We start from the raw sequence: 115,343 nt of genomic DNA on the forward strand, positions 1-115,343 counted from the left end.
GCGGACTGGAAGGCGCCAGCCTGCACGGCATGGATGAACAAGTCATTATCGAGCCGGGGCGGGTGATACCGGTCACGGCTTTGGTGCGGGCACCGGAGTCGGTGATTGAAGACGGACTGGCACCGATAGAGTTCAGCGCCGAGGTATTGGAACAGCCACAGCTCAATACCATCTATCAGAGTATGTTTATGGGGCCGCGTTGAGCAGGCAGGGGAAATAATATGAGAATTTCGCAGGATAATCCACAGGCTTTACGCAACCCCTGGGTGCTGGGGTTTCTGGCCTTTTTAGTCACTTTTCTGAGTGCCAATGCCGTGTTTATCTATCTGGCTTTTTCTTCTCCACCCAACCTGGTGGTGGAAGACTTTTATGAAAAAGGCGAAGCCTACGCGGAAACGCAGCAGCGCATTGCCCGTCAGGAGGCGCTGGGTTGGTCAGGTGTGCTCTTGGTTCCAAGCAGTTCGCGGGTAAATCAAGAGCAGACTTATGAAGCCGTCATCACCGGTAAGAACTCAGCCGGACTACTGCTGGATTCGGTGACATTCTACGCTTACCGGCCTTCAGATGCCCGCCAGGACTTTACAGTAGAGATGCAAAAATCCGGGCATGGCAGCTATATTGCTGATGTCAGTTTTGATTTGCCTGGTACCTGGGATGTGATCGTTGAAGCCCGGCGTGGCGAGGACGAATATATCATCAGCCGCCGTTTGCGCATTGAACCCTGATCGTGGCTAAGCGCCAGCCTTTGTTATGACGCAGTCAGCAGTACAAGACAGCTTGTCTGATTCCTGTTTCCACTGCGGGCTGCCTGTTGATGACAAACAGGCCTTTACCGCAACGCTGGGTGGCACGCAGCGCAGCTTCTGCTGCCATGGTTGCCAGAGTGTGGCAGAAACGATTTATGCATCCGGCTTGCAAGGGTTTTACAATAAAACCTCACACGATGAGGCAATGGCACCCCCACCGGATGTTGCCGGTGAATTCGACGCCTACGACCTGGATGAGGTTCAGACTGATTATGTCGATGCCCTGACAAAACAACGCAGTATCCAGTTACTGGTAGAAGGTATTCACTGCGCCGCCTGTGTCTGGTTGATTGAAAATGCATTGATAAAGCAGCCCGGCGTGCTCAGCGCCGAAGTTAACCTGACTGCCAAACGCCTCAAATTACGCTGGGATAATGACAGCATCAGGCTCTCCCGGATACTGCATATCCTGGCTGATATCGGTTATGCTGCCGTACCCTTTGATCCTGAAATGGCCGAGGGGGCCCTGGCCCAGCGACACCGGGGGCTGCTTTATCGCATGGCTTTTGCTGGCTTTGCGATGATGAACATGATGTGGATCTCAATCGCGCTCTATTCCGGCGCGGATGAGGGCGATTTCCGCCAATGGTTCCACTGGATAGGGCTGATTATTGCCACTCCCACGCTACTGTACTCCGGCTATCCCTTTCTCAAAAATGCGCTGACCGGATTGAAGCGACGTTACCTGACGATGGACTTGCCGATCGCCATCGGTGCCAGTTCGACCTACCTCTACTCCTGTTACGTGACTCTCAGCGCCAGTGCGAGCGGGCAGGTGTATTTCGATACGGTGGTCAATTTCCTGTTTGTGATTCTGGTGGGGCGTTATCTGGAAGCGATATCACGTCGCCGCGCTTTATCAGCAACTCAACGCATGCTGGAGCTACAGCCCAAACTGGCTAATCTGGTCGAGGGTGAGACTATCCGTGTCGTGCCTATCCACAGCGTCCAGGCAGGCGATATGTTGCTGGTCAAACCCGGTGACAGTGTGCCGGTGGATGGCACCATTATCAGTGGCGAAAGCGGCGTCGATGAATCCATGCTCACCGGCGAGTCGCTGCCCGTGGCCAAGCAGGCGGGCGACAAAGTGGTCGCTGGCAGTATTAACGGCGAGGGTGCGTTCCGGGTCAGGGCAGAGCAAGTTCTGCGGCAGACGGCTCTGGCAAAAATCGTGGCTGTGATGGATGAGGCCCAGGCCTCTAAAGCACCGATTCAGAGTCTGGCCGATCGCATTGTGCCCTGGTTCGTGCTGGTGACCCTGTCGCTGGCGGCGCTGACCTTTATTTACTGGCAGCAGTTTGATGTTGAAACTGCTTTGCTTGCTGCCACCTCAGTTTTGGTGATTACCTGTCCGTGTGCCTTTGGTCTGGCGACACCGATGTCAGTCGCAGTGGCGACCGGCGTCGGTGCCAACCGTGGTGTGCTGATCAAGCAGGGCATTGCTTTGGAAACCCTGTCGACAATTAACCATTTTGTTTTCGATAAAACCGGCACCCTGACCAAGGGCAAATTGCAGGTCAGCGATATCAGTGTCTTTGCCGAGCTGGATCCGCAGGCGCTGCTGCAACTTGCGGCTTCGGTGGAACAGCATTCCGAGCATGGTATTGCCAGTGCGGTGTGTCGGGCCGCCGATGAACGCGACATCCGACTCAGTGAGATCAGTGATTTCTCATCAGCCCCCGGAAGGGGAGTCCGCGCCGTTGTCGAAGGTCATGACGTGCTGGTCGGGACGCAGGCCTGGCTCAGTCAAAAGGGCATAGAGCTGGCGAGCGAACATCAGCAAGCGTTGCTGACTCGTGAACAGCGGGGCATCAGTTGTGTGCTGGTTACCGTGGATGGGCATATCAAGGGCATGCTGGGACTGATGGATGGGCTCCGTGATGATGCCGTGCAAACAGTTGAAGCCTTGCTGGCTGCCGGTATGAAAGTCACCGTGCTCAGCGGTGATCGTCAGGCGGTCGTTGAAGCGGTAACGGCGCCTCTGGGTCAGGTTTCACGGCAGGCTGAGGTATTACCCGGCGAGAAATCGGCAGTGATTCGCGCATTGCAGGCTGAGGGAGACCGGGTTGCCATGATTGGGGACGGCGTCAATGATGCGCCGGCATTGATTCAGGCCGATGTTGGTATTGCCATTGCTTCGGGCACGGATGTGTCAGTGGAGAGCGCTGATGTGGTATTGTCACAGCAGGCATTACAGAAAGTAGCTGATGCCAGAACACTGGCGGCACGCAGTCTGCGAACAATTCGTCAGAACATTGTGTTGTCAATCAGTTACAACGTTATCATGGTGCCAATGGCGATGATGGCTTTGCTCAGTCCCCTGGTTGCGGCGATTACCATGCCGATGAGTTCTTTGCTGGTGATCGCTAACGCTGCCCGTATCGGTCGAGTATTCAAAAACCGGGCTGAGTGACTGAGTCGTTATCCGCTTCCTGCACAGAGGTTTTTATGGAAGTTATTTATGGTTTGCTGCCGGGCATGTTGCTGTTAGGCATTATTGGTGTCGCAGTCTTTTTCTGGGCGGTTCGGAACGGCCAGTATGATGATATGGATGGCGCTGCGCATCGCGTGCTGCTCGATGATGATGAGTTGCCAGAGCAGCACACAGATGAGAGCGACAGTGAAGCAGACCCGGACCACTCCTCAACGACGTCAAAATCATAACTGGGTGTGCATGCATAAGCGTGATGATGGAATTTGACCACAGGGAAAGGGATGTTTAAGCGCTGGAGTATCAAAAATCTGCTCCAGTTCTGGGCTGCTGCCACTGTGGTGGTGGTCATGCTTATGGCGCTGATGACCAACCACGCCAATATGCTGATTGGTGATATTCGCGATATAGTGGCCACTCAGGTCTTGCCACTGGAAAGCAGTGGTCGTCAACTCAGTCATACCACCATGGCGCTGGCACAGCGTCAACAACAACTACTGGCCAGCGACATGATGACGACACTGGCACAGTATGACCAGCGTGCGGTGCTCGAACAGCGCTTCCAGCAGAACTGGCTGCGCCTGGCCTCCCTGGTTGATGACGAGCCTGAACACAGAGAACTGGTTGATTCGCTGTACAGCTATTATCAGGATTTCCTCAATCTGGACGATGAACTCAGAGAACGCAAGCAGAATGTGCTGGGACTCAATGCCCGACTGAATCAGCACAGCAGCGATATTGAGGTGCAGTCGGGACAACTGCAGCAACAACTCGAGCAACTGGAGCAGCGTCTCAGAGAGGATAAAAGAGTCGGCTTGCTGGAAATACTGGAGCCGATACAGATCGCGGTCTATCAATTAAGCCTGCTTAATTACCAGTCTCTGACCCTCAACCGCGATAGCCAGTTAGAGCAGATCATTTCCCGGCAGTTAGCACCGATAAAATCGCAGCTCGGCAGCCAGTCACAGAAACTGCAACAGGCGACAGAGAACCTGCCCGGTATCGCAACAATGAGCAGCCAACTGAGATACGACATCGAAGTGCTTATCGCCCTGTTTGAAGGGCAGGACGGCCTCATGGACATTCACCAGCAGCGACTATTGCAACTGGCTCTGCTCGAGCAGGGGGAAGAATCTGCCTTGTCGGTGATGTCGGTTATGGTGGATAAACTGAATCAGGTCGCGGCATTGATTAATCAGCAGCTGCTGGATGCAGTCAGTGATAATGTTGTCAAGGCCGACAGCAATCGCTGGTCAATTCTCGCGCTCAGTCTGTTGTTGACCGGCGGCATGATATTGTTTGCCTGGTTGCTGCTGCGCGCTGTCAATAGACCGTTGGGCGTGATCCGCCGCTCCATTCACGCTTTATCAGAGGGACGCTTTGACACCCGGATACCGCCCTCGCCATCGAGTAATGAACTGTCGTTGCTGGCCAGTGATTTCAACCTGTTTGCTGAAAAGACCGAGCAGATGATCGATGCGCTCAGCGACGCGCGATTGTCGCTGCAGCAGCGTGAGCAGCATATACGGGCGATAATTAACGGTGTGCCGGAGGCTATCCTGACGCTCAGCAGTAGTGGCACGATAGTGGATATCAACCCTGCTGCGGAGCAGGTTCTGGCTGGATCGATGGATAGCCTGTGTGGTAAAAATCTGCTGGATATTTTCGAACAGCAAGGCTTTGACAGTATTGATGACCTGGCGCAGAAGGCCGGTGTTCACGGCGAGTTTGAAGGCCGCCGTCTGGATGGTTCCTCATTATCAATGTGGCTGTCTTTGAGCCGTATAGACAAAATTGAAGGGCAGGTCTGGGTCTGTGTGATTTCCGATGTCACGGCCTGGAAGCAGACAGACCTTAAATTGCAGCAGTTAATGGCTGAGCAGGAGGCGATACTGGAAAATGCCATTATTGGTATCGCTTTTGTCCGCGAAAGACGCTTCATCAGGGTCAACCGACGCTTTGAAGACTTGTTTGGCTTCGACCGGGATCAGATCACCAATCAGAGCACGCGCTCGATATATCCCAATGAGCAGGCCTACCTGCAGTTCGGTGACCAGTCCTATCAGGCGCTGGCATCCTCAGAGAGCTATGAGGCGCAACTGGAACTGATTCGTCAGGACGGTGGCAAGTTCTGGTGTGCGTTGTCAGGTAAAGCGATAGATCCAAATGATCCGATCGCCGGCACTATCTGGTTGTTTGAGGATGTGACTCAGCAGCGGGAAAATGAAGAGTATCTGACCCGGCTGGCGAGTATCGACTCGCTGACCGGTTTACCCAATCGCAATGTATTCAATGACCGGGTGGAACACGCCATTCACAAGGCGCAGCGTGATGGCCGTCGTTTGGCCGTGTTTTTCCTGGATCTGGACCACTTTAAACACATCAATGATTCGCTGGGACATAATACCGGCGATATGCTGCTCAGAGAGGTGGCCAGACGAATCAAAGCCTGCCTGCGTGAGGGTGATACCGTGGCCCGTCTGGGCGGTGATGAGTTCACCCTGTTGCTGGAAGATATCAGCTCTGCCGAGCATGTCGGCAAGGTGGCAGAAAAGGTCATTCACAGCATGACTCGGCCTTACAAAATCGAATCCACCGAGATCAGTGTTAGCCCCAGTATCGGCATCAGTCTGTATCCAGCTGATGGGCGCGATGTCGATATGCTGGTACGTAATGCCGATGCGGCGATGTATCACGCCAAAAAGCAAGGACGCAATAACTTCCAGTTTTATTCTTTGGATATGAATGCCGAGGCGGCCGAGCGGTTGGCGCTGGAAACGGCCCTCAGACAAGCTGTAGTTCAACAGGAGTTCTTCCTGCATTACCAACCCCAGTTCGATTTGGACAACGGCGAAATGATCGGTGCCGAAGTCCTGTTGCGCTGGTACAGCGAAGTCTGGGGGAATGTACCGCCCAGCCGCTTTGTGCCGGTGCTGGAGGATACCGGCCTCATCGGCGAGGTGGGAGAGTGGATACTGGGCCAGGCCTGCGACACGTTCCTGGCAATACAGGATCAGGTCAGCACCGATTTCAAGATTGCCGTGAACCTGTCCGGTCGTCAGTTCAAAGGCGGCTTGCTGCTGGGACATATTCGACAGTTGCTGAACCAGCGGCAAATGCCGGCATCAAATCTGGAACTGGAAATTACCGAAACCATGCTGATGGAAGATACCGAGTTGGCGACGATGACCTTGCAGGAACTCAGTGATATGGGCCTTAGCCTGGCGATTGATGACTTCGGGACCGGCTATTCTTCCTTGTCTTACCTGAAGCAATTCCCGCTCAATGTGCTGAAAATAGACAGTGCCTTTATTCACGATATCACTACCGATCAGGATGATGCCGCCATTGTTGATGCCATTATGGCGATGTCAGCCAGTCTGGGGCTGACAGTGGTGGCTGAAGGTGTGGAAACCGAAGCCCAGCTTGATTATCTGAGACAGCGTCACTGTCAGCGGGCACAGGGTTATCTGTTGGGCCGGCCGGTAGACAAAGCTGCGTTTATGGCATTAACCGAGAACAAAGTCAGGGTGGGAGACTGATGCTATTTGTTCCGGGCTGGGCTAGTCAGGCAGCAGCACCGAGAAAAGGTATCGGGGAACAGTCCAGACCGGACTATAACAAGCTTGGGCTGATTACCGAGGTTTCTCTTGGTAGCTCAACCGGAGACTGGATTGCTTCACTGCGTTCGCAATGACGGTCATGTGTTGTTGGCGTTGCTTTATTCTGCCTGATCTTTTACACCACGGTAACGATTATCAGCTTAGGCTGATTGTGCTGTTAGCTTAACCGGGGACTGGATTGCTTCACTGCGTTCACAATGACGACCATATACTGATTTATGCGGTGTTGTCCTGTTGAGCTGTGCCAACCGTCACTGCGAGGAGCTATAGCGACGCGGCCCTCCAGTCCCAGGCCTTAATAACAATCAGCCCTGTCAGAATCTGCAAGGCGCAGTTCAATAATCAACATGCCAAAGACGTAGCAAGGAAGGCTTAAAGTGTGCGAGCCTGATAAACCAAAACCGGCTTGTCTTCACCGCGAAAAACGATAGTCAGGCCAATGGCGGGGTAATGCCAGGTTTTGGTAAGCAGTCCGGTTTCAGGCTCTTTTTTCTGCTCAATCTTGTCAGCTTCGCCAAAACGGCTTTTTATCATTTCAGGTTTGAGCCTGACCGAGGGCATATAGGTCAAGGCCTTGACCGGTGCAGTTAATAGAAATTCACGATCCTGCTCTGATAATTCAAGTTGCCGCGCACCGCTCGGCTGTCGTTCTCCGGCGGTGGCGTGTTGCTGCATCGCCTGCATTCTGGCTTCACTTACATCCAGGTTCAGTACCAGTTTGGCTGACAGTCCGGCCTGATTAATACTGTCGAAAAAGGCTTCAACACTGTGGCTGCCATCAGGATCTACAAACAACGCGGTTTCACCGAAAACGCCCAGATGCTGCTGCGCGCTTTTATAGTCGGTTTCGCCCAGATGAATACCCAGCACATGTGGATTACCATCATCCATGATGGTCACTTCCCAGGGTTTGTCTGCCGTGCCCTGTGGTGATGGCAGCAGCATTAAAATCATGATACCGCCGACAAGCAGTAGCAGGCCGATAATAATATTTCTGATGATTTTCATGGATTAACCTGTTTGCAGCCAGAAGGTCACCGGGCCGTCATTGGTTAGCCGTACCTGCATATCGGCGCCGAAATGACCGGCAGCAGTGCTGGCATGCTGAGTTTTGGCCTGGGAAACCAGATATTCAAATAACTGTTCACCCTGTTCGGGGGGCGCGGCTGGCGTGAAACTGGGACGCATACCCTTGCGGGTATCAGCAGGCAGCGTGAACTGTGGTACCAGCAGTAGCCCACCGTGGATATCAGTCAGTGACAGGTTCATTTTGCCGTTATCGTCACTGAACACCCGGTAGCCCAGAATACGTCTCAGCAGGCGCTCGGCGTCTTCCTCGGTGTCGTCCTTCTCCACGCCGACCAGCACCAGCAGGCCCTGCTGGATCTCTGCTTTGAGCTGTTCATCGACATGGACATCGGCATGGGTCACACGTTGCAGTAAAGCGATCATGACAAAGTCTCCGCCAGTTCATCAGTGGCTTTAACCAGCGCTTCTATAAGATCCGGTTCGCCGGCGGCATGACCGGCCAGTGGGATAATGCGTAAATCGATTTGCGGCCAGGCCTGCTTGAGTTGCCAGGACTGCTGCATGGGGCAGACCAAGTCGTAGCGGCCGTGAATGACGACGGTGGGAATCTCAGCGATATCAGCCACACTGTCGAGCAGTGGCGACTTGCTGATAAAGCAGTCATTCAGGGCGTAATGCAATTGTATTTTTGAGTGGGCGAGCGGCCCCGGCGGCTGCGTGGTATCCGGTTCGAATTCATGGTCCCGCATCATCACAATAGTGCCTTCCCAGCCATTGAGCGTCTGCGCGGCGGCTAGTTGTACTTCCTCGTCAGGGTCGCTGAGTTTGTCGAAGTAGGCTCGCAGTGGCTTCTGGCGCTGACTTTCGGGTAGGGGCGCAACCAGCTTTTGCCAGGCATCCGGAAACAGTCTTGAAGCTCCGCCTTCGGCATAGACCCATTCGATATCACTGCGCCGGCCCAGGAAGGTGCCGCGCAGAATCATCGACTTCACCTGCTCAGGGTATTGGCGAGCATAGCAGAGAGCCAGCGTCGCACCCCAGGAACCACCGAATAAAACCCAGCGTTCAATGCCGAGTTCTCCTCGGATGGCTTCCATGTCGCCGATCAGGAAGTCGGTACTATTGTTTTGCAGTTCACCACTGGGGGTGGAGCGGCCGCAGCCTCGCTGATCGAACAGCACAATCCGGTATTTGTCTGGATTAAAATAACAGCGATGCTGGGGACGACAACCACTGCCGGGGCCCCCATGCAGAAATAACACGGGAATACCGTCTGGATTCCCGCATTCTTCAACATAAATCTGATGGTGACCGCCACCTTCAAGCGTTTCCCGCTGCAGATAATATGTCTGATAGGGTTCGATTTCCGGATACAGCATGGCATAACTCGTTTGTCTCTAACGGCCAGCACTATATCATGACCAGCTGTCAGCCCCGCCAATCCGCATGCTGCTTGTGGTAATTATCGGCTTAATGCGAGAAAATATACGGTTTAAATTTGAGTATTTCTGCCTGCACGGCAGATACGCCATCCTAAGCAATGGCAATCATCAAGACTAAGGCATCAGAAAAACATGAACCTGCACGAATTTCAGGCGAAACAACTCTTTAATCGCTATGGCGTGCCTACTCCACAGGGGCAGGCGGTCAGCGATATCACCGAGGCCCGCCAGGCAGCCGAACTGCTGGCCGGTGAGCGCTGGGTGGTCAAAGCCCAGGTCCACACCGGTGGCCGCGGCAAGGCCGGTGGCGTCAAAGTCGTCGATAGTGTGGAAGCCGTGGAAGCGGCGGCGCAGGGGATGCTGGGCCAGCGACTGGTTACCCATCAAACCACAGCTGAAGGGCTGCCGGTTCACCAGGTGCTGGTAGAAAAACCAACCGAGATTGAGCGTGAAATCTACCTGGCGGTACTGCTGGACCGTAGCAGTCAGCGCATCGTCTTCATGATTTCGGCGCAGGGCGGCATGGATATCGAGGCGGTGGCGGCAGACACGCCGGAAGCCATTTTGAGCCTGTATGTTGATCCCGTAGTGGGTTTACAGGGCTATCAATGCCGCCGGGCCGGTTTCTTTCTGGGCCTGAAGGGCGATGCTTTCAAGCAATTGCAGCAGGTGATGCAGAACCTGTATCAGTTGTTTACTGAAAATGATGCCGATCTGGTAGAAATCAATCCGCTGGTGGTGACTGGCGACGGCGATCTGCTGGCGGTGGATGCCAAGATCAATCTCGATGATAACGGCCTGTTCCGGCATGCCGATCTGGCCGAGATGTTTGATCCCAGCCAGGAAGATGATGCCGAAGTCATTGCCCGCGAATATGGCCTGAATTACATCTCGCTGGATGGCAATGTGGCCTGCATGGTCAATGGTGCCGGCCTGGCGATGGCAACCATGGACCTGATCCAGAAAGAAGGCGGTGAACCGGCCAACTTCTTGGATGTGGGTGGTGGTACTACCGCTGACCGGGTAGCGGAAGCATTCAAGCTGATCCTGTCCGACAACAAGGTTAAATCGATCCTGGTCAATATCTTTGGTGGTATCGTGCGCTGTGATCTGATTGCCGAAGGCATTATTCAGGCGGCGAAAGAGGTTGAGTTGACGCTGCCAGTTGTGGTCAGGCTGGAGGGCACTAATGCTGCTATCGGTCGTGAACTGCTGGCCAACAGCGACATGAGTATTTACGCAGCACAGGATTTGACCGATGCTGCCAGACAGGCAGTGGCGGCAGCCCGGGAGTCAGAATAATGAGTATCCTTGTTAACCGCGATACCAAAGTTATTTGTCAGGGCTTTACCGGCAAACAGGGCACTTTCCACTCTGAGCAGGCGATTGCTTACGGCACCAATTTTGTTGGCGGCGTGACACCGGGTAAAGGCGGACAGACTCACCTGGAGCGGCCGGTATTTAATACCGTGCATGAAGCGGTGGCCGAAACCGGCGCCAATGCCACCATGATATACGTCCCCGCGGCCTTTGCCGCCGATGCTATCCTGGAAGCTGCGGATGCCGGTATCAAAGCTATTGCCTGTATCACCGAGGGCATTCCGGTGCAGGATATGCTGCGGGTCAAGCACGCGCTGAAAGACCAGGATGCCTACCTTATCGGCCCTAATTGTCCGGGCCTGATCACACCGGGCGAATGCAAAATCGGCATTATGCCGGGCGCCATTCATCAGCCGGGCAAGATCGGCATTGTCTCCCGATCCGGAACACTGACCTATGAAGCCGTGCACCAGACTACCCAGAATGGCCTGGGTCAGAGCACCTGTGTAGGCATTGGCGGGGATCCGATTCATGGCATGAACTTTATTGATTGCCTGCAGATGTTTGAAGACGATCCGCAGACCGAAGGCATCGTGATGGTCGGTGAAATCGGTGGTCATGCCGAGGAAGACGCGGCAGAGTTTATCAAGCAGCAGGTCAGTAAACCGGTGGTTGCTTATATTGCCGGTCTGACCGCACCACCGGGTAAACGAATGGGGCATGCCGGCGCCATTATCAGCGGCGGTGCGGGTACGGCCGAAGCCAAACTGGCGGCACTGGAAGCGGCGGGCGCCGCTATTGCCCGTTCACCCGCCGAAATTGGTGAACGCATGCTTGAGTTGATGGAAGCCAGATAATGCAGGAATTGACTCTGGTCATGGGCCAGATCAACCCCGTGGTCGGGGATGTGGCCGGCAATGTGATGAAAATTATCACCGCGGCCCATCAGGCGCGTGATCAGCATGATGCTGATCTCATTATCTTTCCGGAGCTTACCCTGACCGGTTATCCACCAGAAGACTTGCTGCTCAGGCCGGGCCTGCTCAAGCGGGTCAACAAGGCTTTGCAAACGCTGAAAAAGCATATTGAAGGGGTGGCGATCATTGTGGGCCACCCTGATGGTGAAGTGCGTAAAGAACTCTACAATGCCGCATCGATCATTGATGGCGGTCAGATTAAAGCCACCTATTTCAAACACAAGTTGCCCAACTACAGCGTATTCGATGAAAAACGTTACTTTGTTGAGGGCAAGGAAGCCTGCGTCATCGATTTTCGTGGCGTGCGGCTGGGGCTAACCCTGTGTGAAGATATCTGGTTTACCGAGCCGGCCTGCCAAGCGGCAGACAGTGGCGCTGAACTGTTGATCAACCTTAACGCCTCGCCGTTTCGTATTGGCAAATGGCAGTTGCGTGAAGCCGAAGTCCGTAAAAGGGTGGTCGAGACCGGCCTGCCGGTGATTTATGTCAACCAGGTCGGGGGGCAGGACGAATTGGTGTTTGATGGCTGCTCTTTTGCGCTTGATGCTGATGGCAATAAAGTCTCCCGGGCACCGGCCTTTGAAGCTGGTTTATTTCCATTAACGGTGACGCGCCTGGACAATGGCAAGCTGCAAATCCATGGCCAGATGGCAGACAAGGAAGCTGAACTGCCGATGATCTATAAGGCGCTGGTGACCGGACTTGGGGACTACATCGATAAGAACCGCTTCCCCGGTGTAGTGATTGGTCTCTCAGGTGGCATTGATTCAGCATTGACGCTGGCCCTAGCGGTGGATGCCATAGGCGCCGATAAGGTGCATGCTGTGATGATGCCGTCCCGATATACCGCGCAGATCAGTCTGGACGATGCCAAATCCATGGCCGACGGTCTTGGTGTTAAATACAGCCTGATTTCGATTGAACCGCTGTTTGAACAGTTTCTGGACAGCCTGTCTGATCAGTTCGCCGGCTTGCCGGTGGACACCACCGAGGAAAACATCCAGGCCCGCTGCCGCGGCATTATCCTGATGGCTTTGTCCAATAAAACCGGCTCAATGGTGCTGTCGACCGGCAATAAAAGTGAAATGGCAGTGGGCTACTCCACCCTCTATGGCGATATGGCCGGCGGCTATGCACCGCTCAAAGACGTCTATAAAACCCGAGTGTATCAGCTCAGTCGATATCGCAACACGCTGTCTGAAGTGATTCCGGAGCGCATCATTACCCGGCCGCCATCGGCGGAACTGGCTGCGGATCAACTGGACCAGGACAGCCTGCCTGACTACCCGCTGCTGGATAAAATCCTCGAGCGTTATATCGCCGATGACAGTTGTTTCGAGGATCTGGTCGAGGAAGGCTATGATGCCGAGGTGGTTGCAAGGGTGATAAAAATGGTAGATCGTAACGAATACAAACGGCGGCAGGCACCGCCGGGTATTCGTATCAGTAGCCGGGCTTTTGGCCGGGATCGGCGTTATCCGATTACCTCAGGTTACACTGTGACTTCAACAATAGAGTAAGGAATGGCGATGAAGAAAATTGAAGCGATTATCAAACCTTTCAAACTGGATGATGTTCGCCAGGCACTGTCAGATATTGGTGTGACGGGCATGACTGTGACTGAGGTGAAAGGCTTTGGCCGCCAGAAAGGGCACACTGAATTTTATCGTGGTGCTGAATATGTCGTGGATTTTCTGCCCAAGGTAAAGCTGGAGATTGTGGTGGATGATGAGACCGTGGACTCGGTCATTGAAACCGTCACTCAAGCTGCCCACACCGGCCGCATCGGTGATGGCAAGATTTTTGTTACCCCGCTGGAGCGTGCTATCCGTATTCGTACCAGCGAAGAGGGTGAAGAAGCCATCTGATATTGGCATTTGCGCCCGGCACCAGGGCCGGGCGCGAAAAACATCATTTCAACTCGGTCTTGTGCACTTCCGCCACACCGGTATGGCCTGGATAGTTTAGTTCCAACACTCGCAGGGCATCTTGCGACAGATCGTTCATTCCCATCACTTTATAAGCTTTGGCCATCAATACCAGAGCATCGGGCATTGCCGGTGTCCGCGCATAATTTTCAATCACGTATTTCGCCCGGTTCGCCGCTGCCAGATAGGCACTGCGGCGCATGTAGTAATTGGCCACATTAACTTCATGCTGAGCCAGACGGTTTCTCAGATAGACGATACGTTGCGCAGAGTCATCGGCGTAGCGGCTTTTGGGAAAACGCTTGACCAGGCGGGTAAAGTCACGCAAGGCATCTTCAGCTGAGCCGGGATCACGCTGCGACTCATCACGGGGCACGTACTTTTCAATCAGACCGATATCACGGTGAAAGTTAACCAGCCCTCGCAGGTAGATAGCGTAGTCAATGTTGGGATTGAGCGGGTAGACGCGCATAAAACGATCTAGGGTGGCAATGGCTGTTTCCGGTTCGTCATTTTTATAGTGGGCATAGGCTGATTCCAGCAATGCCTGCTGAGCGTACTCACCGAATGGGAAACGCGCTTCCAACTGTTCGTAGTATGAGATGGCGGTGACATAATCACCCAAATCCAGCGCCGCCTTGGCTTCCGCATAAATACGTTCTACGCTCCAGCTTTCATCGGCTGTGACTTCTTCCTTTTCGAAAAAGGCGCAGCCGGACAGGCTCAGCATGATAAGACTCAGAATCAGGGGCAGGTAATATTTTTTCATCGGCTTAGAGTACGCTAGGTATTTGTCTGAGGTAAAGGCTGATCTTATCGGGTTTTGTGCGCCAAAGCACGCCTTTAGACGCTATTGTTTTTAAAGAATCCAGTACAATAGGCATTTTATGGCTAGCTATCAGGAAGTTTCATGCTGCGTCGTTTTTTGATGGTCGCTCTCGGTCTGAGTTTATCGCTACCGGTGTCTGCGACGACCTTTGTGCTCAACGAAGCCGACAGCAATGTCGTCGGTCACAATATGGTGGTGTATAGCCGCGCAGAAGATACGCTGCTGGATATTGCCCGACAGTTTGACCTTGGCTATCGCGATATTACGGATGCTAACCCGGAAGTTGATGCCTGGTTACCGGGCGAGAACACGCGGGTGATTATTCCCAGCCGATTTATCCTGCCTGATGCCCCCAGAAACGGCATCGTCATTAACCTGGCTGAAATGCGTCTGTACTACTACCTCAAAGGCGAACCGCAACAGGTTGTGACTCATCCTCTGGGCATCGGTCGCGAAGGCTGGGCCACGCCACTGGGCAAAACCCGTATTACCCAGAAAGTGAAAGATCCAACATGGACCCCGCCGGAATCCATTCGCAAAGAACACGCAGAAATGGGCGACCCCTTACCCAGGGTGGTACCAGCCGGGCCGGACAATCCATTGGGCGGCTATGCCATGCGCCTGTCCATGCCCAGCTACCTGCTGCATGGCACCAATAAACCCTTCGGTGTCGGCCTGCGCGTCAGTCATGGCTGTATCCGGCTGTATCCGGAAGATATTGAGCACTTATTCGGGATCACTCCCAGCAATACCCCCGTGGAGATTATCTACCAGCCACATAAAGCAGGCAGCCGCAATAATCAGCTTTATCTTGAGGCCCATCGCCCGCACAAAGACAAGGAAGATGATCAAGGTAACAATATGACACCGATGGTGAAGGCGATCCTGAATGTTCAGGATAAATTACCGTCAGACAGTCACTGGCCATTTGCCGAATTTGTCGTGCGTGAGCAGCATGGGATTGTTAAAGCGCTGGGACAGAAGCAACTGGATATCGTTGAGAACCTCTGGTTTGTCCATGCCGGCATGAACAAACAGGCAGTGAATAAAGTGCGTGAAGCGATCACTGAGCTGCAACTGGATGATCTGTACTGGCCGGTGCGGGCGGGTGCGCGTGAGGAGACGTTGATTGGTCCGTTCAACAGCCAGGAGGAAGCTGCGATAGTGGCGGAGGATATCAGTGCCAGTGCCGGCGTCCCGGTTTGGACTGCTCAGGTTAGCAGCGACGCTTTATAAATCAGTCTATGTACATTCGACAGGCAAAAAAAAGCCGGAACCTGAGTTCCGGCTTTTTTGCATAGAGCGAATAAAATTTTATTTGCTCATGGCTTTTTCAAACATACGATCAATCTTGGCACAGCATTCTTCTACTGTCGCCATTGCTTCATCAGCAGTTTTCTGGGCGTTCATTGCAGCCAGTTCTGCGTCAGTAGCAGTGCGTTGTGCTGTATCGGCAGTGCTTTGAGCATTGCGAGCAGCAACCAGGGCTGAATCAGCAGAAGATTGTGCTGATTCGACAGAGGCTTTCAACGCTTCCATTTCGGCGGTGTTGGCACAAGCGGTCAACAGCGCCAAAGGCAGGACTACAGCACTCAGTTTTGCTAATGGTTTCATTTTTGATTCTCCTTGAAAAAATACCAGTTTGAATGGCAGGCATATTATATTGCGACTTCGCAACATAAAACATACGCTAGCAAGAAATATTTTTACTGTCTATCAGCGGACAGCGAAAATGCGAACTATATCGACAAAGCCATCTCGCCAGTTTTAAATACTTGCTATAATTGATGGTTTAACATGCGCGTACTGCAAAAAGCAGATGTGCATCATCTCAATTGCTCTCGGAAAATTTGTCTTATGCACCCTATGCTGAATATTGCGATCCGTGCTGCCCGCAATGCAGGCTCATTGATCATGCGATCTCTGCAACATGTCGAACACCTGGAAGTGACCACCAAAGGCCGCAATGACTACGTTTCAGACGTGGACCACCTGGTGGAACAGGAAATTATCAAGGTCATTCACAAGGCCTATCCCGATCATGCCATCGAGGCAGAAGAGTCAGGTCAGACCGGTGACAATGACATTGTCTGGATCATCGACCCGCTCGACGGCACCACTAATTTCCTGCACGGCTTTCCGCATTTTTGCGTGTCCATCGCCGTCAAAGTCAAAGGCCGGGTGGAGCATGCGGTGATTTATGATCCACAGCGGGATGAACTGTTTACCGCCAGTCACGGCGAGGGTGCCAAGCTCAATGACCGGCGTTTGCGCATCAGCAAGCGACGTGAATTGAAAGGTGCATTGTTGGCGACCGGCTTTCCGTTCAAATATCCGCAGCATCATGACAAATATATGGCCAGCTTCAGTGAGCTTTTCTCACAGGTTTCAGATATCCGCCGCGCCGGTTCGGCAGCGCTCGATCTCGCCTATGTTGCTGCCGGCCGCCTTGATGGTTACTGGGAAATCGGTCTGCAGAACTGGGACTTTGCTGCTGGCATGCTGCTGGTGGAAGAGGCCGGCGGTCTGGTTACAGACTTTGCCGGTGAAGATAAATTATTCAACAAAGGCAATGTGATTGCCGCCGGTTTCGGCGTGCATAAGCTGATGCTGAAAAGCCTGGAACAGCACTTGCCGGAACCACTCAACTAATCGTGCCCGACAGGGCTTCTTCTTATTGCATGCCTGGCATGCGCCAATGAATTCTAATATATGACTGATAACGCTAGAGACATTTCCAAGCTGCGCAACATCGCTATCATCGCCCACGTCGACCACGGTAAAACCACCCTGGTTGACCAGCTGCTGAGACAATCCGGCACCTTCGGTGAACACGAAGAAGTCACTGACCGGGTGATGGACTCCAACGATCTGGAGCGTGAGCGCGGCATTACCATTCTTTCCAAGAACACCGCGATCCGCTGGAATGACTACCATATCAATATCGTTGATACCCCGGGCCACGCCGACTTCGGCGGTGAAGTCGAGCGGGTTTTGTCGATGGTGGACTCGGTATTATTGCTGGTTGATTCGGCTGAAGGTCCGATGCCACAGACCCGTTTTGTGACCCAGAAAGCTCTGGCACTGGGGCTCAAGCCCATCGTTGTTATTAACAAGATCGATAAACCTTCGGCACGCCCTAACTGGGTGCTGGATCAGACCTTTGATCTGTTTGTGAATCTCGACGCCACTGACGAGCAGCTGGATTTTGATGTCATTTATGCGTCAGGCCTGAACGGTTTTGCCAACCTTGAAGACGACAAGCATGAAGGCGATATGACGCCGCTGTTTGAGCTGGTTGTCGATAAAGTCAGCCCACCCGATGTCGATGTTGACGGCCCGTTCCGGATGCAGGTGTCATCGCTTGACTACAACAGTTATGTCGGTGTGATCGGTGTCGGCCGGGTTCAGCGTGGCCGCCTCAAAACCAATACCCCGGTCACCGTTGTTGATCGTGAGGGTAAAACCCGTAACGGCCGTATCCAGCAGGTGATGGGCTTTCTGGGCCTGAAACGCGAAGAAGTGCCGGAAGTACAGGCGGGCGATATTATTGCCTTTACCGGTCTGGATCCGCTGAATATCTCGGATACCGTTTGTGATCAAAATGCCGTGGAAGCCTTGCCACCGCTGTCGGTGGATGAGCCGACCGTGACCATGACCTTCCAGGTGAATAACTCACCGTTTGCCGGTAAGGACGGCAAGTTTATTACTTCGCGCCAGATCAAAGAGCGCCTGGAGCGGGAACTCATTCACAACGTCGCGCTGCGGGTAGAGCAGTCACCGACCGATCCTGACAAGTTTAAAGTCTCCGGTCGTGGTGAACTGCACCTGTCGGTTTTGATCGAAAATATGCGACGTGAAGGCTTTGAACTGGGCGTATCGCGTCCGGAAGTTATCATCCGTGAAATCGACGGTGAAAAGCAGGAACCGTTCGAGTCGGTCACCATTGATGTCGAAGACGAGCATCAGGGCACGGTAATGGAAAAAATGGGTGAACGCGGCGCTGAACTGCAAAACATGGTGCCGGACGGCAAGGGCCGTACCCGCCTGGACTTTATTCTGCCATCGCGCGGCCTGATTGGTTTTCGTACCGAGTTCCTGACCGCGACCCAGGGCACCGGTCTGATTTACAGCGTGTTTGATCATTACGGCCCGATGAAACCGGGTAGCTTCGGTAAACGCATCAATGGTGTGTTGATTGCCAATGGTGTGGGTAAAGCGGTGGCTTTTGCCATCTTCAATCTGCAGGAGCGGGGCCGTATGTTTATTGGTCACGGCGATGAGGTTTACGAAGGCATGATCATCGGTATTCACTCACGTGATAACGATCTGGTGGTCAACCCGCTTAAGGGTAAACAGCTGACCAACGTCCGTGCTTCGGGTTCGGATGATGCCGTGACGCTGGTACCGCCCATTCGCATGAGTCTGGAACAGGCGCTGGAATTTATCGGTGATGATGAATTGCTGGAAGTCACGCCCAACTCTTTGCGTCTGCGAAAAAAACTGCTGCTTGAGCATGAGCGTAAACGCGCATCACGTGGCTAATCGCTGCCATCTAAACAGCAAAAAGGGTATCCTAGATGGGTACCCTTTTTTTTGAGGTGAAAGATGCGCATTTTGATTTTACTGGCCATCGGCCTACTGCTTTACATCATCATCACCAACCTGCTGAGAAAAAGCCGCAGCGATTCAAGAAAACCTGCGGCCAACAGTGAGCGTATGGTTCGTTGTGAGCATTGTGGTCTGCACATTGTTGAAAAAGAAGCCTTACAGGACAATCGCCAGTATTTCTGCTCCAATGAGCATCTTGAGGCGCACCGCCAGTCCTGATGAAGGCGGACTCGCAGCAGTCTTTTACAGCACATGAACAACCGGCAACCTGGCGGGCTCTGACAGTATTTGCCGGATACCGCTTCTTCCTGGCAGCGGTGCTGTTCTTCGTTTTTTATCTGCAATTGCCACCGGCCTTTCTGGGGGCGGTCGATCCCAGTCTCTATTTCACGGTCAGTCAGGTTTACCTGCTGGTGGCGCTGGTTTTGCTGGTTTTTACCCTCAAGCGCTGGGGCTTCATCGATACCCAGATCAAGTTACAGCTACTGATAGATATCGTGGCACTGACCTTGATCATGCATAGCAGTGGTGGCTTGCCGACCGGGCTGGGTTCCCTGTTACTGGTGGTCGTGGTGGCAGGTGGCGCACTGGTGCCGGGTAAGCTGGCGGCATTTATTGCTGCCATCGCGACACTGGCGATTCTGCTTGAAGTCAGTTATTCACAAATAGCCGGTGACGGTGCCACCAAGTACAGTCAGGCCGGGCTGTTGGGCGCGGCGTTTTTTGTTACCGCCTGGCTGGCACAGTGGCTTTCAGAAAAAATGCAGTCTTCCCAGGTGCTGGCAGAGCAGCGCGCGCGTGATGTAGCTAACCTGGCGGTGCTGAATCAGCATATTATCAGCCGTCTGCAAATCGGTGTGCTGGCCCTGGATGCCCATGGCAGTGTGACTGTGTTCAATGAATCAGCCCGCCAGTTACTGGGTATTGAGCAGACAGTACCGGGCTTTCATCTCAGGCAGACAATACCTGTGCTGGCCGAACAGGTCTGGGCCTGGCATCAGCATCACCCACAGCCGTTCAGCCCGTTCCAGGCCCGGGCCGACTTACCGGAAGTACGCGCCTCGGCTACCCGCCTGGATAGTGGCGAAACCCTGATTTATATTGAGAATACCTCGGCTATGGCCCAGCAGGCCCAGCAATTGAACCTGGCATCCCTGGGCCGTCTGACTGCTAGTATTGCCCATGAGATTCGCAATCCGCTGAGCGCTATCAGTCATGCCGGTGAGCTTTTGGCGGAACAGGAGCCCGGCCGATCTGACAGGCAGAAACTGACCGGTATTATCCAGAGGCATAGTCAGCGGGTGAACAGTATTGTCGAGACGATACTGCAGATGAGTCGCCGCAAGACTGTAGAGCCGGCCACCATGGTACTGGCCACCTGGCTGGACCGTTTTGTTCAGGAGTTCAGGGAGATCAAAGGAGCAAAAGACGGTGAGATCATTCTGGAGGTAGAAGCACCATTGGCCAAGGTGGCAATGGATCCAGAGCAGTTACACCAGGTGCTATGGAATCTGATGGAAAATGCCTGGCATTATTCTGACCCATGGCAGGCATTGCCGCGGATTCGTATTCATCTGGCAAGAGCGGGCAAAGAAATTAACCTTGATGTCAGCGATAACGGTCCGGGCGTCGCCGAGGATGAGCAGTCTCTGTTATTTGAGCCGTTTCACTCGCGTCGGCAGGGTGGCACCGGGCTGGGACTGTATCTGGCACGTGAGTTGTGTCAGGCCAATGGCGCCAGGCTGAGCTTTCTTCCCGATGAGTTGCAAAGCAGTCGTTTTCGTATAAGCTTCCCTGGAGAATGGCAGGAATATTTAGCATGACAAACGGACAAGCTAAGCAGGCGCTGGTTATTGACGATGAACCGGATATTCTGGAACTGCTGACCATGACGCTATCAGGCATGTCGATAGACTGCGTGACCGCGGAAAATCTGGCACAGGCCCATCAGGCGTTGGAACAGCAGCAGTTCGATTTGTGTTTCACCGATATGCGTTTACCTGATGGCAACGGGCTGGACTTTGTCAAAACCCTGCAACAGCAAAGGCCCGATATGCCGGTGGCGGTGATTACTGCTCACGGCAATGTCGAGCATGCGGTCGAAGCACTCAAGTCCGGGGCCTTTGACTTTGTTTCCAAGCCGCTCAAGTTACGCATGCTGCGCGATCTGGTTGCGACCGCGCTCAAGTTATCACCGGAGGTGCCCGAACAGCGGGAACGCCGTTCGCGCGACAAGCTGCTGGGTGATACTGCGCCGATCCGTTCGCTGCGAGGCAAAATCACCAAGCTTTCACGCAGTCAGGCACCAGTTTATATCACCGGTGAATCAGGAACCGGTAAGGAATTGGTAGCGCGATTGATCCACGAGTTAAGCGCCCGCGGCGATGGGCCATTTGTTCCCATTAACTGTGGCGCAATCCCGGCCGAACTGGTTGAAAGTGAATTCTTTGGTCATAAAAAAGGCGCGTTCACCGGCGCTGTGGCCGATAAACAGGGCCTGTTTCAGGCGGCTGATGGCGGGACCTTGTTTCTGGATGAAGTCGCGGATCTGCCGCTGATGATGCAGGTTAAATTACTGCGGGCGATCCAGGAAAAAGCCGTTAGGCCGGTCGGTGACCATGGCGAAGTCAATGTCGATGTGCGGATTTTATCTGCTACCCACCGTGATCTTGCGACCTGCGTCAAAGAGGGCAGCTTCCGTGAGGACCTGTTCTACCGGCTCAATGTGATTGAGCTGACGGTGCCGCCGCTGCGTGAGCGTCAGGCCGATATTCCGATCCTGGCGGACCATATTCTGAACAAACTGGCCAGAAACCATGGGGTCAACAAACCCGTCATCAGCGATGCGGCGATGACCACGCTGCATCACTATGCTTTTCCCGGCAATGTGCGCGAACTGGAAAATATTTTGGAACGCGCCATGACCTGGGCCGAAGCCGGCAGCATCGAGACCGATGATCTGATGCTGCCTGATTCAAAACCTGTCGAACCATCACAGCCTGTGGTTGAATTACCCGCAGGCACAGCGCAGGATTTGGAATCAACGCTTGAGGATCAGGAGCGGCAGATGATTATGCAGGCACTGGAATCAACCCGCTGGAACAAAACTGCCGCTGCCAAAAAACTGGGCATTACCTTCCGTGCGCTGCGCTACAAGCTCAAGAAACTCGAGCTGGATTAGTCCGCTGCCGGTTCCTCGGCCAGGGCGCTGAGAGACTGCACCTCGTTTCCGGCCAGCATGGCTGCTTTTTCCAGTCCTGACAGCTTCATTGTTAACTGACAAAGAATCTGGTTCTCGGCGCTAAACTGAGCCTGAACTACATGCCCCAGCGTTTCGCCGTTGTCACCGGTGACTGCGGTATTGATGGCGGGCAGTTCAGTGTCATGAATACGGCCCAGAAACAGACGGCGGCTGGGCGAGCCCAGGTAATGCAATCTGGCCACCACTTCCTGGCCTGGATAGCAGCCTTTCTTAAAGCTCACGCCATCGACCAGATCCAGATTGACCTGCTGCGGTGTAAAACTTTCTTTGCTGTCATTGAATATCATCGGCAGGCCCGCCTCAATATCTTGCAACTGCCAGGCCGCTTCGCTACCTAACTGCCAGCCTTCATCCAGCCACTGGGCCACGGCTTTGCAGCCTGACTCATCAGCGACCATCAGGTAACGGGCTTGTTGACCGGGTTGTGTTATCAGCAGACCTTCATCGACTGTTTTGCCATGCCAGTTGTTCTCAGCACCCAGCGCAGCATCATCTGCGAGTAGTCCGAAGGCATACAGATCCTCTGCCAAGCTGATGTCCACTTTGCTGCGTAGCTTGAACATGGTGAGGCGCTGGGTAATGGCCTCTGCCAGTTCCTTGGGCAGGGCAATCAGAAAGTCCTGCTCACGGCGGATCAGACGGAAAATCGTCAGTAAACGCCCCTTGGGATTACAAAAACCGCTCAGCTGGGCCTGATTCACAGCCAGCGCATTGACGTCATTAGTCAGGAGGTTCTGCAGAAAGGACGCGGCTTCCTCACCGGCAACCTGGATCAGGCTGATCCCGGGGAGGGGAATCAGTTGTTTTTGTCCATTCTTGCCGTTATCGGAAGGAAGATGTGTCTGTTGTTTGATTAAAGTTTGCCAGCTCATAAGTCATTGCTAAGTAGAAAATTGGCCTCTATTCTAACTGTTGCATCACACTGAAAACAGGGACGAAGGAAAGGGACTTTCTGATGCAACTTTATCTGAAGCGTTCAAAGGCTTTACTGGCGTTTCTGCTGGTGACGCACCTGGCAGCCATGCTGCTGCTCATCCTCAGCCGGCTTGATGGGGTTTTCACGCTGCCACTGCTGTGTTTGATTGGCTTGCAACTGGCCTTTTACTGCCGTCATTACGGCTGGCTGGGTCAGTCAGCGGCTGTCACTGCTGTCAAAATAGATGCAGATGGGCGCTGCGCGATTGTGGATCTTGATCAGCGACAGCAATCGGGGTTTCATCTCCATAACAGCGTTATTCTGGGGCCGCTTATCGTGATCTATTTGCGCAGGACAGGGCAGGGGCTCAGCCGGGCGTTGCTGATTAGCCGCGATGCGACTGATAGCGAAAGCTGGCGAAAACTCTGCATCCTATTACGTAACAAAGATAGCTGACCGAGCATTATGATTCGGGCAGCATGATGGTTTCCCGGGCTGGCTGCTGTTCATCCGCAGCCGGGTAATCCAGTGTGTAATGCAGCCCGCGACTCTCTTTGCGTAGCAGCGCGGAATCAATGATCAGTCCGGCGACATCGGCCAGGTTGCGCAGTTCCAGCAGATCGGCGCTGATATGATGCTGAGAATAAAACTCGTCGATTTCCTGTTGCAGCAAAGCCAGACGTTGTTTGGCCTTATTGAGACGTTTATTGGTTCTGACAATACCCACGTAATCCCACATAAAGCGGCGCAGTTCATCCCAGTTATGGGTAATGGCGATAGCTTCTTTGGCGGGCTGAACCTGGCTGGCGTCCCACGGTGGCACATCTGCCGTGACGGCTTGTAACGCCTGCTGTTTGATATCGTCGGCAGCGGCGCGCGCAAACACCAGACATTCCAGCAAAGAGTTACTGGCCATGCGATTAGCACCATGCAGGCCGGTATGCGCCGTTTCACCCACCGCATAAAGACCGGGGATATCGGTACGGCCCTGTAAATCAGTCATGATGCCGCCGCAGGTATAGTGGGCAGCCGGCACCACCGGCACCGGTTCTCGGGTCATATCTATCCCCAGCGCCAGGCAGCGTTTGTAGATGGTCGGGAAATGGCTTTTGATAAAGGTAGCCGGTTTGTGCGAAATATCCAGATACACACAATCGTGGCCCAGTCGTTTCATTTCATGGTCAATTGCGCGTGCCACCACATCACGCGGCGCTAGTTCGCCACGGGGATGGAAGCGCTGCATAAAGCGCTCGCCGTTGGCCAGCAGCAGCCTGGCACCCTCACCGCGCAATGCTTCGCTGATCAGAAATGATTTTGCCCTGGGATGAAAAAGGCAGGTGGGGTGGAACTGGACGAACTCCATATTGGCCACCCGGCATCCGGCACGCCAGCCCATTGCGATGCCATCGCCGGTCGATACATCCGGATTGCTGGTATAGAGATAGACCTTGCCGGCACCGCCGGTGGCCAGCACCGTGACCGGAGCCAGAAAAGTTTTGGTTTCATCTTTTTCGATATCGAGCACGTAGCAGCCCAGCGCCTTGTTAAGCGTTTCCTTGAGATGTTTCTGACTTGTGATGAGATCAATCCCGATATGGTAGGGAAACAGACTGATGCCGGGATGGGCCTTGGCCTTGTCCAGCAACGTGGTCTCAACTTCGCGACCGGTGGCATCGGCTGAGTGAATAATGCGGCGATGACTGTGACCGCCTTCCCGGGTCAAATGATAGGTTTCAGAAGTGACGCCGTCGCGGGTAAAGGTCACGCCCTGGTCAATCAGCCACTCAATATTTTCCCGGGCATGCTCCACCGTATAGCGCACGGCTTCCTCGTTGCACAAACCGGCGCCGGCGAGCAGGGTGTCATCAATATGTGACTGAATAGAATCAGTTTTATCCAGCACCACGGAAATGCCGCCCTGGGCATACAAAGAGGCGCCTTCATCAAGTTGTCCCTTGGATATGACCGCAACACGGGCATGGTCTGCCATGTGCAAAGCCAGTGTCAGGCCGGCGGTGCCACTGCCGATAATCAGAATGTCAAACTGCTGTGTTGTGGTCATACGCTCTTATACGGGTACAATAGGAGAAATTTATTTTGCATGGATTAAGGAACAAAGTTAAATCGAGATGGTCAATCAAGCTGTTCATAAACACGAGCGCTGGCGTGTCGGTATAAGCTGGAAGATAGGATGAATGCAGATCAAGAGCTAGTACGACGCGTACAGGCAGGTGATAAAAAAGCGTTTGACTTGTTGATCATGAAATATCAACAGCGGATTATCCATGTGATTACCGGCTTTGTACATGACCCGGTTGAAGCCATGGATGTGGCCCAGGAAGCTTTCATTAAAGCTTATCGCGCGCTGCCCGGCTTTCGCGGCGACAGCGCCTTCTATACCTGGCTGTATCGTATTGCTATCAATACTTCAAAAAACTATCTGACAGCCGCATCCCGCCGGCCTCCGGTGACGGATGTGGATGCCGGTGATGCCACGATTTATTACGACGCGCCGGAATTGAAGGAATTTCAAACCCCTGAAAACAGTCTCATGAGTGATGAATTGCAACAAGCGATTCATGAGGCGATTCAGGAATTGCCGGAGGATACGGCAACAGCCATCAAACTGCGGGAGTTTGAAGGCTTGAGTTACGAGGAAATTGCACAGGCGATGGATTGTCCAATTGGTACAGTGCGTTCCCGTATCTTTCGCGCCAGAGAGGCAATAGATAAACAGGTCAAAGCAGTGATGACGGGTGGAGAGGAACAACAATGACTGCCAAGCAACAAGAATTATTGTCGGCATTTGTCGATGGAGAATTAAACCAACAAGAACTGGATGAGCTTTTGTCACTGATGGATTCTGATGAGAATGCCAGAGCTGACTTTCTCAGTTACCAGTTTTCCAGTGATGTATTACGAGGCTATACCAGCCGCAGTGAACCTATCGATCTAAGCAATCGTATCAGCGCTGCTCTGGAGTCTGAACCGGCTCATCAGTCAGCTAAAGCGGCTGGTGAAAAAGCCCGCGTTCTTAAATTACCGGACTGGTTCTGGAAGCAAACTGCCGGACTGGCTGCCGCAGCATCGATTGGTGCACTGGCTGTCGTCGGCGTGATTGATCAACCACAGAACTCGGTGACACCGGAACTGGCCCAGGCGCAACCCCAGCCGCAGGTGATTCAGCAACAGCCAAATGTCGCTGCTTCCAACCGCTGGACGGTGGGCGAGCGTGAAGTGGAAGACCGGCTCAACAATTATCTGGTTGACCATAATGAATATGCTGGTGCCTCTGGTCTGTTCTCCTATGCCCGCGTCGTTTCATACGGTGAGGAGTAACATTTGATGCGTTTTTTGCTTCACCTGTTTCTGGCAATGGCGCTGGCCTTACCGGCAGCGAGTTATGCGGCTGACGATGAAAAGGCCATCCAGATCCTGGAACGAATGACAGAGGCAGCAAAAAATCTCACTTATGAAGGCGTCTTTGCCTACCAGTCAGGTAAGAACCTGCAGTCGATCCGAATCTACCATCGTGCTGATGCGCGTGGTGAATTGGAGCGGCTCATTTCACTTAACGGTGCTGCACGCGAAGTCATCCGCAGTAATGATATGGTGACCTGTATTAATCCTGAAGGGAAGCAGGTCAATGTCAGCCGCCGGCCCCTGGGGCGCGGCTTTCCCAGTGACCTGCCGCGGCGTTTGAGTTCAGCCACACCGTTCTACGATGTCAAACTGGGCGATACCGATCGCATTGCCGGACGCAAAGCCTATGAGTTGAACATCACCCCGGTGGATGATTACCGCTACGGTTATCGTCTGTGGGTCGATACCCAGACTTATTTGCTGCTCAAGTCAGAGTTGCTGGGCACTGATGGCGATGTGCTGGAAACCTTTGCTTTTTCTTCGATTAATACCGACGTTCACATCCCTGATCACAAACTGCGCTCACAAATGGCTGGAGAAGAGATGACCTGGCACCGTAGTGAACCGGAAGAGCCCATCAATACAGCCACATCCAGCCAACAGTCTCGCTGGCAGACGGGTTGGTTGCCCGATGGTTTTGCTCAGGTGGCGTATCAAACCCGTCTTCGAGCCAGTAATGGCGCTGATGTTGAACAACGCGTCTATAGCGACGGACTGAGCTCTGTTTCCGTCTTTATCGAGAGAATCCGTGCGCGTCATAACCATCTGCATGGCGGCTCTCATGTCGGCGCTATCAATGCCTTTGGCACCATCATGCATGCACATTTTGTCACGGTTGTCGGTGAAGTACCTGCAGACACCGTCAAAAAAATCGGCAACCAGATTAGCTTCAGCGATACCCCCTGATGATTGAGCAAAAAGCTACTGTCATAGGCCGCGAAGGCAATATTGTCTGGGTTGAGGCTGAGCGACAATCCACCTGTAGTCAGTGTCAGGCCCGTAAAGGTTGTGGCACCGGTATGCTTGCCAAACATGTTGGCCAGCGTTTTTCCCGTCTCGCAGTCCACACAGATGAAAAACTGGAAGCCGGCCAGCAGGTCATGGTGTCCATTCCCGAACAGGCGCTGCTGAGCGGAGCACTGATGATGTATCTGTTGCCGCTGATATTCCTGTTTGCTACTGCGATGCTGGCACGCCTTACAGGTGTCGGGGAACTGCTCCAGATAATGGCTGGTCTACTAGGACTGTGTGCCGGATTCTACTGGGTCAAGCATCAAATCAAAGGCCATAATCCCGGCGTCCGTGTTCAAACAACAGAGGATTTCTAATGAGACATAGCAAAACCTGGACAGCAGTAATGATGCTGACGGCTTGGTTGCTGCTGAGCTTTAATGTACAGGCCCGCGCTTTGCCAGAATTCACCGAACTGGTGGCTGAAAACGGTGAAGCAGTCGTCAACATCAGTACCCGCAATAAACAGGAGCAATCGGGACCTTCATCAATGTTGCCCCCAGGCATGGAGATTCCGGAAGGTTCGGGCATTGAAGACTTCTTCAAAAAATTCTTTGAAGGCTCACCAGGTATGCCCAACCCGCGCGAGAAGGAATCACTGGGTTCCGGTTTCGTATTGTCTGAGGACGGCTTCATCCTGACCAACCACCATGTCATTCGTGACGCGGAAGAAATTATAGTTCGTTTCAGCGATCGCACCGAGATGGAAGCAGAATTGCTGGGCAGCGACGAACGCAGTGACATCGCCTTGCTCAAGGTTGATGCCAGCGGCCTAAAGGCTGTGAAGCTGGGTGATTCCAACGAACTGCAAGTTGGTGAATGGGTGTTGGCTATTGGCTCACCGTTTGGCTTTGATTATTCAGCCACTGCCGGTATTGTCAGTGCTCTGGGTCGTAGTTTGCCGAGCGATAGTTATGTTCCTTTCATTCAAACAGACGTGGCAATCAACCCGGGTAACTCCGGTGGCCCGTTGTTCAATCTGGATGGTGAAGTCATAGGCATCAACTCACAAATATACAGCCGTACCGGCGGATTTATGGGTGTCTCTTTTGCTATTCCCATTGATACTGTTATGAATGTTGTTGCCCAGATCAAAGATCAGGGCTATGTCAGTCGCGGCTGGCTGGGTGTTGTCATTCAGGACATGACCCGTGAACTGGCTGAATCTTTCGGTCTTGAAAAACCAACCGGCGCGTTGGTATCCCGGGTTGTTGCTGACAGTCCAGCCTCTGATGCCGGATTCAAGGCAGGGGATGTCATTATGACTTTTGATGGTAAGAAGGTCGAAACGTCCTCAGATTTGCCTCCGATTGTCGGACGCACCAGGGTTAATAAAGAGGTCGATGTTGTGGTCATGCGTGATAATAAACGTGAAACCATTCAGGTCACCATTGACGAATTACCTGAAGAGCAGGATCTGGCTGCAGCAACTGGTAGCAGCAAACCGGGCCGCTTTGTTGCTGAGAATCTGTCGATGGAAGTATCTGAAATCAAACCGCAACAACGTGAGAAGCTCAACCTGCAGGAAGGTGGGGCTATGGTCATGAAAATAGAAAAAGGCCCGGCCATTACCGCAGGTATCCGACCTGGTGACGTGATTCTTAGCCTCAATAATGTTGATGTCAAAGGCGCAGCACATTTGGTCGAAATTGCCATTGATTTGCCAGAAAATAAACAAATCCCTGTACTGATCCAGCGTAATGGTCAGACACAGTTTCTGGCACTGAAAATCGAAAAGTAAGCACCTGAATTATAAGGACTGATAAAGCAGCTGGTCGTTATGCGGCCAGCTGCTTTTTTGTAACTAATGTCACAACTGGGGATTTATTTTTATTGTAGAATCCATTATATTAATAAAAATGATTATCATTAACTTTTGAGATTGTTATGAGCCAGGAAGACAGCAAAGCACGCATACTGATCATTGAAGATGACAACAAACTCAACGAACAACTCCGGCAACTACTCGTCGCAGCAGGCTTTGATATTACCCAGGCCTTCGATGGCGAACAGGGCTTGTTGCGTGCTTTGCGTGAACCCTTTGATCTGATTCTGCTGGATGTAGCCCTTCCCGGCAGAGATGGTTACAGCGTGCTGAAATCCATCCGGCAGAACCGGCAGACACCGGTGATGATGCTGACTGCCCATGGTGCCGAAGAGGAGCGCATCACTGGCCTGCGTAACGGTGCCGACGATTACCTGTCAAAGCCGTTTAATCTTACCGAGTTATTGCTGCGTATCGAGGCGATTCTGCGACGTTCTCTGCCACAGACCAAGCCGGAGAATGTCATGTCATGTCTGCGCCGCGCAGGGCTTGAGCTCGATAAAAGCAAGCAGCAGGTCAGTTTTGATGGCAAAACCATGACCTTCACGCCAATCCAGTTCAAGTTATTGTGGACCTTGATGCAACACCCCAACCAGACTTTGAGTAAACCGGCTTTATACCGGATGGTACTGGAGCGCGAATTCAGCCCCTATGACCGCAGCCTGGATATGCATATGAGCCGGGTACGCCGCAAACTGGTCGCTGCCGGTATGGCGGTGGATCGATTACAAACCGTGCATGGTAGTGGCTATATGCTGCTATGAAGCGGCGGCTTTTGTGGAAACTGAGTGCCGTTATTGTTGCCGGCACCGTGCTCTTGTTCTGGCTGATCCATATCCTCGTCAGTCAGACTGAGCAGCATATGAGCTTTATTGACAAGCAGCACCAGCAAACGCTGCTTGATTATGCTGATAAGGCTGAACGACTCTATTTTTCGGAGGATCAGCAGGCCCTGTCCGACTGGCTGCAAGAGATTCAGCAAAAAGAGCAGACCTGGGTCGCTGTGGTGCAGTCCGATATTCAGCCACAGGCGGGTAGTACACTGTCATCACAATTCACTGAGCGTTTCCGACTGGGGCGCAACGTAGAGTGGAAAATTCATCTCTATTTCAAAGCAAATCCAATCATGGATATGCCCTTTGCCGATGGACGCACGCATTTTCTGATTACCCTCCCACAAAGGATGCGTCCGGGGGCTTACTGGCTTGAGACCAACCTGTTGTTACAGCTTGCGCTGCCGATGATCCTGATGGCGATAATCAGCGTGGTGATTTACCGACATGTGATGTCACCGTTGCGGCAACTCGAGCGCGCCACCCACCAGTTCAGTGAAGGTCAGTTTGATGTCAGGCTGAAAAACAGTCTGGGTAAGCGTAATGATGAAATTACTGCACTGGCCGAAAAATTCGACGCTATGGCAGAGCGAATTGGGCGATTGATTCAGAATCAGCGGCATCTGACCTCAGACCTGTCGCATGAACTGCGCACCCCGCTGACCCGGATTGAACTGGCCTTAAGCTGGGCTGAGCAGAACACACCAGATAGTGAACCACTGAGACGTATCCGCGAAGAATGCCAGCAAATGCGTGATATGGTCGAAGATACGCTCAGCCTGGCCTGGCTGGAAAACGAACAGCCTGAATTACAGAGCGATGAACTGGATCTGACTGATCTGATTGACAGCATCGTTGAAGACGCCCGCTTTGAATTCCCCGAACATCAGATTGAATTAAACCTGCCTGAATTTGCACCGCTGACTGAAAGCAGTGACCGCGCACTGGGTCATGCCATCGAAAACATCATTCGTAATGCACTGAGCCATACAGCTAAGGGTGGCAGGGTAGCAGTCAGCTTGCTCGCTCAGCATGACCATTACGTGGTGCATATCGACGATCAGGGACCGGGTGTTGCCAGTAAATACCTGGAAGATATCTTCAAACCATTCTTTCGCCTGGGAAGAGCCAGCCGTCATAAGTACCACGGTTTTGGCGTGGGATTATCTTTGGCCAAGCGTCAGATCGAGGCGGTTGGCGGTGAACTGCAAGCCACTAATATAGACAATAAGGGCTTACGTATGACCATTACCCTGCCAAAGGGTGTTGTTTCCGGGTAACAAGTCACGGTTTTTGTGACAGAAATGTAACAGTTGTAAAAGTCGTTTCATTTCAATTAACTGCCAATTAAAATGCGACCTTGTTTTATTTGATAATGATTATTATTAACGAGGTTGTTGTGAGTAAGAACTTTAAGCCCATCAGTCGCCCGACTGTCCTCTCAGTCGCACTTTTAACCGCGATGGCTGCACAGACCGCTGTTGCAGAAACTGTCGTGCTGGATACTGTACAGGTCACCGGTAACACCATTACTCCGGAGCTGAACAGCGTTACGTCTGAACAGATTGAAAAAGTCCAGGCCAACGACCTTGAAGATTTATTTGGCCAGTCACCCGAAATTTCTGTAGGTGGTGGTGCTGATATCGCTCAAAAACTCTATGTCCGCGGTATTGAAGATCAGTTGCTGAATATCAACATTGACGGGGCAGTTCAGGCAACCCGTCTATTCCACCATGCGGGGCGTATCAGTATTGAACCAGAGCTGCTCAAACGTGTTGAGGTCAACGCAGGTTCCGGTAATGCGCTTTCTGGCGCAGGTGCGCTGGGTGGTTCGGTCAAGTTTGTGACCAAAGATCCCGAAGATATGCTGAAGCCGGGCGAGGATTTCGGTGGTCTGGTTAAAGGTATGTTCTCCAGTAATACCGACTCTTTCAAAACCAACACCACGCTATTTGGGCGTCTGTCAGATGACTGGAGCGCCATGGTGTCTGCCACCAACTACAATGCCGATGCCTATGAAGATGGTAATGGTGATGAAGTTGAAGGAAGCAAATTCGATCAGGACTTTCTTTTTGCCAAAGTTGTTGGTCATCTTACTGATAGTCAGACCGTTCGTCTGAGTTACCAGAAACGCTCTGATGAAGGGGAAAGACCTTTCAGAACTCAATGGCCTGAACTGCCATGGAACCCGCTGGCGCCTCAGGATCTTGAGCGTGAAACAGTCACCTTCAATTACGAGTTAAATCCGATTGATAACCAGTATGTCGATTTGGATCTGACGGTCTATAACATTGACTCAGAACTCGATCGTGGCGGAGACCGCGCTTATTTCGGTGGCGGTGAAAGTAAAGGCTTTGACCTCAGAAACACATCCATCTTTGGTATGCATAAAGTGACGTATGGTGTGGATTACCGTGAAGATGAGACCCATGCAGGGCCGCCCACAGACAAGAATGCACTGGAAGAAGATGTCAAAGTCAAAGGTGTTTATATCCAGGATGATATTCAAATCACTGATGCGCTTTTGTTAAGTGCGGGTCTGAGATACGACGACTATGAGCTGGACGATGCGGATAACCAAAACTTTGATGAAGATGAGGTGAGTCACAACATTGGTTTGAATTATCACTTTACCGAGAACTGGAGTGCCTTTGCCTCGTATTCAGAAGCCTTCAAAGGGCCAACCTCTCAGGATGCCTACAAATTATTCGGTAGCTACGACGCGGATCTGAAACCCGAAGATGCTGACAACACGGAATTTGGTGTCGCATATGAATCCAGAACTTGGTTCGGTTCTGCCAAAATGTACCGTTCCAACATTGATGACTTGATTGCGGATGAGATCGGTGGTGACGTTGTATTCACTAATATTGGTGACCTCGAGTCAGATGGTTACGTTCTTGAAGTTGGTCGTCGTTGGGAAAACCTGATGGGCCGTCTGAGTTATCACCATAACGATATTGAAATCGCGGGCAGAGATGCAGGTGGTTACTCAACCAACGGTCAGGCAAACACTATCGGTGATAGTCTGGTGGCAACCCTTGATTATCAACTGAACCCAGCGTGGACATTCGGTTGGAATGCGCAGTTTGTGAAAGGGGAAGATAATGTCGATCTGTATGCACCATGGTTCCCAGAAGGTACGACAACGGACAAGCCTGGTTATGCTGTGCATGACTTCTATGCTCAATGGCGTCCGTCTGCAACAGAAGATGTCACCATTACATTGACTGTGCGAAACGTCTTCGACAAATACTATCTAGACCATGCCAGTGTGGCAGATATCGCAGATATCAATGATGGTGTCAGAGGTTTTGCAGAACCTGGTCGAGATGTTCGCCTTGGCATCGCATGGCAGTTCTAAATCACTAACCTTCTGATGTTTGTCAGATTAAGCAAGCCAGGTATTTTTGTGCCTGGCTTGTTTTACTTTAAGCCCCCGATTGATTCGCACTATTGCGTTTATTTAATGCAACCGGGTTAATACAGAAGATTGACTAGAGACACAGGCTGACTGAGGAAACTTTGAATTATGCTGGAAAAACATGCCGTGATTGCGACCGATGAAGCCGCGCGTTTCGCACGTATGCTCTGCAAGCATTTCGCCCACAAAGTCAAAGCTGACTGGGATGAACAACGTGGCTGGGTAGAGTTTGCTATGGGCCGTTGCGATATGCAGGCCAGAGAAAAAGATTTACAGGTTCGCTGTCAGGCAGCCAATCAATCAGAGCTGGAAGAAGTGGCCGATACTATCAAATCACACTTTGATCGCTTTACTCAGCCGCAGGGGCTGGTTTTGGAATGGAGGTGAGGAATGATCTTTGTAATGCTTTATCTATCCTCCTTATGGCTATATATATTCAGTCTAGACTAACAGCGAGAAGAAGATTGATCTCGCTGATGTCTGTGGAGTAGATGTCAACCGATGACTTCAGCGAGTCAACGAATCCTCATCCTGATCTTTGGGATTCATAAAATCCGATCTTGGGTTGGTATCCGGCCCGTCCAGCAGGGCGCCTGCACGTTCGGGCAAGACTCGTTGTTCGGATAAATCACCCAGTTGTTCGTAGCCGACTGACAGGTGATCAAATAACTCTTTGTATGAGCCTGCCATTTCCTTAAACAGGTTAGCGGTCTTGTTGTAATGCTGGTGTACCTGTTCCTGATAGGCCTCCAGCTCCAGTTGTTTCTGGGCCAGCTCCTGTTCATGTAGTTCTTCCACTTCTTTCAGTTGGGCAGTGCCACCTGGTGCCTGACGGCGGCCCAGGGCAAAACCGATCAGGGCAGCGAAGATAATTCCTAGTACAAAAAGGGTCCAGATAGTAGCTGAAGTCATGACGCATTCCGTTGTTGATATAGGTGTAGTCTAGCTAGGGTTGTAGTTGATGACAATGCGTATCTGTCGGTGTTCCGGCCCTTATGTTGTTCACACATTGGCAGCCGGAGTAAATAACAAATTGAGTCTGTCTATGAGTATCGTAGAATGTTCTGTGTTCTGACTCAAAGGAAAACATCATGATAGATACCAAGAAAATCGAGGAAGTCGTCCAAAGCATCACTAATGCGCTGCCACCCGGTCTGGTGCAGATGCAGGAAGATGCGGAGAAGAATATTCGTGCGGCATTAACGTCCACTTTCAACAAGCTGGATTTGGTGACCCGCGAAGAGTTTGATGTACAGACCCAGGTGCTGCACCGCACTCGTGAGAAGCTGGAAGCGCTGGAAAAGCGGGTGGCGGAACTGGAGCAGTCGTCCCGGGAATAACCCACAAAAACGATAATTCGGAGAGACTATGAGACGAGGATGTAAAACGGTATCAGCAGCGCTGCTGATGCTGTTGCCAATGATGCCTGCTGTTCACGCTGAGTCAGTAAAAGACATGACAGAAACAGCCAGCAAACCCAAGCTGGAGCGACTGAAAGGTTTCTGGGTAGAAAAATACGGCCACGGTGTGCTGGCCATTGACGGTGACCTGGCCACCTTGTCTCCCAAGGGCGATCTGAACCTCGACAATCTCTACAATGTTGAGCTTAATGGCGACGAACTGACTTTGACACCGGCTGATGGCAGCAAGAAGTTCAACAAACCCATGACCACGACGGTTGATTGGGAAGAAGAAACCTTCAGCCTTAAAAGAGGCCGCTATCAGTTTGTGCCAGCCCCCAATATCAAGGCTTCTGAGCTGGATGGTTATTGGTATGAAGAAACCAAGACCCGCGGAACGCTGGAAGTGCGCGCCATGGAGTATAAAAATAATGCGTCCAGCTATGACTTTCACTGGTGGGAAGTGAACCCGGCCTATGGCAGTTACCAGAAAGGACTGGATGAAGATGTGCCGATGCAGATCACCAATGGTTTTGTGTTCAGTAACCCCAAAGCAGGGGATGACTATCTGCACTATGCGATCAAGCGGGAAGGTGACACGATTTATTATGTCGACACCAACGGCGCCCAGTGGTCAGAGACCAAAACCGAGACATTAAGGAAATATCAGCCGCCCAAAGGTTATAAAGAGCTCAAAGGCTGGATGACAGGCGAGCAATAGCAAGATATATTGCTGCCGACTTCAAGCTGAGAGAAAACCATGTCTGAATTTACTAATGTCACGGTCACCCGTGAAGCCAATGTCTATTTTGATGGCAAAGTCAGTAGCCGTAAGGTGACGTTTGCTGATGGCAGTTATAAAACCCTGGGCTTGATGATGCCCGGTGATTATACCTTTGGCACTGAGAAAGCCGAGCTGATGGAAATCATGGCGGGTGAGTTGAGTTACCGGCTGAAAGACACCACCGAGTGGCATCAGATTAAGGCCGGTGAGTCGTTTAATATTCCGGCCAGTTCGTCCTTCGATATCAAAATTAGCGAGTTGGTTGATTACTGCTGCACTTACCTTGACTAAAGTTCTTTTATCTAAAAAAAGGCGCCTTAGGGCGCCTTTTTTATGCTTGGTGTAAATCTACAGATCGTCACTGTTGGTGTAACCCTCGCGGATCTCGATTTCAGTGCCTTTGGGGTGCTTTTCCAGAATCATGCTGTTGTTGCCGATCGACAGCTTCATGCTGCTATCGGTGACATCCGATACGGCGTAGGGGGTCTGGTCCAGCAGTAGCTTGTTACCGGTCAGTCGGGTGATGCTGTCATCCGGCTGGGCATCGTAGCTCAGGTCTTCACTGTAGTAGGTGATAAGCCGCGAGCGTGTTTCCATGCCTTTGTCGCTCTGTGTAAAGGTCAAAGCAAAACTAAACTCACCCTGGTGACCAATCCAGGTCGAGTCGGCCAGCATGGTGTAGTCCACGCCGCGCTTGAGCGTGACAGCACCCATTTTCAGATCACCGTTTTCCATCACAGTCAGCGTTTCAGCGGGCAGGGCCTGATCTGAACTCAGATCGAGCGTGCTTTCACCCGCATCATACTGGTAGCGTGCTTCGGTAACTTCATCCTGATTGACGATTAGGAGCCTGTTGTCGGGCAGAAACTCATAGCTTGTGGTGCCATCCGGGGCAATATAGCGGCCCTGGAAGGTGTCATTGCCACAGGCAGTCAGCAGCAAAGGCATCATAAGTGCAAAAATGAAGGTGAATCTTTTCATTGAGACAGTTTTCCTCATTGGAACAAATCAGCGTGAGGGAACAATACAATAAATGCCTGTTTCTTGCATCGACGCGAACAGCAGACACAAAAAAGGCGCCGTTTGGCGCCTTTTCCGATGCATTGCTTAGTCCCAGTCGTAAACCAGATTCATCTGGTAACTGGTATCAGTTTTTTCAGCCTCTGGTGCCGGCATGCTGTTGTATTGACTGCGGACACTGGCTCGCAGTTTCCAGTTTTCCTGTGCCAGCGGCATTTCGCCACCGAAGTTGGTGACTACCAGGTAGTTTTTACCCGGACTGCTGAATGACGGATAGTAGGTAAAGTCATGGAACAGTTTGAGGTGACTGTTCATCCGGTAGTCAACGGCGTAGCCCAGAACGCCGGTCGGATCTTTTTCCGTGGTGCCGTCGCTGTAGCCTTCGTAACGGTAACCCACACCGGCGAAGCCTTTGAACTTGAGGTCTTCTTCACGGATAAAGAAGCGACCCAAACTGGCGGTGGCGATGGCACGCAAATCCAGTTCTTCAAAATCATCGATTTCAAAGTCAGCGGTACCGCGGGCAAACCACATACGGGTGATGTCACGCTCCAGTGAGATACCGGCCAGTTTTTCATTAACAGTTTGCTCACCGTCTTCTTTCTGGTAATTGACTTCCAGGTACATGGCCATGCGTTCGTTATCGGTTTCACGACGCAGATCACCACGGCCGCGGGCACCGAAGCGCTTGGTGTTGCCACTGGCGCCGGTCACACCAAATGCCAGGCTGCCGCTCCATGGGTCACGGAGCTTGTCGCGCTCCTGTTGCAGCGTATTGATGGCCTGTTCGTATGATTCTTTCAGTTCGGCGACTTCCTGATCCTTGGAGGTTTTGATGTCTTGAATTTCCTGTTCGTATTCTTCCTTGACCATGGTCACCTGTGGCTTGGCGGCATCGGTTGCCCAGATGCTACGGATGTTGGCCGGGTTGACATCCACTGTACCAAAAGCGGTCTGGGTCAGCTTGTGCTGGCCGTTGTTGTCAACGGTGAGTTGACCCACAATGCGGTCACGACTGTTGAGTTCAAACATGAACTTTTTGTCGGTAGAAAGTTGCTTGACGCGGCTGAAGTCGAGAGTGACATCGTCGGCGAATGCGGTGTTTATAACCAGCTCGCCATCGGCCACCTGCTTGATGCTGCCTTTAAGCAGGCTGCCGTCTTCCAGCACGACCTGGTCAGCCAGCACAGGTGTGGCTAGGGTGCTTGATATCAGAAAGAAAAGCGTCCTCAAGCTGGGCTTATTCATGGTATCTCCATTTGATTGGTATTAGTTGTGCGCGACACAAACTAACACATGTGCGTCTCAACTCAAAAGCGACTGGCAGACATAATCCTCATCAAAATAGTTAGGAGTCCCTCACTTCATCCGCTATTTTGATTCTGTTACAGTCCATCCATCGAGACCTCCAAGGATGGAATATGACGATTGCAACCGTTTTCAGTCGGGCGATGACCGGCGTTAAGGCTCAGGCTGTAACAGTGGAAGTGCATCTCTCCAATGGACTGCCCAGCCTGTCGATTGTTGGCATGGCAGAAACCGCGGTTAAGGAGAGCAAGGACCGGGTGCGTTCTGCCATTCTTAATTCGCAGCTCAATTTTCCGCAGCAACGAATCACCATTAATCTCGCGCCAGCTGATTTACCCAAAGAAGGCGGGCGTTTTGACTTGCCTATCGCTCTCGGAATTCTGGCAGCATCAGGTCAAATTCCCGTGAAGGTGCTGGCGGATAAAGAGTTTATCGGTGAGCTGGGGCTGACCGGCGAATGCCGCCCGGTGCGTGGTGTGTTGCCCACCGCGCTGGCAGCAGCCAAAGCCGCTCGCAGCCTATTATTACCGGCAGACAATGCCGATGAAGCCAGTTTGATAGAACAATGTGAAAGTTATGCCGGACATAGCTTGCTGGAGATCTGTGCCCACCTGCACGGTCAGCAGCCGCTGAAAATCAACCGCGGGGCTTCGGTACAGTCTGAGCCGGATTACCCTGATTTGATTGATGTTCGCGGGCAGGGCCATGCCAGACGCGCGCTGGAAATTGCCGCGGCGGGCAATCACAGCCTGCTGTTTTCAGGTCCGCCCGGCACGGGTAAAACCATGTTGGCCAGCCGTCTGCCGGGCATATTAAGTCAAATGTCGGAGCAGGAAGCCGTGGAAACGGCCACCATCCACTCCATCGCGGCTAACGGTTTCAATATCGGCCAGTGGCAGCAACGTCCTTTTCGGGCACCGCATCATACTGCTTCGGCGGTGGCGCTGGTCGGTGGTGGCAGTCATCCCCGGCCGGGAGAGATTTCACTTGCGCATCATGGGGTGCTTTTCCTGGATGAATTGCCCGAATTCGACCGTCGTGTCTTAGAGGTACTGCGTGAGCCGATAGAATCTGGCAAGATCACGGTTTCGCGCGCGGCCAATCAGGCAGAATTTCCAGCCCGCTTTCAGTTGGTGGCGGCGATGAATCCCTGCCCCTGCGGCTATCTGGGCGAGTCCCGCTGCCATTGTACTGAGGACCAGGTTCGGCGTTACCGGGCCAAGGTGTCGGGGCCTTTGCTGGATCGGATCGATATGCTGGTGGATGTACCGGTGGTGGATAAAACCCTGCTGCGCAGCCGGGCCGAAGATCCCACGGCGGAGATGTCCGAGCAGGTCAGAGCCCGCGTCAGCCGGGCCAGGCACCGGCAGCTGGAACGGCAGGGCAAAGCGAACAACGTGTTAGAACAGAAAGAAATAGAGGTTTATTGTCCCTTGAAAGACAGCGATTATCAGTTAGTGGAAAAGGCGATCACCCGTCTGGGTTTGTCGGCCCGGGCTTACCACCGCATTCTCAAAGTCGCCCGTACCATTGCCGATTTGGCCGGCAGCCGTGATATCAACACTGAACATCTCAGTGAAGCGATTGGCTATCGTCGTCTGGAAGCGGCTGGACTGTGAATGATCTGAATCCAGAGCAGCGGGAAGCTGCCCGTTACATCGAAGGACCGCTACTTGTTCTGGCCGGAGCCGGCAGCGGTAAAACCCGGGTGATCACCCGCAAGATCGCCTATCTGATAGAGCAATGCGGCATTAACGCCCGCAATATTGCCGCCGTCACCTTCACCAATAAAGCGGCGCGTGAAATGAAGGAGCGGGTGGCCCAGTTGATGGCTGACCGGAAAGATGTGTCTGCACGTGGTCTGATGGTGTCGACCTTTCACACGCTGGGGCTGAATATTCTGCGGCGTGAATACAAAACGCTGGGTTATCGCAGCGGTTTTTCCATTTTTGATGCCCAGGACAGCCTGTCAGTGCTGCGCGATATCATGGGCCGTGACTTCGCTGCTGATAGTGAACACGCTGAAAAAGTGCAATGGCATATTTCCGAATGGAAAAACCAGCTGATCCTGCCTGAACAGGCCATGCAGATCGCCGAACCCGGCACGCCGCAGTCAGCGGCCAAGGTGTATCCGCTTTATGTGCAGGCACTGAAGGCCTATAACGCGGTCGACTTTGATGATTTGATCCTGCAACCGGTATTGCTGTTTCGCAATCACCGGGAAGTGCTGCAGAAATGGCAGGCCCGCATTCATTACCTGCTGGTGGATGAGTACCAGGACACCAATGGCTGCCAGTATGAGCTGGTTAAGCAACTGGTCGGCATCCGTGAAGCGTTGACGGTGGTGGGGGATGATGACCAGTCGGTGTATTCCTGGCGTGGTGCCCGGCCGGAAAACCTGGCGCAGCTGCAGACCGACTTTCCACGTTTGAAACTGATCAAACTGGAACAGAACTATCGTTCGATGGGCCGTATCCTGCGTGTCGCTAACCAGTTAATCAGCAACAACCCGCACGTGTTCGAGAAACAGCTATGGAGCGCCATGGGCGAGGGCGATCCAATCCGGGTTATTGGTTGTCGTGATGATGATCATGAGTCGGAAAAAGTCGTGTCCGAGCTGCTTTATCACAAGCTCAAACACCAGGCCAGCTTCAAAGACTACGCCATTCTTTACCGCAGTAACCACCAGTCGCGGCCGATTGAGAAAGTGCTGCGCGAGCATAATGTGCCGTATTTCCTGACCGGCGGCACCTCGTTCTTCTCGCGGGTGGAAATTAAGGACATCATGGCTTACCTGCGTCTACTGGCAAACCAGGATGATGACAATGCTTTCCTGCGCGTCATTAACACGCCCCGGCGTGGCATTGGCTCCAGCACCCTGCAGCGGCTAGGCGATTATGCCGGTGAACGTAATACCAGCCTGTTTGGGGCCTGTTTTGAAATGGGGCTGGCTGAGCAGCTACCCGAAAAAGCCGTGGCGAATCTCAGTCATTTTGCTCACTGGCTGGTGGATATTGCCGACCGTGCCAAGCGGGGCGATTTGATGAGCGCGATCCGCGATATGATCGAAGAGATCGAGTATCGCGGCTGGCTGGAAGAAGTGAGCGGCGACCCCAACAAAGCCGAAAGGCGTATGGAAAACGTCGAGGAGTTGCTGAGCTGGATAGATCGCATCCTAGAGCAGGATACCGAGCAGAAAGATATCGGTGATATTGCCGCAAGACTGACGCTGATGGATATTCTGGACAGGCAGGAAGATGAAAACCAGGCCGATGCGGTCCACCTGATGACCCTGCACGCGGCCAAAGGGCTGGAGTTTCCTCATGTGTTCATGATCGGCATGGAAGAGGAAATTTTGCCGCACCGCACCAGTATCGAGGAAGATTCTATCGAAGAGGAGCGTAGGCTCTGCTATGTCGGCATCACCCGCGCCCAGCGCAGCCTGGTGATGACGCTGGCTAACAGCCGCAAGCGTTATGGCGAGAAGATGGAATGTGAAGAAAGCCGCTTTTTGCGTGAACTGCCCTCCGATCACCTGATCTGGATGTCGGAAAAGACCCAGGCTGATCCGGAGGAGCGCAAAGCCCGTAAAGATGCGCATATGTCTAACATCCGGGCCATGTTAAAGCCTGAAGCCTAGTGTGATATGCCGCATCAGTGGGGCAAATCACACAATTTTTTACCTGACTGTTTCATTACAATCCTGAGCTGATTTTAATAGGCCATGGACAGGCACAACGAGGGATAACGATGAAACACTCAAGCTATCAATGGCCGCTGAAAGTGGTCGCCGCCGCCTATCTGACTGCGATTTCCATTCAGGTCCAGGCCGAACACGGCTCGCTGAAACTGCAACCAATTGATGTCGTCGGCAACGCCGTGGCACCCGGTGATTTCGGTATTGAAGCCGATAAGCAGGAAATCCGCCAGACCCCCGGCGGTGTCAGCCTGATTGATATCGATCAGTTGAGCGAAGGTCAGGTATCCAGCCTGGAAGATGCTTTTCGATTTGTACCGGGCGTATGGGCGACCAGTCCCACCGGCACGGACAGCATCTTCCTGTCCAGTCGTGGCTCGAATCTGGATGCCATCAATTACGACACCAACGGCGTGAAACTGCTTCAGGACGGATTGCCGGTCACTGCCGCTGACGGTAATAACCATAACCGTTTTATTGATCCGCTGAGCGCTAAATACGCGGTGTTTGCCCGTGGTGCCAATGCGATGAAATACGGTGCCAGCACCTTGGGTGGCGCGGTGAACTTTATCAGCCGCACGGCCTATGACACCTCGCCGCTGACCCTGTCAGTCTCTGGTGGGAGCCATGGCGAGCGTCTGAGCCGTCTCACGGCAAGCAAGGTTTTCAATGATCAGGTCGATGGTCTGGTTACCATTGAAAACAAGCAATGGGATGGCTATCGAGATCACTCCAAGCATACCCGCACAGGCATTTATGCCAATGGTGGTCTGCGCCTGAGTGACAATGTGTCCACCCGTTTTTACTTCACCAAACTCGACAGTGACGAAGAACTGGCGGGCGGTCTGACCCGTGCTCAGGTTCGTGAAGATCGCGATCAGGCAGGCACTAATAATGGCAGAGATGCCGGTCACTTCCAGTTGGATGTTGATACCTGGCGTCTGGCTAATAAAACCACCTGGGACATTGATAACAACCGCCGCTTTGAATTTGGCGTGTCTTATGAAGAGCAGGAACTGTTTCACCCGATTGTCGCCGGGCAGTTTTTCAGCCTGATGATTGATAATCGTCAGCGTAATCTCGGTACCATGGCCCGCTATCACCACAAAGTAGGTAATCATGATTGGTTAATAGGCATGAACTATGGTGTGACCTGGGTTGATGGCGGGAATTACTTCCAGTCCGGCGGCGTGAAAGGCGCCAAACAGCAGGTCAATGACAACGATGCGAATACCCTGGAACTGGTGGTACTGGATCGCTGGCAGTTTGCCGATGACTGGACCCTGGTGGCCGGGGCGCAAGCGGTTAAAGCTAACCGTGAAGTCCGTGGCAGCGATTTCAACTCAGGGGCCGTGGAACAGACCGAAGATGATTACAACAGTATTAACCCGCGTCTGGGGTTGATTTACCAGTTGAATCAGAACACCAGCCTGTACACCAACCTGAGCCGTCTGTACGAGCCACCGACAACCTATCAGTTGGATGATGGTACGACCACTGATAATGATGCGCTGGATGCGATGGAAGGCGAAGTGTTTGAGATCGGCAGCCGTGGCCATCATGCCATTAGCGACAACAGCCAGTGGGGCTGGGATATTTCGGCCTACTATGCCCAACTGGATAATGAAATTCTGTCAGTGGAAAACCCTCAGCAACCAGGCAGATTCCTCACCAGTAACGCTGAATACACCATTCATGCTGGCATTGAAGCTTTGCTGAGCGCTGATATCGCATTAACCGATAACCGTTACCATCGCCTGACCCCCCTGGTGAGTCTGACCTGGAATCGTTTCCGCTTTGATGACGATGACAGTTTCGGTGATAACACCCTGCCGGCAGCGCCCAAGTTCTCGCTCAAAGGTGAAATGCTTTACCGTCATAAAAACGGTTTCTATATTGGCCCTACCGTGGATTACGTAGGTGAGCGCTATGCCGATTTTGCCAACAGTTATAAGGTGGACTCTTACACGCTGTTTGGTCTGAAAAGTGGCTGGTCCAATCAGAACTTCAAGGTCTTTGCAGAGGTGCGAAACTTGTTCGAGCGTGATTATATTGCCAGCCACAGCGTCCGGGCGGTGGCAGCAGAAGATGATGCCATCCTGAGTCCGGGAGCACCTTTATCAGCCTACGTCGGTGTCGAATACCGCATGTAAGTTATTAATGAGCTAAACAAAATAAGCCGTTGTCTTCGGGCAACGGCTTTTTTTATGGCTGTGGATTCAGTTTATTGGCCGGAAATAATGCGATCGAGCTGGTTAGCAAATTGTTGTCGATCGCGTTGATGGAAAGTTTTCTGACCGCCAGTATCGACGCCGCTGGAGCGAAGGGTATCCATAAAATCACGCATGCTCAGGCGCGCCGCAATATTGCTTTTATCCAATAACTCGCCGCGCGGGCTGAGGCACAAAGCACCACGTTCAATGACGGTACTGGCCAGCGGAATATCAGCGCTGATCACCAGATCGCCCTGACTGACCAGTGCAGCAATCTCATCATCAGCTTTATCGAAACCGGCAGTGACCTGTTTAAAATTAATCTGGCTGTCGGCCGGCATTTTCAGTGGATGATTGGCGATAAACGTCAGGGGCAGGCCGGTGCGGCGCGATGCCCGGAACAGGATCTCCCGCACCGGTCCTGGACAGGCATCGGCATCCACCCAGATATGCACAGCTTCAGTCCTTATCGGAGCGATTCAGCGTGCGTTTATCCTGCCGCACGCGGATATGCAAAGCGGCTTTCGCCATCAGGTGGGCACTGACCGGCGCGGTAATAAACAGAAACAGGGTGACCAGCACCTCATGCAGGCTGAGGTCGCCGGTTTTGAAACTGAAATGCAGGGCAGAGGCTACCAGAATGGCACCGACGCCGAGCGTGCTGGCCTTGGTGGGGCCATGCAGACGCATATAAAAATCACGCAGTTTAAACAGCCCCAGTGAGCCAACCAGCGTGAAGAAAGCGCCGATAACAATCAAAACAGATAAAACAATGTCGAGCATGATTATTCCATGATATCGCCGCGTAGCAGGTATTTACTCAACGCCAGCGTCCCCATAAAACCCATCAGCGCGATCAATAACGCCGCTTCATAATAAAGGGTGCTGTGCAGGTTGATACCGAGCAGAATTAACAGCGCAATCGAGTTTATATAGAGGGTATCCAGCGCCAGGATACGGTCCGGTACATCCGGGCCTTTAAGCAGCCGCGCCAGACTCAGCAGCAGCGCAGCACAGACCATCACAAAAGCGATATTGACGGCATAGTCCAGCATCAGTTGAAAATCTCCTTGAGCGGCTTCTCAAAATGATTTTTGATTTCGTTAATGGTTGCTGTCATATCTTCCACGTGCAAAGCATGAATCAGAAGATAGGACTGATCTTCAGACAAGTCACAACTGACCGTGCCCGGCGTCAGCGAGATAGTGTTGGCCAACAGGCTGATAGCAATGGGTGAGGTCAGATCCAGAGGCAACTGGATAAAACCCGGTTGCAGCTTATCCTGCTTGGTTAGAATCAGCTTGGCTACCACCACATTGGCCACCATGATTTCATAAATCACCACGGCAACAAATTTAGCCAGCAACCACGGCCGGCGGATCACAACCTTTTCCTGCCAGAAGGACGCGGTGAACCAGGGGATAAACATCGCCAGTGCTGCACCCAGCAGCACATGACCAAAGGCTAGGGTATTATTCAGCAACAGCCAGATAATCCATAAAGCCAGGCTCAGAAAGGGATGAGGAAACCATCTTTTCAGCATCTTATTCTCTCGTCACCGCCGGTTGTTGAAGCACGGCATTGATGTAGCCATCACGGTCTACATACTGGGCCGCTGCCTGTTGGGTCAGTGCTGTTAGTGGGCCGGCACTGATCACCATCAAAGGACTGATCAGTAATAATGCCACGACGACAGCCAGGGCGGAGGATTTCTGTGTTTGTCCGTCATTATGGGTGTCGGTATTGACCTGATAAAACAGGGTTGAGCCACTTCTCGCCATGGCGATCATCATCAGCAAGCTGCCCAGCAGGATAGCGCTGAAAATCCATACCTGCAGCGGATGGCCCAACGCCGCGTCAAGCAGCAAGACTTTGCCAAAGAAGCCCGATAATGGCGGCATGCCGGTAATACTGATGGCGGCGACCAGATACAAACTGCCCAGCAGAATGGCCTGAGACATAGGCGGTGCACTGCGCAAACGATCAGCATAACTGCCACGTCCACGGGCAATCAGATCCGCCATCAGGAAAAAGGCGGCACCCATCAGGGTCGAATGCAGCAGGTAATAAAGACTGGCTGACAATGCCTGAGCCTGGTTTATGCCGATACCGATCAGTAGGGTCGCGACTGAGGCGAGCACCAGAAATGCCGCCTGTTCTTTCAAGCCCCGGGCAGCAAAAACACCAAATGCCCCCAGCAGCAGCGTGAGCATGCCTAACCAGAGAACGACATCCAGATGCAGACCCGCCAGCGCGCCAGCCTGTTCACCGAACAAGGTGCCGTGAACACGAACAATCGCATAGAGCCCGACTTTGGTCATTATCGCGAACAGGGCAGCCACAGCCGCAGAGGTGTGGGCATAGGCACCGGGCAACCAGAGATAAAGCGGGAACATGGCTGCCTTGATGCCAAATACCACTAACAGCAACATGGCCGCCGCAGCGACGATGCCCTGGTCAGCAGGACTGACTGTTGCCATTTTGTCAGCCATATCAGCGATATTCAGCGTCCCCAGCACACCGTAGAGGGTGCCCACGGCAAATAAAAACAGGCTGGAACCGACCAGGTTAATCACCACATAATGCAGCCCGCCCTTGGTACGCAGGCGCCCGCCGCCATGCAAAAGCAGGCCGTAAGAAGCCAGTAGCAGTACTTCAAAGAACACAAACAGATTAAACAGATCGCCGGTCAGAAAAGCACCATTGAGGCCGAACAACTGAATTTGATAAAGCACATGGAAATGCTCGCCCTGACGGTCAGTGTCCTGACTTATCGCATAGAGCAGGGCAAACAGGGCCAATACAGCTGTCACCAGCAACAACAGAGCCGACAGTTGATCCAGCACCAGTACAATGCCGAACGGTGCCAGCCAGTTACCCAGCAGATACACCTCATGGCCGCTGTTGCCGGCAACCATTAATGTTTTAACAGTCAGCACGACTAGCGCGACGGTCATCGTCAGATTCACAGCGCGTTGCCAGTTCAGGCCACCTACGCGGGTAAACAGCGCCAGGATACCGCCAATCAGAGGCAGCAAAACAGGAAGAACAGGCCAGATAGAACTCATGTCTGATCCGCCTTGCTTTTCGGCGCCTGTTCTTCAGCTACATAACTCATGCCATCGACATGATCATTACCCAACTCGCTGCGGGCTTTCAAAGCCAGCACGATCAAAAAGGCAGTCATGCCAAAGGCAATGACGATCGCGGTCAGCACCAGTGCCTGTGGCAGGGGATCAGTGTAGCCGCTGGCTTCGGGTGAGATGATAGCTGCCTGGCCCACCTGCAGCCGGCCCATGGAAAACAGAAAGACATTGACCGCATACGACAGCAAAGTCAGGCCCAGCACCAGCGGAAAGGTGCGGGCGCGAAGCACCAGGTAGACTCCACTGGCTGTCATTACGCCGATAACAATGGCGACTAACCACTCCATTTAGTAACGCTCCTGTTGTTGCATTTCGTGCGAGGCATGGCTGAGTTTGCCCAGTTCCACCAGGATCAGCACCGTCGCGCCTACTACGACCAGGAAGACACCTAAATCAAAGGCCATGGCACTGGCGATTTCAAACTTGCCGACCAGCGGCCACTTCAGATAGGTGAAGGTTGAGGTCAGGAAGGGATGTGACAACAGCATGGCAACTACGCCGGTGACCACGGCAGCACTGAGTCCCAGTGCAGTGACTACATGCATATCAGCGCGAATACGTTGATTAGTCCAGTCGATGCCATTGGCCAGATATTGCGAAATCAAGGCTACGGCAGCGATCAGACCGGCAATAAAGCCGCCGCCGGGCAGGTTATGGCCACGCAGGAAAATAAACACAGCGACCATCAGCATCAGGGGGAACAGCAGCCGGGTCAGCGTCTGCATGATAGGCGGATGCGGATCGTGGCTCCACTCCCGACCTTGAATATCACGCAACGGTGCCGGCAAGCGCAGTTGTTTGAGCATAGCGAAGATACCCAGTCCGGCCAATGCCAGTACCACGATTTCACCCAGCGTATCGAAACCGCGGAAGTCGACCAGAATCACATTGACGACATTGGTGCCACCGCCGCCGGGTTTACTGTTCTCGATAAAGAAGTCGGAAATCGGCGCATAGTCACGGCTCATCACTGCCATGGCCAGCAGCATGACACTGACACCGGCACTGACTGAGAGTACAACATCACGGGTCATACGGCTGGCATTGCGTTCCTGAGGTGTGTGCTGAGGCAGGAAAAACAAGGCCAGCAGCAGTAACACAATAGTGACGACTTCCACGGACAGCTGGGTCAGAGCCAGGTCCGGCGCGGAGAATTTAACAAAGCCCAGCGACACGATGAGTCCCACCACGCCGACAATGATCAGTGACACCAGTCGTTGATGATGCAACACCGCACACAAGACACTGGCCAAAATGACAAAGGCGGCCAAAGCCAGCGTCAGCACATCAACGGCCATCAGATTCCGATCGCCCAGCAAAGGGCTGTTGAATTGCAGATAACCGGCAACAACCGCAACGACAGCGCTTAGCAACACCCAACTGGTGGCATTCTGCAGCGAACCACGATCAAAGAGACGACTGATTTTACCGGTCGCCACCAACAGGCCATGCAGGCACATATTGAACAGAGTCCGGGCATCTATGCGCGGCAGATTCTCATCATGCCATCGGAACAGCTTATGACGGTTAAAATAGACCACCGCACCAATGCCCATCGCAATAAAGCTCATAATCAGCGGCAGGTTAATACCGTGCCAGATAGCAAGGCTGTAGGCCGGTGCCGCTTCTTGCAGACTGGCCGATACAGCCACTGTCAGAATCGGGGCAACCAGGATCATCGGTGCCATTCCCACACCCAGGCAAAGCAGCACCAGGATATCGACCGGGATCTTCATAAAGCGTGGTGGCTCATGTGGTGTCTTGGTGAGCCCGACCGGTTCACCGTTAAAGAACACATCATGAATAAAGCGCAGCGAGTAGGCGACCGAGAAAATCGCCCCCAGGGTGACCAGCACCGGGATAGCCCAGGTCAGGATATTGCCGCCACTGGCAGTCACGGCCTGCTGGAAGAACATTTCTTTACTCAGAAAGCCATTCAACAAGGGCACGCCGGCCATAGCCGAGGCGGCAATCATCGCAAGCACCGCAGTATGCGGCATGTACTTGAGCATGCCATTGACCTTACGCATATCACGGCTGCCGCATTCGTGGTCGATAATGCCGGCCACCATAAACAGCGAGGCTTTAAAAGTCGCATGGTTAATAATATGGAAAATCGCGGCAACAGCAGCCAGTTGTGTGCCGAAACCGAACAACAAGGTAATCAGCCCCAGATGGCTGATAGTGGAGTAGGCCAGCAGTCCCTTGAGATCATGTTTGAACAGTGCGGTGTAAGCACCGAGCACCATAGTGATCATGCCGGCACCACCGACCAGCCAGCCCCAGGCTTCGGTGCCTGATAGGGCCGGGAACAGGCGTGCCAGCATGAAGATACCGGCTTTGACCATGGTCGCCGAGTGCAGGTAAGCCGAGACAGGTGTCGGGGCTGCCATGGCATGTGGCAGCCAGAAGTGGAACGGGAACTGGGCTGACTTGGTGAATACGCCCAGCAGGATCAGCACCAGTGCCGTCAGATAAAGATCATGCTGGCGAATCAGATCGCCGGCCGCCAGTACCTCGGTCAGATTATAGCTACCGACAATATGGCCGATAATCAACACACCAGCCAGCATGGCCAGACCACCTGCACCAGTTATCGCCAGCGCCATACGGGCACCATCACGGGCATCCTGTTGATGTTGCCAATAGCTGATCAATAAAAATGAGGTCAGCGAGGTCAGCTCCCAGAAAACGACCAGCTGGATCAGGTTTTCCGACAGCACGATGCCCAGCATCGAGCCCATGAACATCAGCAAATAGGCAAAAAAGCGGCCCATCGAGTCGCCGGGAGAGAGGTAATAGCGGGCATAGAGAATGACCAGCAGGCCGATCAGCAAAATCAGAAAACTGAACAACAAGGCCAATCCGTCTAGGCGGAAAGCAAAGTCCAGTCCCAAGGCGGGCAGCCAGGACCAGCTCTGAATCAGTGTCTCGCCGGCGAAGGGTATCGACATAGCCGGCATCAGCATGATCAATGACAGCAGGGTTACCAAACCCGCCGCCCAGGCCGATGCCACCCGGTTGATATTGGCTGCCCAGGCAGCCAGCGGTGCCCCGAAAAACGGGATCAGGGCAACCAGTGGGAGATTAAATGAGAGCAAGTCCATTAACATTAATCAGGTCGCGCTTTGGCGATTACCCCTGTGTAGCTGATTTAAAAAAGCACTGCCCGGGTGCCGGACAGTGCTCGCTTTTGGTTAGTTGTATATTTTATTGCGCCTGCGACACCATGTAATCGACCGCGGCTTTGACATCATCATCACTCAAGTCCGGGTTACCACCACGAGCCGGCATGGTGTTGAAGCCGTTAATAGCGTGGTCATAAAGGGTTTCGATACCTTTTTCGATACGCGGCGCCCATTCATCAGCACTGCCCAGTTTGGGAGATTGCATCAGACCAGCAGCATGACAGGTGGCACAAACGGAAGACACAATTTGTTCACCTGGACCACCGGCACCGCCAGTATCAGTCGCTTCGGCTGGCGGAGCTTCGACAGCGGGCGGTTCACCGATTTCAACCTGGGCAATCGGCTTGATACGTTCTTCAACAGCTTCAGGCTCCATACTCTCCGGCGCCGTCACATTTTTTGCGACGTTTTCCATGTTGTTAAGCACGACCAGCACCACACCAAACAGCACCATGAAAATGACCAGACTGCCGATAAAAAACTGGCCTGATTTTTTATTATTCATCGTTGAACCTCAAGCATAAGATTGAAAACCTGCGGCAATTATACGGTTATCCATCACGCTGTGCCACGCCATGAGGTTTATTCCTCTATGGGAGTGAGTGCAATTTTACCCAGCGTATGACCACTGAGCAGTTGCTGATGTGCTTCACCCAAGCTATCGGCAGTCATCGGGCCGAGGTTGTGCTTCAGCGTGGAGCGTAAGCTGCCGTCATCCAGCATTTCCGATACCCGGTTCAGAAGTTGGTGCTGAGCGCTGATGTCATCGGTTTTAAACATTGGCCGGGTAAACATGAATTCCCAGACAATGCCGGCGCTTTTGGTCTTGAGTTTGTCGATATTTTGCTGCTGCTGGCTGGTCACCACAAAGCAGATCATGCCCTGCGGTGCGATCAAATCAGTGACCAGTTCGTAGTAAGGATCGGTATCGCCCAGACACAGAATATAATCGGGTGGGGCAATGTTGAGTTTCGCGTATTCCTCGCTCAGATCGTGATGATCGATCACGTGATCCGCGCCCAGTTCCCGGCACCAGGCTGACGATTCTGGCCGTGATGCGGTGGCAACCACGTTCAGCTCAGCCACCTGTTTGGCTAACTGAATCGCCATCGAGCCGACCCCACCGGCAGCACCGATGATCAGCAGGGTTTTGCCTGTATCCAGGTTGGGGAAAATTCTCATCCGGGAAAACAAAGCCTCCCAGGCGGTAATACTGGTCAAAGGCATGGCTGCCGCTTCAACTGCTGGCAGCTTTCTGGGGGCAAAGCCGACAATACGTTCATCCACCAGTTGATGACTGGCATAGCAACCATCACGGCTGATATCGCCGGCATAAAATACCTTGTCACCTACTTTAAAAAGCTCGCAGTCTTTACCCGCTGCGATCACCGTGCCAGTAGCGTCCCATCCAATAAGCTTAGGCTTCTCCAACTGACCCTCAATACCCGCTTTGACTTTGGTATCGACCGGGTTGACCGCGATAGCGTCGATTTTGATCAGCAGATCTTTACCTTCAGGAACCGGCAAGGGCTGAGTGAAACGGGTGGCTGTTGTGTCGCTGCTGGTATAGCCCAGAGAAATCATTTCCTGGCTCATAATCTGCCTCGTTGCATGGGTGGTGGTCCATCTTAATGAAACGGGCCGGCAAAAGGCAATCGAGGGCTTTGATGTTTATTTTGTAACGTTTGGTGTTTGAGACCGTCGACACTGTAGGGAGGCGCCCCCCTACTATCATCATTAACGGCCCAGGCTGTGAGTGATGCTCGAAACCTTAATGATAGAAGGGAGTGATATGAATAAATTGAAAACAACAACGGGACTGGCCCTGGCCGTCGCTGCAGCGGGATTGATGGGCTGTACGGCAAACCAGGCAAACACCAGTCAGGCCAGTGCCCAGGAAATGGTGCATTGTCACGGCGTTAACAAATGCGCCGGTCATAACGACTGCAAAACGGCAGATAATGCTTGTGCCGGGCAGGGGGCATGTAAAGGCCAGGGGTTTGTCACCATGTCTGCCAAAGCCTGTGGTGATGTCGGCGGCGAAGTCGGCAGTTAATTTACTTTCGTCGCTGGACGAATAAGGAGACAAACATGAAAAAATCAACCACAGCAACTGGCGTGGCTTTGGCCTTTGCCGCAGCGAGCATGATGGGCGCTGCCACGGTTAATGCCGCACCGAGTGAATCCGCCAACGTGCATTGTTACGGCGTCAATGTCTGTAAAGGCCATAACGACTGTAAAGTATCCGGTAATGCCTGTAAGGGGCAGAATGATTGCAAAACGGCCGATAATGCCTGTAAAGGTCAGGCCGATTGCAAAACAGCAGGCAATGCCTGTGCCGGTCAGTCTTCATGCAAAGGACAGGGCTTTGTTGCCATGTCAGCAGAGGCCTGTGATCAAATTGGTGGTACAGTCGGTAAATAAGCCGATAGGTCATCGACTTCATGTCGCTGTTGCGGCATGAAGTCGATCATCCTTTTAAGGAGCGCTTATGACACGTCCGTTTCTGGGATTCGGTCTTGGCTTGAGGACCGATCATTACCAGCACATTATTGAACATCAGCCACCGATCGACTGGTTTGAAATCTTGTCTGAAAACTATATGGTGCCGGGCGGTAAACCGTTAGCTAACCTCGACAGAATCCGTCAGGATTACCCCATGGTGATGCACGGGGTGTCGATGTCGATAGGTAGTACCGATCCACTTAATACCCGCTATCTGGATAAGCTCAAGGCATTGATTGAGCGGGTTGAGCCTGCCTGGGTTTCTGATCATCTGTGCTGGACCACGGTGGATCATATCAACAGTCATGATTTGCTGCCGTTGCCGTATAACGAGGCGGTGATAAAGCACATTGTTGATCGCATACAGGCGGTGCAGGACTATATCGGTCGCGAGATCCTGATCGAGAACCTGTCCAGTTATGTGACTTATCACAGCTCGGAGATGAGCGAATGGCAATTTGTCAACGAGATTGCCCGTCGCAGTGGCTGTTTCCTGCTGGTCGATATCAATAATATTTTTGTCAGTGCCAATAATCATCACTTTGATCCGCGTGACTACATCAACGGCATTGATCCGGATCGGGTCATGCAGTTTCATCTTGCCGGGCATAGCTATCATGGCGAGATGATTATTGATACCCATGATCATCCGGTGTGTGAGTCAGTCTGGGATCTCTATCAGTATGCGCTGGAGCGCTATGGCGCCGTCAGCACGATGATAGAGCGGGATGACAACATTCCTCCCTTTGCGGAACTGCATGAGGAACTGACTCGGGCTGAGACTATAGCCCGCCGGACATTGACCGCAGAACAACTGGCGATCAACAGCGGCCGGATGATGCAGGGAGTTGCCTGACAATGGAGCTGAGGAGTTTACAGCAGCAGTTCCTCTATCACCTGCTGGGTGAGTCAACCGGGTTGGAGAAGGTGATCGAGTCAACCCCGATGATGTCCGCCCGCGACCGGCTGAATATCTACGCCAATGGCTACCGCATGCGGTTAAAAGAAGCGCTGCAGACCGACTTCGACAAACTCCACAGTTATCTTGGTGACGCGCAGTTTGATGCTTTGATGAATCGATATATCGACACCCATCCATCACACACCACCAGCCTGCGTTATTTCAGTATTGCATTAGCGGAAATGCTGGCACAGGAATCACCTTACAGCGAACATATTGAGCTCGCGGAGCTGGCAAAGATTGAGCAGGCATTCGCCAACAGCTTTGATGCTGGCAATGCAGCCTGTTTGTCTCTGGAACATTTTGCTTCAATTCCTGAACAGGCCTGGCCGTCGTTACAGTTGACGATGCAACCTTCGCTGCAAATTATTGCTTGTTACAGCAATGCGTTTGCTATCTGGAAAGCCTTGTCTGCCGGTGAGCCGCCACCTGAAGCACAGCATCGTGATGAGGTTGAATACTGGGTGGTCTGGCGTCGTCCAGATCTGATTAGCCATTATCGACCTTTAGCGTTTGCCGAATATACCGCGCTCAAATCCATGTCTGAAGGGGACAGCTTTGCTGAGCTCTGCGAGCAACTGCTGGACTTGTTTTCGGAGACAGACACACCCATCAAGGCGATTGGCTTTTTACAATCCTGGGTGCAGGAAGATATGCTGGCCGGGTTGGATTACGACGGTATTAACGCGACTTGACCAGCTTTTTCAGCGCTGTCAGGTAGTCTGCTTCAGCTGGTGGCTGGCCGTCACGTTGTGCCTGCCAAAGCATCTCTGCCAGACATTCTGCCATCGCATGTTCACAGTCATGGCGATCACCAAAGCGCAGCAGTAATTGTTGATATAAATCGCGGATACCGGCAGGTCGGTCGGTGCTGATTTGCTCGTGCAGGGAAATATGCAGGCCCATATGCAGGAACGGATTGGAGTGACCGGCTTCTACCGGAAAGTCCTGATCCAGCTTATCGGGATCGGACAGCAGCGCATGATATTCGGGGTGCATTTCAATGATTTGTGCGACGACCTGCTCCATGGCATCCAGCGGCTGGCCATTTTGTTGTTTGGCCCAGACATCAAAAAAGAACTGACGCAGTTGCTGGCGGTTCTGCCCAAACATATCAGGCGCTGGCTCTGGCGCGACGCTGGTTATCGCGGAAAAAGTCGCAAAGGTGGCTGACGCAGCACTGTTCACACTTGGGTTTACGGGCGGTACAGACATAGCGCCCGTGCAGGATTAACCAGTGATGGGCATCCAGCATAAACTCCTTGGGTACGACTTTCATCAACTTGTCCTCCACCGCGCGCACGGTTTTGCCCTTGGCCAGGCCGGTGCGGTTGGAGAGGCGGAAAATATGGGTGTCGACTGCCATCACCGGCTGTTTAAAGACGGTGTTAAGCACCACATTGGCTGTTTTGCGGCCGACACCGGGCAGGGCTTCCAGCGCCGCTCGTTGGGCCGGGACCTCACCCTCATGCTTTTCCAGTAGAGCGCGGCAGGTTTTAATGACATTTTCGGCCTTGCTGTTAAACAGGCCGATAGTTTTGATGTATTGCTTGAGACCGTCGACCCCCAGATCAAGTATCGCCTGCGGCGTATTGGCGACCGGGTAAAGTTTGTCAGTGGCCTTGTTTACGCTGATATCGGTGGCCTGTGCCGACAGAATCACCGCAATCAGTAACTCAAACGGGCTGCTGTAATTAAGCTCGGTGGTCGGCGCCGGGTTATGCGCTTTCAGGGTGGCGAAAAATTCACGCCTCTGGGCTTGGTTCATAACTAAGCGGAGGTGGCTTCTGCCTCGACTTCAACCGGTGCTGCTTTAGGCTGACGGTCAGCCAGTTTGATATCAATAATATTTTTCAGCGCCACAATCAGGCCCAGCCCGATAAAGGCACCGGGCGGCAACAACGCCATCAGAAAACCCCGATAGTCTTCAATTACGGTGATGGTAAAGCCACGCGCCGCCTCACCGAACATCAGGTAAGCCTGAGAAAATAATGTGCCCTGACCGATCAGTTCACGCATGGCTCCCAGTAATACCAGAACCGCAGTGAAACCCAGTCCCATCATCAGCCCGTCAAGCAGGGCAGGACCAACCGGGTTACGGGCAGCAAAAGCTTCTGCACGGCCGGTAATAGCGCAGTTGGTGACGATCAGGGGGATAAAGATCCCCAGGATCAGGTAAAGCTCGTGGAACCAGGCATTCATCGACAGTTCGATAATGGTGACGATAGAAGCAATGATCATCACGAACACCGGCAACCGCGCTTCATCCGGAATTTGATGGCGCAGCAGCGAGATAATACCGTTGGAGGCAACCAGTGTCAGAATCGTTGCCAGACCCAGTCCCAGTCCGTTAATGACGGTATTGGTGACGGCCAGCAAGGGGCATAGCCCGAGCAGTTGCACCAGGCCGGGGTTATTGCTCCATAAGCCGTCCTGAATAATTTGCTTGTAAGCGTTCATGAGCTTTCCTCGCTAGGGGCAAATAATGCCTTTTTCTCATCGCGGAAATAAATCAGTGCCTCTTTGACGGCATTGACCACAGCGCGCGGTGTAATCGTGGCACCGGTAAACTGGTCAAATTGACCGCCGTCTTTTTTCACTTTCCATTTGGCCGCAGCCGGGTCAGTGAGTGACAGGCCTTCAAACTGTAAAATCCAGTCCGATTTATTTTCATCAATCTTATCACCCAGCCCCGGTGTTTCCTTGTGGCTGATAACACGAACACCGGCCAGCTTGCCGCTGTGATAAATGCCAACCAACATTTTGATCTGACCCGAATAACCATCCGGCGCCACCACGGTTAAAATAGCAGCCACCGGCTCACCATCAAGCCGTGCACGATAGATTTCAGTGGGTTCTTCGGTGCCCAGTGCCATCGTGGCAGGCCACTTTAAGGTGTCCTGCAATATATCGTTGTCGTATTGCTCATGCGGAATCAGGGCGTTAATGCCATCCAACAGACGCTGACGCTCGTTTTCAGTGATCTGATCGCGGGTATTGCGCTCGGTGAAGGCCACCAGTGTAGTCGCCACGATCGCAAACAGCCCCAGTAACAGCCCCACCCGGATGATATGTTTCTGCAGCGCCATCATTTGCTGGTCGCTCCGTAAACCCGCGGCTGGGTGTAGTAATCGATCAAGGGCACCAGCATATTCATCAGCAGCACCGCAAAAGCGACGCCGTCAGGATAACCGCCCCAGATCCGGATAATATAGGTCAAAGCACCGACGCCGGCACCAAATACCAGCCGACCTTTAACGGTGGTGGAGCCCGATACCGGATCGGTGGCGATAAAAAACGCCCCCAGCATGGTACCGCCGCTGAACAAATGCAGCATCGGCGAGCCGGTGATGTCCGGTGCAAACAAGCTGGTCAGGCTGCTGAAAACAAACAGGGTCAGCAGCATTGCCACCGGCACATGCCAGTTGATTACACCGCGGTACAGCAAAAACAAACCGCCCAGCAGGAACCACAGGTTGATCCATTCCCAGCCCAGGCCACCGAGCATGCCGAACAGATCCTGATTCACAATATATTCGGGCAGAATATCCAGTCCGATCTGGGTTTTCATCGCATCCAGCGGCGTGGCGCCGGATACCGTGTCAGGCACAAGACCACCACTGGTTTCACCGCTGAAAATCAACTGCAATGCCTGGCTGAAGTTGAGCGGATTATCGGCCAGTGACAGCACCGGCAGCCAAGTGGTCATTTCCAGCGGGAATGACAACAGCAACAGCACATAGCCGACCATGGCCGGGTTGAACGGGTTATAACCCAAGCCGCCATAGAGATGTTTGGCAAACACGATAGAGAACAGTACACCGGTGACGGTCAGCCACCAGGGCGACAATGGCGGAATCGCCACCGCCAGTAACACCGCGGTGACAGCCGCGCTGCCATCACTGATAAAAGGTTTAACCGGCCGTTTACGGATCTTCAGCATCAGCGTCTCGGCCAGCAGGGCCGTGACCAGTGCCAGGCTGATATTGATCAGTACGGCCGGACCAAAGAACACCACCATGGCAGCCACGGCTGGCACCATGGCCATCAACACCTGCAGCATTTGCAGCGTGACACGGTTCGTCCCAGCCAGAAACGGCGGACTAATCCGGAATAGGGGCATGCGCTTAAGTCTCCTTGTCGGCCGCTTCAGCCGTTTCGGCTTTAGCAGCAGCTTCTTTTTCTTTTTTGGCCTTGGAAGCCGCCAGTGCAGCTTTGCGTTGACGTTGACGCTCTTCTTTTTCGCGTTTTTCCCTTTCCATCCGGGCCTGGCGGGATTCAAAGCGCTCGCGTGCCAAATCGGATTTTTCGCGTTCACGTTCCTGGTTCATGATTTCCGTTTTGGCAAAACGGAAATACGACACCAGTGGGATCTTGCTGGGGCAAACATAGTCGCAGCAACCACACTCGATGCAATCAAACAGGTTGTAATCCTGGGTTTGATCAAATTCCTTGGCCCGTGAGTGCCAGTAAAGCTGTTGCGGCAGCAGGCTTGCAGGGCAGACGGAAGCACAGTCACCACAGCGAATGCAGGGCAACGGATCGGTTTTGGGTGCGGCATCTTCAACACCGACCAGAATGCAGTTGGCAGTTTTGGTTACCGGCAGATTATCACCGGACAGGTTGAAGCCCATCATCGGTCCGCCAAGAATAAACGGCTCATCAGGCTGGCGCTTGGTTTCGGCAAATTCCAGCAGTTCCGAGATCGGCGTTCCAAACAGGGTTTCAAAGTTACCAGCATGGGTCACATCGGTGCCGGTGACGGTCACGATCCGTGAAATCAGCGGCTCGCCGTGATTGATAGCACGCCCAACTGCATAGGCGGTACCCATATTATGGGACACGATGCCGATATCAATTGGCAGGCCGTCACTGGGCACTTCCTTGCCGGTCACCACCTGGATGATCTGTTTTTCACCGCCGGTCGGATAACGGGTCGGAATCACCACGATGCTGGTATTGGTCAGATGTGGACGCGCTGCCAGTGCCAGTTCCATCGCAGAAATAGCCAGTGGTTTGTTGTCTTCAATCGCCAGAATTACATTGCGTGCCCGCAGCGCATGTCGCATGATTTCGACGCCGTCGAGAATGCCGTCAGCGCGCTCGCGCATCAGCATATCGTCACAGGAGATATAGGGCTCACACTCAGCGCCATTAAGCAGCAGGGTTTCCACCGTGTGGTGAACGCCCGGATTCATTTTGATAAAGCTGGGGAAACCGGCGCCACCCAGCCCCACGATGCCGGCATCACGAATGATCTGACGAATTTCGTGGGCGGACATCTCGCTGAAGTTTTCTACCGGATGACGCTCGATCCATTGATCTTCACCATCGGTTTCGATAGTAATGCAGGGGGCACTCAGACCGGAAGGGTGGGGAATAGCCTGTTCATCAATCGCCACTACGGTGCCCGAACTGGGCGCATGCAGACACACTGAGACGTGACCGTCTGCCCGGGCAATACGCTGGCCTTTCAAAACCTTGTCACCCACGCTGACAACCGGCATCGCCGCGGCACCGATATGCTGCTGCAGAGGCAGGATCAGCTTGTCAGACAGCGGCGTTTTGCGGATTGGCGTTTGCGTGGAACGCTTTTTATGGCCACGCAGTTTCAGCCCACCGGGGAAATCAGACAGAGGTTTGTTCATGCCTGACCTCCGCGTTCCAGTTGCAGATGCGAGGGATCCGGCCAGCGCCAGGTGTTGGGGTTCTGCGCGACTTCCACCATATCGATACAATCGACCGGGCAGGGTTCAAGACACAGTTCACAACCGGTGCATTCATCAGCAATGACGGTATGCATATGCTTGGCTGCGCCCAGAATGGCATCCACCGGACAAGCCTGAATACACAAAGTGCAGCCGATACAACGCTGTTCGTCAATCACCGCCAGTGTTTTGGGTTTTTCCACGCCGCATTCTTCATCCAGCGGCTTGGGTTCAACATCAAGCAGATCGGCCAGCGACTGAATGGTGGCTTCACCACCTGGCGGGCAGCGGTTGATATCGACTTCACCGGCCGCAATCGCTTCGGCATAGGGCCGGCACCCGGCAAAGCTGCATTGTCCACACTGAGTCTGCGGCAGCAGTTTATCGATTTGCTCGACAATCGGGTCACCTTCTACTTTGAACTTGACCGAGGCAAAGCCCAGCAGCAGACCCATCACCAGTGCCAGCAAAGTTAAGGCAATAATCGCAGTCAACATACGGCTACACCTTCACCAATCCGGCGAAGCCCATGAAAGCCATGGACATCAGGCCAGCAGTAATCAGACCAATAGCAGCGCCCTGAAATGGCACCGGCACATCAGCCGCAGCCAGTCGTTCACGCATGCCGGCAAAAATCACCAGTACCATGGAGAAACCGATCGCTGCACCAAAGCCATACAGGGCAGACTCGATAAAGCCGTGTTGCTCCTGCACATTAAGCAGGGCCACACCCAGCACGGCGCAGTTGGTGGTAATCAGGGGCAGGAAGATGCCCAGTACCTGGTAAAGCAGGGGACTGGTTTTGTGCACAACCATTTCTGTGAATTGCACCACCACGGCGATAACAAAAATAAAGCTGATGGTGCGCAGGAAACCGATGCCGAACGGCGCCAGCAGGTATTCGTTGATGAGGTAACTGCTAATCGACGACAAAGTCAGCACGAAAGTGGTGGCGAGCGCCATACCCATAGCGGTTTCCAGCTTACGGGAAACGCCCATGAACGGACACAGCCCCAGGAATTTTACCAGGACGATGTTGTTCACCAGTATCGTGCTTAACAGTATCAGGGCATAGTCTGCCATTTAATAACCTACTGATTTCCTCAGGAATTCGTTGTTATTTCAGCGCGAGCGCCGCTCAGGTGCTGAATATCAAACGTGCATTATAGCTTAAAAAGGCGGTTTTCTGAAACGTTACGGCGGCTTTATCGCCTTGTCTGATAGGGACTTAGCGAGTCGTCAAAAGACAAGGACAGCCAGCAAAACATTCCCACTCAGCTTGTCGCTGATTGCCGCTCACGACGCTGACGGACAGCCTGAGCCAGTTCCTGCAGCAGCGGTGCGGTGTTATCCCACGCCATACAGGCATCGGTGATGCTCTGACCGTAAACCAGCTCCTGTCCGGGTTCGTGATTCTGCCGTCCGGCGACCAGGTTGCTTTCCAGCATCAGCCCGATAATACGTTTATCACCGTGAGCGACCTGTGAAGCGACATCGCGGCAAACGGTTTCCTGGCGGATATGATTCTTTCCACTGTTGGCATGACTGCAGTCGATCATCATCTTGGCGTCCTGACCGGAACGGCCAATCACTTCGGCAGCGGCATTGACACTCTCGGCATCAAAGTTCGGCGAACGGCCACCGCGCAGGATGACATGGCAGTCCGGGTTGCCGGTGGTGGAGAAAATCGCTGAACGGCCTGCCTTGGTCAAAGACATGAAGTGGTGTGGTTTGGACGCCGACAGACAGGCGTCAACAGCTATCTGCAGGCCGCCGTCGGTCGCGTTCTTAAAGCCCACGGGGCAGGACAGACCCGAAGCCAGCTCGCGGTGTGCCTGACTTTCCGTGGTACGGGCACCGATAGCGCCCCAGGAAATCAGATCAGAAATATATTGCGGGCTGATCAGATCCAGATATTCGGTGGCTGCCGGAATATTCATTTCCGCCAGATCCAGCAGCAGTTTGCGGGCAATGTGCAGGCCATCATTGATTCTGAAGCTGCCATCCAGATACGGGTCGTTGATCAGTCCCTTCCAGCCGACCACTGAGCGCGGTTTTTCAAAATACACCCGCATAATGACATGCAAATCGTCTTTTAACTCCTCGATCAGCGGCTTAAGCCTTGTGGCATATTCGCGGGCCGCGTCGGGATCGTGGATGGAGCAGGGACCAACAATCACTATCAGACGATCGTCATTTTTGTGAAGAATGTCCTGGCTTGCTTTGCGCGCAAGGAATACCGTTTCCGATGCCTGGTCGGTAATAGGCAGTTCTTCATGTAGTTGCGCCGGTGGCAGGACTTCCTGTATACCGGTGATTCGCAAATCGTCTGTGCTGTAGAGCATGATGGTCGCTATATTGTGTCTATGATTAAACAGTAAATTGTACCCGCTGCGCCGGTTTTGTGCTATGTCACCTTTGCCTGCGGGAAGAAGTTTCTCAGACCGAGTTTGCAGTGAATTGTTCATGGGCTGGCGCAACTGCCCACAAGTAACGGGGCAAAATGGATAAGGAAGATTTTATGCGGTTGGTGGAATCACTCAAGCAAGGACAGGAAAAGCTGGAGTCGCTCAACTCCGAGTTTAAAAACCGGGTCGGCACCACGCTGAAAAACTGGCCGGAGACCTTGAATAAAAAAGTCTCGGATATTCGTAATCTGTCCCTGCCCTGGACCCAGTATTTCCACTTTTTTCATGAGCCCGATGAAAATCAGGCTGTGTCGGAAGACCGGGCGCCCAGTGAAAAGTTTATTGCCCTACGTGAGCGGCTGGAAGCCCAGCTCGGTGAAGAGAGCTATGTGGGGGAATGGTTCGAGCTGGATCAAAACTGTATTAATCAGTTTGCCACCGTGACCGGTGATCAGCAGTGGATTCACACTGATCCCGCACGTGCCGAAAAAGAATCCCCCTTCAAAGCCACCATCGCCCATGGTTTTCTGACCTTGTCGCTGATTCCGATGCTGACTGATACCGTTAACCCGGAAAACGAGGCCTACCCGGAAGCCCGTCTGGTGGTGAATTACGGTATGAACAAGGTTGTTTTTCCGGCACCGGTCAAAGCCGGTAAGCGCATCCGGGCCCGTACGCGGATTATTCAGATCACGCCAATGCGACGTGGCCTGGAACTGGTCAGGGAAGTCAAAATCGAAGTGGAAAACAGTAAGCGTCCGGCCTGTATTGCTGAACTGGTGCTCAAACTCTACGACTGATCAATAAAAAGCGGCTTTCAGGCCGCTTTTCCTAATGCAGCACTGGTTCAAACAGATCGGCATTGAGCCAGAGGTGAAGCCAGATACTGGCTGCATAACCCAGCGCTATTGCCCAGATCCATTTAAGGTGACTGAAGAAGGTGTAAATCCCTCTGGCCTGACCCATTACGGCAACACCGGCAGCTGAACCCACCGACAGCAATGAACCGCCGACACCGGCGGTCAGAGTGACCAGCAGCCACTGACCGTGGCTCATCTCCGGCATCATCGATAAGACTGCGAACATGACAGGAATATTATCCACTACGGCAGAAATCAGACCGACCAGAATATTGGCCGTGGTCGGACCCAGATCGCCGTACATCAGTTCCGAGCCCATCGCCAGGTAGCCGATAGTGCCCAGCCCGCCGACACAGAGAATAATGCCGTAGAAAAACATCAGCGTATCCCATTCAGCGCGCTCGATCTGACGGAAAATATTAAATGGTTTTTTGCCTTCGCCGACCTGCTCCAGTTCCATCATCAGTCGTGACTCACGCAGTTTAAGCACATAGCCGTAAATCTTAAGGAAACCAAGACCGGTCATCATGCCCACCACCGGTGGCAAATGCAGGAAGTTATGGGCGCAGACCGCCATCGCAATAGTCAGCAGGAACAGGCCGATAACCACAAAGGCGCCGTCCTTGAGCACGGCTTTATCGCCGCTTGATTCAGGCGTGACTGCTTTGACAGTCAAAGACATCAGGAACGCCGGGATTAGCCAGTTCACCAATGATGGCAGGAACAGCGCGAAAAACTCATGGAATTCAACCACCCCTTTCTGCCAGACCATCAGCGTGGTGATATCGCCGAAGGGACTGAAAGCGCCGCCGGCATTGGCAGCCACCACGATGTTGATACAGGCAACGCCAACAAAACCCAGATTATTGCCGCCCACGGCCATGACCACGGTGGCCATCAGTAATGCCGTGGTGAGATTGTCGGCCACCGGTGAGATGAAAAAGGCCAGTAGGCCGGTCAGCCAGAAAATCGTTCTCAGGGAAAAGCCCTTGTTAATGAGCCAGGCTCGCAGACTGTCGAATACGCCGCGCTCGCCCATGGTGCCGATGTAAGTCATGGCCGCCAGCAAAAACAAAAATAATTCGGCGTATTCGAGGAGGTTGTGACGGATCATCACCTCGGCCGTGTGATGGTAGGCCGAGTCAGGCTGCTGTGCGTAAACAAAGGCAATCAGGGCCCAGATCAGGCCGGCGGCGACCATCACCGGCTTGGACTTGCGCATATGGATTTCTTCTTCCACCACCACCAGGGCATAGGCGAAGATAAACAGGACAATGGCGGTATACCCTACCCAGTGTTGGGTCAGATCCAGCAATTTCACCGCTTCCGCCGCCTGGGCCAGTTGCGGCATCATCCATAAAACCAGTCCCAGCAATGCCGCCGGCAGGGCGACGTTGCCCCGTGATTGCGCATTCACGTCACAAGTCCTTATTCAGATTTAAGTCAACGCGCAATCATACTCCGCCGGGCGGGCAAAGCAACTACTCAATTTGGGTTAGTGACTAGCTGATAACGCTCTTGTAAAAGCCCTGTGAGGCGTCTTCGACCAGATCAAACACATGATCAAAGCCATTCTGGCCGCCGTAATAAGGGTCGGGCACATCCTGTTCATCACGCTGCGGCGCATAGTCAAGGAACAGCTTGACCTTGCTTTGATACTCAGGCGGGCAGGCATCCATCAGGATGGCGTAGTTGTCCTGATCCATCGCCAGGATATGATCAAACATCTCAAAGTCATTGCGGGCGAATTTGCGGGCACGGATAAACGACAAATCAATGCCGCGCTGGCGGGCAGTCTGCTGCGCGCGGCCATCGGGCTCTTCTCCAACATGATAGGCATGGGTACCAGCGGAGTCGATCAGAAAACGGTCACGGGTACCAGACTGTTCCACCAGGCGGGTAAACACACCTTCGGCGGTGGGGGAACGGCAGATATTGCCCATGCATACAAACAAGACTTTGATTTGGCTCATCTTTCCTCTTTAAACTTGAGACAGTAAACGGTCAATCATGGATTCGGCCTGGCCCAGATAGCCACCACCGAATAAATTCAGATGATTGAGAATGTGATAAAGATTATATAGCGTTTTGCGTTGCTGATAACCGCTGTCGACCGGATATTCGTCATTGTAGGCGGTAAAGAAATCAGCGCCGAAGCCACCGAATAACTCGGTCATGGCCAGGTCGGCCTCACGATCACCGTAGTAGCACGCGGGGTCGAAAATCACCGGCTGACCTTGATCATCGCCGGAAGCATTGCCGCCCCATAAATCACCATGCAACAAGGCCGGCGTGGGATTATGGCCGTCCAAAATTTTATCCAGATCAGCCAGTAACTTTTCGCCCTGACTCTGCAGCCGTCCACCAAAGCCATTACCGGCGGCAAAGCGCAGTTGTTGTCCCAGTCTTTCCTGTTGCCAGAAGCTCAGCCAGTCATGGCTGCGATCATTAATCTGCGGCGTACTGCCGATGGTGTTATCCATATGCCAGCCGAAGTACGGCTGCGCCACTTTGTGCATTTGCGCCAGTTGCTTGCCCAGCGTCGTGGTCGCGCCACCGCGCATACTGCCGAGTGGGATGTATTCCAGCGCCAGGTAACTATGGCCGTCAGCGACACCGAAACCAATGACTTCGGGCACTCTGACCGATTGTGTGGCCGCCATTTCCTGCAGGCCATGCGCTTCTGCTTCAAACATCTGTCCCAGGTTGGGACTGTTGACCTTGATGAAATAGGAGGCATCACCGTTATCCAGGCGGTAAGCGCTGTTAATACAGCCGCCACCGATGCTGGAAATAGTGGCATTTTGCAGGTTTTTACCGGTGGCCGTTTCAATTTCGCTGATAATCGCATTGAATTGTGCCATGTGGAATTCCTCTGGTTGCGGCAACTAGACATCGCTTGCCGGAGTGTTAAGCTGAGCATACATTTTGCCAAGCGCGAGGAGGTTGTCAATGACAGCACAGAAAAGCATGAATCCAAAACAACGCGTTGCTGTCCACGCGGCCAATCTGGTGGAAGTCGATATGGTGGTGGGCTTGGGCACAGGCTCCACAGCGAATCTGTTTATTGAGGCGCTGGCCGAACGTAACCGGGATGAACAGCTCAATCTCACCGTGGTCAGTAGTTCGGCCATCAGTGCGGTAAAGGCTGAGCAAGCCGGTCTCAACGTTACTGCTATCGATACGCTAAACCATATTGATATGTATGTTGATGGTGCCGATGAAGTCACGCCGGATCTGACTTTGCTTAAGGGCCGTGGTCAGGATCTGGTGCGGGAGAAACTGCTGGCTTCAGCCGCCGATCAGTTTTACGTGCTGGTGGATGAAGGCAAACTGGTCGAACAAATCGGCGACAAGTTTCCTATCCCCGTTGAGGTCATGCCAGAAGCCTGGAAACTGGTGCTGGGCGAGTTGAAAAAGCAGGGCGGTCACGGCGAATTAAGGCTGAACGCCGGTGGTGATAATGTGGCAGTGACTGCGCATGGCAGCCTGGTGCTGGATATGCACTTTGAGCATGTCGACAGTCTGGAGCTAACCATGATGCTGGATACCATTCCCGGTGTTGTCGAGCACGGTATTTTCAGTGAACTGGCCACCGCCGTGTTCATTGGCGGCGAGCAGGAAGTGGAAGAGCACTGGCGTTAGAGAATTAACCACAGAGCCACAGAGATTATGGCGTAGAAAAAAATCTATCCGCAGATTACGCTGATTTTCACAGATTTATAAAATAGTTTGCCGGAACAGTGATCCAGAAAAATATTAATTGAGATGGTTCTGCCATTTCTTACTATTCTGAAAATCTGTGTTCATCTGCGTTAATCTGCGGATGACCTAGATAAACCTCTGTGTTCTCTGTGTCTCTGTGGTGAGTACCAATATTTACTTCTTCAACTCTTCCAGGATGGTTTCGGCTTTGGATTTGCCGAATTCGCCCGAACCTTCAACGCCGATATACTGAACCACGCCGTCTTTGACGATCATGGCGAAACGATAGCAGCGAACGCCCATGCCACCGCCTGTCATATCGCGATCAAGGCCCAGCGCTTTGGCATACTCGGCACTGCCGTCTGCCATCATGCGTACTTTACCGGTGGCGTTGTTTTCACGGCCCCAGGCTGCCATGACGAAACCATCGTTAACCGCCATGCACCAGATTTCATCGGCACCGGCCGCCTTGATTTCATCGGCATGCGCTACAAAACCGGGCAGGTGCTCAGCAGAACACAGTGGCGTAAAGGCACCGGGCACACCAAAAATAACAACAGTTTTGCCTTTGACCTGTTCACCGACATCCTGTGGCTCGGGTTTCATCGGACAGCCATTTTCCGGGTCAAAATCGGGGCTTTCACTCAGTTTACCCTCGGGCAGGGTTTGGCCAACTTCAATAGTCATAAGACACCTCTTGTTAGTAGTTCAACAGACTTTTCAGCTTAGCACAGGGCATGCGCCTACTAACAAAAAACACGGTTCGCTGACGATGGCCATGGTTTGGTTTTCACCGTTGCTGTGGTTATCATGGCGGTCATTACCGAATCAATAAAAGGAATCCACTCATGGCTGAACAAATACTGCGTTGGGGTATCCTCGGGGCGGCCCGGGTCAACGATAAACTGATGCCCGCCATTGTCGAAGCGAATAATGCCAAGCTGGTGGCGATTGCCAGCCGGCGCCCGGGGGCGGCAGCAGAAACCCTGCAGAAGCATGCGCCCAACGAAAAAGATGCCGAGGCGATGGATGATCCGGAAGCCTTGATGTCACGCGATGATATTGACGCGATTTACTTGCCAATGGCCAATGAAGAGCATGCCGAGTGGGCCCTGAAAGCGATTAATCATGGCAAACACGTGCTGATTGAAAAGCCCATGGCATTGACCGTGGCCGATATTGACGCCATTGAAGCAGCAGCCAAAGCCAATAATGTCACGGTGATGGAAGGCTTTATGTACCGCTTTCATACCCAGCATGATTATGTCAGGGAGCTGATTGATTCCGGCAAGATCGGCGAGGTGCGCACCGTCAAGACCGCCTTTGCCTTTCCGATGAAACCGGCGCGCCTGTATCGCATCAACCGCGATATTGAACACGGCGGCGGGGCGATGTGGGATATTGGCCCCTATGCCGTGCATACGGCCAGACACTGGTTTGATAACGAGCCAGTGGCGGCGACAGCCATGGCTAAACTCAATGAGCATGGCGCCGATGTCAGTCTCAGCGGCATTTTTGATTTTGAAGATGGTCGCTATGCGCATTTTGAGATGAGCTTTGAGCATTGCCGCCGCAGTGAGTATCAGATCCTGGGTACCAAGGGGGGCATTCTCTGTCACGCTGCCTGGCAGCCGCCGACTGAACAGCCATTGATCAGCTACTGGACCGATGAAGGCGAGAATGAAACCATCGCCCTGTCCACGGCCAACCATTTCAACCGTGAAATCGAACATTTCTCCGATTGTGTATTGAATGGCAAAGCGCCATTCCTCAGCTTTGCTGATGCCCGTGCCAACTGCGCTGCCATCAACGCCGCCCTTAAATCAGCGAGTGAGGGGCGTACTGTAAAAGTCGGCGTATAATGCGACTTTTACTAACCACAGAGACACAGAGGGCACAGAGGTTATTTGGCATCATCCGCAGATGACAAAGATGACACCGATTATGCCCAAGCGTTATTGCTTCTCGCTATTTATCAACTCAAGCCAGAGGCTATTAAGCTTGCTTAAAGGCTATTAAGCTTGCTTAAAATAATCTGTGCTAATCAGCGTAATCTGCGGATAAATATATTTATCTCTGTGCCTCTGTGGTTCAAAGCTCTAACCATCAGAATAAATTCATTTGCTGAGGATGAGGCCGGAATAAATCCCGGTTAAGCGGCTGACGCGGCTGGTTCAACCCCAATCTGGTAATGGCTTTGTTAAAGCGCTGGGCGATCATATCGGCATAGAAACCATGGCCTCGCAGCCTGTGGCCGAAGCGGGCATCATTGGTTTTGCCATCTCTGGAGTCTCTTAGCCGGTTCATGACGTGCTCGGCCTTATCGGGATAATGGCTGGCCAGCCAATCTTCGAATAATGCGCTGACCTCTCGTGGCAGCCGCAATAGCAAATATTGTATCGAGCCTGCCCCGGCCTGGACACAGGCCGCCATAATGTTTTCCAGTTCAGTGTCGGTTAACACCGGGATCACCGGCGCGATCAGTACATCGACTGGTATACCGGCATCACGCAGTGTCCGGATAGTTTGCAGACGTCTGTCAGGGCTGGCGGCACGGGGTTCCAGACTGCGAGCCAGCGTTTTATCTAGGGTGGTGACCGACAGATTGACCCGCACCAGGTTATCCGCGGCGAGATCGGTCAAAATATCGATATCCCGTTCCACCATCGCTGACTTGGTGACGATGGTGCAGGGGTGACGGAAGCTTTGTATTACTTCCAGGATCTGGCGGGTAATTCGCTGCTCTCGTTCCACCGGCTGATAGGGATCAGTATTGGCGCCCAATGAAATCGGCGAACATTGATAGGACTTTGCCATTAATTCTTTGCGAAGCAGCGCTGCGGCATCGGGCTTGGCAGTGAGGCGGGTTTCAAAGTCGAGCCCCGGTGACAGGCCCAGATAAGCATGGCTGGGCCGGGCGAAACAATAGATGCAGCCATGTTCGCAGCCGCGGTAGACATTGATGGACTGGCTGAAAGGCAGATCGGGAGAATCATTACGGGTGATGATACTGCGTGGTGATTCAAAATCCAGCTGCGTTTTGCGTGGCGGTAATGCCTGCTCCTGATGCCAGCCGTCATCGATTGACTCGCGCTCAAACTCGCTGAATCGACTGTCCCTGTTATCTGAGGTGCCGCGTCCCTTGATGACGGGAGAACGTAGCATTAATCCGAGAGGTAGTACTCGATAGTCGAGACCACGCGGACTTTTTTGATGTGCGGGTTGTTTTTATCGCGCGGGCGGATGCTGAACTGACCCTGTGAGGCTTTGCGGATTTTACCCAATTGGCTGTCCGAGTCCTGGGCAAACTTCTGCGCCACTTCGCGGGCTTTGCGGGTGGCTTCTTCAATCATGTCCGGTTTGACCTCATTGAGTCGGGTGAACAGGTAGTCTGTCTGTGACTGGTAGTTATTGCCGGTCAGAACAACGCCCTGTTTACCCAGTTCAGACAGCTTACTCATCACCTGTCTGACAGTATCAATATCCTCGGAGTAGACAGTCACGGTCTGAATACCGGTGTAGCGAAACTGAGCGCGGCTCTGATTGCCGTATTGCTGCGCTGATTTGTCAGTGATGGCCGGTGTGCCGATAGTGATATCGTCGCGGTCAATGTCCGCTGAGGTCAGAAAAGCGATAATGGTGTCGGTATTGCTGTCGATGTCCTGATAGAGACTCTGCAGGGTGTTATCGGCCAACGTGAACTGAATCGGCCAAATCACAATATCTGCAGTAAACTCCTGCTCGGCCAGGCCTTTGACTGTGACGCTGCGCTCATATTCCTTGACGTTGATAGCAGCGCTGGACAGCAGTGCGCCCAGTACGGTCAGCCCGGCAAACAGGGCGATGCCCAACACCAGTGCGTTAAATCGTCCGCTCTCCTGCATGACACCCTCCTGGGTAATTGAAGTCGTCTGATTGATTCTAGCAGCTAAGTTTATTTACGGGAAAAATGTTCGCGGGCATAGTCGATGCGCTGCTGAGGCGTCATTTTATGCTTATTGCCCAGAGCTTCAATCTGCCGCAGCCGCGGTACCAGTCCCTCGCCATTGGCGACCTGAATACTGAGGCCGGGCCGGGCATTGAGCTCAAGTAATACCGGACCTTTCTGCCTGTCCAGTACGATATCAGTGCCCAGATAACCCAGGCCGGACATTTCATAACAGGACGCGGCAAGATTTAACAGTTGCTCCCAGTGCGGCACTTTCAGTGTGAGCAGATTGGTGCCGGTATCAGGGTGGAGTAGCACAGGGCGGTCAAATTGCACGGCTTTGAGTGCACTACCATCCCCGATATTCAGACCGACACCCACGGCACCCTGATGCAGATTGGCTTTGCCATTGGAGGCTGAGGTGGAAAGCCGCATCATCGCCATCACCGGGAAACCCTTGAACACAATGACCCGGGTATCCGGAACACCTTCATAGGTATAGCCGGTGAAGCAGTCATCAAACTCAATCAGGCTCTCGATAATCGCTACATCAGCACGACCACCCAACGAGAACAGACCAGCCAGAATATTGGATACATGCCGCTCCAGGTCGCCGATGTTGGCTATCTGCCCATTGGTTTTGTGGTAGCCGTCATCATCACGACGGGTAATGACCATAATGCCCTTACCGCCGCTGCCATGGGCCGGTTTGATACAAAAACCGGGCAGGCTGGCGATGAGGCCGGCCAGATCCTTGACTTCGTGTTGCTCGCTGATCACGCCAATTAAATCCGGCGCGGTAATACCGGCATCAAGCACGATTTGTTTGGTCTGCAATTTGTCATCGACCAGAGGAAACAGGCTGCGGTCATTGTAGCGGCTGATATAGGAAATATTACGCCGGTTCATGCCCAGCACGCCTTTCTGTGCCAGCCGGCTGGGATGGGCGTATCGTTCGCGCACTTCCCGCAACCAGTTTAGCAAGGGTCCGCTCATTTTTTATCCTCAACCATGGGCTTGAAGCGCTTGAGTTCCAGCAGTCGGTAACCGGTGTAGTTGCCGGCCATCAGCACAAAGGCCATGAAGACCAGTTGCAGACCCAGGAAGTTGAAGGTCAGGTGTCGGATCAGTTCATTATTCATGGCCAGATAGGCGAGGATAGCGACCAGCAAAGAGCCGCCGCCCTGAATGACGACCTGGTGCGGGCCTTCCTCTTCCCAGAGGATCGACATCCTTTCAATAGTCCAGGCCAGGATAATCATCGGGAAGAAGGTCACTTTCATGCCCTCGGTCAGGCCCAGTTTATAGGCGATAATCGAGAACAACGCGATCATGCCGATGACCATGATGATCACCGCCGATATTCGCGCCACTAATAGCAGATTCAGATAGGACAGGTAGGAGCGGATCAACAGACCCATACCGACAATCAGCAGAAAACCAACCAGACCGGTCAGCAGGCTGGTTTGGATAAAGGCCAATGCAATCAGCACAGGCATAAAAGTACCGGAAGTCTTGAGGCCGACCAGGATCCGCATCAGCACCACCATCAGCACGCCGACCGGGATCAGCAAAATGCCTTTGAACAGGGCCTGTTCTTCCAGTGGCAAAGTATAGAGCGAGAAGTTGAGCAGTTCATTTTCAGAGAACTTCTGATTCAGCGCAGCGCTGAAAGGCTGTTCCTGTTCGATCATCGAAAAGGTGACCATGGAGTTTTTACCACCGACCACTTCCAGGACCGGTCCTGAGTGATATTCCCATAACAGCAGGTTATCCGGACGCCCCTGATGCCCATTTTCCGGGTGGAATAACTGATAATCCTCACCATCAAATACCTGGATGTAATCAACCAGTTCCTGACGGCGGCGGCCATCTTCCAGTGACAGGGCGTGGACTTGGCGGGCCGGCACGCCGGCCTGTTGCAGCAATTGCACGACCCAGTTTATCTGCGGTTTAAGCTGGGCCAGCAACTCCGCATTCTGAGATTGAATACGAAATTCTTGGATCAGTTCCCGTGCCAGGGTATAAGGCGTGGAAGAGCGTTCCTGAGCACGGTCCAGCAACTGATTGGCGGCCGTGGCGTAGGGTTCTTTTTCGACATTGACCTTGAGTTCCGGCGGCTGGCTGGGTTGCGGCGGGGCGGCATAAGGGTCAAGCAACATATCCACCCGGTAATAGAGCGCTTGTTCGCCATTGGCCTGACGGATTGACCAGTCTGCACGGCTGCCACCGTTCTCTTTTTCAGAATAGGCCAGTCCATAGCCGGGGCTGGCTGTTTGTTGATTTAACTGGGTAAAGCCTGGCTGGGTGTTGGGAATCGCCAGCGAAGCCAGCACTTCATCACCGCTGGCTTCAAATTCGATTTTAGCTTCAATGGACCAGGTCTGGCGGGTTTCTCCCGGTAACCAGGGAATGTCGTAAGTATAGTGACGGTGCAGACTGAGACTGATACCGGCAATGATCAGCAAGCCAACCAGCAGGTAAAACGGTTTGCGTGAAGCCATCAACAGGGTCCTTTTTATTTTTTCTTGCTTTTGCTGACTGCTGCAGGCTGGTTCTGTCCTGCCATGATTTCAGGCTTGGGCTGAACATTTTCCCTGGCGACATCCACCACGGCAACATCGCGCAAAAACTCTCTGCCCAGTAGAATCGGATAAGTCATCTGTGTGCGGTCAGTCAGGGTAAATTCGGCGACTTCAGTCATCTTACCCAACCGAACCGTCAGTGCGGCAACCGGCCGTCGGTCCAGCGTGTCTGATGAAGCCTGGCGAATACGCACATAGCGTACCAGTGGCGCCTCAACTTCGAAACTGTCATCACCGTCATCCGGCGCCAGCTTGAAGCGTACCCAGCGCTTGCCGTCTTTTTCGAATGGCGTGATATCCAGCGCACTGATAGACGAGGTAGTGGCGCCCGTATCGACACGCGCTTCATAGACACGATTGATGGCTTCAATCCACAGCCATTCAACGCGACCCACCACAATTTTATTGCCCAGGTCTTTCGTGCTGCTCGGGGTGGCAGAAGGTTTGGGACACTCGGCGGGTTTGGCAACGACGACCTGCGCGGGTTTGTCGAAATGCTGCTGCAACTGTGTTTGTATCGAAGCCAGGCTGTTGTCGATTTGTTGTTGATTGTTTTCAATCTGCTGTAGTTGTTCACTGTGTTGTTGCTGCTGTCCCTGCCAATCCTGGCACAGGTTAGCGATATTCTCGGTCATTCGTGTTTCCGAGTTGCTCAGTGCAGTGTCCAGTTGTGACTGAGTGAGCGCTGGAGTGGGTGGGGTGCGGTTGATACAGCCGCTGACAAGCAGGCTGCTGACAAGCAGGCAGGGAAGAATCAGTCGTGTCATGTGAATCCTGAGTATACGTTTAGACAGCACAAACTAATTTATTAGTTTAGCAGACTGGCAGCAGGCAAAGCTGTGTGTTGTTAGAAACTTTAGCAGATATGCTCAGCGGCTGTGCTGGCTTAGTCCGACTTTTTCATCAATAAATGCACGTAGCGACCCATATCGCGATAAGTGGGTAGGCGGCAGTAACGCTGTTCCAGAGCGAATAATTCAGCTTCATTACTGTTGTTTTTCGCTTCCCGGTTCAGGTAATCATAAAAAACGCGGATACCGGTGTGGGTCTCTACACTGAAGCCGGCCTTTTCCATCTCAGCCCGTAAATCATGCGGAAACTGAGGGTGCGGCGGCGTCAGTTTGTGGCCCTTACCGATATAATGGTCATCAAGTATCGGCTGTAGTCGCCAGCCACCCTTGAGCACATTTTGATAGACCATGGCATTGCGGTTATAAAACAGCAAAGACAGATAGCCGCCGGGTTTGACTCTCTCCGCTATTGCCATCAGCGAGGTTATGGGGTCGGCAAGCCATTCCACCACGGCGTGGCACAATATCAGGTCAAATTGATTTAGTTGAACTGTCAGAGACTGGGCTGACTGGTGATAAATATCTGCCTCAAAGCCTGCTTCACTGAATTGCGAGCGGGCTTTATCCAGCATCTTTGAAGACAGGTCACAAAGAGTGAGACGGTGGCCGTGCCGGGCCAGCCAAAGACTGATTTGTGCCTGCCCGCAGCCGGCATCCCAAACCGTCAGTGACGGTCTTTTAACAAAGCGTTGTAGATCTTCCTGCAATAATTGCAGCCGCCAACTGCCTTTGATTGTGTCGTAAATGCGGGTCTCAAAACGATCAATTAGATCGTCGAAGTTACGATCCTGTTTTACGTTCATCTTGCTGGGGTAACAGACTGTCCATCAACTGGTCCAACGCCACAATGCGATCTTCGGCTTCCGGCATATCCTCGCTGAAGCGCAGCTTGTCCTGGCCGTCGAGTTTGAATTTCTGCGGTTGTTTCTGGATCAGATTGATAATGGTCATCGGATCGATATTGGGTTCTTCTTCAAAGATCAGACGACCGCCGGCATCATAGACATCGATCTTGCGAATGCCGATTTGCTTGGCTTTAAAACGCAGTTCGTGCACCGCAAACAGGGTTTTGACCTGTTCCGGTAGCAGGCCGAAGCGGTCGATCATTTCTACCTGCAGTTCGTGCAGGGCATCCATATCGGCAGCAGCACCGATGCGTTTATACAATACCAGTCGCGTGTGCACATCAGGCAGATAATCGGATGGAATCAAAGCCGGCACATGTAGGTCAATTTCGACAAAGTGACGGCCATCATTGTTAAAGCTTGGCTCCTTGCCGGATTTCAGGGCTTTGACGGCGCGTTCCAGCAACTCATTGTATAGATTAAAGCCGATTTCCTGCATCTGGCCGCTTTGCTCATCACCCAGCAGTTCACCGGCGCCACGGATTTCCATATCGTGGGTGGCGAGGGTAAAGCCGGTACCCAGATCTTCAATGGATTCAATCGCTTCCAGCCGTTTAACCGCGTCCTTGGTCATCACCTTTTGAGGCGGGGTGATTAAATAGGCATAAGCACGGTGATGAGAACGACCGACCCGGCCACGGATCTGATACAGCTGTGCCAGCCCCAGTTTGTCAGCACGGTCGATAAAGATGGTGTTGGCCGATGGCACGTCGATGCCGGTCTCGATAATGGTGGTGCAGACCAGCACATTAAAACGCTGGTGGTAGAAGTCGAGCATGACCTGTTCCAGTTCACGCTCACGCATCTGACCGTGGGCGACGGCGACTTTGGCTTCAGGCATAATCGCTTCCACCTCGCGGGCAATGCGCTCAATGTCCTCAACCTTATTGTGCAGGAAGTACACCTGGCCGCCGCGCTTGATTTCACGCAGCATGCCTTCCCGTATGCGTTCACTGTCCCAACCCATTACAAAGGTCTTGATGGCAAGTCGGCGTGCTGGTGCGGTAGCAATAATCGACAGATCGCGAATGCCGGAAATCGACATATTAAGGGTTCTGGGGATGGGGGTGGCGGTTAAAGTCAGCACATCGATCTGGGCGCGGAATTTCTTGATCTGTTCTTTCTGGGTGACACCAAAGCGGTGTTCCTCATCGAGCACAAACAGGCCCAGTCGTTTGGGTTCAATATCCTGCTGCAGCAATTTGTGGGTGCCGATGATGATATCCGCATGACCTTCGCTGATGGAGGATTTGACCCGGTCCAGTTCTTTTTTTGAGCGAAAGCGCGACAGCACTTCGACCCTGACTGGCCAGTCGGCAAAGCGGTCTTTGAAGTTTTCATAATGCTGCTGGGCGAGCAGGGTGGTGGGCACCAGAACCAGCACCTGTTTGCCGGAATGTACGGCAAGAAAAGCGGCACGCATCGCGACTTCGGTCTTACCAAAGCCGACATCGCCGCAGACCAGGCGGTCCATCGGATGTTCGGACAACATATCCTTGGTCACGGCATCGATGGCATCCTGCTGGTCGGGCGTGGTTTCAAACGGGAAGGCCGCAGCAAAAGCCGCATAGTCTTCTCCCGGCATCGCCATCGGTGTTTTCTTGTTAGCCGCCCGTTTGGCATAAATTTCCAAAAGCTCGGCAGCCACATCCCGGGCTTTTTCGGCAGCCCGTTTACGTGCCTTTTCCCACTGACTGGTGCCCAGTTTGTGTAAGGGGGCCAGTTCCGGTGCGGCGCCCGAGTAGCGGCTGATCAGATCCAGTGAGGCTACCGGCACATAGAGCTTGTCGCCCTTGGCGTATTCCAGGGTCATGTATTCGGCCGTGACATCGCCGATATCCAGAGTTTGTAGCCCCAGATAGCGACCCACACCGTGATCTTCATGTACTACCGCATCACCCACCGAGAGTTCGGCCAGATTGCGGATAATGGCATCGGTGTCGCGCTTCTTGCGGCTGCGACGACGGCGCTGCATGACCTGCTGTCCGAACAACTGCGCCTCGGCAATGACCGCAATGCCCAGTTCGGGCAGGATCAGGCCCTGCTCCATTGGCGCCACGGTGACCGCCAGTTTGTCATCACCGTCGATAAAGGCATCCCAGTTTTTGACAGTACTGAGCTTGATATCGTGCTGACGCAGCATATCCAGCAGCGTTTCGCGGCGACCGGCACTTTCGGCGGCAAACAGAATGCGGCCGTCAAAACTATCGATAAACTGTTCCAGCGCCTCGCAGGGTTTATCGCGGCGCACATTCATGGTCAGTTGCGGCGGAATGCTGCTGGCATAATTAATATGGCCAGCCTTGCCTTCCTGCTCAAAGCTTTGCAGTTGCAGCCGCTGATAGTGTTTAAAGCGGGAGAACAGATCTTCTACCGGTACAAACACAACCTGCGGCTCCAACAGCGGCCTTTCAATATCGACACGGTGCTGGCGGAATCGCTCACTGATTTCCTGCCAGAAAATGTCGGCACCATGATGGGGATCGGCGACATTGGCGATCATCGTGTTTTCAGGCAGGTAGTCCAGCAGCGTGCTGGTCTGCTCAAAAAACAGCGGCAGGTAATATTCAATCCCGCCCGGCAGGTTGCCATCACTCACTTCACGGTAGATAAAGCTGCGCTGTGGATCACCCTCAAAGTGGCGGCGAAACTGTTGGCGGAACAACTGGATGCCGTCTTCAGTCATCGGGAATTCGCGGGCCGGCAACAGGCGAATCGAATCGATGGTTTTGATCGAGCGCTGGGTTTCCGGATCAAAGGTGCGCAGCGTGTCGATCTCATCATCGAACAGATCAATACGGTAGGGCAGTTTGCTGCCCATCGGGTAGAGGTCGATAATGGCGCCGCGCACGGCAAATTCGCCATGCTCCATCACCTGCGATACATTGCGGTAGCCGGCCTTTTCCAGTCGCTGGCGCCAGCTTTCAATGTCAAACTGGTCACCGGTTTGCAGCATCAGTGTGTTGCCTTCCAGGAAAGCACGCGGTGCAATGCGCTGCATCAGGGTGGCAATCGGTACAAACAAAATGCCCTGCTTGAACTCAGGCAACTGGTGCAGCGTCTGCAGGCGTTCGGAGACGATGTCCTGATGCGGGGAGAAGGTATCGTAAGGCAGGGTTTCCCAGTCGGGAAAGTGCAAAATCGCTTGCTGTTGACTGCCCAGATAGAACTTGGCTTCCATTTCCAGTCGGTGGGCAGTCGCCATATCATCGGTGACCACCAGTACCGGGCCCTCATGTTGCTGGGCAGCTTTGGCCAGCAACAGCCCCTGGGCACTGCCATAAAGCTGACCGGCAGAGAGGGCTTTTTTATTGTCGGCGGGTAACTGCGGATGTAATAGGTTTATCTGGGATTGGCGCACGATTTTTTGCGTATCAGGTAAAGCGGCCATTTTCTCATAAATTGTTGTGCTCTTGTCAGTTCGGCAAAATCAGGGCACATTATTCCCTGCATTTTATAGGGTTTGTTTATCTATTATTGGTGCCGAAGCCGGCACCTGATAAAGATCATCAAACGCTGGGTTGATAACAAAAAAGACATGCCCTTTGCCGGGCCAGACTAATAAAAACAAGGCCATCAGGCACAAGCCATTAAGCATCTGTGCAGCAAGGGAGCGGGAGAGAGACTATAATGAAAAGAATAGAAAATGTGGTATTGCTGAAGGTGATCGGCAGTTGTGAATTGATTGCCGCACTGGCGATGTTTTATTTCTTCCATGAAGATGTGCCGGCTCTTATCGGTGGTGTGATTCTGCTGGGCCTCTCAGCCAACAGCTTCTTCCAGGCACATAAATGTTATCAGCGCCAGTATTCACCTAAGAAAAACAACAAGAGCGAGTAAAGATTGATTGACTATGGCTGAAGCCGACGCGCCACAAACAGACAACGGGTTTGATTCGGCCGCCTTTCTGAAAAATCTGACCAGTCGCCCCGGTGTTTATCGCATGCTGGATAGCAGCGGCACCGTCATTTATGTGGGCAAAGCCAAGAACCTGAAAAAACGCGTTGCCAGTTATTTCAGAAAAACCGGGCTGCCGCCTAAAACGCGAGTGATGGTGGCCCAGATCGCGGCGATTGAAACCACCGTGACCCACACCGAAAACGAGGCCTTAATCCTTGAGAATAATCTGATCAAGGAGTTGATGCCGCGTTACAACATTCTGCTGCGCGACGACAAAAGCTATCCCTACCTGTTTATATCGGGCGATACTTTTCCCCGTCTGAGCCTACATCGCGGTGCCAAGCGCAAGAAAGGCCGTTATTTCGGTCCCTATCCCAGCGCCGGTGCGGTGCGCGACAGCCTCAATCTGCTGCAGAAACTGTTCCCGGTGCGTCAATGCGAAGACAGCTATTACCAGAATCGTTCGCGCCCCTGCCTGCAATACCAGATCAAACGTTGCACCGCCCCCTGTGTGGGGCTGGTTAGCGAAGCCGAATATCAGAAAGATATTGAACACACCATTATGTTTCTGGAAGGCAAGAACCAGCAGGTGATGGCCGATCTGACTGAGGAAATGGAGCAGGCTTCGAGGAACTTGGAGTTTGAGCATGCCGGTGCTGTGCGCGATAAAATTATTGCGCTGCGCCGGGTGCAGGAGCGCCAGTATGTCAGTTCGGCACAGGGCGAGTTTGATGTGCTGGCGGCGATCGTCCGCGATGGCATGGCCGTGGTGGAAGTGTCATTTATCCGTGGCGGTCGTAACCTTGGCAGCAAGAGTTATTTCCCCAAGGGCGCGGCCGACAGCCCGGAAGAATTACTGGAAGCCTTTGTTCCGCAATATTATCTGGGCAAGGACGTGCCCGGTGAAATTCTGCTTAGCCATATACCGGCAGATCTGGCTTTACTGGAAGCCGTGTTGCAGAGCGAATCCGGTCATAAAGTCAGCCTGCGGCAGCCCAAGCGCGGGCAGGGTGTGCGTTGGATGCAGATGGTACAGACCAATGCCGACATCAGCCTGACCCAGCGCCTCAGCAGCCGCTCCAATCTGTTGCAGCGCTTTGAAACGCTGCAGGATGCGCTGGAACTGGATGAACTGCCCAAACGCATTGAATGTTTTGACATCAGTCATACCCGAGGCGAAAAAACTGTGGCGTCTTGTGTGGTGTTCGGGCTGGAAGGGGCGATTAAGGCCGACTATCGTAAATTCAACATTGAAGGTATTACCGGCGGCGATGACTATGCGGCGATGAATCAGGCGCTGAGCCGGCGTTTTACCCGTTTGCAGAAAGGCGAGGGGAAACGCCCCGATCTTCTTTTAATAGACGGTGGTAAGGGCCAGATCAAAGAAGCACAGGAAGTCCTTGCCGAACTCAACCTGAGCGATTTACCGATTCTTGGTATTGCCAAAGGCCCGGAACGCAAGCCCGGTGAAGAAACCCTCTTTCTGGTGGGGCGCGAGGGTGAGGTCACTCTGTCCGCTGACTCGCCGGCTTTGCATTTACTGCAGCAGGTGCGCGATGAGGCGCATCGCTTTGCCATTACCGGTCACCGTCAGCGTCGTGGTAAAGCGCGCAAAACCTCGACCCTGGAGCAGATTGAGGGACTGGGCCCTAAACGCCGGCAGAAACTGTTGCAGCAATTCGGTGGCCTGCAGGAAGTTCAGCGTGCCGGGGTAGAAGCGCTGGCTAATGTCGATGGCATCAGCAAGTCGCTGGCGCAGAAAATTTATGATGTCTTCCATGGTGATAATTAAAGCCCTGTCCGCTACCGGTCTTCAGCGTTTCTGTATCCAACATGGCTTAGTGCTAAGATAACGACGATTTTTATAATAAGTGACGACAATGTTGAATTTGCCCAATATCCTGAGCCTGCTGCGGATCGTACTGATCCCGGTACTGGTGCTGCTTTATTTCCTGCCCTACGAGAGTGCGACTATCTGGGCGACCGGGGTATTTGTGGTGGCTGCGGTGACAGACTGGCTGGATGGTTATCTGGCCCGTAAATGGGATCAGACGTCACCGTTCGGGGCGTTTATCGATCCGGTCGCCGATAAGTTAATCGTTGTTGTGGCGCTGGTCATGATCCTGTTCAAGTCACCGGCCTGGTATGTGGTGATACCGGTGATTTTAATTATCGCCAGGGAGATCACGATTTCCGCTTTGCGCGAGTGGATGGCTGAACTGGGACAGCGTGCTGCTGTAAAAGTCTCCAAGCTCGGCAAGTGGAAAACCACCTTTCAGATGATTGCCATTGGCTGCTTGATTTTCTATAAACCCTTATTCGGATTGCCAATTTTTGAAATCGGCGTGGTGCTGCTCTATCTGGCTGCGTGGCTGACTTTACAGTCGATGTGGAATTATTTACGTGCTGCTCTGCCATTGTTGCTGGATAAGGGTTGACATAAAAATTTAACCCCCTATAATGCTCCACTTCCTCAGCGGGAATAGCTCAGCTGGTAGAGCACAACCTTGCCAAGGTTGGGGTCGCGAGTTCGAATCTCGTTTCCCGCTCCAGAATTCCTAAAAAGCCGCGGTTAGTCGAAGTTACTACTGCGGCTTTTTAGTATTGCCCCCAAGGGCTGGGTGGCAGAGTGGTTATGCAGCGGACTGCAACTCCGTGTACGCCGGTTCGATTCCGACCCCAGCCTCCATTTTCTCTTTTCACACTTCCCCGTAACATCTCAAAACGTTGATATATCAACGTATAACGCTGTTATTTATTCCCCTGACACCTCATAACCTTTCTAGACATACCACCAAAATTGGTGGTAACTTCGGTGGTAACTCCATACCCGCTGGTGGTAACTATGGCTCTCACCGATATTCAGATCAAAAACGCCAAGCCCGAGACCAAGCAATACAAACTCTCCGCTGGCCTTGGCCTGTACCTAATCGTTTCTCCTAATGGCGGGAAGTGGTGGCGCTTTCGCTATCGCTTCGCAGACAAGCAAAAAGAACTCTCCCTTGGCACTTACCCTGATGTGTCGCTCAAAGAGGCTGCGCAGAAGCGTGATGATTACCGCGCAATGGTCAAAAATGGTGATGACCCGCTCTATGAACGGAAACTGGATAAGCTGACCCGGCGCACAGCCTCAGAGAATAGTTTTGAGGCAGTTGTTAGGGAGTGGCACACCAAGCACCAAGGGAACTGGTCAACAGATCATGCTGAGCGCACTCTCACCCGATTTGAAAAAGACGTGTTTCCTTGGATAGGTACACGCGAGACAAAACAGATCGGCGCTCCTGAACTGCTAGCCGTACTTCGCAGAGTGGAAAGTAGGGGAGCGCTAGACACTGCGCACCGAATCCACCAGCAATGCGGCCAGGTATTCCGTTACGCCATAGCAACTGGCAGAGCAGAGAGGGACCCAGCAGCGGACTTGAAGGGCGCATTACCCCCGAACAGAGCAAAGCATCATGCCTCAATTACTGAGCCACAGCAGGTAGGAGCGTTGATGCGAGCAATTAGCGGCTATTCCGGCGCTTTCATTACTGCCTGTGCCTTACAACTAGCCCCGTTGTTATTTGTGCGTCCGGGCGAACTCAGGCAGGCCGAATGGCAAGAAATGGACCTGGAAAAGGCAGAGTGGCGCATACCCGCAGATAAAATGAAAATGGGCGTCATGCACATCGTTCCCTTATCTAGGCAGGCTCTGGCAATTCTCAGAGAGCTTCAGCCTCTCACAGGTGGTGGTAAGTATCTATTCCCCTCAAACCGAACAAAAACACGCCCAATGAGTGATAACACGCTTAATGGGGCTTTGCGTCGCCTAGGCTTCACCAAGGATGAAATGACCGCTCATGGATTCAGGAGTATGGCTTCCACGCTGCTGAATGAGCAGGGCTGGAATAGTGACGCGATAGAACGACAACTGGCCCACAGTGAAAAGAATGGGGTTAGGGCAGCTTATAACTATGCGGAGTACTTACCAGAGCGGAAGAAGATGATGCAGGCATGGGCAGATTATCTGGAGGGCCTGGAAAGTGGAGCGGACGTTATAGCAATTAATAGGGCATAAAATCATTATTTTGGGGGATTTGTTCAAACCTCAAAATGTTTTAGCGTCGGAGCTGGTGCTGGAACCACCAGCCCGACTAATCACCACCATAACTACACAGGAGTTATCGCAATGACTGACAGTAATCTTAAACTTTCAGGTTATGAAATTGAAAACCCAATAGCAGCGCTCATTGATGAGCTAGCGGAAATTGTTTCACCTGCCCGTGTTGCTGGACGCGATATAGAGACCAGGAACAGGCTGTTTAAACTAGCAGAAAATGCGCTCACGGAGCTTGAAATGTGGGGTGAGGCAGTTGGACACATTTCTTGGCTTGCAAGTACACACGGTGAAGCCGACAGGGACACAATTCGCTTTCTTGGTATTACTTCACAAATGCAGGGCCGGTTTCTTACCATCAACCGCTCTGTAGATTCTCTGAGATGGAACACAGTACACAACTACAACAGAAGATCAGGGGATGTGACCTTTATTAATTTTGAGTAAATAGATGATTTACCAAGCCTAGGGTAGCTCCCGAAAAGCTGGCACGTTCATCAGCCTGGCTTGGTTTTCTTTTGGACGATGCGAGGAACGGCGCATGGAGAAGAAGCAATATAAATCATATAGCGTAACTGCTCGAGGTGGCTACGTTATACCACCGGATGAGAAAACGCTTGTAAAAAAATGGGGCGAGACGGAAAGGGGGGAGAGCAAGAATCCGGGGCAGGAGTTAGCAGCACGCAAGAAGAGAAAAAATAAAACCATTAGAGATGACATACGCAGAGCGGCCGGTGAAATGATACAAAGAGGTGGACGCCTAAATCATGCTCAGATGAGCGATGAAATAATAAAAACGGGCATCCAGGGGAAACATGGCCGAAAATTCGTGATGGATGCCGTAAAAGAGGAGTGTGACGCACGTGGACGATCAGACTTGGTATCTGGTCGTAAAAAATAGAGGCTGGTTAACCTCTACGTTAAGGTTAACCTTAACGTAAATAGACACTAGAGAAGGCCCTCTCTCTTGATCAATATTATCACCGTGACTGAAAAAGTAAGAGTTACGGAGGTAATAAGCAATGTCACAATTAATTAAACTGCCTGAGGTTATTAAGTTAACAGGCCTATCTAGTGCTAGTGTCTACAGGCTAGCCGCTGCAAAAAAATTCCCATCACCCATTAAATTAAGTCCAGGGGGACGTTCATCAGCATGGGTTGCCGAAGAGGTCCAGAGCTGGATTGATGAGCGTATAGCCGCTGCTCGTGGTGGTGAGGTGCTGTAATGGCTTATCAGTTGCATATACCTGTACCAAAATCGAGCAGGCAACGTGCAAGGCCCGTGAGTGTTACCAAAGTAATCACGCCAGTCAGTAACTGGAAGCCATGCATAAAAAATTTAAAAGGTCTGATAGCTGATTCTGTCTCCCTCATTGATCAGCGGTTATTGAGAGTCGATAAGTCCATATATTGGCGTGGTGATATGGCTAGGTCTTGGCTGCTTTTCTATCTGACGCAATACCATCAAGTCTCAGATGTTTTTCTCACACAAGCGGTCGGTCTGGCTGACTTGGCTTCAACGGTAAAGTCACTACAAGGGAAAAAGTACAGGGTTCCCATCAATGCCACTGCTGGCACTGATGAAGATCAGCACGGGAATTTGGTTCCATGTGTTTATTACAGCCTTGATGAGTCCTTGGTAAGGGTGGAGTGACTCATGGATGAGGCACTTAAACATCGTGTAAAAATTTTAGAGTATCTGGAGCAGGGCAAACGGCTTACAACTCTATACGCTCGTGAAGAGATGGGTGTGATGCATCCAGGTGCACGGGTTATGGAATTGAGAAGCTCCGGCTACATCATTGAGACTGTTTTGAAAACGGAAAAAGATGCATCAGGGAGGCCTCATCGGGTTGCTGAGTATTATTTAGCTGAACACAAGCCAATAGCAAACCGAGCAGAACAAGGTGATCTCTTCTCTGAAGAAGGGGGGCAGCATGGCGCGAACTTTTGATCAGATTAGACCTTACATGCAGGGGCGCTGGCTTTCCATATTGACTCATCTCGCACCGGCATTGGCTGAAGCTGTAGAGAGATGCCCTAGGCACGTTCCATGCCCCGTTCATGGCGGACGGGATGGGTTCAGGCTATACAAAAACGCTGACGAAACAGGAGGGGGGATCTGTAATAGTTGCGGGTCTTACCCTGATGGGTTCGCATTATTGTCTTGGGTTAATGGCTGGACCTTGCCAGATACGCTTCAGGCGGTGGCAAATCACCTGGGTATTACCGAAGCGGGAAAGAGGGTAAACCTACCACCAAAACAAAGCCCGAGTGATTACGCAGCCAGACAGGAAAAAGCGGCAAAGCGTAAACGTGACGCGCTGAAGTCTGCCTGGCGTTCATTGTTGCCTTTATCTGACAAACAGGCAGAACCGGCCAGACAATACCTCATCAATCGCGGGCTTTCCGATTGCCTGGATCAGCTTCCTGCTGATCTGTTTTATCACCCTCAGCTTGAATATTGGCACGATGGTAAAAGCTACGGGCACTATCCGGCGCTGGTGGCTGTTGTTAGAGGGGCTGATGGTGCTGAGGTCACACTCCATAGAACGTATCTGGATCAGTCAGGGAAAAAGGCTGATGTTCCCACTGTTAAAAAGCTCATGTCACCGGCTACCCCCGGCAGCTCAAGAGGGGGCGCTATTCGTCTTTATCCACCAGCCAAAGAGCTGATAGTGGCTGAGGGGGTAGAGACTGCCCTGGCGTTGCACTTGGCACTAGGGAAACCCTGCTGGGCCTGTGTCAGTGCTGGTGGCCTAGAGGCGGTAGCAATACCAGAGAATGTGGAGCGGGTCATTGTCGGCGCTGATAACGACGCAAACGGGGCAGGCCAAAAAGCAGCCTATGAGTTAACCAACAGGCTGATAAAACAAGATAGGCATATACAGGTAAAGATCATCATTCCTGATCACGTCGGGGCAGATTGGTTGGACGTGTTCAACGGTGAGGAAAAAATAGCATGACAGATAAAATTAAACAGGCAGTGAATGAGGCTAAATCATTCAATACAGGGAGTGTGGAGCATATCTGGCCCACGCCTAAGCCTTTGCCTGATATTACGGCCTCTGGGGACTCTGACGGCTTCCCTTACGAGACATTACCACCAGCATTACTCCAAGCGGCTGAAGAGGTAGCACGCTTTAGCAAAGTACCGTTAATGGCCCCGGCTATATCTGGTTTGGGTACATTGGCGGTAGCTATCGGTAAAAAGGCAGTGATTGAAGAGAGGCCCGGACTGGAACATAACCCGACTTTTTTCTATGTGCTGGTGGCGGGAACAGGTGAGAGGAAAAGCCCGGTATTCAGTTATATGGTTAAGCCATTGGATGATTGGGAGCGACTCAGGGAGCGTGATCACAAACAGGAGTTAGTAGCGGCTAGGCATCACAATGACCTGAAAGACAATCTAATCAAGTCAGCCAAAAGCGCCGCAACAAAAGAGGGAGCAAACCTGGAGCAGATAGCAGACCAGATAGCTGAACTGGAGCAGCAAAAAAAGCCGATCCCGATTAAGCCCTCATTGTTTACGACGGACACCACTGAAGAGAAGCTCTTCCAGAAAATGCACGCGAGGGGTGAAGCCTACGCGATGATGTCAGCAGAGAGCAGGAAGTTTATGGAATCGCTCATGGGAAGTGGCCGCAATGGTGAGGGTACTGGTGACAATCTTTACCTGTCCGGTTTTTCTGGTGACAAAGTGACACGGGACCGGGTAGGCAGTGGCGACGGTGGAGAGGAGCTGGTGATGTATAAGCCCTGTTTAAATGTCACCGTTATGATCCAGCCAGATAAATATCTGGCGCTTGCCAATCATAAGGACTTGAGAGCTTCCGGCCTGATAGCCCGGCTATGGCCTGTTTGGTTGCCATCGCTGGTGGGAGAGAGGATAGAGACATTGGATGAGGCCGGGCTTGATCGGGATAGGTTGAAACCTTTCCATGATCAGGTGACAAGCTTTATTGATGCTGCTCAGCCACTTGATGAGCAGGGAGATATAACCAGACATGAGGCGACATTAAGTGAGGCGGCAAAGCTGGCACGTCTTGAGCTGGCGAACCGTATAGAACGGGCAATGGGTGATGATGGGGAGCTGGCCGACGTTAGGGACATAGCATCAAAGTCAGCCTCACAGATATGCAAACTGGCCTTAGTGCTTCATCTGGCAAGCCAGCCAGAATTGATCAGCCAGCCCAGCAGCCAAATAAGCATTGAGACATGGAACAGAGCAGAAACCCTGGGTAATTTCTTTATGCGGGAGGCTATCCGGTCCCAGCGTGGGGCTGAGGATGGGGAGCACTTAAGACACGCTCGCCGTGTGCTGGACTGGTTGAAGAGAAAGGGGCATAAGGAAATAACAGCCCGCGAGATAGGGCGCAGTGCGCCACGGCCAAAACTAAGTAAATCAGAGCTGGTGGATGTGTTGGGAGTGTTAACAGAGCCTCCCTATCAATGGCTCAAGCAGACAGGGCAGACCAATAAGGGAGCACCTGTTTATAGCGTTCACCCTGACTTATTCCAAAGTGACTGACAATCGCGACACCGCGACGGGGTAGGCACCTGAAACCAGAATAGAAAATAGCTGATTTTGAGTGTCGCGCTGTCGCGGTTTTACTGGTTGAGATATGAACATGAGCTTAGATGATGACCTGGCAGAATTTAACAAGGGCTTGGGAACGGTATTTAAAGATAAGCCGATAGGCCACCAGCAGCCTGAAGAGGTGATCAGGGCTGAGGTTGAGAAGTCACCCTGGCAAAAGCGACGGACCAAGAGAACGCATAGCAATACATTTTCAATGGTAATGAGTTACTTGCACCATGAAGGGGACCGGCGCTGGCTGGTGGATAAACTGACCTGCTTACCTTTGGCAAAGCGTGAACCGGCAATGATGAGGTATGCGCAAATCTTCGAGGAAACTCTCCAGCGGGAACAAGATCAGAACAGGAAACAGGGAGAGGCCCGGAGAGCTTCTAATACCTGGTTGGTTGAGCTGGTGGAAAAGCAGCAATGACTCCCTTTTGCCATGACATTTATTTGCTGATAGGTTGGCGTTAATCCCTATTCAGTATACTGAAGCTGTAACTGTGTCTGAGGCCATGGCTTTATTCATGCTAACCAGCAGTACACTTATGCCCTGGGGGCGGTGCTAAGAGCTTTAGTTGCTTTCCTGAGCGGTCATAGCTACTTGGGAATAGGTTAATAACCTGCTCGATTTTTCCTGTAAAAACCATCCCCACATAACCTATCAAGAGAAAGCTCTTTGATACTGGACTAATGGCCCACAGACGACTTATTTAATGGGTCCTCCCTGGAGGGGGGCCACCGCGTAACATTGCTGCTCAGTGAGAAAATTGGTGTCAACTGACTGGAGGGGGTTGTACTAAGCTCACCATAGTTCACCTAGGCAACTAACCAGCGTGATCATAATGGTGGTAACTTTGGTGGTAAGTTTACATATCTAATTTTTGATATTCACTGTTTATGCGCACTTCCGACAATAATTTGATTGAGACCCCACCATCTCATTTGTTTTTGTATCAGGCACAGTGCTCTGCCTTCGCTGTGTCACCCGGACCCTGAACGTTCTTCAGTCGTTTTCTCCGTGCTTTCATCAGTCACACCATGGCGAGCTGCCGTTTGTTTTTCACTGCTTGAGCAAAAAAGTTGCCTTGAACAGTTAATGCACTGCTGTTGTATGATGGTTTTGCACTAAAGCAGCCGGTTTTTATACCGACATCATTGGATGAACTGCAAACAGGTGAGGCGCTATGAAAAAGAACCTGCCCGTTACCGATACGGAAATTACTTTTGATAAACCTCTGATCTCTACCACCAACCTGAAAGGCATCATTAATGGTTTCAATCAGGCTTTCGAGGAGGTCAGTGGTTTCCCTCAAGATGAGTTGATCAACGTCAACCACAATGTCATTCGTCACCCGGATATGCCGCCTGCTGCTTTTGAGGATTTATGGAAAACGGTCAAAAGCAAAAATCACTGGATGGGCATTGTAAAAAACCGCACCAAACAGGGTGATTACTACTGGGTCGATGCCTACGTGACCCCAATCTTTGATGGTGAGCAAATCATCGGCTATGAATCAGTGCGTACTAAACCGTCAGCGGATGAGGTGAAGCGTGCCAGCGATATATACCAGCGCCTCAATCAGGGTAAACGCAGCCATAAAACTAGCTTTAACAATCTGAGCATCAAAGCCAAATCGTTCATCGAGAGCGGTCTGTCTTCATTCTTATCACTGCTGGTTTTTATTGCTGCCTATGAGTACGGAACCGGGATGCTTCTGGCGCTATTGTTGGGGCTGTTGACTGGGGGTGCCAGTCACTGGCTGCAAAAGGGCTGGGTCTTCGCCTCTTTAAATAAAGCCCTTAGAGAGGCAAAAAAACAGGTGGATAACCCGTTGATGGCCAGTATTTACATGGGCAGCGACGATGAAGTGTCGCAGATTGCTTATGCCAACCGCCTGATGAATGCCAGACTGCGGACTGTGCTGGTGAGACTGGCCGACACGGCCGAAAAAATCGACCGGGATGCGAGAAAAACCTTCGAGTCGCAGCAAAGTATCAAATCTTCCGTTGATTCCCAGGCTGTTCAGTCGGATCAGGTCGCCACAGCGATGACCGAAATGTCAGCGTCTATCCAGGAAGTAGCAAAAAATGCGGCCGAAGCCGCCTCGCATGCCACTTCTGTGGACAGCATGACACAAAGCAGCGCCGCTAAAGCGACATCAGCCATTGGTTCACTGGGCTCACTGGAAACCTCCTTTGAAACAATCGTCAATGTGGTCAGCGATCTGGAAAAAAGTGCGAGTGAAATCAACCCGATCGTCAATGTCATCTCCGAAATCACCGAACAGACCAACTTGCTGGCACTTAACGCAGCAATTGAAGCGGCCAGAGCGGGGGATGCGGGGCGCGGTTTTGCGGTGGTCGCTGATGAGGTAAGAAAACTCGCGGGCCGAACGCAGCAATCGACGCAGGAGATTTCGACATTAATCGAAGAGTTGAACCAGAGCGTCGCCAATGCCGTCAGTCAGGTGAAGCATAGTCAGCAAAATGCCTCTGTCAGTAAGTCGGAGGTGGAAGACTCAATCAACTCGGTCAGTGACATTGCCGATAAAATCGACAAGTTGAATGAGCTGAGCACAATGATTGCCACAGCGGTAGAAGAACAGAGTTCGGTAAGTGAAGATATCAACCGTAATATCGTCAGAATCAGCAGTGATGCAGAAAACGTAGTGACGAATATCAACGAGGTCAATAGAAATACCGAGTCTCTGGCGAACGAATCCAATGAACTCAACAACATGATCAGACGCTTTTCATTACGCTGAAACTTCATTAGCGCTAACTTTAGTTATTGGGCTGATTGGTGTATTTTGCGGGGAACATTAACCGGCCGGAACCGAGCATATTTTGAAAAAACACCCCGCACACAAGCTTGCCGATAATTACTCTGTACGGATGTCGGCGTGAGCAATACCGCAATACTGAAACCGCAACACAACTGCTGGCAAACCGTACATGCCGACAAAGCGGCCTTACTAATTGACGGTGAGGCCTATTTCGGCGCATTTCACCGGGCACTGCAAAACGCCCGCCACAGCGTTTATATCCTGGCCTGGGATATCGACAGCCGCATGCGTTTGATTCGCAATGAGGATAACCCTTCAGACTGGCCCGAAGAACTGGCAGCCTTTATCAGTGAGGTGCTCAAGCGCAATCCTGAGCTTAATGTCTACATCCTCAACTGGGACTGGGCCATGGTGTATACCCTGGAAAGGGAATGGCTGCCCATGTACCGCACGCCATGGAAGTCGCAGTCGCGTTTGCATTTCAAGCTTGACGGAAGCTGCCCGCTGGGTTCATCCCAGCATCAGAAAGTGGTGGTCATTGACGATGATATCGCTTTTTCCGGAGGCTTTGATCTGGGCAAGCATCGCTGGGATGCTTCCGATCATGCGCCGGATGATAAACGCCGTATCGATCCGGACAAACAGCCTTATCCACCTTTTCATGATGTACAGATGCTGGTGTCAGGTGAAGCAGCCCGGGCATTGGGCGATCTGGCTCGAGAACGCTGGCAGCGGGCTTGTGGCGAAACACTGAATCCACCCCCGCAAAGGCCTGATTCAGCCTGGCCTGAGGATATCAGCCCCTGGTTCGAAGACATTGATGTCGGTATTGCCAGAACCATGCCGCAATACGGCAACTTTACTGAAGTGCGCGAAGTCGAGCAGCTTTATATCGACAGCATACGTGCCGCCAAAAACCTGATTTATCTCGAAAATCAGTATTTCACTTCCTGGAAAGTCGCGGATCTGCTGGCGGAAAGCCTGCGTCAGCCAGAAGGCCCGGATGTGGTGCTGGCATTACCATTGATGACCGGTGGCTGGCTGGAACAGGTCACCATGGATGTATTGCGTCACCGGGTCGTGTGCCGTCTGCAGCAAGCAGATGAGCACAACCGCCTGCGGATTTGCTATCCGCATCATGAAGCGCTGGGTGAGAGCCATATCAGCCTGCACGGTAAAATCATGGTGGTGGACGATAAACTGCTGCGCGTGGGCTCGGCCAATCTGAGCAACCGCTCCATGGGGTTTGACAGCGAATGTGACATGGTCATTGAAGCCCACACAGCGGAGCAGCAGAGTCAGGTCAGTGCTTTTCGTGAGCGCCTGCTGTGTGAGCATCTGGATCTGGATAAGGAGAGCCTGCGACAGGCATTGTCCCAGGCCGGCTCTCTGATCCATCTGATTGACAGCCGGCAGGATCAGCCCCGCACCCTGAAGCAGCTCGACTGCAAGGTGCCGGAACTGGCAGAGCAGATGCTGCCCTCATCAGCGATGGTTGACCCTGAGCGGCCGCTGGAACCTGAGCAGATGACTCGACTGTTTCTGCCGATTGAACAGCCGAAATCCGCGTTTCGTCAATGGTTCAAAATCGCCGCAGTTTTACTGGTTCTACTGGCCTTGACCGCTATCTGGCGCTGGACACCGCTGAGTGATTACCTCAATCCCGAAACACTCAGCCAGACTGCAGAAGTGATTAAGGCGCACCCGCTCACACCACTACTTGTCATTGGCTTTTTCAGCATTGCCGGCCTGCTGGCTTTCCCGGTGACACTATTAATTGCGACCACGGCGCTAACCTTTGGCCCGCTGTGGGGGAGCATTTATTCAATAGTCGGCTCATTGTTGAGTGCGATGATGGGCTATGGTGTGGGGCATCATCTGGGACGTGGCAGCGTCAAGAAACTGGCCGGCTCTAATCTCAACCGCCTGAGTCGACGGTTGGCTCATCACGGTATGCTGGCAGTGGTGACTGTAAGAATAATTCCGGTCGCACCTTTTACGGTGATTAACCTGGTGGCCGGTGCCTCACATATAAAAATGCGTGATTTTGTCCTGGGCACGGTGGCCGGCATGCTGCCGGGGATTTTGGGGATCACGGTGTTTGCCGATTCCCTGCTGAAAACGGTACAAGACCCCGAGCTTGAGCAGGTTGGCTGGTTCGCCGTGATAGCCTTGGCGGTTATCAGCGCCATGCTGGGGCTGAAAAAGCTTCTCAACCGCAAGCAGCGGGAAGAGGAAAAATAGCACTATCTATGCAACTTAAGCTGGCCAGCTACAACATTCATGCCTGCATTGGCACTGATGGCCACTTTGATCCCTTCCGCATTGCCAGGGTGATCGAGGAGTTGGATGCCGATGTGGTCGCCCTTCAGGAAGTCGAGCATCATCGGGTCAATGACCTCGACTTGCTGGATTTTCTGGCTCAACAGACTCAAATGACTGGCCTGGCAGGGCCCACCATGCTCCGCCAGACCCGGCATTATGGCAATGCCATTTTGTCGCGCTTGCCTATCACATCCCATCGCATGATTGATTTGAGCCTGAGCCCTTATGAACCTCGCGGCGCCTTGCAGGTTCACTTTCGGCATGCCGCACATGATTTACTCATTTACGCCACTCACCTGGGACTGAAGCCGGTGGAGCGCCGATATCAGGTTCGCCGGATCCTGAGAGAGTTTGAGCAGCAAGAAGCCGATATCACTGTGTTGCTCGGCGATCTGAATGAATGGTTTTTATGGGGCAGACCCTTGCGCTGGCTCAAGCATTTCTTCACTGCGACACCCGCCTGCCGAAGTTTTCCCTCAGGCTGGCCTGTACTGAAACTGGATCGCATCTGGGTTCAGCCCCGGTCGTCTCTGCACAAAGTCCGGGCGCACGATTCAACCCTGGCAAAAAAGGCCTCCGATCACCTGCCGATCACGGCGCAATTGCGGCTGCCTGATTTGGATTGAGAGGGTATGTCTGATAGCCTCAAAAAGGTAATATGCGTATCTGCGGCGGTTTCATCCGGCGTAGCCTGACTTATGGTGATGGTCGACATCGCCTTATCAACAAGGATCAAGATCTGATGTTAAGACTCGCTCACTATCCCTGTTTTTTGCTGTTCTGTGGCCTTTTGTTAGGTGCAGGTAATGTGATGGCAGCGGAAAACAAGCAGGATGTTGAAAAACTGCAGAGTCGTATCAAACAATTGGAAAGCGAGCTCAATCAAACCCGTCAGGCGCTGGCAGAGGCCGAAAAGAAAGCTGAAACCAAGGATCAGGAGCTGGCTGAAGCCAAGGCCGATGATGCTGAAATTCGTTTTGGCTCATTGCGAGTCGGCGGTGCGATGCGGGCTAACTATGCGATCGGCGATTATCCTGAAACCGATGGGGCTTCCAGGGCGGTTGAAGACGGCGGTAATTTCGCGCTGGATACCTTCCGCATCAACCTTGATTATGCCAACGGGCCTTATATCGGCAAAGTCGAATATCGCTGGTATAACGGCTATAACTTTCTGCATACCGGCTGGCTGGGTTACCAGTTTGATGATAAACGTCAGCTTCAGCTGGGTGTGAACCGGGTGCCTTTCGGTCCGGGGCCTTATGGTGTCGCGCAGAGCTGGTTCTTTGATCAGCATTATTACCTGGGCCTATCTGATGATATGGATCTGGGTGCCAAATATCATCATGAAACCGGCAACTGGACATGGGACATTGCCTACTACCTGGCTGATGAAGGCACATACCGCGGTAGCTCCAATGACAGCGCCCGTTATTCCTATGATATCGTCGACGAGTCAGGTGATGGTTATGAAGAACGTAACCAGTTCAACGTCCGTGGTATCTACAGAATCACCCATAATGACATCACCACCGATCTGGGTATGTCTCTGCAGTACGGTGAGCTTGACAGTCAGGGTGCGCAGGATGATGGTGACCGCTACGCGGCATCGGCGCACATGGTTAATAAGTGGAATAACTTTACTCTGGCCACGCAACTAACCTACTACCACTTCGATGTTGACTCAGCTCAGTCACTCGGCACCGATAAACTGGTACAGATGGGTGCCTATGACTTCCCCAGCACGGCGGCTGCGGAGGCCTGGATACCGGCCGTGTCCCTGAGTTACTACCATGAAACCACGGGTATCGACTGGCTTGACTATGTGATTCCCTTCGTTGAATACAGTGTAGTGGTCAAAACCGAAGATGCGTTCAATGACAGTGAGCTGGCTAGCATCGGCTTCTCCTGGGGTAAGGGTAACTGGTTTAGTTATGTGGATTTGGCTGCCTCCAACGGTAACGAGTTTATTGGTGGCGAGACAGCGTTTGGTGACCGCCTTGGGGCGAATCAGGATGATGACTGGCAGACCCGATTTAATATCAATTTCGGCTATTACTTCTAATAATAAAGCGCAGCAAAACAAGCGGAGACCGTTGCAATGACTGAACAGACTCAAGACAATAATATGCCGGCCAGAAAAATCCTGATAAACCCACCGGTGTTTATCGGTTCAGCGATTCTGATACTGGCCTTTGTCATTTTCGGGGCAGCATTTTCAGAGACCGCCGCCAGCGTATTTAACAGTGTCCAGGGGTGGATAGTTGATACTTTTGGCTGGTTTTACCTGTTATCAGTCGGGGTTTTTCTGATTTTCAGTCTGAGTCTGGCTATCAGCTCTTTCGGTGCTATCAAGCTGGGGCCGGATCACTCTGAGCCTGACTATGGTTATACATCCTGGTTTGCCATGCTGTTCAGCGCGGGCATGGGTATCGGTCTGCTGTTTTTCGGCGTGGCTGAACCTATCATGCATTTCACCTCGCCGCCGGTAGGTGAGGGCGGTACAACAGCGGCAGCGCGCGAGGCGATGTCGATTACCTTTTTCCACTGGGGTGTCCATGCCTGGGCGATCTATGCTGTGGTCGGTTTGTCACTGGCCTATTTCGGTTTTCGCCATAACCTACCGCTGACCATTCGTTCCGCACTGTATCCCTTGATTGGTGAACGTATTTACGGCCCGATTGGTCATGCAGTGGATATCTTCGCGGTACTGGGCACGATGTTCGGTATTGCAACGTCTTTGGGCTTTGGTGTGCTGCAAATCAACGCGGGACTGAACTTTCTGTTCGACCTGCCTGAATCGGTTTATGTGCAAATCGCTTTGATTGGCGGCATCACGTTGCTAGCAACGGCTTCGGTAGTGGCCGGTCTGGATGCCGGCATTAAGCGTTTATCAGAACTCAACCTGGTATTGGCTGTTGTGCTGGTGGTATTTGTCATGCTGCTGGGGCCGACTTTATTCCTGATGCAGTCGCTGGTGCAGAATACCGGCTTATACCTGAGTGAAGTGGTGAATATGACTTTCAACATGTTCGCCTATGAACCCAATGACTGGATAGGGAGCTGGACATTATTCTACTGGGGCTGGTGGATAGCCTGGTCACCCTTTGTCGGTATGTTCATCGCCCGGGTTTCACGGGGTCGTACCATTCGTGAGTTTGTGCTGGGCGTCTTGTTCGTGCCGGTCGGTTTCACTTTCATCTGGATGACCTTCTTCGGCGGCACCGCTCTGAGCATGGAAATGGGCGAACTGGCGGGTGTGATATCCGGTGCGGTATCAGAAAATGTGCCGATTGCGATTTTCACTATGTTCGATCAACTGCCGCTGAGCATGATCTCATCCGGTGTCGCGACGATTCTGGTGATCACTTTCTTTGTCACCTCATCGGATTCAGGCTCTCTGGTTATCGACACCATTACCTCTGGCGGTCATGACGATACGCCGGTGTGGCAGCGTATTTTCTGGGCCATGTCCGAGGGGCTGGTGGCGGCCGTGTTGTTACTGGCCGGCGGCCTGAGTGCCTTGCAAACTGCGGCCATTGCCGGTGCTTTGCCGTTCACTGTGGTCATGCTGGTGATCTGCTATGGATTGCTTAAAGGTCTGCGCATGGAAGGCTTGAAACGCCAACTGCTGGGCGTGCCGCAGACGCCGGTCAGCTCCGGTCGACGGGTCAACTGGAAACAGCGCCTCAGAAATCTGAGCAGTCATCCCAACAAGGCAGAAATGCTGAACTTCCTGGACCAAGTAGTAAAACCGTCAATGCAGCAGGTTGCTGATGAAATCCGCCATACCGGGATGGAAGTAAGCGTTGTACAAGAAGCGGACTACGTCGAATTCAAAGTGCAATACGATGAAGAAGATGACTTTGTTTACGGCATTCATGCGGTGGGGCATCTGATACCGAATTTTGCCTTCCCTTCGTATGAACCGGTAAAAGATGACAGCAAGCGTTATTATCGCGCCGAAGTTTACTTGGCTGAAGGCAGTCAGTACTACGATCTGTTTGGCTACAATCAAGAACAAATCATCGATGATGTATTGATTCAGTATGAAAAACACATGCACTTCCTGCATGTCGCAGGCTAGGACTCAAAATTGCTGGGCATTTCAGGTATTGAATAGAGAATCATGCTATTGTCGCATTCAGTAACAAGCTGACAGGAGAGAGTGATGCGACCACAAACGTTGATGATGGCAGTGGCTCTGACCGGCTGGCACGGTAGTCTGCTGGCCGGCAGTATTGATTTACCCAGCCTGGCCTGCGGTGAACAGGCCATCAAGCTGGGTATGAGCCCTGCCCAGATCAAATCCACCTGTGGTAAGAACTGGGAACCGTCCTACATCAGCAAACATCAGCGTCAGGCGCTGGGCGATGCTGAGGGTGATGACCTGTTCGAAAAATGGATGTACAAAGCCTCTGATCAGAAAGATGCCCACGTCATCATTAAAAATGGTGAAGTTGTGAGAATTTTTACTGTCCGTTAGGGCTTTAAGTATCACGCATGGCAGCGTTGAGCGCATGGTCCTCAGCGGCCTGTTTTTTCATTTTCGCTTAAGCCTGTTGATTTATACTGGCAATTATTACTAATCAAGTTGCTGGAATAAAGATGAAAAAACAGGCTGTTATACCTCTTGTCACAACCTTGCTGTTACTGGCATTGATACCCACAGAGCGCCTGTTTGCTGATGACGATTCAAAGCGCGCCAGGCTGTTACAACAGCAGGGCAATATCCTGCCCTTGGAACAAATCATTGATAAAGCTATGGCGGTCAAGGCCGGACAGATCCTGGAAACCGAACTGGATGAAGATGACGGCGAATATCGCTATGAATTGGAAATCCTTGATAAACAGGGCCAGGTCTGGGAGCTGGAGCTGGATGCTGCCAGTGGCGAGTTGATTGAACTCGAAAACGAGGACTGAACATGCGCCTTTTACTGGTCGAAGATGATCCCGGACTAGGCCCCAGACTGCAATCAGCCCTCAACAGAGCGGGTTATGCCACTGACCTTTCCATAGAAGGCAATGATGCAGAGGCGATGGGCGATATTGAGCCCTATGATCTGATTGTGCTGGATTTGGGCCTGCCCGGCCGTTCCGGCCTGGAAGTGCTGACGCATTGGCGTCAGCGTGATAACCGCACCCCGGTGATTATTCTGACTGCCCGTGATGGCTGGCAGGATAAAGTCGAAGGCTTCAAGGCTGGCGCTGATGATTACCTGGCCAAACCGTTTCAAACCGAAGAGTTACTGGTTCGCATTAATGCCGTGTTGCGTCGCTGCGCCGGCCTCAATCCCGGTGATCTGAGTTACGCCGGGCTGATGCTGGATGAGAGCGATCAAAGTGTCCGGCTTGAGAGCGGCACTAAACTCAGCCTGACCGGCACGGAGTTCAGACTGCTGCGGTTTTTCATGCTTAATCCCGGTAAATTGCTCTCCAAAACCACTCTGACAGAGCATGTTTATCAACTCGACAGTGATAAAGACAGTAATGTGATTGAGGTGTATATCAATCGCCTGCGTCAGAAGCTGGGTCAGGATCTTATCGAAACCCGTCGCGGTCAGGGTTATATTTTCGGTCAACGCGATTGATGCGTTCCATCCGCAGCCGCCTTTTAATCGGCCTGACACTGGTATTGGCGCTGTTGCTGCTGGGACAGTGGCTGTGGCTGACGCTGACCATTGACAGGCTGATTGAAAAACAGCTGATCACGCGTTTGCAGGAAGAGACGGAGAGCGTGCTGGCAAATATTCAGTTTGATCCGCAGGGGATGATGACCGTTGACCCCAGCGGCCTCGGTAGCAGTTATCAGCGCGTTTTTTCTGGCCTCTACTACACAGTCAAACAAAACGATCAGCAGATTTATTCGCGCTCGCTATGGGATTCAGAACTGGCAACTGAAGCTGTTGTCAGCGGTCAGCGAAAAACGGATTATCTGCCAGGCCCACAGGAACAGTCTTTACTGGCAGTCTCAGCGGGATACCAAAAGCAGGGCAGACGACTGACCGTCACTGTAGCCGAAGATATCCGGCCTATGCAGAGAGAGAAACAACAGTTGCAGTGGATGTTTAAGCTGATCTCAGCAGTCGGACTGCTGCTGCTCATATTACTGCAGGCAGTCATTATCAACCGTGCTTTGGACCCGTTGAAACAGACAAGGAAGCAGCTCATTCGACTGAGCCGGGGCGAAATAAGCGAGATCAGTGAACAGGGTCCGGCTGAAATCCAACCACTTTTGTCAGAGCTCAACCGTCTCATGACCAGCATGGTGGCTAAAACCCGTCGCTCAAGACAGGCGCTGGGCAATCTGGCGCACCGTCTTAAAACCCAGTTAAGTTTACTGAACCAGGTGGCAGAGAGTGATGCGCTGCAAGAGAGGCCGGCAGTTCGTGACCAAATTCAACAACCTGCTGCTGATATCCGCCATATTATTGACCGGGAACTGAAACGGGCCAGAGTCGCTGGCCTGACTTTGCCTGGCAAAGGCGTGGATTTGCCAGCGCTGGTGGAGCAACTGGTGGACACCATTAAATTGATTTACCGGGATAAATCCATGCAGGTAGATTGGCAAATCAGTCAAGACGCCCGCTTTAATGGTGATCGTGAAGATTTGCTGGAACTGCTGGGCAATTTGCTCGATAACGCAGCCAAATGGTGTCAGAGCCAGATTAAGCTCTCCATCAGTCAGGAACAGGGATTAAAACTGGTGGTAGCAGATGACGGGCCTGGCTGTGACGTGCAGGATTTATCCTCGCTTAGCCAGCGGGGCTTTCGTGCTGATGAGTCGCTACCGGGCAGTGGCCTGGGTTTGGCGATTGTCTGGGATATCGTTGAAAGTTATAGTGGCAAGCTGGAATTTGAGCGTGATTCTGTGATGGGAGGCCTGCAGGTGACGGTGCACCTGCAGGCCGAGTCTCTGACCTAGGTTTAGAACCAGTCTTTTTCGACCTTACGAACTTCGCCGGTTTTGGCGTCAACATAGACTTCCCATTCATTGCCATCGGCATCTACGATTTCAAACTCGTAGTCCCAGCCTTTACTCATATCGCGATCTTCCAGATCAGCGTCTTCAATCACGCCGGGCTTGGCTTCAAGCGCTGCCGTTTTGGCTTGTTCCAGACTGATTAAGCCCAGCCCTTCAGATATTCTTTTCATTTCACGTACATCATCATCGGCATGCAGTGGGCTGTTCAAGGCTATCAGTGTGACTAAACCGGTCATTGTCATTGCGGTGAATGTTTTCATTGTTCATCTCCTTTTTTGTGTTGAACGGTTGTTATAGTAGTCAGTGAGTCTTAAATCAGACTGAAGCCTGGCTTAATTGAAAATTAATTTCTTCTATTCATGGGTTTGCAAATAGTTAGGCAGCTAACTATAATGCATTAATGCTTGAACTCAGAGAACTGCCGGACGCCCATATACTCAAAAAGTTTGCCGATCGTTATCCTGATGCAGATATCGACCAGATCCTGCAGTTTCTGACTTTTCTGCATGTGGCGACCGATCTGTCGAATGGCCTGGACCGCTATCTGGCCTCACATGATTTGTTACAGGGCCGCTGGTGGGTGCTGATTTTGCTGATGCGTGAGGATGATCACTGTGCCAGCCCCTCGAAACTGGCTGAGAAAGCCGGAGTCAGTCGTGCCACGATGACAGGCCTGATAGACAGTCTGCAGCGCGATAAACTGGTCAGCCGAAGCACCTCCAATAAGGATCGTCGCCAGACACTGGTTCGTTTGACCCGGGCTGGTCAGAAAAAGCTGGATGACGTTATGCCAGATTATTACCGGCGACTGAACCAGTTAATGTCTGCACTGAGCAAACAAGAGGGCGACATGCTGATGAGCATTTTATCCAAGTTGAGACAGCAGTCAGCGGTGTTCGACTGAGAGGACTTGGGGATTCAGTCTCAGCATTAACATACAAAACAGCCACACTAAGCGTTGGATTTGAAAAAACAACAACTTTAATTTTTTAATTAGCTTCCTAATCAATAACAGGAGAAAACCCATGAAAAAAGTGATCATGACCCTAGCCGCTCTGAGCCTGAGCGGTGCTGCAATGGCAGACACACCACAGTCGATTGTCAGCAAAGCCAATCAGCAATGGAACCAGGCACTGAATCAGGGCAATGTGGAACAGTTGGTTTCGCTCTATGATAAGACGGCCACCGTTTCTCCGGGTAATGGTGCCGTGCTGGAAGGTCACGATGAAATCAAGACCTTGTTCAGCGGTTTTATCAATAATGGGGTGCATAACCACCAGATTGAAACTGTTGATGTGATGGCCAGTGATGAGCAAATCACGCAGATTGGCTACTGGCAGGCCGAAGGTGTCGATGCCGAGCAACAACCGACCTCATTCGGCGGCGTTCTGATCACCGTGCTGGAGAAGAACGCTGAAGGAGAGTGGGCACTGCAATCCCACGTCTGGAATATGAAACCGTAAAGCTGAAAACTCGCATTTCTATACCACGCTGTCACAGGGATGTGATGGCATTTTAATCAAAATAGCCAGAAACGATTCCAGATGGTGCAAGCATGACTTATTTTGGTGCGTAAATAAGTATTCTCTGCACCAATTAAGAGCTCTCCAGAAAACGTATTTTCAACTATATCAATGCCTTAAGAAATGGCACGGTCATTGCGATAGTGTGAAAATAGTTATGACCGGAGAGATCCATGAGAGAAAAATTAGTCCTGATTGGTAATGGTATGGCAGGAGTACGCACGCTGGAGGAATTACTCAAGCTGGCGCCTGAAAAATACGACATTACTGTTTTTGGTGAAGAGCCGTACGGCAACTACAACCGCATCATGTTATCCCCCGTGCTGGCGGGTGAAAAAACCATTGATGAGATCATGATTAATGATCTGCAGTGGTATGAAGATAACAACATTACTTTGCATGCGGGTAAAAAAGTCACCGAGATTGATCGTGTGAACCGCCGGGTCATCGCCGATGATGGCACGGTCGAAGAATACGACCGTCTGTTGCTGGCGACCGGCTCACGTCCGTTTATCCTGCCGTTGCCCGGTGCTGACCTGCCCGGTGTGATCAGTTTCCGCGATATCAAAGACGTGGATACCATGCTCGAAACCTCCAAGAGCCGTAAGAGAGCCGTGGTTATTGGTGGCGGTCTGCTGGGCCTGGAAGCCGCTAACGGCCTGATGCTGCAGGGTATGGATGTCACTGTCGTGCATATCAGCGGCATTCTGATGAATCAGCAACTGGACGAATCGGCTTCTGATCTGATGTTGGAGGAACTGCAGGCTAAGGGCATGAAGTTCCTGATGAATCACGCCACTGAATCCATCAGCGGCGACGACTGGGTGAAAAAAATTCACTTTAAGGACGGCACCGAGCTGGATACCGATCTGGTCGTGATGGCCGTAGGTATCCGCCCCAACACTGAGCTGGCTGAGTCTGCCGGTATTCACGCTGAGCGAGGTATTGTGGTGGATGACACCATGCAGACCTTTGACCCGACCATTTATTCGGTGGGTGAGTGTGTGCAGCATCGTAACCAGACTTTCGGCCTGGTGGCCCCTTTGTTCGAGCAGGCCAAGGTCTGTGCCAACCACCTGGCGAAAATGGGTATCGCTCGCTATATCAGCACCGTCACCTCTACCAAGCTCAAAGTGACTGGCATTGATCTGTTCTCGGCCGGGGATTTCAACGGTGATGAAGACAGTGAAGACCTGGTGTTTAAAGATGCTGCGCGCCGCGTCTACAAGAAGCTGGTGATCAAGAATGACAAGCTGATCGGTGTGGTGCTCTACGGCGATACCGTTGATGGCACCTGGTATTTCCAGTTGATGAAAGACGAGACGGATGTCTCCGATATCCGTGAGAACATGCTGTTTGGTCAGCATCATATCGGTGACTCAGGTCATGGCGCTGCCAACTCCACCGATAACCTGCCGGATGATGCAGAAATCTGTGGTTGTAACGGTGTTTGTAAGGGCGATATCACTTCTGCCATTGCCGAACACAGTCTCTTTACCCTGGACGAGGTGAAGGCACACACCAAGGCATCAGCTTCTTGTGGTTCCTGTGCGGGCCTGGTTGAACAGATCCTGGCCTCAGAGCTGGGCAGCGACTTTAACGACACACCGAGCAAGAAGGCGCTGTGTGGTTGTACCGACATGTCGCATGACGAGGTGAAAACCGCGATTAAACAGCAGGAACTGAAAACCATTCCCCAGCTGATGGATGCACTGGAATGGCAAAATGAAGATGGCTGTCATGTCTGCCGTCCGGCGCTCAACTACTACATGCTCAGTAGCTGGCCTAATGAATACAATGATGACCCGCAGTCACGCTTTATCAATGAGCGGGTGCATGCCAATATTCAAAAAGACGGAACTTACTCTGTTGTGCCGCGGATCTGGGGCGGGGTGACTAACCCGAGAGAGCTGAGGGCGATTGCTGATATTTCCGACAAATATGAAGTACCGACCGTGAAAATTACCGGTGGTCAGCGTATCGACTTGCTGGGTGTGAAAAAAGACGATCTGCCCAAAATGTGGGCTGATTTAAGCAGCGCCGGTTTTGTTTCCGGTCATGCTTACGGTAAGTCTTTGCGTACCGTCAAAACTTGCGTCGGTAGTGAATGGTGCCGCTTCGGTACCCAAGATTCGACCGGTCTAGGTATCAAGGTTGAGAAAATGACCTGGGGTAGCTGGACACCGCATAAATTCAAGATTGCGGTATCAGGCTGTCCACGTAACTGTGCTGAGGCCACCATCAAGGATATCGGCGTTGTTTGTGTGGATTCCGGCTATGAACTGCATGTGGGCGGTAATGGCGGTATCAAAGTTCGCGCCACTGATTTCCTCTGCAAAGTGGATACCGAAGAAGAAGCCATGGAGTACATTGCAGCCTATATGCAACTCTATCGTGAGGAAGGGCATTACCTGGAGCGGACCGCGCCATGGATCGAACGCGTGGGGCTCAAGCATGTGCAATCGCTGGTGGTGGATGACGAAGCCAACCGCAAGGCGCTGGCCGAGCGTTTCTATGAGTCACAGGAAAACGCGCAGGATGATCCGTGGGCAGAACATGCTGCCAAGCACAAAGAAAACTACATTCCGATTAAACAAGTAAGCTAGAGGTAAGCATGAGCTGGACCGAAGTTGGCCCACTGGCCGATATTCCCAACAAAGGGTCTCGCGTTCTCGAGACCCCTGACGGCAACGTCGCCGTTTTCAGAACCGCAGGCGATGAAGTCTTTGCGTTGTATGACCAGTGTCCGCACAAAGCCGGACCGCTATCCCAGGGTATCGTTTATGATAAACGGGTAGCCTGTCCACTGCATAACTGGGTCATCGATATGGAAAGTGGCGAAGCCACCGGACCGGACGAAGGCTGCACACGTACTTTTGAGACTAAAGTCGAAGACGGCGTGATCTTTATTTCGCTTTAAAAGAGTCATCTGTTTTGGGTAAAGAACAAACTATTCAGACTACCTGCCCCTACTGTGGTGTCGGTTGCGGTGTGCTGGCCACACCGCAGGCCGACGGTACGGTCTCGATTGAGGGGGATCAAAACCATCCAGCTAACCTGGGACGCCTCTGTTCCAAAGGGTCGGCGCTGGGGGAAACGGTCGATCTCAGCAACAGGTTGCTCTATCCCAAAGTCGACGGCAAACGCGTGTCCTGGGACTCGGCGCTGAATAATGTCAGCCGCCGCTTCCGTGACATCATCGACAAATACGGCCCCGACGCAGTGGGCTTTTACGTTTCGGGTCAGATCCTGACTGAGGATTACTACACCGCCAACAAGCTGATGAAAGGCTTTATCGGCAGTGCTAATATCGACACCAACTCGCGGCTTTGTATGTCTTCTGCCGTGGTCGGTTACAAACGGGCTTTCGGTAGCGACTCGGTGCCCTGCAGCTATGAAGATCTGGAACAGGCCGACTTGATCGTGATGGTCGGTTCCAACCTCGCCTGGTGTCACCCGGTGATTTATCAGCGCATCAACCAGGCCAAGCAGGACCGGCCGGATATGAAAGTCGTGGTGATCGATCCCCGCAAGACGTCAACCAGTGATATTGCCGATCTGCACCTGCCATTACGCCCTGGCTCCGATGGCACCCTGTTTAACGGTCTGCTGAACTTCCTTAAACAGGAAGATTACCTCGATATGGACTTCCTCGAACAGCATACCGAAGGCTTTTCTGCTGCCTTAAAAGCGGCCAAGGAGACGGCCGGTAATATTCCGCAGGTATCCGCTGTGACCGAGCTGCCGGAAGATGACATTGTTAAGTTCTACCAGTTATTTGCCTCTACCGAGAAGACCATCACGCTGTATTCTCAGGGGCTGAACCAGTCGACTTCGGGCACCGATAAAAACAACAGCATTATCAATTGCCACCTGGCGACTGGCCGCGTGGGTAATCCTGCGATGGGGCCGTTTTCGATTACCGGCCAGCCCAATGCGATGGGGGGACGCGAAGTCGGCGGTCTGAGTAATCAACTGGCGGCCCATATGGAGATCACCAACCCCGAACATCATGACCGGGTCTCGCGCTTTTGGGATACCGATCGTCTGGCAACTGAAAATGGTGCCAAGGCCATTGATATGTTCAAGGATGTGGCGGCGGGCAAAATCAAGGCTGTCTGGATCATGGCCACCAACCCGGTGGTCAGTCTGCCTGAAGCCGATGCTGTCAAAGCGGCGCTGGAAAACTGCGAACTGGTGGTCGTGTCGGAATGCGAGAGCAATACCGACTCCACAGAACTCGCCGATATTTTGTTGCCGGCGGCCGCCTGGGGTGAAAAAGACGGTACCGTCACCAACTCTGAACGCCGGATCAGCCATCAGCGCGCCTTTTTGCCATTACCCGGTGAGGCTAAACCCGACTGGTGGATCATCACCCAGGTGGCTCGTAAGATGGGCTTTGAAAAAGCCTTCCCGTTTGAAAAACCGGTCGATGTCTTCCGTGAACATGCCCGCCTGTCGGCATTTGAAAATGACGGCAGCCGCGATTTTGATTTGAGCGCACTGGCCGATATTACTGACGAAGCCTATGAAAAACTGGCACCGATTCAGTGGCCGGTGACGGAGCAGGCCCCGGCTGGTACGGCTAGATTATTCAGCGATAAAAAGTTCTTTACCCCCAGCGGTAAAGCACGCATGGTGCCGATAGAACCGCGATTACCGCAAAACCTGACCTCGGATGAATACCCGCTGGTGCTCAACACCGGCCGTATCCGCGATCAGTGGCATACCATGACCCGTACCGGTCGAGCGGTAAGACTCAATGCTCATATTCCGGAACCGATGGTGCAGATCCACCCGGTCGATGCCGCCAACTGGGATCTGACCGATGGGGCGCTGGCTATGGTCAGCAGCCAGTGGGGCAAGATGATTGTGCGTGTGGTGATGACCGATGAGCAGCGGCCGGGCAGCGTATTTGTGCCGATTCACTGGAGTAACCAGTTTGCCTCAATGGCGCGGGTCGATGCTTTGGTGGCGGCGGTTTACGACCCGCTATCAGGTCAACCTGAATCCAAACATACGCCAGTCAAAATTCGTCCTTATCAACCGACCTGGCATGGCTTTATCCTGTCGCGCCATCCGATTTCAGTGAAAGATGCCAATTACTGGGTCAAGGTCAGAGGTGCCCAGTTCTGGCGCTATGAAATTGCCGGTGAGAAAGAGATTACCAATCCGGTGTCCTGGGCACAGGAGCATTTGGGAAAAGAGGGCGAATGGCTGGACTTTATTGATAAAAAAGCCGGTCGCTACCGGGCCGGGATTATTGTCAGAAACCGGCTTGAAGGCGTTGTCTTTATAGCGCCCAGCCACGAATTACCGGCGCGCTCATGGTTATCGCAATTGTTTGCCACTGACGCGCTCAGTGACGAAGAGCGATACAGCCTGCTGGTAGGACAGCCCGGCAAGGGGCAAAAAGATTGTGGTGCGATTGTCTGCTCCTGTTTTGGCGTTGGTGAGAACACGCTCAAGGAAGCCATCGGCACCGGCCATGTCAAATCGGTGGAGGAGATTGGCAGCAAGCTCAATGCCGGGACAAACTGTGGCTCCTGTGTACCGGAGTTAAAAAAGCTGCTGGGCCATTAATCACCACCCAGATTGCCAAGCCTGACAACGAGAGGCCGGGAGAGTCATACAGCTCCCGGCCTTTTTTATTTCTTTCACATAGTCAGTCTTGTTTCGTACTAGTGCAGTATCGAATGAAATAAGTATCCAATTGGTGCATTTTATGTGGTGGTTTTATAATAAACCTTATAAAATCCAATAAAATCAATCATATAACGAATTGGCACCATGGTTGCAAACGTTAAGACTAGTGACTCTGCAACGATGCAGCTAATTTTAAGTTTTTACAATAATTATTAATCAAGGTAACGAAGCCATAACGGGGTAAGCCCGTTGTGGCTTTTTTATGCGAGGAAAAAATATGCCAAGAATGAAGAAACTCACTGCTCTGACCGTTATCGCAACAGGCCTGAGTAGTTTTGCCATTGCCCCGACTGCTGCGGCCGACGATGCCTTTATGGAAGCCTTGACGGGCGGCAAGGTCAGTTTTTCTGCCCGTGCACGCTATGAAAATGTCGATCAGGATGGCATAGATAAAAAAGCGGATGCTTATACGCTGCGCACCACACTCGGTTATAAAACCGGTGCCTTCCATGGTTTCAGTGGTTTTGTCGAGTTTGAAGATGTGTCACATCTGGGCTCAGATAAATTCAACGCCGCCGGCACCAATGATGAGCCCAGTTATCCGATTGTGGCGGATCCGGAAGGGACTGAAGTCAACCAGGCTTATCTAGCCTATGACGCTTTCGATACCACGTTTAAATTCGGCCGTCAGATCATCACTTATCGTGACGCACCGTTCCACCGCTTTATTGGTACCGTCGGCTGGCGTCAGAACTGGCAGACTTTTGATGCCTTCAGCGTTGTAAACACATCGCTGCCCGATACCTCGCTGAGTTATGCCTATATTGATAAAGTACAAACCATTTTCGGTGATGACGGTAATCTGGCTGCGATGATGGTGGATGATGGTGAGATCCATATGGACAGCCATCTGTTCAACTTGAAGTATGCCGGCCTGCCTATCGGCAACCTGGAGGGCTATGCCTATTTGCTGGACTATGAAGATTCAGTCGATGACAGTGCGTATTCCCGCGCCACCTATGGTGCACGCATCTCTGGTGCTCAGCCTCTAAACGAGTCATTCAAACTGGTTTACACCGCTGAATATGCGACCCAGGATGACTATGCGGATGGTGAAATGGATAAGCAGGATTACACCCTGCTCGAAGTGGGCGGTAAGTACAAAGGCTGGTTATTAAAACTGTCTCATGAAGTGCAGGAAGGTGACGGCAACTTCAGTTTCCGAACCCCGCTGGGTACCAATCATGCTTATCAGGGCTGGGCAGATAAGTTCCTGAATACGCCGACAGATGGCCTCGAAGACACCTACGTCACCCTGGTCGGTAATGTATTAGGGGCCAAGCTGGTGGCCCAGTACCATGATTTTGAAACCGACGAAAACAGTCTGGATGCCGGTGAAGAATTCGACATCATGCTGGCCAAGACTTTCAAAAAGCATTACACCGTCGGGGTCAAATATGCTGACTACAACGCCGATGATGAATTTGGTCTGACCGATACCGAGAAATTCTGGATGTGGGGACAGGTTAAGTTTTAAAGTCTGCTGTTTTCACCACAATAAAGCCGGGTTATGCCCGGCTTTGTTGTCTCTGTCGGCCTGAAACAGCCGGCCTGCACTGCACCAGTTTTGTTCAGCAAATATCGCGGCAACACCATAATGTCGCATGAGATGACTGCCAGAAAAATATAAGATGCTGATAATTAAAAGAAAAAGTGTTGGCACAGCTTATGCAAAATCATTCATTGTAATCAACCGCGCAGGGAGAAAAGCGATGGGCTATTTCATTGATTTGATGTATCTGCTGAAAGAGTTGGTGAAATTAGTATTCATGGTCATGATTTCACCGTTGGGACTCGTGGCCGGTGTTCTGGTGGCCTGGGGCTAAACAGCCAGCCAGGGCACGTTTGTTCACTGGAGAGCAAAAATGTATCCGATGTTTATCGGTGGCCTCACCGTTGTGTGCCTATTATTTATTGTCAGTCGTCTTGCCATACTAAGGCGTGAAGAACAAAGCCGGGTGGAGCAGGGTATCCTGCTGACGGTACACCTCAAACGCATTATTGATAGCTGTCAGAAACACCGCGGCACCAGCAATGCGGTCAGCCAGGGTAATGACAAGCTGAAACCCAATCTGGTGAGTCTGCAGCGCGATATCGATCAACTGATTGCCAGTGGTGACAGTCATCAATTGACGCGTTTCCCGCAGTGGGCATCCTTTGCTGAACATTGGCCCAGACTGAAAAAACATGCGCTGGCCGGTGATCTCAAATCTCACAACCTGGTACGCCAGCATAGCCTGATGATCGATGGTCAATTGTCTCTGCTGGATGATGTGATGCGGGATCATGACCTGCACCGGATGATGCTGGATCGCTGTACCCGTGTTTCAGAAATCTGCCTTGATACACTGCGCGTGGCTGAAACGGTTGGCCAGACGCGGGCTATCGGTTCCGGTATCTGTGCCCGTGGGGTTTGCGAAGGGGCGGACCGTATCATTCTCGATTTCCTGCGCATTTCGGTGCAAAGCACAACGAACGAACTGGTCAAGCAGATCCATACCATAGATAACCATGACCTGAGGCAGTCATTACAGACGGCATCCAACGCAATTTCAGACAGTATCAGCAAACTTATCAGCATGGTTGAAAACCATGTACTAAAGGAAGGCAAGCTGCAACTCGATACAAACGATTATTTCAATACCTCGACCCGGGCCATTGATGAGGTGCTGAAAGTATTCGGCATCATTATTCATTATGCCTCTCAACAACACACCCGAATGATATGAGCAATGCCGCTATGAATTCTGAATCTATCATCAACACTATTGTGATCAGTGAACAGCCGGAGGTGACCGGGCACATTGCCTCGGTGCTGGCTGATTCTGACTACAAAATCATTTTTGAAGGCGCGACTTTGCAGCAGTTATTGTCACTGAAATGGACAGTCGAACCGGAATTGATCATCGCTGTGTTCGATGCCAGTGACAGTGAACTGCTCAACAAATTCAAAATCATCAACGAACAGTTTCCTCTCCCCATTGTGATTTTTACTCATGATGATCGTGATGATGCCATTGAGCAGGCGATACAGGCGGGCGTCAGTGCTTATATTGTCGATGGCTTTCGTGAGGACCGGGTTTTGCCCATTCTGCGCACAGCGATAGCACGCTTTCGTCAATACCAGTCAATGCAAGAGCATATAAAAGAACTCAAGACCTCGTTGGCCGATCGCAAGATCATTGATCGTGCCAAGGGGTTGATCATGGAGCAGCGTGAGTGCAGTGAGGATGAAGCCTATCGTCTGCTGCGTACTTCAGCGATGAATCAGAATATGCGTCTGGCCCAACTGGCCCAGAATATCCTGGCGACAGCCAACCTGCTGGAACCCAAAAAATCCGTTTAAATCCGCACCAGCGGTGTGCGCCAATTCCACCCATTAACTAAAACTGTGCAAAAAAGTCAGTCTGATTGTTTTTTTAAATTAACGCATAAGTGACTGATAAAAGGGTAAAAACAAATTAGGCATCTAGTTGGCATATTATCTGCAACCCTGAATCCGAGTCACGACCCAACGGCGGGTAACTTAAAAAAACAGAACGATGGATAAAGACGTCCTTGTTGAGCTTAGCTCGACCAGGGCGTCTTTTTTTTGCACACATTTTTGGGAGCACATAATGCTTAAAAATCCTTTATCGATCACACGCCGCAAGCTGGTGAAGACCCTGGCGGCAGCCAGCCTGATATTCAGCACCGGCATGATGTCAGCAACGTCGGTTTATGCTGCACCGGGCGACATTGAAAAACCGGACCTCAAGTTCGGCTTTATCAAACTGACCGATATGGCGCCGCTGGCGATTGCCTACGAAAAATTCTTTTTCGAGGACGAAGGTCTCTACGTCACCCTGGAAGCCCAGGCCAACTGGAAAGTCCTGCTTGATGGCGTGATTGACGGCACCCTGGACGGTGCTCACATGCTGGCCGGACAACCTCTGGGTGCAACCATTGGTTTCGGTACCAAGGCCGACATCATCACCGCGTTCAGTATGGATCTTAACGGTAATGGCATCACCGTTTCCAATGATATCTGGGAACAAATGAAACCCAATATTCCCAAGCGGGAAGACGGCAAACCGGTGCACCCGATCAGTGCCGAAGCGCTGAAACCGGTGGTTGACTCCTATAAAGCCGAAGGCAAACCTTTCAATATGGGCATGGTGTTCCCGGTTTCCACCCATAATTATGAACTGCGTTACTGGCTGGCCGCCGGTGGTATTCACCCGGGCTACTACGCACCGCATAAAGGCGATGTCAGCGGTCAGATTGATGCTGATGCCTTGCTGTCGGTTACACCGCCACCCCAAATGCCATCCACCATGGAAGCCGGCACCATTTACGGTTACTGCGTCGGTGAGCCCTGGAACCAGCAGGCGGTATTCAAAGGGATTGGCGTGCCGGTCATCACTGACTATGAAATCTGGAAAAACAATCCGGAAAAAGTCTTCGGTGTCAGCAAAGCCTGGGCTGAGGAAAATCCCAACACTCACGTTGCTGTCGTCAAAGCGTTGATCCGTGCCGCTCACTGGCTGGATGAAAACAACAATGCCAACCGTCCGGAAGCGGTGGAAATCCTGTCGGAAAGCCGTTATGTCGGTGCTGACTATGAAGTCATCGCCAACAGCATGACTGGCACATTTGAATATGAAAAAGGCGACAAGCGTGCCATTCCCGATTTCAATGTGTTCTTCCGCTATAACGCCACATATCCGTACTACAGCGATGCGGTCTGGTACCTGACGCAAATGCGTCGTTGGGGGCAGATTGCCGAGCCTAAAGCGGACAGCTGGTATATGGATATCGCCAAGAAAGTCTATCGTCCCGATATCTACGCGGTGGCGGCCAGGGAACTGATTGAAGAAGGCAAACTGCCGGCCTCAGCGTTCCCCGACTTTGCAACCGAAACCGGTTTCAAACCGGCGCAAACCGAGTTTATTGACGAGATTACTTTCGACGGCACCCAGCCTAATGCCTATCTGGAACAATTCCCGATCGGTCTGAAAGGTGAAGAGGTCGTTGAGTAATAACAGAAACAACCAAGCTATCCCGCCTGCCCGGCAGGCGGGATGATTGTTTCGACCCAACATTAAAGAGTCAATATGAAAGATAAACTGATTTATTTCCTGGAACTGACCGGTCTGAACTGGTTTGTGCCGCTGGTCAAACTGAGCACCGGTGATTCACCCAAACATCAGCTTCAGGAGTTCGGCAAGATGGTTGGCGTCCCGCTGTTTGCTGTTGTCGTCTTCCTGATGCTCTGGCATATGGGTGCTGCCAAGGTGATTACCAGCCTGGGGCAGGTGCCGGGACCCACCCAGGTGTGGGAACAGGTCAATGTCCTGGTTGATGAACATAATGAGGCGCGTGAGCGTGAGGTGGCCTTTTATGAGCGCCAGGAAAAACGTAACGCTGCCAAGCTGGAAAAAAATCCTGATGCCGAGGTGACAATTCGTCCCTACACCGGCAAGGAAACTTTTTTTGATCAGATCCTGACCAGCCTGTTCACGGTGTTTGTGGGCTTTTTTATAGCCACCCTGATCGCTGTGCCTATCGGTATTATCGCCGGGCTGTCGGATACCATTTATTCAGCGCTGAACCCATTAATTCAGGTCTTTAAACCAGTGTCGCCGCTGGCCTGGCTACCGATTGTGACTATGGTGGTCAGTGCGGTCTACGTGTCCGATAACCCGATGTTTGAGAAATCCTTTATTACCTCAGCGCTGACCGTGACCTTATGTTCATTGTGGCCGACGTTGATTAACACGGCAGTGGGCGTGTCATCGATTGATAAGGACCTGATTAATGTTGCGCGGGTATTACGCCTGGGCTATTTCACCACCGTGTTGAAAGTGGTGATCCCGGCATCGATTCCGATGATTTTCACCGGCCTGCGGATTTCGCTGGGTATCGGCTGGATGGTGCTGATTGCCGCGGAAATGCTGGCGCAGAACCCGGGACTGGGTAAGTTCGTTTGGGATGAGTTCCAGAACGGCAGTTCCTCGTCGCTCAGCCGCATTATGGTGGCCGTGCTCACTATCGGCATTATCGGCTTTGTGCTGGACCGCATCACGCTCAGCTTCCAGAAATTTTTCTCATACGATAAAAACGCGGTCATCCGCTAGGAGTTCATGATGGATAAGTATCTTAATATCGACCATGTGAGTATCGACTTTCCAACTCCCAACGGACCGTTCCGGGCACTGGAGAATGTGAACCTGAAGATCGACAAAGGGGAGTTTGTCAGCATTATCGGTCACTCGGGCTGTGGCAAATCGACAGTGATGAATATCGTCGGCGGTCTGTACCAGGCCACCGAGGGTGGTGTGGTGCTGGAAGGCAAGGAGGTCAACGACCCCGGACCCGACCGTGCCATTGTGTTTCAGAACCATTCGCTGTTCCCGTGGCTAAGTTGTTACCAGAATGTGGAATTGGCAGTGAAGTCGGTATTTGGCAAGACCCGCTCCAGAAATGAAATCCGCGACTGGGTTAATCACAACCTGGAACTGGTGCATATGAGTCATGCCAAGCATAAAATGCCGGCGGAAATCTCCGGTGGTATGAAGCAACGTATCGGCATTGCCCGGGCGCTGTCGATGGAACCCAAGGTGCTGCTGATGGATGAACCATTCGGCGCGCTGGATGCGCTGACGCGAGCGCATTTGCAGGATTCACTGATGGATATTCAGGCTGAGTTGAATAATACGGTGATTATGATTACACACGATGTGGACGAGGCGGTATTGCTGTCGGACAAAATCGTGATGATGACCAATGGGCCGGCAGCCAGTATCGGTGAGGTCATGGATGTGAACCTGCCCCGGCCACGTAAGCGTTTGGAACTGGCTGATAATCCTGATTACAACCACTATCGTTCTGAAGTCATTCATTTCCTGCACCAGCGTCATGCACGAAAAGTAGCCTGATAAATGCATCGTCTGCCTCACTCAGACACAGGCTTTTAAGTGTTGATTTGATTTAAAGAAAATGTCGAGTTGGTCGCTAAACTCGCTATCTGTAAACCTAATTTGATGATAAAGTATTGTGTACAATCAATCGACTGAGGAACCTGGCTGCGTGAGTACCGCTTTTCAGGACCAACCCCATCACGCGGCCAGCTTCGACGGACTGATTCTGACCTCCGCGTTTCAACCTATTTTCAGCATCGCCCATCGGCGCCCTGTTGGCTATGAGGGCTTATTGCGTGCCTATGATGTGGAAGGCCGACAATTGATGCCGGGTGAGGTTTTCCAGCGCCCCAGTCATAGTCAGCAACAACTGGAACTCGACAGAATCTGTCGCAAGCTGCATGCCGAGAACTTTGCCGCTCAGGACGACAAGGGTAGTTGGCTGTTTCTCAATCTCAATTCCCAATGTCTGGTTACCGAGCGGCCTGAGGCCGGTTTTATGCGGCAAATTATCGCCCGCACTGGGATTCCGGCAAGACGCATTGTTATCGAAATTCTGGAAAGTGAAATTGATGACCGCACCTATTTACGGCAGTTGATAGAGCACTTCCGGGGCATGGGCTGCCTGATAGCGATTGATGATTTTGGTGCCGGCCATTCCAATTTCGACCGTATCTGGGAACTGAAACCGGATATCGTCAAGATTGACCGTAACCTGGTCAAACAGGCCAGTGAATCTCTCAAGGTGGAGCGTATCCTGACTGGGATTGTGTCATTGATCCATGAAACCGGCAGTTTGGTTGTGGTCGAGGGCGTTGAAACGGAAAAAGAAGCACTGGTGGCCATATCCAGCAATGCCGATATGGTGCAGGGCTTTTATTTCGGTAAACCGCATTCACAAATTAAAGATTATCAGTTTGCCACCAAAATGGAGGCATTGCTGAGCCAGAAAAACAGCGCCAGCTGTCAGTACAGCCGGCGCATGCAGCAACAGTTTGAACTGTTACGCCAGCGCTATCAGCAAGAGGTTGAGAGCTTTCGCCACAGTCAGCGTCTCGAGCAATGCGGGCAAGCACTGTTTGAGGATGATCGCGTAGTGCGTTGCTTTCTGCTCGATCAGCAGGGGCATCAGATTGGTCGCAGTCTCTACTCTCCCAAGTTTACTACCCGGCTGGATATTCGCTTTTCTCCATTGCTTGCCGGCGAGAATGCCAACTGGTCACATCGTCATTATCATCACCGGGCCTTGCAGCACCCGGATACCATCCAAATCAGTCGTCCCTATCTGTCTGTGGCGGGCTCACATATGTGTGTGACGGTCTCCCAGGCAATTGAGGTGGATAACAAGATTCTGGTGTTCTGCGCCGACCTCGACTGGAATGACGAAGATCTAGCCGCTATCGACTTGCCCTGATTTGCACTGCTTCAGTGCAGCCTGCACCGTTTTAGTTTGAAAGTGGACTGTCTAATACCTATTTATTCTGCTTGTTTCTGACAAAACAGTCACTTACAGAACTGGCATGATTCCAGCACTTAGAAGCCGAACCAATGTTGGTAAGGTGTTCTAAAGAGAGAACTGTATTCATGTCTAGTCAAAAGCTAAACCTACTATCTTTCAGCGGTAAGACCCGCACGCTCCATCTGACCTGGATGGCATTTTTTATCTCCTTCGTGGT

The 115,343-nt window shown here is 52.3% G+C and carries 112 protein-coding genes, 2 tRNA genes and 2 pseudogenes (1 of these 116 running past the window's edge); 76 read left to right on the forward strand and 40 right to left on the reverse strand.

Annotated features, from left to right (window positions below; all coding sequences use genetic code 11):
• From Q0X64_RS11875 to Q0X64_RS11895, 5 genes and pseudogenes are all read left to right on the forward strand, one after another.
• A pseudogene (locus Q0X64_RS11875) lies at positions 1–203 on the forward strand (cytochrome c oxidase accessory protein CcoG); the annotation flags it as partial.
• Between the two features lie 18 nt (positions 204–221).
• Positions 222–725 carry a FixH family protein gene (locus Q0X64_RS11880; RefSeq protein ID WP_297813304.1) on the forward strand — a complete coding sequence of 168 codons (504 nt, stop codon included), beginning with the start codon at positions 222–224 and terminating at the stop codon, positions 723–725.
• 25 nt (positions 726–750) lie between these two features.
• Positions 751–3,219: a heavy metal translocating P-type ATPase gene (locus Q0X64_RS11885; RefSeq protein WP_297813306.1), complete on the forward strand. Its 2,469-nt coding sequence runs from the start codon at positions 751–753 to the stop codon at positions 3,217–3,219.
• A gap of 35 nt (positions 3,220–3,254) precedes the next feature.
• Entirely contained in the window at positions 3,255–3,470 is a 216-nt protein-coding gene (gene ccoS, locus Q0X64_RS11890; protein WP_297813309.1) for a cbb3-type cytochrome oxidase assembly protein CcoS, read from the forward strand.
• A gap of 51 nt (positions 3,471–3,521) precedes the next feature.
• Complete coding sequence (locus Q0X64_RS11895; protein ID WP_297813312.1) at positions 3,522–6,779, forward strand: EAL domain-containing protein; 3,258 nt, start codon at positions 3,522–3,524, stop codon at positions 6,777–6,779.
• Between the two features lie 453 nt (positions 6,780–7,232).
• Here the strand turns inward: Q0X64_RS11895 and Q0X64_RS11900 are convergent, their stop codons facing one another.
• The 3 genes from Q0X64_RS11900 to pip are packed head-to-tail and all read right to left on the reverse strand — an operon-like array spanning position 7,233 to position 9,268.
• Entirely contained in the window at positions 7,233–7,868 is a 636-nt protein-coding gene (locus tag Q0X64_RS11900) for a lytic murein transglycosylase (RefSeq protein ID WP_297813315.1), read from the reverse strand.
• Positions 7,869–7,871: 3 nt separating this feature from the next.
• On the reverse strand, positions 7,872–8,312 hold the full coding sequence (gene dtd / locus Q0X64_RS11905) for a D-aminoacyl-tRNA deacylase (RefSeq protein ID WP_297813318.1): 441 nt from the start codon (positions 8,310–8,312) through the stop codon (positions 7,872–7,874).
• Positions 8,309–9,268 (reverse strand): prolyl aminopeptidase, encoded by a 960-nt coding sequence (gene pip, locus Q0X64_RS11910; protein ID WP_297813321.1) that lies wholly within the window; start codon positions 9,266–9,268, stop codon positions 8,309–8,311. The genes dtd and pip overlap by 4 nt, the downstream gene beginning before the upstream one ends.
• A 144-nt stretch (positions 9,269–9,412) precedes the next feature.
• On the opposite strand from pip, the gene sucC reads away from it, so the two are divergent.
• The 4 genes from sucC to Q0X64_RS11930 are packed head-to-tail and all read left to right on the forward strand — an operon-like array spanning position 9,413 to position 13,496.
• On the forward strand, positions 9,413–10,633 hold the full coding sequence (sucC, locus tag Q0X64_RS11915) for an ADP-forming succinate--CoA ligase subunit beta (protein ID WP_366517522.1): 1,221 nt from the start codon (positions 9,413–9,415) through the stop codon (positions 10,631–10,633).
• Entirely contained in the window at positions 10,633–11,508 is an 876-nt protein-coding gene (sucD, locus tag Q0X64_RS11920) for a succinate--CoA ligase subunit alpha (protein WP_297813326.1), read from the forward strand. Before sucC ends, sucD begins: the two co-directional genes overlap by 1 nt.
• Positions 11,508–13,148 (forward strand): NAD+ synthase, encoded by a 1,641-nt coding sequence (locus tag Q0X64_RS11925; protein ID WP_297813328.1) that lies wholly within the window; start codon positions 11,508–11,510, stop codon positions 13,146–13,148. The genes sucD and Q0X64_RS11925 overlap by 1 nt, the downstream gene beginning before the upstream one ends.
• 9 nt (positions 13,149–13,157) lie before the next feature.
• Positions 13,158–13,496 (forward strand): P-II family nitrogen regulator, encoded by a 339-nt coding sequence (locus Q0X64_RS11930; RefSeq protein ID WP_297813331.1) that lies wholly within the window; start codon positions 13,158–13,160, stop codon positions 13,494–13,496.
• 43 nt (positions 13,497–13,539) lie between these two features.
• On the opposite strand, the gene Q0X64_RS11935 is transcribed toward Q0X64_RS11930, so the two are convergent.
• Positions 13,540–14,325, reverse strand: a complete 786-nt coding sequence (locus tag Q0X64_RS11935) for an outer membrane protein assembly factor BamD (protein ID WP_297813334.1) — start codon at positions 14,323–14,325, stop codon at positions 13,540–13,542.
• A gap of 141 nt (positions 14,326–14,466) precedes the next feature.
• Between Q0X64_RS11935 and Q0X64_RS11940 the strand changes: the two genes are divergently transcribed.
• Positions 14,467–15,621: a L,D-transpeptidase family protein gene (locus Q0X64_RS11940; RefSeq protein ID WP_297813337.1), complete on the forward strand. Its 1,155-nt coding sequence runs from the start codon at positions 14,467–14,469 to the stop codon at positions 15,619–15,621.
• 78 nt (positions 15,622–15,699) lie between these two features.
• Here Q0X64_RS11940 and Q0X64_RS11945 read toward each other — a convergent pair whose 3' ends face one another.
• Positions 15,700–15,999, reverse strand: coding sequence for an Lpp/OprI family alanine-zipper lipoprotein (locus tag Q0X64_RS11945; RefSeq protein ID WP_297813340.1), 300 nt, complete (start codon positions 15,997–15,999; stop codon positions 15,700–15,702).
• A 243-nt stretch (positions 16,000–16,242) separates the two neighbouring features.
• Between Q0X64_RS11945 and suhB the strand changes: the two genes are divergently transcribed.
• The 5 genes from suhB to Q0X64_RS11970 all read left to right on the forward strand — a co-directional run bounded on the left by suhB (position 16,243) and on the right by Q0X64_RS11970 (position 22,177).
• Positions 16,243–17,037 carry an inositol-1-monophosphatase gene (gene suhB, locus Q0X64_RS11950; RefSeq protein WP_297813343.1) on the forward strand — a complete coding sequence of 265 codons (795 nt, stop codon included), beginning with the start codon at positions 16,243–16,245 and terminating at the stop codon, positions 17,035–17,037.
• A 60-nt stretch (positions 17,038–17,097) separates the two neighbouring features.
• A complete protein-coding gene (typA, locus tag Q0X64_RS11955; RefSeq protein ID WP_297813346.1) occupies positions 17,098–18,930 on the forward strand; it encodes a translational GTPase TypA in 1,833 nt (610 codons plus the stop codon).
• A gap of 63 nt (positions 18,931–18,993) precedes the next feature.
• Positions 18,994–19,215 carry a PP0621 family protein gene (locus Q0X64_RS11960; RefSeq protein ID WP_297813349.1) on the forward strand — a complete coding sequence of 74 codons (222 nt, stop codon included), beginning with the start codon at positions 18,994–18,996 and terminating at the stop codon, positions 19,213–19,215.
• Positions 19,215–20,819: an ATP-binding protein gene (locus Q0X64_RS11965; protein ID WP_297813351.1), complete on the forward strand. Its 1,605-nt coding sequence runs from the start codon at positions 19,215–19,217 to the stop codon at positions 20,817–20,819. The genes Q0X64_RS11960 and Q0X64_RS11965 overlap by 1 nt, the downstream gene beginning before the upstream one ends.
• Positions 20,816–22,177 (forward strand): sigma-54 dependent transcriptional regulator, encoded by a 1,362-nt coding sequence (locus Q0X64_RS11970; protein WP_297813354.1) that lies wholly within the window; start codon positions 20,816–20,818, stop codon positions 22,175–22,177. Before Q0X64_RS11965 ends, Q0X64_RS11970 begins: the two co-directional genes overlap by 4 nt.
• On the opposite strand, the gene Q0X64_RS11975 is transcribed toward Q0X64_RS11970, so the two are convergent.
• The gene (locus tag Q0X64_RS11975; RefSeq protein WP_297813357.1) at positions 22,174–23,130 is read right to left on the reverse strand and encodes a hypothetical protein; all 957 of its coding nucleotides are present in this window, start codon (positions 23,128–23,130) and stop codon (positions 22,174–22,176) included. The two genes, Q0X64_RS11970 and Q0X64_RS11975, sit on opposite strands and share 4 nt — an antisense overlap.
• Positions 23,131–23,213: 83 nt before the next feature.
• Here Q0X64_RS11975 and Q0X64_RS11980 point away from each other — a divergent pair, with 83 nt between their 5' ends.
• Entirely contained in the window at positions 23,214–23,630 is a 417-nt protein-coding gene (locus Q0X64_RS11980) for a protein YgfX (protein WP_297813360.1), read from the forward strand.
• A gap of 7 nt (positions 23,631–23,637) precedes the next feature.
• On the opposite strand, the gene nadB is transcribed toward Q0X64_RS11980, so the two are convergent.
• Positions 23,638–25,236: an L-aspartate oxidase gene (nadB, locus tag Q0X64_RS11985; RefSeq protein ID WP_297813363.1), complete on the reverse strand. Its 1,599-nt coding sequence runs from the start codon at positions 25,234–25,236 to the stop codon at positions 23,638–23,640.
• Positions 25,237–25,365: 129 nt separating this feature from the next.
• Between nadB and rpoE the strand changes: the two genes are divergently transcribed.
• The 9 genes from rpoE to Q0X64_RS12030 all read left to right on the forward strand — a co-directional run bounded on the left by rpoE (position 25,366) and on the right by Q0X64_RS12030 (position 34,077).
• Complete coding sequence (gene rpoE / locus Q0X64_RS11990; RefSeq protein ID WP_297813366.1) at positions 25,366–25,950, forward strand: RNA polymerase sigma factor RpoE; 585 nt, start codon at positions 25,366–25,368, stop codon at positions 25,948–25,950.
• Positions 25,947–26,513 (forward strand): sigma-E factor negative regulatory protein, encoded by a 567-nt coding sequence (locus tag Q0X64_RS11995; protein WP_297813368.1) that lies wholly within the window; start codon positions 25,947–25,949, stop codon positions 26,511–26,513. The genes rpoE and Q0X64_RS11995 overlap by 4 nt, the downstream gene beginning before the upstream one ends.
• 6 nt (positions 26,514–26,519) lie before the next feature.
• Positions 26,520–27,503, forward strand: coding sequence for a MucB/RseB C-terminal domain-containing protein (locus Q0X64_RS12000; protein WP_297813370.1), 984 nt, complete (start codon positions 26,520–26,522; stop codon positions 27,501–27,503).
• Positions 27,503–27,925 carry a SoxR reducing system RseC family protein gene (locus Q0X64_RS12005; protein WP_297813372.1) on the forward strand — a complete coding sequence of 141 codons (423 nt, stop codon included), beginning with the start codon at positions 27,503–27,505 and terminating at the stop codon, positions 27,923–27,925. Before Q0X64_RS12000 ends, Q0X64_RS12005 begins: the two co-directional genes overlap by 1 nt.
• The gene (locus Q0X64_RS12010; RefSeq protein WP_297813375.1) at positions 27,925–29,349 is read left to right on the forward strand and encodes a DegQ family serine endoprotease; all 1,425 of its coding nucleotides are present in this window, start codon (positions 27,925–27,927) and stop codon (positions 29,347–29,349) included. The genes Q0X64_RS12005 and Q0X64_RS12010 overlap by 1 nt, the downstream gene beginning before the upstream one ends.
• Positions 29,350–29,495: 146 nt before the next feature.
• On the forward strand, positions 29,496–30,197 hold the full coding sequence (locus Q0X64_RS12015; protein WP_297813378.1) for a response regulator transcription factor: 702 nt from the start codon (positions 29,496–29,498) through the stop codon (positions 30,195–30,197).
• The gene (locus Q0X64_RS12020) at positions 30,194–31,546 is read left to right on the forward strand and encodes a sensor histidine kinase (RefSeq protein ID WP_297813381.1); all 1,353 of its coding nucleotides are present in this window, start codon (positions 30,194–30,196) and stop codon (positions 31,544–31,546) included. The genes Q0X64_RS12015 and Q0X64_RS12020 overlap by 4 nt, the downstream gene beginning before the upstream one ends.
• Before the next feature lie 95 nt (positions 31,547–31,641).
• Positions 31,642–33,630 (forward strand): TonB-dependent receptor, encoded by a 1,989-nt coding sequence (locus Q0X64_RS12025; protein ID WP_297813384.1) that lies wholly within the window; start codon positions 31,642–31,644, stop codon positions 33,628–33,630.
• A 168-nt stretch (positions 33,631–33,798) separates the two neighbouring features.
• Positions 33,799–34,077 carry a DUF2218 domain-containing protein gene (locus tag Q0X64_RS12030; protein ID WP_297813387.1) on the forward strand — a complete coding sequence of 93 codons (279 nt, stop codon included), beginning with the start codon at positions 33,799–33,801 and terminating at the stop codon, positions 34,075–34,077.
• A 120-nt stretch (positions 34,078–34,197) separates the two neighbouring features.
• Here Q0X64_RS12030 and Q0X64_RS12035 read toward each other — a convergent pair whose 3' ends face one another.
• On the reverse strand, positions 34,198–34,602 hold the full coding sequence (locus Q0X64_RS12035) for a DUF1043 family protein (RefSeq protein WP_297813390.1): 405 nt from the start codon (positions 34,600–34,602) through the stop codon (positions 34,198–34,200).
• A gap of 179 nt (positions 34,603–34,781) precedes the next feature.
• Here Q0X64_RS12035 and Q0X64_RS12040 point away from each other — a divergent pair, with 179 nt between their 5' ends.
• From Q0X64_RS12040 to Q0X64_RS12050, 3 genes are read left to right on the forward strand one after another with little or no spacing between them, the layout of a single operon-like run.
• Positions 34,782–35,030 carry an accessory factor UbiK family protein gene (locus Q0X64_RS12040; RefSeq protein WP_297813393.1) on the forward strand — a complete coding sequence of 83 codons (249 nt, stop codon included), beginning with the start codon at positions 34,782–34,784 and terminating at the stop codon, positions 35,028–35,030.
• A 28-nt stretch (positions 35,031–35,058) separates the two neighbouring features.
• Complete coding sequence (locus tag Q0X64_RS12045) at positions 35,059–35,811, forward strand: hypothetical protein (protein WP_297813396.1); 753 nt, start codon at positions 35,059–35,061, stop codon at positions 35,809–35,811.
• Positions 35,812–35,850: 39 nt separating this feature from the next.
• Positions 35,851–36,165 (forward strand): pyrimidine/purine nucleoside phosphorylase, encoded by a 315-nt coding sequence (locus Q0X64_RS12050; protein ID WP_297813398.1) that lies wholly within the window; start codon positions 35,851–35,853, stop codon positions 36,163–36,165.
• Positions 36,166–36,222: 57 nt separating this feature from the next.
• Here Q0X64_RS12050 and Q0X64_RS12055 read toward each other — a convergent pair whose 3' ends face one another.
• Together Q0X64_RS12055 and Q0X64_RS12060 are read right to left on the reverse strand one after the other, a co-directional pair.
• On the reverse strand, positions 36,223–36,855 hold the full coding sequence (locus Q0X64_RS12055; RefSeq protein WP_297813400.1) for a hypothetical protein: 633 nt from the start codon (positions 36,853–36,855) through the stop codon (positions 36,223–36,225).
• Positions 36,856–36,981: 126 nt separating this feature from the next.
• Positions 36,982–38,142, reverse strand: coding sequence for a DUF481 domain-containing protein (locus tag Q0X64_RS12060; RefSeq protein ID WP_297813403.1), 1,161 nt, complete (start codon positions 38,140–38,142; stop codon positions 36,982–36,984).
• Between the two features lie 173 nt (positions 38,143–38,315).
• On the opposite strand from Q0X64_RS12060, the gene Q0X64_RS12065 reads away from it, so the two are divergent.
• The 3 genes from Q0X64_RS12065 (at position 38,316) to Q0X64_RS12075 (ending at position 44,052) form a co-directional block, all read left to right on the forward strand.
• Entirely contained in the window at positions 38,316–39,821 is a 1,506-nt protein-coding gene (locus Q0X64_RS12065) for a YifB family Mg chelatase-like AAA ATPase (RefSeq protein ID WP_297813406.1), read from the forward strand.
• Positions 39,818–41,842 carry a DNA helicase Rep gene (gene rep / locus Q0X64_RS12070; RefSeq protein ID WP_297813409.1) on the forward strand — a complete coding sequence of 675 codons (2,025 nt, stop codon included), beginning with the start codon at positions 39,818–39,820 and terminating at the stop codon, positions 41,840–41,842. Before Q0X64_RS12065 ends, rep begins: the two co-directional genes overlap by 4 nt.
• Before the next feature lie 110 nt (positions 41,843–41,952).
• Positions 41,953–44,052: a TonB-dependent receptor gene (locus tag Q0X64_RS12075; RefSeq protein WP_297813412.1), complete on the forward strand. Its 2,100-nt coding sequence runs from the start codon at positions 41,953–41,955 to the stop codon at positions 44,050–44,052.
• A gap of 71 nt (positions 44,053–44,123) precedes the next feature.
• Here the strand turns inward: Q0X64_RS12075 and Q0X64_RS12080 are convergent, their stop codons facing one another.
• From Q0X64_RS12080 to Q0X64_RS12120, 9 genes are all read right to left on the reverse strand, one after another.
• Entirely contained in the window at positions 44,124–44,567 is a 444-nt protein-coding gene (locus Q0X64_RS12080; protein ID WP_297813415.1) for a YaiI/YqxD family protein, read from the reverse strand.
• 4 nt (positions 44,568–44,571) lie between these two features.
• On the reverse strand, positions 44,572–44,895 hold the full coding sequence (locus Q0X64_RS12085) for a Na+/H+ antiporter subunit G (RefSeq protein ID WP_297813418.1): 324 nt from the start codon (positions 44,893–44,895) through the stop codon (positions 44,572–44,574).
• Positions 44,896–44,897: 2 nt separating this feature from the next.
• Positions 44,898–45,167 carry a K+/H+ antiporter subunit F gene (locus Q0X64_RS12090; protein WP_297813421.1) on the reverse strand — a complete coding sequence of 90 codons (270 nt, stop codon included), beginning with the start codon at positions 45,165–45,167 and terminating at the stop codon, positions 44,898–44,900.
• Positions 45,167–45,655 (reverse strand): Na+/H+ antiporter subunit E, encoded by a 489-nt coding sequence (locus Q0X64_RS12095; RefSeq protein ID WP_297813424.1) that lies wholly within the window; start codon positions 45,653–45,655, stop codon positions 45,167–45,169. Before Q0X64_RS12095 ends, Q0X64_RS12090 begins: the two co-directional genes overlap by 1 nt.
• A 1-nt stretch (position 45,656) precedes the next feature.
• On the reverse strand, positions 45,657–47,180 hold the full coding sequence (locus Q0X64_RS12100) for a monovalent cation/H+ antiporter subunit D (protein WP_297813427.1): 1,524 nt from the start codon (positions 47,178–47,180) through the stop codon (positions 45,657–45,659).
• Positions 47,177–47,545 (reverse strand): Na+/H+ antiporter subunit C, encoded by a 369-nt coding sequence (locus Q0X64_RS12105; RefSeq protein ID WP_297813429.1) that lies wholly within the window; start codon positions 47,543–47,545, stop codon positions 47,177–47,179. Before Q0X64_RS12105 ends, Q0X64_RS12100 begins: the two co-directional genes overlap by 4 nt.
• The gene (locus tag Q0X64_RS12110; protein ID WP_297813885.1) at positions 47,546–50,365 is read right to left on the reverse strand and encodes a monovalent cation/H+ antiporter subunit A; all 2,820 of its coding nucleotides are present in this window, start codon (positions 50,363–50,365) and stop codon (positions 47,546–47,548) included. It abuts the gene before it with no gap.
• Positions 50,366–50,468: 103 nt separating this feature from the next.
• Entirely contained in the window at positions 50,469–50,951 is a 483-nt protein-coding gene (locus Q0X64_RS12115) for a c-type cytochrome (protein ID WP_297813432.1), read from the reverse strand.
• 77 nt (positions 50,952–51,028) lie between these two features.
• Positions 51,029–52,042, reverse strand: coding sequence for a zinc-binding alcohol dehydrogenase family protein (locus Q0X64_RS12120; protein WP_297813435.1), 1,014 nt, complete (start codon positions 52,040–52,042; stop codon positions 51,029–51,031).
• 196 nt (positions 52,043–52,238) lie between these two features.
• On the opposite strand from Q0X64_RS12120, the gene Q0X64_RS12125 reads away from it, so the two are divergent.
• The 4 genes from Q0X64_RS12125 to Q0X64_RS12140 all read left to right on the forward strand — a co-directional run bounded on the left by Q0X64_RS12125 (position 52,239) and on the right by Q0X64_RS12140 (position 54,607).
• Positions 52,239–52,502: a hypothetical protein gene (locus Q0X64_RS12125; RefSeq protein WP_297813437.1), complete on the forward strand. Its 264-nt coding sequence runs from the start codon at positions 52,239–52,241 to the stop codon at positions 52,500–52,502.
• 35 nt (positions 52,503–52,537) lie between these two features.
• Positions 52,538–52,870: a hypothetical protein gene (locus tag Q0X64_RS12130; RefSeq protein WP_297813440.1), complete on the forward strand. Its 333-nt coding sequence runs from the start codon at positions 52,538–52,540 to the stop codon at positions 52,868–52,870.
• A 67-nt stretch (positions 52,871–52,937) separates the two neighbouring features.
• Positions 52,938–53,807 (forward strand): DUF692 domain-containing protein, encoded by an 870-nt coding sequence (locus Q0X64_RS12135; RefSeq protein WP_297813444.1) that lies wholly within the window; start codon positions 52,938–52,940, stop codon positions 53,805–53,807.
• 2 nt (positions 53,808–53,809) lie between these two features.
• A complete protein-coding gene (locus tag Q0X64_RS12140) occupies positions 53,810–54,607 on the forward strand; it encodes a DNA-binding domain-containing protein (protein WP_297813447.1) in 798 nt (265 codons plus the stop codon).
• On the opposite strand, the gene Q0X64_RS12145 is transcribed toward Q0X64_RS12140, so the two are convergent.
• The 9 genes from Q0X64_RS12145 to Q0X64_RS12185 form a co-directional block, all read right to left on the reverse strand.
• Positions 54,594–55,025 carry a DUF1841 family protein gene (locus Q0X64_RS12145; RefSeq protein ID WP_297813450.1) on the reverse strand — a complete coding sequence of 144 codons (432 nt, stop codon included), beginning with the start codon at positions 55,023–55,025 and terminating at the stop codon, positions 54,594–54,596. The two genes, Q0X64_RS12140 and Q0X64_RS12145, sit on opposite strands and share 14 nt — an antisense overlap.
• Position 55,026: 1 nt before the next feature.
• A complete protein-coding gene (nth, locus tag Q0X64_RS12150) occupies positions 55,027–55,680 on the reverse strand; it encodes an endonuclease III (RefSeq protein ID WP_297813453.1) in 654 nt (217 codons plus the stop codon).
• A gap of 2 nt (positions 55,681–55,682) precedes the next feature.
• Positions 55,683–56,372: an electron transport complex subunit E gene (locus tag Q0X64_RS12155; protein ID WP_297813455.1), complete on the reverse strand. Its 690-nt coding sequence runs from the start codon at positions 56,370–56,372 to the stop codon at positions 55,683–55,685.
• The gene (gene rsxG / locus Q0X64_RS12160; protein WP_297813458.1) at positions 56,369–57,004 is read right to left on the reverse strand and encodes an electron transport complex subunit RsxG; all 636 of its coding nucleotides are present in this window, start codon (positions 57,002–57,004) and stop codon (positions 56,369–56,371) included. Before rsxG ends, Q0X64_RS12155 begins: the two co-directional genes overlap by 4 nt.
• A complete protein-coding gene (rsxD, locus tag Q0X64_RS12165; protein ID WP_297813460.1) occupies positions 57,001–58,035 on the reverse strand; it encodes an electron transport complex subunit RsxD in 1,035 nt (344 codons plus the stop codon). Before rsxD ends, rsxG begins: the two co-directional genes overlap by 4 nt.
• 4 nt (positions 58,036–58,039) lie before the next feature.
• A complete protein-coding gene (rsxC, locus tag Q0X64_RS12170) occupies positions 58,040–59,560 on the reverse strand; it encodes an electron transport complex subunit RsxC (RefSeq protein WP_297813463.1) in 1,521 nt (506 codons plus the stop codon).
• On the reverse strand, positions 59,557–60,117 hold the full coding sequence (gene rsxB / locus Q0X64_RS12175; protein WP_297813466.1) for an electron transport complex subunit RsxB: 561 nt from the start codon (positions 60,115–60,117) through the stop codon (positions 59,557–59,559). Before rsxB ends, rsxC begins: the two co-directional genes overlap by 4 nt.
• A gap of 4 nt (positions 60,118–60,121) precedes the next feature.
• Positions 60,122–60,703: an electron transport complex subunit RsxA gene (gene rsxA / locus Q0X64_RS12180; RefSeq protein ID WP_297813469.1), complete on the reverse strand. Its 582-nt coding sequence runs from the start codon at positions 60,701–60,703 to the stop codon at positions 60,122–60,124.
• 191 nt (positions 60,704–60,894) lie between these two features.
• Positions 60,895–61,965: a 3-deoxy-7-phosphoheptulonate synthase gene (locus Q0X64_RS12185; RefSeq protein ID WP_297813472.1), complete on the reverse strand. Its 1,071-nt coding sequence runs from the start codon at positions 61,963–61,965 to the stop codon at positions 60,895–60,897.
• A 158-nt stretch (positions 61,966–62,123) separates the two neighbouring features.
• On the opposite strand from Q0X64_RS12185, the gene Q0X64_RS12190 reads away from it, so the two are divergent.
• Positions 62,124–62,828, forward strand: coding sequence for a MaoC family dehydratase (locus tag Q0X64_RS12190; RefSeq protein ID WP_297813475.1), 705 nt, complete (start codon positions 62,124–62,126; stop codon positions 62,826–62,828).
• 31 nt (positions 62,829–62,859) lie between these two features.
• On the opposite strand, the gene nhaD is transcribed toward Q0X64_RS12190, so the two are convergent.
• The 3 genes from nhaD to Q0X64_RS12205 form a co-directional block, all read right to left on the reverse strand.
• A complete protein-coding gene (gene nhaD, locus Q0X64_RS12195) occupies positions 62,860–64,305 on the reverse strand; it encodes a sodium:proton antiporter NhaD (protein WP_297813477.1) in 1,446 nt (481 codons plus the stop codon).
• Positions 64,306–64,390: 85 nt separating this feature from the next.
• Positions 64,391–64,861, reverse strand: coding sequence for a low molecular weight protein-tyrosine-phosphatase (locus Q0X64_RS12200; protein ID WP_297813480.1), 471 nt, complete (start codon positions 64,859–64,861; stop codon positions 64,391–64,393).
• Between the two features lie 9 nt (positions 64,862–64,870).
• Positions 64,871–65,752: a fructosamine kinase family protein gene (locus tag Q0X64_RS12205; protein WP_297813483.1), complete on the reverse strand. Its 882-nt coding sequence runs from the start codon at positions 65,750–65,752 to the stop codon at positions 64,871–64,873.
• An 88-nt stretch (positions 65,753–65,840) separates the two neighbouring features.
• On the opposite strand from Q0X64_RS12205, the gene rpiA reads away from it, so the two are divergent.
• The gene (rpiA, locus tag Q0X64_RS12210; protein ID WP_297813486.1) at positions 65,841–66,533 is read left to right on the forward strand and encodes a ribose-5-phosphate isomerase RpiA; all 693 of its coding nucleotides are present in this window, start codon (positions 65,841–65,843) and stop codon (positions 66,531–66,533) included.
• 234 nt (positions 66,534–66,767) lie between these two features.
• Here the strand turns inward: rpiA and Q0X64_RS12215 are convergent, their stop codons facing one another.
• Complete coding sequence (locus Q0X64_RS12215) at positions 66,768–67,280, reverse strand: peroxiredoxin (RefSeq protein WP_297813489.1); 513 nt, start codon at positions 67,278–67,280, stop codon at positions 66,768–66,770.
• A gap of 161 nt (positions 67,281–67,441) precedes the next feature.
• Here Q0X64_RS12215 and Q0X64_RS12220 point away from each other — a divergent pair, with 161 nt between their 5' ends.
• Positions 67,442–68,455 carry a Gfo/Idh/MocA family oxidoreductase gene (locus tag Q0X64_RS12220; RefSeq protein ID WP_297813491.1) on the forward strand — a complete coding sequence of 338 codons (1,014 nt, stop codon included), beginning with the start codon at positions 67,442–67,444 and terminating at the stop codon, positions 68,453–68,455.
• A gap of 244 nt (positions 68,456–68,699) precedes the next feature.
• On the opposite strand, the gene Q0X64_RS12225 is transcribed toward Q0X64_RS12220, so the two are convergent.
• The 7 genes from Q0X64_RS12225 to mfd form a co-directional block, all read right to left on the reverse strand.
• On the reverse strand, positions 68,700–69,758 hold the full coding sequence (locus Q0X64_RS12225; protein ID WP_297813493.1) for a PA0069 family radical SAM protein: 1,059 nt from the start codon (positions 69,756–69,758) through the stop codon (positions 68,700–68,702).
• Entirely contained in the window at positions 69,758–70,477 is a 720-nt protein-coding gene (locus tag Q0X64_RS12230; RefSeq protein ID WP_297813495.1) for an SIMPL domain-containing protein, read from the reverse strand. The genes Q0X64_RS12225 and Q0X64_RS12230 overlap by 1 nt, the downstream gene beginning before the upstream one ends.
• 50 nt (positions 70,478–70,527) lie before the next feature.
• A complete protein-coding gene (locus Q0X64_RS12235; protein WP_297813497.1) occupies positions 70,528–71,517 on the reverse strand; it encodes an alpha-L-glutamate ligase-like protein in 990 nt (329 codons plus the stop codon).
• Entirely contained in the window at positions 71,514–73,025 is a 1,512-nt protein-coding gene (locus Q0X64_RS12240; protein ID WP_297813499.1) for an inactive transglutaminase family protein, read from the reverse strand. The genes Q0X64_RS12235 and Q0X64_RS12240 overlap by 4 nt, the downstream gene beginning before the upstream one ends.
• A gap of 14 nt (positions 73,026–73,039) precedes the next feature.
• Positions 73,040–73,873 (reverse strand): ATP-dependent zinc protease, encoded by an 834-nt coding sequence (locus Q0X64_RS12245; RefSeq protein ID WP_297813501.1) that lies wholly within the window; start codon positions 73,871–73,873, stop codon positions 73,040–73,042.
• A 119-nt stretch (positions 73,874–73,992) separates the two neighbouring features.
• On the reverse strand, positions 73,993–74,760 hold the full coding sequence (locus Q0X64_RS12250) for a methyltransferase domain-containing protein (RefSeq protein ID WP_297813503.1): 768 nt from the start codon (positions 74,758–74,760) through the stop codon (positions 73,993–73,995).
• Positions 74,738–78,253: a transcription-repair coupling factor gene (gene mfd / locus Q0X64_RS12255; RefSeq protein WP_297813506.1), complete on the reverse strand. Its 3,516-nt coding sequence runs from the start codon at positions 78,251–78,253 to the stop codon at positions 74,738–74,740. Before mfd ends, Q0X64_RS12250 begins: the two co-directional genes overlap by 23 nt.
• 239 nt (positions 78,254–78,492) lie before the next feature.
• Here mfd and Q0X64_RS12260 point away from each other — a divergent pair, with 239 nt between their 5' ends.
• The 24 genes and pseudogenes from Q0X64_RS12260 to Q0X64_RS12370 all read left to right on the forward strand — a co-directional run bounded on the left by Q0X64_RS12260 (position 78,493) and on the right by Q0X64_RS12370 (position 99,476).
• A complete protein-coding gene (locus tag Q0X64_RS12260) occupies positions 78,493–78,702 on the forward strand; it encodes a hypothetical protein (protein WP_297813508.1) in 210 nt (69 codons plus the stop codon).
• A 13-nt stretch (positions 78,703–78,715) separates the two neighbouring features.
• On the forward strand, positions 78,716–80,554 hold the full coding sequence (gene uvrC, locus Q0X64_RS12265; RefSeq protein WP_297813510.1) for an excinuclease ABC subunit UvrC: 1,839 nt from the start codon (positions 78,716–78,718) through the stop codon (positions 80,552–80,554).
• A gap of 88 nt (positions 80,555–80,642) precedes the next feature.
• Complete coding sequence (gene pgsA, locus Q0X64_RS12270) at positions 80,643–81,200, forward strand: CDP-diacylglycerol--glycerol-3-phosphate 3-phosphatidyltransferase (RefSeq protein ID WP_297813513.1); 558 nt, start codon at positions 80,643–80,645, stop codon at positions 81,198–81,200.
• 38 nt (positions 81,201–81,238) lie between these two features.
• A tRNA-Gly gene (locus Q0X64_RS12275) sits at positions 81,239–81,314 on the forward strand.
• Between the two features lie 63 nt (positions 81,315–81,377).
• Positions 81,378–81,451 (forward strand) — tRNA-Cys (locus Q0X64_RS12280).
• Between the two features lie 156 nt (positions 81,452–81,607).
• Positions 81,608–82,819, forward strand: coding sequence for an integrase arm-type DNA-binding domain-containing protein (locus Q0X64_RS12285; protein ID WP_297813516.1), 1,212 nt, complete (start codon positions 81,608–81,610; stop codon positions 82,817–82,819).
• A 111-nt stretch (positions 82,820–82,930) separates the two neighbouring features.
• Positions 82,931–83,305 carry a hypothetical protein gene (locus Q0X64_RS12290; RefSeq protein WP_297813519.1) on the forward strand — a complete coding sequence of 125 codons (375 nt, stop codon included), beginning with the start codon at positions 82,931–82,933 and terminating at the stop codon, positions 83,303–83,305.
• 94 nt (positions 83,306–83,399) lie between these two features.
• A complete protein-coding gene (locus Q0X64_RS12295) occupies positions 83,400–83,759 on the forward strand; it encodes a hypothetical protein (protein ID WP_297813522.1) in 360 nt (119 codons plus the stop codon).
• Positions 83,760–83,880: 121 nt separating this feature from the next.
• Complete coding sequence (locus tag Q0X64_RS12300; RefSeq protein ID WP_297813525.1) at positions 83,881–84,084, forward strand: AlpA family transcriptional regulator; 204 nt, start codon at positions 83,881–83,883, stop codon at positions 84,082–84,084.
• Positions 84,084–84,512 (forward strand): hypothetical protein, encoded by a 429-nt coding sequence (locus tag Q0X64_RS12305; RefSeq protein ID WP_297813528.1) that lies wholly within the window; start codon positions 84,084–84,086, stop codon positions 84,510–84,512. Before Q0X64_RS12300 ends, Q0X64_RS12305 begins: the two co-directional genes overlap by 1 nt.
• A 3-nt stretch (positions 84,513–84,515) precedes the next feature.
• A complete protein-coding gene (locus tag Q0X64_RS12310; RefSeq protein WP_297813530.1) occupies positions 84,516–84,812 on the forward strand; it encodes a helix-turn-helix domain-containing protein in 297 nt (98 codons plus the stop codon).
• A 16-nt stretch (positions 84,813–84,828) separates the two neighbouring features.
• A pseudogene (locus Q0X64_RS13355) lies at positions 84,829–84,999 on the forward strand (primase-helicase zinc-binding domain-containing protein); the annotation flags it as partial.
• A 21-nt stretch (positions 85,000–85,020) separates the two neighbouring features.
• Positions 85,021–85,824, forward strand: coding sequence for a toprim domain-containing protein (locus Q0X64_RS12315; RefSeq protein WP_297813533.1), 804 nt, complete (start codon positions 85,021–85,023; stop codon positions 85,822–85,824).
• Complete coding sequence (locus Q0X64_RS12320) at positions 85,821–87,389, forward strand: YfjI family protein (RefSeq protein WP_297813536.1); 1,569 nt, start codon at positions 85,821–85,823, stop codon at positions 87,387–87,389. The genes Q0X64_RS12315 and Q0X64_RS12320 overlap by 4 nt, the downstream gene beginning before the upstream one ends.
• Before the next feature lie 94 nt (positions 87,390–87,483).
• The gene (locus Q0X64_RS12325; protein ID WP_297813538.1) at positions 87,484–87,870 is read left to right on the forward strand and encodes a hypothetical protein; all 387 of its coding nucleotides are present in this window, start codon (positions 87,484–87,486) and stop codon (positions 87,868–87,870) included.
• Positions 87,871–88,627: 757 nt separating this feature from the next.
• Positions 88,628–90,208, forward strand: a complete 1,581-nt coding sequence (locus Q0X64_RS12330; protein WP_297813540.1) for a PAS domain-containing methyl-accepting chemotaxis protein — start codon at positions 88,628–88,630, stop codon at positions 90,206–90,208.
• Between the two features lie 138 nt (positions 90,209–90,346).
• Entirely contained in the window at positions 90,347–92,473 is a 2,127-nt protein-coding gene (locus tag Q0X64_RS12335; protein ID WP_297813543.1) for a VTT domain-containing protein, read from the forward strand.
• A gap of 8 nt (positions 92,474–92,481) precedes the next feature.
• The gene (locus tag Q0X64_RS12340; protein ID WP_297813546.1) at positions 92,482–93,180 is read left to right on the forward strand and encodes an endonuclease/exonuclease/phosphatase family protein; all 699 of its coding nucleotides are present in this window, start codon (positions 92,482–92,484) and stop codon (positions 93,178–93,180) included.
• A gap of 116 nt (positions 93,181–93,296) precedes the next feature.
• Positions 93,297–94,616, forward strand: a complete 1,320-nt coding sequence (locus tag Q0X64_RS12345) for a hypothetical protein (protein WP_297813549.1) — start codon at positions 93,297–93,299, stop codon at positions 94,614–94,616.
• Positions 94,617–94,652: 36 nt separating this feature from the next.
• The gene (gene betT, locus Q0X64_RS12350; protein WP_297813552.1) at positions 94,653–96,638 is read left to right on the forward strand and encodes a choline BCCT transporter BetT; all 1,986 of its coding nucleotides are present in this window, start codon (positions 94,653–94,655) and stop codon (positions 96,636–96,638) included.
• Between the two features lie 84 nt (positions 96,639–96,722).
• Entirely contained in the window at positions 96,723–97,037 is a 315-nt protein-coding gene (locus Q0X64_RS12355; RefSeq protein ID WP_297813554.1) for a DUF2845 domain-containing protein, read from the forward strand.
• 122 nt (positions 97,038–97,159) lie between these two features.
• A complete protein-coding gene (locus Q0X64_RS12360) occupies positions 97,160–97,474 on the forward strand; it encodes a PepSY domain-containing protein (RefSeq protein WP_297813557.1) in 315 nt (104 codons plus the stop codon).
• A 2-nt stretch (positions 97,475–97,476) separates the two neighbouring features.
• Positions 97,477–98,142, forward strand: coding sequence for a response regulator transcription factor (locus Q0X64_RS12365; protein WP_297813560.1), 666 nt, complete (start codon positions 97,477–97,479; stop codon positions 98,140–98,142).
• Positions 98,142–99,476 carry a sensor histidine kinase gene (locus Q0X64_RS12370; RefSeq protein ID WP_297813563.1) on the forward strand — a complete coding sequence of 445 codons (1,335 nt, stop codon included), beginning with the start codon at positions 98,142–98,144 and terminating at the stop codon, positions 99,474–99,476. Before Q0X64_RS12365 ends, Q0X64_RS12370 begins: the two co-directional genes overlap by 1 nt.
• A gap of 2 nt (positions 99,477–99,478) precedes the next feature.
• Here the strand turns inward: Q0X64_RS12370 and Q0X64_RS12375 are convergent, their stop codons facing one another.
• Entirely contained in the window at positions 99,479–99,796 is a 318-nt protein-coding gene (locus tag Q0X64_RS12375; protein WP_297813566.1) for a PepSY domain-containing protein, read from the reverse strand.
• Between the two features lie 140 nt (positions 99,797–99,936).
• On the opposite strand from Q0X64_RS12375, the gene Q0X64_RS12380 reads away from it, so the two are divergent.
• From Q0X64_RS12380 to Q0X64_RS12445, 14 genes are all read left to right on the forward strand, one after another.
• On the forward strand, positions 99,937–100,440 hold the full coding sequence (locus tag Q0X64_RS12380; protein WP_297813569.1) for a MarR family transcriptional regulator: 504 nt from the start codon (positions 99,937–99,939) through the stop codon (positions 100,438–100,440).
• 121 nt (positions 100,441–100,561) lie between these two features.
• Positions 100,562–100,999 (forward strand): DUF4440 domain-containing protein, encoded by a 438-nt coding sequence (locus Q0X64_RS12385; protein ID WP_297813571.1) that lies wholly within the window; start codon positions 100,562–100,564, stop codon positions 100,997–100,999.
• Between the two features lie 233 nt (positions 101,000–101,232).
• Positions 101,233–103,665, forward strand: coding sequence for a nitrite reductase large subunit NirB (gene nirB, locus Q0X64_RS12390; protein ID WP_297813574.1), 2,433 nt, complete (start codon positions 101,233–101,235; stop codon positions 103,663–103,665).
• Between the two features lie 8 nt (positions 103,666–103,673).
• Positions 103,674–103,979, forward strand: a complete 306-nt coding sequence (nirD, locus tag Q0X64_RS12395; protein ID WP_297813577.1) for a nitrite reductase small subunit NirD — start codon at positions 103,674–103,676, stop codon at positions 103,977–103,979.
• 14 nt (positions 103,980–103,993) lie between these two features.
• The gene (locus Q0X64_RS12400) at positions 103,994–106,642 is read left to right on the forward strand and encodes a nitrate reductase (RefSeq protein ID WP_297813581.1); all 2,649 of its coding nucleotides are present in this window, start codon (positions 103,994–103,996) and stop codon (positions 106,640–106,642) included.
• A 340-nt stretch (positions 106,643–106,982) separates the two neighbouring features.
• On the forward strand, positions 106,983–108,242 hold the full coding sequence (locus tag Q0X64_RS12405; protein ID WP_297813584.1) for a hypothetical protein: 1,260 nt from the start codon (positions 106,983–106,985) through the stop codon (positions 108,240–108,242).
• Between the two features lie 154 nt (positions 108,243–108,396).
• Positions 108,397–108,591 carry a hypothetical protein gene (locus tag Q0X64_RS12410; RefSeq protein ID WP_297813587.1) on the forward strand — a complete coding sequence of 65 codons (195 nt, stop codon included), beginning with the start codon at positions 108,397–108,399 and terminating at the stop codon, positions 108,589–108,591.
• Positions 108,592–108,630: 39 nt separating this feature from the next.
• A complete protein-coding gene (locus Q0X64_RS12415) occupies positions 108,631–109,494 on the forward strand; it encodes a hypothetical protein (protein ID WP_297813590.1) in 864 nt (287 codons plus the stop codon).
• Positions 109,495–109,505: 11 nt separating this feature from the next.
• Positions 109,506–110,111, forward strand: coding sequence for an ANTAR domain-containing protein (locus Q0X64_RS12420; protein ID WP_297813593.1), 606 nt, complete (start codon positions 109,506–109,508; stop codon positions 110,109–110,111).
• Positions 110,112–110,382: 271 nt separating this feature from the next.
• Entirely contained in the window at positions 110,383–111,786 is a 1,404-nt protein-coding gene (locus Q0X64_RS12425; protein WP_297813597.1) for a CmpA/NrtA family ABC transporter substrate-binding protein, read from the forward strand.
• A 75-nt stretch (positions 111,787–111,861) separates the two neighbouring features.
• A complete protein-coding gene (locus Q0X64_RS12430) occupies positions 111,862–112,884 on the forward strand; it encodes an ABC transporter permease (protein WP_297813600.1) in 1,023 nt (340 codons plus the stop codon).
• A gap of 9 nt (positions 112,885–112,893) precedes the next feature.
• Positions 112,894–113,685, forward strand: a complete 792-nt coding sequence (locus Q0X64_RS12435) for an ABC transporter ATP-binding protein (protein ID WP_297813603.1) — start codon at positions 112,894–112,896, stop codon at positions 113,683–113,685.
• 151 nt (positions 113,686–113,836) lie between these two features.
• Positions 113,837–115,081 (forward strand): EAL domain-containing protein, encoded by a 1,245-nt coding sequence (locus Q0X64_RS12440; protein ID WP_297813606.1) that lies wholly within the window; start codon positions 113,837–113,839, stop codon positions 115,079–115,081.
• 170 nt (positions 115,082–115,251) lie between these two features.
• Positions 115,252–115,343, forward strand: the beginning of a protein-coding gene (locus tag Q0X64_RS12445) for a NarK family nitrate/nitrite MFS transporter (protein WP_297813609.1). 1,375 nt of this gene lie beyond the right edge of the window; the window shows 92 of its 1,467 coding nt (coding positions 1–92); the start codon lies at positions 115,252–115,254; its stop codon lies beyond the right edge, outside the window.

This window comes from uncultured Methylophaga sp., from assembly GCF_947259025.1.
Classification (GTDB): domain Bacteria; phylum Pseudomonadota; class Gammaproteobacteria; order Nitrosococcales; family Methylophagaceae; genus Methylophaga.

Coding starts and splice junctions, on each gene's coding strand:
- Q0X64_RS11880 (WP_297813304.1), top strand. CDS start 222: ATGAGAATTTCGCAGGATAATCCACAGGCTTTACGCAACCCCTGGGTG.
- Q0X64_RS11885 (WP_297813306.1), top strand. CDS start 751: ATGACGCAGTCAGCAGTACAAGACAGCTTGTCTGATTCCTGTTTCCAC.
- ccoS (WP_297813309.1), top strand. CDS start 3,255: ATGGAAGTTATTTATGGTTTGCTGCCGGGCATGTTGCTGTTAGGCATT.
- Q0X64_RS11895 (WP_297813312.1), top strand. CDS start 3,522: ATGTTTAAGCGCTGGAGTATCAAAAATCTGCTCCAGTTCTGGGCTGCT.
- Q0X64_RS11900 (WP_297813315.1), bottom strand. CDS start 7,868: ATGAAAATCATCAGAAATATTATTATCGGCCTGCTACTGCTTGTCGGC.
- dtd (WP_297813318.1), bottom strand. CDS start 8,312: ATGATCGCTTTACTGCAACGTGTGACCCATGCCGATGTCCATGTCGAT.
- pip (WP_297813321.1), bottom strand. CDS start 9,268: ATGCTGTATCCGGAAATCGAACCCTATCAGACATATTATCTGCAGCGG.
- sucD (WP_297813326.1), top strand. CDS start 10,633: ATGAGTATCCTTGTTAACCGCGATACCAAAGTTATTTGTCAGGGCTTT.
- Q0X64_RS11925 (WP_297813328.1), top strand. CDS start 11,508: ATGCAGGAATTGACTCTGGTCATGGGCCAGATCAACCCCGTGGTCGGG.
- Q0X64_RS11930 (WP_297813331.1), top strand. CDS start 13,158: ATGAAGAAAATTGAAGCGATTATCAAACCTTTCAAACTGGATGATGTT.
- Q0X64_RS11935 (WP_297813334.1), bottom strand. CDS start 14,325: ATGAAAAAATATTACCTGCCCCTGATTCTGAGTCTTATCATGCTGAGC.
- Q0X64_RS11940 (WP_297813337.1), top strand. CDS start 14,467: ATGCTGCGTCGTTTTTTGATGGTCGCTCTCGGTCTGAGTTTATCGCTA.
- Q0X64_RS11945 (WP_297813340.1), bottom strand. CDS start 15,999: ATGAAACCATTAGCAAAACTGAGTGCTGTAGTCCTGCCTTTGGCGCTG.
- suhB (WP_297813343.1), top strand. CDS start 16,243: ATGCACCCTATGCTGAATATTGCGATCCGTGCTGCCCGCAATGCAGGC.
- typA (WP_297813346.1), top strand. CDS start 17,098: ATGACTGATAACGCTAGAGACATTTCCAAGCTGCGCAACATCGCTATC.
- Q0X64_RS11960 (WP_297813349.1), top strand. CDS start 18,994: ATGCGCATTTTGATTTTACTGGCCATCGGCCTACTGCTTTACATCATC.
- Q0X64_RS11965 (WP_297813351.1), top strand. CDS start 19,215: ATGAAGGCGGACTCGCAGCAGTCTTTTACAGCACATGAACAACCGGCA.
- Q0X64_RS11970 (WP_297813354.1), top strand. CDS start 20,816: ATGACAAACGGACAAGCTAAGCAGGCGCTGGTTATTGACGATGAACCG.
- Q0X64_RS11975 (WP_297813357.1), bottom strand. CDS start 23,130: ATGAGCTGGCAAACTTTAATCAAACAACAGACACATCTTCCTTCCGAT.
- Q0X64_RS11980 (WP_297813360.1), top strand. CDS start 23,214: ATGCAACTTTATCTGAAGCGTTCAAAGGCTTTACTGGCGTTTCTGCTG.
- nadB (WP_297813363.1), bottom strand. CDS start 25,236: ATGACCACAACACAGCAGTTTGACATTCTGATTATCGGCAGTGGCACC.
- rpoE (WP_297813366.1), top strand. CDS start 25,366: ATGAATGCAGATCAAGAGCTAGTACGACGCGTACAGGCAGGTGATAAA.
- Q0X64_RS11995 (WP_297813368.1), top strand. CDS start 25,947: ATGACTGCCAAGCAACAAGAATTATTGTCGGCATTTGTCGATGGAGAA.
- Q0X64_RS12000 (WP_297813370.1), top strand. CDS start 26,520: ATGCGTTTTTTGCTTCACCTGTTTCTGGCAATGGCGCTGGCCTTACCG.
- Q0X64_RS12005 (WP_297813372.1), top strand. CDS start 27,503: ATGATTGAGCAAAAAGCTACTGTCATAGGCCGCGAAGGCAATATTGTC.
- Q0X64_RS12010 (WP_297813375.1), top strand. CDS start 27,925: ATGAGACATAGCAAAACCTGGACAGCAGTAATGATGCTGACGGCTTGG.
- Q0X64_RS12015 (WP_297813378.1), top strand. CDS start 29,496: ATGAGCCAGGAAGACAGCAAAGCACGCATACTGATCATTGAAGATGAC.
- Q0X64_RS12020 (WP_297813381.1), top strand. CDS start 30,194: ATGAAGCGGCGGCTTTTGTGGAAACTGAGTGCCGTTATTGTTGCCGGC.
- Q0X64_RS12025 (WP_297813384.1), top strand. CDS start 31,642: ATGATTATTATTAACGAGGTTGTTGTGAGTAAGAACTTTAAGCCCATC.
- Q0X64_RS12030 (WP_297813387.1), top strand. CDS start 33,799: ATGCTGGAAAAACATGCCGTGATTGCGACCGATGAAGCCGCGCGTTTC.
- Q0X64_RS12035 (WP_297813390.1), bottom strand. CDS start 34,602: ATGACTTCAGCTACTATCTGGACCCTTTTTGTACTAGGAATTATCTTC.
- Q0X64_RS12040 (WP_297813393.1), top strand. CDS start 34,782: ATGATAGATACCAAGAAAATCGAGGAAGTCGTCCAAAGCATCACTAAT.
- Q0X64_RS12045 (WP_297813396.1), top strand. CDS start 35,059: ATGAGACGAGGATGTAAAACGGTATCAGCAGCGCTGCTGATGCTGTTG.
- Q0X64_RS12050 (WP_297813398.1), top strand. CDS start 35,851: ATGTCTGAATTTACTAATGTCACGGTCACCCGTGAAGCCAATGTCTAT.
- Q0X64_RS12055 (WP_297813400.1), bottom strand. CDS start 36,855: ATGAAAAGATTCACCTTCATTTTTGCACTTATGATGCCTTTGCTGCTG.
- Q0X64_RS12060 (WP_297813403.1), bottom strand. CDS start 38,142: ATGAATAAGCCCAGCTTGAGGACGCTTTTCTTTCTGATATCAAGCACC.
- Q0X64_RS12065 (WP_297813406.1), top strand. CDS start 38,316: ATGACGATTGCAACCGTTTTCAGTCGGGCGATGACCGGCGTTAAGGCT.
- Q0X64_RS12075 (WP_297813412.1), top strand. CDS start 41,953: ATGAAACACTCAAGCTATCAATGGCCGCTGAAAGTGGTCGCCGCCGCC.
- Q0X64_RS12085 (WP_297813418.1), bottom strand. CDS start 44,895: ATGCTCGACATTGTTTTATCTGTTTTGATTGTTATCGGCGCTTTCTTC.
- Q0X64_RS12090 (WP_297813421.1), bottom strand. CDS start 45,167: ATGCTGGACTATGCCGTCAATATCGCTTTTGTGATGGTCTGTGCTGCG.
- Q0X64_RS12095 (WP_297813424.1), bottom strand. CDS start 45,655: ATGCTGAAAAGATGGTTTCCTCATCCCTTTCTGAGCCTGGCTTTATGG.
- Q0X64_RS12100 (WP_297813427.1), bottom strand. CDS start 47,180: ATGAGTTCTATCTGGCCTGTTCTTCCTGTTTTGCTGCCTCTGATTGGC.
- Q0X64_RS12105 (WP_297813429.1), bottom strand. CDS start 47,545: ATGGAGTGGTTAGTCGCCATTGTTATCGGCGTAATGACAGCCAGTGGA.
- Q0X64_RS12110 (WP_297813885.1), bottom strand. CDS start 50,365: ATGGACTTGCTCTCATTTAATCTCCCACTGGTTGCCCTGATCCCGTTT.
- Q0X64_RS12115 (WP_297813432.1), bottom strand. CDS start 50,951: ATGAATAATAAAAAATCAGGCCAGTTTTTTATCGGCAGTCTGGTCATT.
- Q0X64_RS12120 (WP_297813435.1), bottom strand. CDS start 52,042: ATGAGCCAGGAAATGATTTCTCTGGGCTATACCAGCAGCGACACAACA.
- Q0X64_RS12125 (WP_297813437.1), top strand. CDS start 52,239: ATGAATAAATTGAAAACAACAACGGGACTGGCCCTGGCCGTCGCTGCA.
- Q0X64_RS12130 (WP_297813440.1), top strand. CDS start 52,538: ATGAAAAAATCAACCACAGCAACTGGCGTGGCTTTGGCCTTTGCCGCA.
- Q0X64_RS12135 (WP_297813444.1), top strand. CDS start 52,938: ATGACACGTCCGTTTCTGGGATTCGGTCTTGGCTTGAGGACCGATCAT.
- Q0X64_RS12140 (WP_297813447.1), top strand. CDS start 53,810: ATGGAGCTGAGGAGTTTACAGCAGCAGTTCCTCTATCACCTGCTGGGT.
- Q0X64_RS12145 (WP_297813450.1), bottom strand. CDS start 55,025: ATGTTTGGGCAGAACCGCCAGCAACTGCGTCAGTTCTTTTTTGATGTC.
- nth (WP_297813453.1), bottom strand. CDS start 55,680: ATGAACCAAGCCCAGAGGCGTGAATTTTTCGCCACCCTGAAAGCGCAT.
- Q0X64_RS12155 (WP_297813455.1), bottom strand. CDS start 56,372: ATGAACGCTTACAAGCAAATTATTCAGGACGGCTTATGGAGCAATAAC.
- rsxG (WP_297813458.1), bottom strand. CDS start 57,004: ATGATGGCGCTGCAGAAACATATCATCCGGGTGGGGCTGTTACTGGGG.
- rsxD (WP_297813460.1), bottom strand. CDS start 58,035: ATGCCCCTATTCCGGATTAGTCCGCCGTTTCTGGCTGGGACGAACCGT.
- rsxC (WP_297813463.1), bottom strand. CDS start 59,560: ATGAACAAACCTCTGTCTGATTTCCCCGGTGGGCTGAAACTGCGTGGC.
- rsxB (WP_297813466.1), bottom strand. CDS start 60,117: ATGTTGACTGCGATTATTGCCTTAACTTTGCTGGCACTGGTGATGGGT.
- rsxA (WP_297813469.1), bottom strand. CDS start 60,703: ATGGCAGACTATGCCCTGATACTGTTAAGCACGATACTGGTGAACAAC.
- Q0X64_RS12185 (WP_297813472.1), bottom strand. CDS start 61,965: ATGCTCTACAGCACAGACGATTTGCGAATCACCGGTATACAGGAAGTC.
- Q0X64_RS12190 (WP_297813475.1), top strand. CDS start 62,124: ATGGATAAGGAAGATTTTATGCGGTTGGTGGAATCACTCAAGCAAGGA.
- Q0X64_RS12200 (WP_297813480.1), bottom strand. CDS start 64,861: ATGAGCCAAATCAAAGTCTTGTTTGTATGCATGGGCAATATCTGCCGT.
- Q0X64_RS12205 (WP_297813483.1), bottom strand. CDS start 65,752: ATGGCACAATTCAATGCGATTATCAGCGAAATTGAAACGGCCACCGGT.
- rpiA (WP_297813486.1), top strand. CDS start 65,841: ATGACAGCACAGAAAAGCATGAATCCAAAACAACGCGTTGCTGTCCAC.
- Q0X64_RS12215 (WP_297813489.1), bottom strand. CDS start 67,280: ATGACTATTGAAGTTGGCCAAACCCTGCCCGAGGGTAAACTGAGTGAA.
- Q0X64_RS12220 (WP_297813491.1), top strand. CDS start 67,442: ATGGCTGAACAAATACTGCGTTGGGGTATCCTCGGGGCGGCCCGGGTC.
- Q0X64_RS12225 (WP_297813493.1), bottom strand. CDS start 69,758: ATGCTACGTTCTCCCGTCATCAAGGGACGCGGCACCTCAGATAACAGG.
- Q0X64_RS12230 (WP_297813495.1), bottom strand. CDS start 70,477: ATGCAGGAGAGCGGACGATTTAACGCACTGGTGTTGGGCATCGCCCTG.
- Q0X64_RS12235 (WP_297813497.1), bottom strand. CDS start 71,517: ATGAGCGGACCCTTGCTAAACTGGTTGCGGGAAGTGCGCGAACGATAC.
- Q0X64_RS12240 (WP_297813499.1), bottom strand. CDS start 73,025: ATGGCTTCACGCAAACCGTTTTACCTGCTGGTTGGCTTGCTGATCATT.
- Q0X64_RS12245 (WP_297813501.1), bottom strand. CDS start 73,873: ATGACACGACTGATTCTTCCCTGCCTGCTTGTCAGCAGCCTGCTTGTC.
- Q0X64_RS12250 (WP_297813503.1), bottom strand. CDS start 74,760: ATGAACGTAAAACAGGATCGTAACTTCGACGATCTAATTGATCGTTTT.
- mfd (WP_297813506.1), bottom strand. CDS start 78,253: ATGGCCGCTTTACCTGATACGCAAAAAATCGTGCGCCAATCCCAGATA.
- Q0X64_RS12260 (WP_297813508.1), top strand. CDS start 78,493: ATGAAAAGAATAGAAAATGTGGTATTGCTGAAGGTGATCGGCAGTTGT.
- uvrC (WP_297813510.1), top strand. CDS start 78,716: ATGGCTGAAGCCGACGCGCCACAAACAGACAACGGGTTTGATTCGGCC.
- pgsA (WP_297813513.1), top strand. CDS start 80,643: ATGTTGAATTTGCCCAATATCCTGAGCCTGCTGCGGATCGTACTGATC.
- Q0X64_RS12285 (WP_297813516.1), top strand. CDS start 81,608: ATGGCTCTCACCGATATTCAGATCAAAAACGCCAAGCCCGAGACCAAG.
- Q0X64_RS12290 (WP_297813519.1), top strand. CDS start 82,931: ATGACTGACAGTAATCTTAAACTTTCAGGTTATGAAATTGAAAACCCA.
- Q0X64_RS12295 (WP_297813522.1), top strand. CDS start 83,400: ATGGAGAAGAAGCAATATAAATCATATAGCGTAACTGCTCGAGGTGGC.
- Q0X64_RS12300 (WP_297813525.1), top strand. CDS start 83,881: ATGTCACAATTAATTAAACTGCCTGAGGTTATTAAGTTAACAGGCCTA.
- Q0X64_RS12305 (WP_297813528.1), top strand. CDS start 84,084: ATGGCTTATCAGTTGCATATACCTGTACCAAAATCGAGCAGGCAACGT.
- Q0X64_RS12310 (WP_297813530.1), top strand. CDS start 84,516: ATGGATGAGGCACTTAAACATCGTGTAAAAATTTTAGAGTATCTGGAG.
- Q0X64_RS12320 (WP_297813536.1), top strand. CDS start 85,821: ATGACAGATAAAATTAAACAGGCAGTGAATGAGGCTAAATCATTCAAT.
- Q0X64_RS12325 (WP_297813538.1), top strand. CDS start 87,484: ATGAACATGAGCTTAGATGATGACCTGGCAGAATTTAACAAGGGCTTG.
- Q0X64_RS12330 (WP_297813540.1), top strand. CDS start 88,628: ATGAAAAAGAACCTGCCCGTTACCGATACGGAAATTACTTTTGATAAA.
- Q0X64_RS12340 (WP_297813546.1), top strand. CDS start 92,482: ATGCAACTTAAGCTGGCCAGCTACAACATTCATGCCTGCATTGGCACT.
- Q0X64_RS12345 (WP_297813549.1), top strand. CDS start 93,297: ATGTTAAGACTCGCTCACTATCCCTGTTTTTTGCTGTTCTGTGGCCTT.
- betT (WP_297813552.1), top strand. CDS start 94,653: ATGACTGAACAGACTCAAGACAATAATATGCCGGCCAGAAAAATCCTG.
- Q0X64_RS12355 (WP_297813554.1), top strand. CDS start 96,723: ATGCGACCACAAACGTTGATGATGGCAGTGGCTCTGACCGGCTGGCAC.
- Q0X64_RS12360 (WP_297813557.1), top strand. CDS start 97,160: ATGAAAAAACAGGCTGTTATACCTCTTGTCACAACCTTGCTGTTACTG.
- Q0X64_RS12365 (WP_297813560.1), top strand. CDS start 97,477: ATGCGCCTTTTACTGGTCGAAGATGATCCCGGACTAGGCCCCAGACTG.
- Q0X64_RS12370 (WP_297813563.1), top strand. CDS start 98,142: ATGCGTTCCATCCGCAGCCGCCTTTTAATCGGCCTGACACTGGTATTG.
- Q0X64_RS12375 (WP_297813566.1), bottom strand. CDS start 99,796: ATGAAAACATTCACCGCAATGACAATGACCGGTTTAGTCACACTGATA.
- Q0X64_RS12380 (WP_297813569.1), top strand. CDS start 99,937: ATGCTTGAACTCAGAGAACTGCCGGACGCCCATATACTCAAAAAGTTT.
- Q0X64_RS12385 (WP_297813571.1), top strand. CDS start 100,562: ATGAAAAAAGTGATCATGACCCTAGCCGCTCTGAGCCTGAGCGGTGCT.
- nirB (WP_297813574.1), top strand. CDS start 101,233: ATGAGAGAAAAATTAGTCCTGATTGGTAATGGTATGGCAGGAGTACGC.
- nirD (WP_297813577.1), top strand. CDS start 103,674: ATGAGCTGGACCGAAGTTGGCCCACTGGCCGATATTCCCAACAAAGGG.
- Q0X64_RS12405 (WP_297813584.1), top strand. CDS start 106,983: ATGCCAAGAATGAAGAAACTCACTGCTCTGACCGTTATCGCAACAGGC.
- Q0X64_RS12410 (WP_297813587.1), top strand. CDS start 108,397: ATGCTGATAATTAAAAGAAAAAGTGTTGGCACAGCTTATGCAAAATCA.
- Q0X64_RS12415 (WP_297813590.1), top strand. CDS start 108,631: ATGTATCCGATGTTTATCGGTGGCCTCACCGTTGTGTGCCTATTATTT.
- Q0X64_RS12420 (WP_297813593.1), top strand. CDS start 109,506: ATGAATTCTGAATCTATCATCAACACTATTGTGATCAGTGAACAGCCG.
- Q0X64_RS12425 (WP_297813597.1), top strand. CDS start 110,383: ATGCTTAAAAATCCTTTATCGATCACACGCCGCAAGCTGGTGAAGACC.
- Q0X64_RS12430 (WP_297813600.1), top strand. CDS start 111,862: ATGAAAGATAAACTGATTTATTTCCTGGAACTGACCGGTCTGAACTGG.
- Q0X64_RS12435 (WP_297813603.1), top strand. CDS start 112,894: ATGGATAAGTATCTTAATATCGACCATGTGAGTATCGACTTTCCAACT.